This is a genomic window from Streptomyces sp. TG1A-8 (assembly GCF_030499535.1).
Taxonomy (GTDB): Bacteria; Actinomycetota; Actinomycetes; order Streptomycetales; family Streptomycetaceae; genus Streptomyces.
In genome coordinates, this window is sequence record NZ_JASTLB010000001.1 from 2928470 (window position 1) to 3040246 (window position 111777).

The following is a 111777-nucleotide window of genomic DNA, read 5'->3' on the forward strand; positions in this document are numbered from 1 at the left end:
CGAGGGTCGCCGTCTGCGTGTCTGCGGGCTTCGAGGGTTTCATGCCCGCGATCGTAACCTTGTGGGGCGGCGTGACGAAGGCCCTCGCACCCCAGGAGTTCACCGGCACATTCGGATCACGTTTCGAAACATTCGAATACCGGGCGGAAGACAGGGGACGGGAAGCCTGCGCAACGAGAACACCCCGCCCCCGGTGAACCGGGGACGGGGTGTGTGTGGAGCGCCGGGCAGGCCTTGCACCTGCATCTCCCCGCAGGAAGCGGGACGTCTTTCCTTGGACCACCAACGCACTGCGTCCGGTGCCGTTGTTCCGGCCGTTCGCGTTGTGATGATCATAGCGCAGTGGCGGTGGATCCGCCAAACGCGGCCGGTCCGGCTCCCGGTCCCGGCCGGCCGGGAGCCGGACGGGACCGGCTCCGGTCGGACTCAGCCGTCCGCCACCGGCTCGAACCGCCACCGGTGCACCGCCCGGGTCACCAGCTCCCCGGACGGCTCGGCCAGCTCCGGCAGGTCGGCGTCGTACGGGGCGTCCCACCAGGTGATGACCAGGACCCGGTCCTGCGGGGCGCGGAAGGTCTCCCGGCGCAGCGGCTCGGGTGCGAGCCGCTGCGCGCGCGCCCACGCCAGCAGGTCCGCGCCCCGGCCCGCGACGGCACGGGCCTCCCACATCAGGGCGACGCTCACGGGTACAGGTTCTCCCCGCCGGCCTCGTGCACGTGGTCATGGGCCGGCACGTGCGGGTCGGTGACCGGCAGGGAGGAGTCGGCGGACAGGTCCCAGCCGGACGCGGCCCGGTTGCGGGCGACCATCTCGGCGCCGAGGGCGGCGACCATCGCACCGTTGTCCGTGCACAGCTTGGGGCGCGGGACGCGCAGCCGGATGCCGGCCGCCTCGCAGCGCTCCTGGGCCAGGGCGCGCAGCCGCGAGTTGGCGGCGACGCCGCCGCCGATCATCAGGTGGTCGACACCCTCGTCCCTGCAGGCGCGGACGGCCTTGCGGGTGAGCACGTCCACGACGGCCTCCTGGAAGGACGCGGCCACGTCCCGCACCGGGACCTCCTCCCCCGCCGCCCGCCTGGCCTCGATCCAGCGGGCCACGGCCGTCTTCAGACCGGAGAAGGAGAAGTCGTACGCCGGGTCGCGCGGGCCGGTCAGACCGCGCGGGAAGGCGATCGCGTCCGGGTCGCCCTCCCTGGCGTAGCGGTCGATGACCGGGCCGCCGGGGAAGCCCAGGTCCAGCACGCGGGCGATCTTGTCGAAGGCCTCGCCGGCCGCGTCGTCGATGGTGGCGCCCATCGGGCGGACGTCGGAGGTGATGTCCGAGGACAGCAGCAGCGAGGAGTGGCCGCCGGACACCAGCAGGGCCATGGTCGGCTCGGGCAGCGGGCCGTGCTCCAGCTGGTCCACGCAGATGTGGGAGGCGAGGTGGTTGACGCCGTACAGGGGCTTGCCGAGCGCGTAGGCGTACGCCTTGGCCGCCGAGACTCCGACGAGCAGGGCGCCCGCGAGGCCGGGACCGGCGGTGACCGCGATGCCGTCCAGGTCCCCGGCGACGACCCCGGCCTCCTTCAGCGCGCGCTCGATGGTGGGGACCATCGCCTCCAGGTGCGCCCGGGACGCCACCTCGGGGACGACGCCGCCGAAACGGGCGTGCTCGTCGACGCTGGAGGCGACGGCGTCCGCCAGCAGGGTGGTGCCGCGGACGATGCCGACGCCGGTCTCGTCGCAGGAGGTCTCGATGCCGAGGACGAGGGGTTCGTCAGTCATTGATCTCGGTTTCTCGTACGGAGGGGGAACCGGCGGCGGGGCCGCTGTCGGACGGTGTGGCCAGGCGCATCACCAGCGCGTCGACGTTCCCCGGCTGGTAGTAGCCGCGCCGGAAGCCGACGGGGACGAAGCCGAAGCGCTCGTAGAGCTTCTGGGCGCGGATGTTGTCCACCCGGCACTCCAGCATCACCTCGGCGCACTCGAAGGCGGTGGCGGCCCGCAGCAGTTCGGCCAGCAGGCGCCCGCCGAGCCCGGTGCCCTGGTGGTGGCGGGCGACGGCGATGGTCTGGACGTCGGCCAGCTCGCCGGCGGCGGCCAGGCCGGCGTACCCGGCGATGCGGCCGTCGGCCTCGGCGACCAGGTAGCGCCGGGTCGCCTCCGGGCCCCGGGAATGGGCCAGCTCGGACCAGAACATGCCCCGGGACCAGGCGTCCTCGGGGAAGAGGTCCTTCTCCAGGACCAGCACCGGGTCGATGTCCCACCAGCGCATCTCGCGCAGTCGCACGGTCACTTGGGCGTGACCACCTTGTAGTTCTTCGGCACCTGCGCGTCGGGGCGGCGCAGGTACAGCGGGCGCGGCGCCGGCAGCTCCTCGCCCGCGGCCAGCCTGGCGGCGGCCAGCGAGGCGAGCGCGGCGGCGGACACGTGCCCGGGCTCGTGGACGTTCGGGAAGGCGTCCGGGTAGAGCAGCGCGCCCGCGCCGACCGCCGGGAGCCCGGCGACCCGCTCGGCGATGTCGGCCGGGCGGTCGACGGCCGGGTCGGTCAGCCGGGTGCGGGAGTCGGCGTACGTGGCCCAGTAGACCTCCTTGCGCCGGGCGTCGGTGGCCACGACGAAGGGGCCCTCGGCGATGTCGGCGGCGTGGGCGAGGCCGTCCAGCGTGCACACGCCGTGCACGGGGACGCCGAGCGCGAGGCCGAAGGTGTCGGCGGTCATCAGGCCGACGCGCAGACCGGTGTACGGGCCGGGTCCGATCCCCACGACGATGCCGGTGACGGCGTCCAGCGCGAGCCCGGCACCGGCGAGGACGCGGTCGACGGCCGGCAGCAGCAGCTCTCCGTGCCGGCGCGCGTCCACCTGGCTCGACGAGGCGACGACGTCCGTGCCGTCGTGCAGGGCGACGGTGACGGCGGGGGTGGCGGTATCCAGAGCGAGCAAGAGCACGCGAACAGCCTACGGCGCCCGCGGCCCATGCACGCCCGCCCGGGCTGGACCGTCACCTACTGCTACGGTTCGTACGAAGTGCGGCATATCGGACAAGGCAGGGATGGTGCGCGTGGCGGGGACCAGTGCGGGGATCGTGGCCGGCCTGACCGCGCTGGCCGTCGGAGTCGTGGGCCTCCTCGCCCACCAGGCGCACACCACCGTTCCCGCGGGCCTGCGCGGCGCGGCCCGGGCGGCCGGGGCCGTCAAGGCGCCCCGCGACCGGCACGACCCGGCGGCGCTGCCGGACCGTTCCGGCACGGGCGAGCGCGTCGTGTACTCGGTCGACGACGACCGGGTCTGGCTGGTCGGGCCGGACAACCGGGTCGGGCGCACCTTCCCGGTGCGCCCCGGCGGCGTCGACCCGCTCCCGGGCACGTACTGGGTGTCCTCCCGCTCCAACGCGGTCACCGGTTCCGACGGCGCGCCGGTCGAGCACGTCGTCCGCTTCACCAGCATGAACGGGGTGGCGATCGGGTTCAGCGCGGCGGTGGGCAGCGCGCCGGCCCCGGCGTCCGACGCGGACACCCGGACGGGCGGCATCCGCGAGAGCCGCGAGGACGGGGAGGCGATGTGGCGGTTCGCGACGATCGGCGTGCCGGTCGTGGTGATCCGCTAGGCCGTGCCACCGCACCCGCGCCGTGCGCCCGGAGGACGGGGAGTGCGCCGACCGGGCCCCGGCGGCCGGGGTACCGGCCGGGGCCTTCCGTCCGGATCGGGCCGGACCCGCGGGCCCGGCAGGATCAGCGCGAGCGACCCTGGGCGGCTTCGCGGTGCCGCCCGGCCGGGGTGCCCGGCCGGGCCGCCTCCGGCGCGCGCGGCGGCCTGGAGACCGCGTCCGCCGCCGCGCACGACGCCAGCAGGTCGCGCATGGACACCCCGGCGCACGCGGGCCGGGCGAGGGGTGCCGTGGGTCGGGGAGCGGGCATGGACGCCTCCTGAGATGCGGGGGCGGGCGCGGTTAGGTAGACCTAACCACGAGCTGGGTACCATGTGACCACGCCCGGTACGTCCCGCGCAATACGTTTCCGACAACTTGTCGGAAACCGGGGCGGGGGGTCAGGCCGTGAGCGTCTCCAGGCCGGCGTCCGTCCACCGCCCGCCGAGCCCGGTCAGCGTCACGTGCCGCACCTCGTCGGTGGTGTCCCCGGCGGCCCGGTGGACGACGACCTGGAGCCGGTCCTCGGCCAGCTCCTCGACCTTGCCCTCGCCCCACTCCACGACCACCACCGAGTCGGGCAGCGAGACGTCCAGGTCGAGGTCCTCCATCTCGTCCAGGCCGCCGCCGAGCCGGTAGGCGTCGACGTGGACGAGCGGCGGGCCGTCGCCCAGGGAGGGGTGCACCCGGGCGATCACGAAGGTCGGCGAGGTGACCGCGCCCCGCACGCCGAGCCCCTCGCCGAGCCCGCGGGTCAGCGTGGTCTTGCCGGCGCCGAGTTCCCCGGTCAGCATCACCAGGTCGCCCGCGCGCAGCAGCTTGGCGAGTCTGCGGCCCAGTTCCCGCATCCTCTCGGGAGAGGTGACGGTCAGCCGGGTCTCAGCGGGGTGGCGCGGTGGTGCTGCTGGTTCCATAGCCACTTACGGTAGCCCCTGCGGGCACGGCACCCGCGCGGGTGAGCAGGTCGGCGAGGCGGTCGGTGACCGTTTCCGGGTGCTCCAGCATGACCAGGTGCCCGGCGTCGGGCACGAGCACCAGTTCGGCCTCCGGCAGCAGGCCGGCGATGGCCTCGCTGTGCTCGCTGGGGGTCACCAGGTCCTGCACCCCGGCCAGCACGAGCACCGGGAAGTCCCGGAAGCGGGCGAGCGCGTCCGTCTTGTCGTGGTCGGTGAAGGCCGGGTAGAACTCGGCGACCACGTCGATCGGCGTGGACTCGATCATCCGCTCGGCGAACCGCGCGACCGCGGGGTCGACGTCCCGGCCGGCGAACGAGTACCGCTCGATGATCCCGGCGAACAGGTCCGCCGTCGCCCGGCGCCCCTTCTCCACCAGTTCCGCCCGCTGCCCGAGCGCCTTCAGCACGCCGGGGAGGATGCGGCGCACCGCGTTGACGCCGGCCACCGGGAGGCCGAAGTTGACCTCGCCGAGCCGCCCGGACGAGGTGCCCACGAACGCCGTGGCCACGACCCGGTCGCGGATCAGTTCCGGGTACTGGGCGGCCAGCGCCATCACCGTCATCCCGCCCATGGAGTGGCCGACCAGCACGACCGGCCCGTCCGGCACGGCCGCGTCCAGGACCGCCTTCAGGTCGCGGCCCAGCTGGTCGATGGTGACGGGGGCGCCGTCGCGGGTCTGGGCCGTGCCGCGCGCGGAGCGCCCGTGGCTGCGCTGGTCCCAGTGCACGGTCCGGACGACCCCGCGCAGGGCCGCCCGCTGGAAGTGCCAGGAGTCCTGGCTGAGGCAGTAGCCGTGGCAGAAGACGACGGTGACCGGAGCGGGGGCCTTGCGCCCGAAGAGCCGCCGGCGGCGCGGGGAGACGCCGGGGCCGGTGTCGGGTTCGACGTCGTCGACCTCGTAGTACAGCTCGGTGCCGTCGTCGGAGCGGGCCGTGCCGGGGGTGCCGCGCAGGGTGCCGTACGGCCCCGTCGAGTCGAGCGCCAGCCGGGCCTTGCGGCGTATCCCGCGGCCCACCGTCATGCGCTCGACGGCGACCCCGGCGGCGGCGCCCGCGGCGAGCACGCCCAGCGCGGCGCCGGCGACGCCGGTCGCCCGGCGCCAGCTCCCGGCCGCTCCCGCGGCGGAGGCGGCGGCCGCCGCGGCGACGGCGTCCGCCACGGCCTCCGCGCTGCTCTCGCTCACGTACCGCTCCTCTCCGTGGGGCCGCCGGCGCCGGGTGGCTGCCGTGGCCGGTGTCGCCGGACGTGCGTCACCGCCGCGGTGACCCGTGCTTGGCGTGTTGCCCGTCGCGGCGGGGGCAACCGGGGGCGGGGCGCCCGGTTGCGGGCCGTCTCGGGGGGCGGTTACCCGTCTTGTTCCCCGTTCACGTGGACGCGGGGGACCCGGGTTCCGATCCGGGTGACGATCTCGTAGGCGATCGTGCCGCAGGCCCGCGCCCAGTCCTCGGCGGTGGGCTCGCCCCGGTCGCCGGGGCCGAACAGGACCGCCTCGCTGCCCGCCCCGGGCTCGTCCCCGCCCAGGTCGACCACGAACTGGTCCATCGCCACCCGCCCGGCCACGGTCCGCCACTTGCCGCCGGCCAGCACCGGGCCGGTGCCGGAGGCGTGCCGGGGGATGCCGTCCGCGTAGCCCACCGGCACCAGGCCGAGGGTGGTGCCGCCGGGGGTGACGTAGTGGTGGCCGTAGCTGACGCCGTGGCCGCCGGGCGCGTGCTTGACCAGGGCGAGGGAGGCGCTGAGCGTCATCACCGGGCGCAGGCCGAAGTCGGCCGGGGTGCCGAGGTCCGGGCTGGGCGAGACGCCGTACAGGGCGATGCCGGTGCGGACCAGGTCGAAGTGGGCCTCGGGGAGGGTGAGCGCGGCCGGCGAGTTAGCGATGTGCCGTACCTCGGGGCGTACGCCCTGCTCCTCGGCGTACGCCAGCATCTCCCGGAAGCGGTCGAGCTGGGCGCCGGTCGCGGGGTGGCCGGGTTCGTCGGCGCAGGCGAAGTGGGACCACACGCCGGTGACGCGGATGAGTCCCTCGGCCTCGGCGCGCAGGGCCGAGGCCACCAGCTCGGGCCAGTCGGCGGGCTGGCAGCCGTTGCGCCCGAGCCCGGTGTCGGCCTTCAGCTGCACGCGTGCGGGCAGTCCCGACCGCCGGGCGGCCTCCGTCACCTCCCGCAGGGCCCACATCGCGCTGACGCCCACGTCGATGTCCGCCTCGACGGCCTGCCGCCAGGGTCCGCCCGGCACCCACAGCCAGCACAGGATCCGTCCCGGCAGACCGGCGGCGCGCAGCGCGAGGGCCTCCTCGGGGGTGGCCGTGCCCAGCCAGGTGGCGCCCGCCTGCAGGGCCGCCCGCGCACACGGCACCGCCCCGTGGCCGTACGCGTCGGATTTGACGACGGCCATCAGGGCGGCGCCCCCCGTCCGGGCGCGCAAGGCCCGCACGTTGGCGCGCAGGGCGGCCAGGTCGATCTCGGCGCGGGCGCGCAGGGGCGCGGTCGGCGCGGCAGCAGTCTCACTCATGGCGCACCCAGTGTCTCAGAGACGCGCGACGGCCCCTTTGCGCAGGCCCCGCGTCCCCGGCCGCGGCCGGTCCCCCGGCCGCGCACGACCCGGCCGGCCGCGCACGCCGGGGAGGCGCACGCCGGGGAGGCGGGCGGCGGGGAGGCGGGCGGCGGGGCGGGGCGAGGCACGCGCAGGCCCCTGGGGCGCGGGCCCGGCACGCCCCGTCCCGCCCGGCCTGCCGGCGCGCGCCGGTCAGCCGCGCACGTCCCGCCACGCGTCCGGGATGCGGGCGGCGATGTCGTGTGCCCCCGCCGGGGCGCCGTCGGCGGCGAAGCGGCCCGCGAGGCCGTGCAGGTAGGCCGCCGCGCTCCCCGCGTCCAGGGCGGACAACCCCGAGGCCAGCAACGAGCCGGCGAGCCCGGACAGCACGTCACCGCTCCCGGCGGTGGCCAGCCACGGCGTCCCCGTGGCGTTCACGCGCACCGGTCCGCCCGCGTGGTCCGCGACCAGCGTGGTCGATCCCTTCAGCAGCACCGTCGCCCGGTACGCGGCGGCCAGCTCCCGCACCGCGGCCAGCCGGGCCCCCTCGACCTCCTCCCGCCGCACCCCGAGCAGTGCCGCCGCCTCCCCGGCGTGCGGGGTCATCAGCGTCGGTGCCGTACGCCCGCGCACCGCGTCCCGCTCCGCCAGCCGCAGCCCGTCGGCGTCGAGCAGCACCGGCACGTCCGTGTCGAGCACCTCGGCCACGCCCGCCGCGTCGTCCCCGGCGCCGGGCCCGGCCACCCAGGCCTGCACCCGCCCCGCCGCGGCGGGACCCCGGTCGGAGACCAGTGTCTCGGGGAACCGCGCGATGACCGCGTCCCCGGCCGGCCCGACGTACCGCACGGCCCCCGCGCCGCCGCGCAGGGCACCGGACACGGCGAGCACGGCCGCGCCCGGGTACCGCGCCGACCCGGCGGCGATGCCCACCACTCCCCGCCGGTACTTGTCGCTCTCCGCCGCGGGCTCCGGCAGCAGCCGGGCCACGTCGGCGTGCTGCAGGGCCTCCAGCTCGGCCCCGGCGGGCAGTGCGAGCCCGATGTCGACCAGCCGCACCGATCCGGCGTACGCGCGCGCCGGGTCGATCAGCAGCCCCGGCTTGTGCGTCCCGAAGGTCACCGTGAGGTCGGCCCGCAGGGCGGCCCCGCGCACCTCCCCGGTGTCCGCCTCGACGCCGCTGGGCAGGTCGACGGCGACGACGCGGGCCCGGGACCGCGCCACGGCCCCGGCCAGCGCCTCCGCGTCCGGCCGCAGTCCGCCCTTCCCGCCGATCCCGACGATCCCGTCCACGACCAGGTTGGCCCGCGCGACCACCGCCTCCGCGCCCCCGGCCGCCACGACGGACCCGCCGGCCCGCCGCAGCGCGGCGAGGCCCCCGGCGTGGGCCCTCCCGGGCGTCAGCAGCACGGCGGTGACGCCCGCCCCGCGCCGCGCCAGCCGCGCTCCCGCGTACAGGGCGTCGCCGCCGTTGTCCCCGCTCCCGACCAGCAGCACGACCCGGCGGCCGTACACCCGCCCGAGCAGGTCCGCGCAGGCGGCGGCCAGTCCGGCGGCGGCCCGCTGCATCAGCGCGCCCTCCGCGAGCCGCGCCGCCGACTCCCGTTCGGCCGCCCTCACCGTCTCCACACCGTACGCAGTCCGCATGGATTCGAGTCTGCCCCGCAACGGCCGCCCGCCACACACCCGGAGGGCGGCTCAGCCCTCCGCGACCACCACGGCCGAGGCGATGCCCGCGTCGTGACTGAGCGACACGTGCCAGGACCGCACGCCGAGTTCCGCTGCCCGCGCGGCCACGGTGCCCCTCACCCGCAGCCGGGGCCGCCCGCTGTCCTCGACGTACACCTCCGCGTCGGTCCAGTGCAACCCCGGCGGCGCCCCGAGGGCCTTGGCCACGGCCTCCTTGGCGGCGAAGCGCGCCGCGAGGGAGGCGGTGCCGCGCCGCTGCCCGTTGGGCAGCAGCAACTCGCTCTCCACGAACAGCCGCTGGGCCAGTCCGGGCGTCCGATCCAGCGACGCCCGGAACCGGTCGATCTCGGCAACGTCGATCCCGACCCCGATGATGCTCATGCGGGCACCCTACGGCCGTCCGCTCGAGGAACCGGGAAGCGTCCCCGCCCCCTCACTCCACCGTGACCGACTTGGCCAGGTTGCGCGGCTGGTCCACCTCGTTGCCCCGGGCCGTGGCCAGTTCGCAGGCGAAGACCTGCAGGGGGACGGTGGCGACCAGGGGCTGCAGGAGGGTCGGGGTGGCCGGGATGCGGATCAGGTGGTCCGCGTACGGGACCACCGCCTCGTCGCCCTCCTCCGCGATGACGATGGTCCGCGCGCCCCGCGCCCGGATCTCCTGGATGTTGGAGACGATCTTGTCGTGGAGGACGGACCGGCCCCGGGGCGACGGCACGACCACCACCACGGGCAGGTCCTCCTCGATCAGGGCGATCGGCCCGTGCTTCAGCTCGCCGGCCGCGAAGCCCTCGGCGTGCATGTAGGCGAGCTCCTTCAGCTTGAGCGCGCCCTCCAGGGCCACCGGATAGCCCACGTGCCGGCCCAGGAAGAGGACCGTGCCCTTGTCCGCCAGGGACCGCGCGAGGACCCGTACCGGCTCCATCGTCTCCAGCACCCGGTCGACCTCGACGGAGATGCGGGAGAGGTCCTTGATCACGGAGTGGATCTCGTCGCCCCACTTGGTGCCCCGCACCTGGCCCAGGTACAGCGCCACCAGGTAGCAGGCGACGAGCTGGGTGAGGAACGCCTTGGTGGAGGCGACGGCCACCTCGGGCCCGGCGTGCGTGTACAGCACCGCGTCCGACTCGCGCGGGATGGTCGAGCCGTTGGTGTTGCAGATGGCGAGCACCTTGGAGCCCTGCTCGCGGGCGTGGCGCAGGGCCATCAGGGTGTCCATGGTCTCGCCGGACTGGGAGATGGCGATCACCAGGGAGCGTCCGTCCAGGATCGGGTCCCGGTACCGGAACTCGCTCGCCAGCTCCACCTCGCACGGGATGCGCGTCCAGTGCTCGATGGCGTACTTGGCGATCATGCCCGCGTGGAAGGCCGTACCGCAGGCGACGATCACGACCTTGTCCACCTCGCGCAGCTCGGAGGCGCTGATGCGCACCTCGTCCAGCGTGAGCGACCCGGACGGGTCGATCCGGCCCAGCAGCGTGTCGGCGACCGCCTTGGGCTGCTCGGCGATCTCCTTGAGCATGAAGTAGTCGTACCCCCCCTTCTCGGCGGCGGACGCGTCCCAGTCGACGTGGTACGAGCGGACCTCCGCCAGGCGGCCGTCGAACCCTGTCACCGTCACGCCGTCGCGGCGCAGCTCCACCACCTGGTCCTGGCCCAGCTCGACGGCGGACCGCGTGTGGGCGATGAACGCGGCCACGTCGGAGGCCAGGAACGCCTCGCCCTCGCCGACACCCACCACGAGCGGGGAGTTCCGGCGCGCCCCCACCACCACGTCCGGCTCGTCGGCGTGCACCGCGACCAGGGTGAACGCCCCCTCCAGCCGGCGGCACACCAGCCGCATCGCCTCCGCCAGGTCCGCGCAGGAGGAGAACTCCTCGGCGAGGAGGTGGGCCACGACCTCGGTGTCCGTCTCCGAGGCCAGGCCGTGGCCGCGCTCGGCCAGCTCCGCCCGCAGCACCGCGAAGTTCTCGATGATCCCGTTGTGGACGACGGCGACCCGGCCGGCGTTGTCGAGGTGCGGGTGCGCGTTCGCGTCGGTCGGACCGCCGTGGGTGGCCCAACGGGTGTGCCCGATGCCCGTGGAGCCCGTCGGCAGCGGGTGCTCCAGCAGCTCCTTCTCCAGATTGACCAGCTTGCCGGCCCGCTTCGCCGCGGCCAGCCCGCCGTCCGCCAGTACGGCGACGCCCGCCGAGTCGTACCCCCGGTACTCCAGCCGCTTCAGCCCCGCCATCACGACATCGAGCGCCGACTGCGCCCCCACGTATCCCACGATTCCGCACATGGGCGGCAGCCTACGGTCCGGGAAACGCGCGGAGGAGCCGCCGCGTGCCCGCAACCGGAAATTCCCACCGCCGTACGAGCCCCCTCCCGGCGGCGCCGGGGCGGGGGCCGGCGGGAGCGTGACCTAACCCACCCCACCGCCGCGTGCGAACTCCGTTAACAATGGACTGTGATCCAACCGGTCCCCCCGATGCCCCGGAGCGCCCACCGGCACAGGCCGGAGGCGACTCCCTACGTCGACCTCACCCGCGCCGAGTGGAGCGCGCTGCGCGACAAGACGCCGCTGCCGCTCACCGCCGAGGAGGTCGAGAAGCTGCGCGGCCTCGGTGATGTCATCGACCTCGACGAGGTGCGGGACATCTACCTGCCGCTCTCCCGCCTCCTCAACCTCTACGTCGGCGCCACGGACGAACTCAGGGGGGCGCTGAACACCTTCCTCGGCGAGAAGGGCTCCCAGTCCGGCACGCCGTTCGTCATCGGTGTGGCCGGCTCGGTCGCCGTGGGCAAGTCGACCGTCGCCCGCCTCCTGCAGGCGCTCCTGTCCCGCTGGCCCGAGCACCCGCGCGTGGAACTGGTGACGACGGACGGCTTCCTGCTGCCGACCCGGGAGCTGGAGGCCCGCGGCCTGATGTCGCGCAAGGGCTTCCCGGAGTCGTACGACCGCCGGGCGCTGACCCGGTTCGTCGCCGACATCAAGGCGGGCAAGGAGGAGGTGTCCGCCCCCGTCTACTCCCACCTCATCTACGACATCGTCCCGGGCGAGAAGCTCACCGTCCGCCGCCCGGACATCCTGATCGTCGAGGGCCTGAACGTCCTGCAGCCCGCCCTGCCCGGCAAGGACGGCCGCACCCGGGTCGGTCTGGCCGACTACTTCGACTTCAGCGTGTACGTCGACGCGAGCGTCGAGGACATCGAGCACTGGTACCTCAGCCGGTTCCGGAAGCTGCGCCGGACCGCCTTCCAGAACCCGTCCTCGTACTTCCGCAAGTACACCCAGGTCACCGAGGACGAGGCCCTCGACTACGCCCGCACCCTGTGGCGCACGATCAACCGGCCCAACCTCGTGGAGAACATCGCGCCCACCCGGGGCCGCGCCACCCTGATCCTGCGCAAGGGCCCCGACCACAAGGTGCAGCGACTGCGCCTGCGCAAGCTGTGAGGCCGCCTGTTAGAAAGGCGCCATGCTGCATCTGCGCCTGATCAGCCCGGCCGGCCGCACCGACGAGGTGGTCCGCCTGATCGAGGGGACCGTCGGCACCGCGCACCTCGTGGTGCTGCCCGGCGCCGCCCGCGATCCCGCCGGGGACGTCGTCCTGTGCGACGTGGCCCGCGAGGCCGGTGACGGACTCATCGACGCGCTGGGCGGGCTGGGGCTGGCCGAGACGGGGGCGATCGCCGTCGAGGACATCGGCCTCTCGCTGTCCCGGCGCGCCGACGAGGCGGAGCGGGAGGCGCCGGGCGAGGGCGCGGACGCGGTGCTGTGGGAGCACCTGACCGACGCGACGCACGAGGAGTCGACGCTGTCGGTCACCTACCTCGCCTTCATCACGCTGGCCACGATGATCGCGGCCTGCGGCGTGGTGCTGGACAACGCCATCCTGGTCGTGGGCGCGATGGCGGTGGGCCCGGAGTTCGGTCCGCTGGCCGGCTTCTGCACGTCCCTGGTGCAGCGCCGGCCCCGGCTCGCCCTGCGCTCGCTGGTGACCCTGCTGGTGGGCTTCGCGGTGGCGATGGCGGTGACGGTCGGCTTCAGCCTGTTCATGGACGGCCTCGGCTTGTTCCACCGCTCCGGCCTGGAGGGCAGGCGTCCCAACACCGCGTTCGTGTACGCCCCCGACGCGTTCTCGTTCGTCGTCGCCGTGCTGGCCGGTGCCGCCGGCACCCTGTCCCTGACCTCCGCCAAGTCGGGCGCCCTGGTGGGCGTGGCCATCTCGGTGACGACGGTCCCGGCCGCCGCCAACGCGGCCGTGGCCCTGGCCTACGGCGACACGGGCCAGACGCTCGGCTCCACGAACCAGCTCCTGCTGAACCTGCTGGGCATCGTCCTGGCGGGCACCCTCACGCTGCTGGCCCAGAAGTGGTTCTGGTCCGGTCGGCGCCGGCGTCCCGGCGCCGGGTGAGGAGCCCCGCCGGGGTGCGGGACCGCGCGGCCGGCCGCGGCCCGCGCGGGGCGGTTCCCGGCGCCCGGTCCCGTGCCTATCCCAGTGCCGACTTCACCGCGTCGGCGAGCCGTCCGGCGACGGACCGGGCCTGGTCGATGTCCGCGGCCTCGACCATCACCCGCACCAGCGGCTCGGTCCCCGAGGGACGCAGCAACACCCGCCCCGTCTCCCCCAGTTCCCGCTCCGCCTCGGCCACCGCGGCGGCCAGGTCGGCGGACGTGCGCACCCGCGAGCGGTCCACGTCGGGCACGTTGATCAGCACCTGCGGCAGCCGCTCCATCACGGAGGCCAGTTCCCGCAGCGGACGCCCGCTCTGCGCGACCCGCGCCGCCAGCAGCAGCCCCGTCAGCGTGCCGTCGCCGGTCGTCGCGTGGTCCAGGACGATCACGTGCCCGGACTGCTCGCCGCCCAGGGCGAACCCGTGCCGCTTCATCTCCTCCAGCACGTACCGGTCGCCCACGGCCGTCTGCACGAGCCGGATCCCGGCCCGCTCCATGGCCAGCTTGAAGCCGAGGTTGGACATGACCGTGGCGACGACGGTGTCGGCCCGCAGCTCGGAGCGCTCGCGCAGCGCCAGCGCGAGCACGGCCAGGATCTGGTCGCCGTCCACCTCCTCGCCGGTGTGGTCCACGGCCAGGCAGCGGTCGGCGTCGCCGTCGTGGGCGATGCCGAGGTCCGCCCCGTGCTCGACCACGGCGGCCTTCAGCCGGTCGAGGTGGGTGGAGCCGCAGCCGTCGTTGATGTTGAGCCCGTCCGGCTCGGCGCCGATCGTGACGACCTGGGCGCCGGCCCGCGCGAACGCCTCCGGCGAGACCCCCGCGGCCGCGCCGTGCGCCTCGTCCAGGACGACCCTCAGGCCGTCGAGCCGGTTCGGCAGCACCGACAGCAGGTGGCCGACGTACTGCTCGAAGCCCTCCTCGTACGACCGCACGCGTCCGACGCCGGCGCCGGTCGGCCGCTCCCAGGGCTCGCCGTGGCGGTGGGAGTCGTAGACGGCCTCGATCCGGTCCTCCAGCTCGTCGGCGAGCTTGTGGCCGCCGCGGGCGAAGAACTTGATGCCGTTGTCGGGCATGGCGTTGTGGCTGGCGGAGAGCATCACGCCGAGGTCCGCGCCGAGCGCACCGGTCAGGTGGGCCACGGCGGGCGTCGGCAGCACGCCGACGCGCAGGACGTCCACGCCCGCGCTGGCCAGGCCCGCGACCACGGCGGCCTCCAGGAACTCCCCGGACGCGCGCGGGTCCCGCCCGACCACCGCCGTCGGCTTGTGGCCCTCGAAGGTGCCCGCCTCGGCCAGCACGTGCGCCGCCGCGACGGACAGGCCGAGCGCCATCTCGGCCGTCAGGTCCGCGTTGGCGACACCGCGCACGCCGTCCGTGCCGAAGAGTCGTCCCACTTGTCCTCCTGAGGAAGCGTCACTGCTGCTCGCATCATGCCAGGCACCAGAACATCCGATCACACCAGCCTTTGAGCGTCTTGTGTCGTTATACGCCCTTGGCCGGGATAAACGAACGCCCCGGCAGCACACAGGGCGTGCCGCCGGGGCGTTCGGGGTACAGCAGGCAGCTGCTGCTTAGCGCTTGCTGTACTGCGGGGCCTTGCGGGCCTTCTTCAGACCGGCCTTCTTGCGCTCGACCGCACGGTCGTCACGCGTGAGGAAGCCGGCCTTCTTCAGCGGGCCGCGGTTGTTGTCGACGTCGGCCTCGTTCAGGGCGCGGGCGACACCGAGGCGGAGCGCACCGGCCTGGCCGGAGACGCCGCCACCGGCGATGCGGGCGACGACGTCGTAACGGCCTTCCAGCTCGAGCACCTTGAAGGGCTCGTTGACTTCCTGCTGGTGCACCTTGTTCGGGAAGTAGTCCTCGAGGGTGCGACCGTTGATCTTCCACTTGCCGGTGCCCGGGACGATCCGGACGCGGGCGATGGCGTTCTTGCGGCGGCCCAGGCCGGCGGCCGGCTGGGGCTCGCCGAAGCGGGAGGCCAGGGACTCCGAGGTGTACTCGCCCTCGACGGGGACCTCGGACTCGGTGGTGTAGCTGTCGATGTCAAGCTCTTCGAGCGGCTGCTCGGCAGTGGTCTCGGCCACGATTCTCCTCAGATTCTCTTCGGTCTTAGGGGGTGGCCGGACTTACTGCGCGACCTGGGTGATCTCGAACGGCACCGGCTGCTGGGCGGCGTGCGGGTGCTGGTCACCCTTGTAGACCTTCAGCTTCGAGAGCATCTGACGGCCCAGGGAGTTCTTGGGGAGCATGCCCTTGACGGCCTTCTCGACGGCCTTCTCGGGGTTCTTGTCGAGCAGCTCGTCGTAGCGGACGGAGCGCAGACCACCCGGGTAGCCGGAGTGGCGGTACGCCATCTTCTGGGTCCGCTTGTTGCCGGACAGGTGCACCTTGTCGGCGTTGATGATGATGACGAAGTCACCAGCGTCGACGTGCGGCGCGTAGATCGGCTTGTGCTTGCCCCGGAGAAGGGTGGCTGCGGTGGTGGCGAGACGGCCCAGGACAACGTCCTGGGCGTCGATGACGTGCCACTGGCGCGTCACATCGCCGGGCTTGGGGCTGTACGTACGCACGGTTCGTAGCCTTCGCTTCGAGTGAATGGTCCTAGACAAGGTCACCGAAACGATCACGACAGCCTAGACCGCACGGCGGCGACGCATACCGCGTACGTGGGGTCGCTGGTCATCGGCCCGGTGGACCGGTGTAAGGGCCCGTCCCGTGAGAATGAGCAAGCCAATACACAACGAAGAAGTAGGTTACCGGGGCGCACCCGGACGGGTCAAAACGAGCCCGCCGGAAATCCCGTCGGCCGAGATGTTCCCCCGTGTGCCGAAGGTCCCCCTATCGGCGGTCGCGGGCCCGCGCGCGGGCGCACCGGTACCGTTCGCCCCCCTCTAAGATGCGCCCCATGAGTTACGGGCAGGGGGGACCCCAGTCTCAGTGGGATCCCTGGAAACCGCATTCCCAGCAGCCCTGGAGCAGCGGCGACGACGGGACTCCGGACTGGGCCGCGCTGGCGGAGGCCTCGGAGACCCGGAACAAGCGCCGCAGGCTGCTGTTCGTCGGCGGGGGCGTGCTGGCCACGGTCGTGGTCGGCACCGCCGTCGCGCTGGCCGTCGTGTCCGCGAACGGCGACGACGACGCCTCCGGCGACCCCACCGGCCTGCCCGCCACCGCCTCCGGGCCGAGCGGCTCGGCGTCCGCGCCGTCCTTCGCGCCCACCAGCGCCCCGCCGCCGCTGGACCCGAAGGACTTCGTGTCCAGCGCGAAGAAGGACACGGCGCCGCTGAGCCCCCGGACGCTCTTCCCGGGCACCCGGCTGACCATGGGCAGCACGGTGTACGAGAAGGGCCCCACGGCCGACACCAGGAGCTGCGCCTCGGCCGCGGGCGGCACCCTGCCGCAGGTCCTCACCGCCAACGGCTGCACCCGCCTGATGCGGGTCAGCTACGTGAAGGACGGCATCGCGGTCACGGTCGGCGTCGCCGTCTTCGACACCGAGGCCCAGGCCGCCCGGGCCAAGGCGCAGACCGACGACAGGAGCATCGTGCAGTCCCTGTCCGGCAAGGGCGTCAAGCCGTTCTGCAACTCCGCCGTCTGCCGCTCGACCAGGAACTCCTACGGCCGCTACGCCTACTTCACGATCGCCGGCTTCACCAGCGGCAAGGACGTGACCACGAAGGACGCGAAGGTCTTCGCCACCGGCAACGACCTGGCGGAGTTCACCTTCGACCAGATCCGCCGCCGCGGCGAGGCCCAGGCGTCGGCGGCGGCGGACCGGTAGCTCAGCAGCAGCTCGCCACCGGCAGCGAACGCTTGTTGCGGGCCTCCTTGCTGCGCGCGGCCAGGAGGTCGTCGGCGGGGTAGCCGACCTCCTCCAGGGTCAGGCCGTGCGGCCGTACGACGTGCACGGCGGAGTCGCGGACGCCCGCGGCCAGGACCTCGCCGGGCCACCGCGGGTCCCGGTGCCCGTCCCCGACGAACAGCAGCGCGCCGATCAGCGAGCGGACCATGTTGTGGCAGAACGCGTCCGCCCGGACGGTCGCCGTGACGATCCCGTCCGCCCCCCGCTCCAGGCGCAGCTCCTGCAGCGTGCGGATCGTCGTCGCGCCCTCGCGCCGTTTGCAGTACGCGGCGAAGTCGTGCTCGCCCAGCAGGGCCCGCGCCGCCTCGTTCATCGCGTCCACGTCGAGCGGCCAGTCGTGCCACAGGACGTGGTGGCGCAGCAGCGGGTCCACTCCGCCGGGGTGGTCGGTGATCCGGTAGGCGTACCGGCGCCACACGGCCGAGAAACGGGCGTCGAAGCCCTCGGGGGCCTCGGCCAGCCGCCAGATCCGCACGTCCCGGGGCAGCCGCCCGGCGAGCCGCTTGAGCAGCTTCTCGCGGTGCTCCGCCCACAGGTGCCCGGGCAGGTCGACGTGCGCCACCTGTCCGCGCGCGTGCACCCCCGCGTCCGTCCGCCCCGCCACGGTCAGCTCGTGGGTCTCCCCCGACCGGGTCACCGTCCGCAGGGCGTCCTCGATCTCCCCCTGCACGGTCCGCCTGCCGCCGGCCTGCTTGGCCCAGCCGTGGAAGGCGGTGCCGTCGTAGGACAGGTCGAGGCGGACGCGGACGTGGCCGGGCTGTACTTCACTCACACGCAGATCCTCTCAAGCTCCGGTTGCTGCCGGGTACGCGAAAGCGGGCCCGCCCCGAAGGGCGAACCCGCTTGACGCGTCGGGCAGGGCCTCAGGCGTCCTTGGACTCCTCGGCGGCGGCCTCGTCGGCCGGCGCCTCGGTGGCCTCGGTCTCCTCGGACCTGGTGTCCTCGGCCTTGGCCTCGTCGGACTCCTTGACCGCGCGCTTGGTGGCGGCCTCGGCCTCGCCCACGGCCTTCTGCTGCACCGTCAGCGCCTCGACCAGCTCGATGACGGCCATGGGCGCGTTGTCGCCACGGCGGTTGCCGATCTTGGTGATGCGGGTGTAGCCACCGGGACGGTTCTCGTACCGCGGGCCGATCTCGGTGAAGAGCGTGTGGACGACGCTCTTGTCCGTGATCACCTGGAGCACCTGACGGCGGTTGTGGAGGTCGCCCTTCTTCGCCTTGGTGACCAGACGCTCGGCGTACGGACGCAGCTTGCGCGCCTTGGCCTCGGTGGTGGTGATGCGGCCGTGCTCGAACAGCGACTTCGCGAGGTTCGCGAGGAGCAGCTTCTCGTGCGCGGCGCTGCCGCCCAGGCGGGCACCCTTGGTGGGCTTCGGCATGGTTCTTCTCCTGTGTGTCTGCCCCGGCCGTATCAGGTACCGGGGTCAGTATCCGAGCAGGCGGTCGCCTGTCGGAGATCCGGGGCGTCCCCGAAGGGACACCCCGGAGGGGGCACGGGGTGCGGTGCGCGACCCCGTCGCCCGGAGGCGACGGGCCACGGCGCACCCGCGCCGGGTCCGGGCCGTCCGGCCCGGACCCCTAGTACTGCTCGGTCTCCACGAAACCGGCGTCGGCGTCGTCGTCGGCACCGAACGCGTCCGCGGCGGCCGTCGGGTCGAATCCGGGCGGGCTGTCCTTCAGGGCCAGGCCCATGCCGGCCAGCTTCGCCTTGACCTCGTCGATGGACTTCGCACCGAAGTTGCGGATGTCCAGCAGGTCGGCCTCGGAGCGCGCGACCAGTTCGCCCACGGAGTGGATGCCCTCGCGCTTGAGGCAGTTGTAGGAGCGGACGGTGAGTTCCAGCTCCTCGATCGGCAGCGCGAGGTCGGCGGCCAGGGCGGCGTCCGTGGGGGACGGGCCCATGTCGATGCCCTCGGCGTCGATGTTCAGCTCGCGGGCGAGACCGAACAGCTCGACCAGCGTCTTGCCGGCGGAGGCCATGGCGTCGCGCGGACGCATCGCCTGCTTGGTCTCGACGTCGACGATCAGCTTGTCGAAGTCGGTGCGCTGCTCGACACGCGTGGCCTCGACCTTGTACGTGACCTTGAGGACCGGCGAGTAGATGGAGTCGACCGGGATGCGGCCGATCTCCTGGCCCACCTGCTTGTTCTGCACGGCGGAGACGTAACCGCGACCGCGCTCGACGGTCAGTTCCATCTCCAGCTTGCCCTTGCCGTTGAGCGTGGCGAGGACCAGGTCGGGGTTGTGCACCTCGACACCGGCCGGGGGCGCGATGTCGGCGGCGGTGACCAGACCCGGGCCCTGCTTGCGCAGGTACATCACGACCGGCTCGTCGTGCTCCGAGGAGACGACCAGCTGCTTGATGTTGAGGATCAGGTCGGTGACGTCCTCCTTGACGCCCGGCACGGTGGTGAACTCGTGCAGGACGCCGTCGATGCGGATGCTGGTGACGGCGGCACCGGGGATCGACGACAGGAGGGTGCGGCGGAGGGAGTTGCCGAGGGTGTAGCCGAAGCCCGGCTCCAGCGGCTCGATCACGAACCGGGAGCGGAACTCGTCGACGACCTCTTCGGTCAACGAGGGACGCTGAGCGATCAGCATGTGTGGATCAGATCCTTCTTTCGTGGACGCCCGCTATTTGACGTCCGACGGGGACCGCACCCGTGCGGGGCGCGGGTACTGCAAGGGTACGGGCGGCACGGCTCCTCGCGGAGGCGTGCCGCCCGGACCCCGGGGACCGGCCGGCCTCAGACGCGGCGGCGCTTCGGCGGGCGGCAGCCGTTGTGCGGGGTCGGGGTGACGTCCTGGATGGAGCCGACCTCGAGGCCCGTGGCCTGCAGGGAGCGGATCGCGGTCTCACGACCGGAACCCGGGCCCTTGACGAACACGTCGACCTTGCGCATGCCGTGCTCCTGGGCGCGGCGGGCGGCCGACTCGGCGGCCATCTGCGCGGCGAACGGCGTGGACTTCCGGGAGCCCTTGAAGCCGACGTGACCGGCGGAGGCCCAGGAGATCACGTTGCCGGAGGGGTCCGTGATCGACACGATGGTGTTATTGAACGTGCTCTTGATGTGCGCGTGGCCGTGAGCGACGTTCTTCTTTTCCTTGCGGCGCACCTTCTTGGCAGCGCCCTGACGTCCCTTGGGGGGCATCCTTTATCTCCTACGGGAGGTGGTCGGTCCTACAGCGAAGACCGTGGACAGGTGTCCGCTGCGGACTACTTCTTGCCCGGCTTCTTCTTGCCGGCGATGGCGCGACGCGGGCCCTTGCGGGTACGGGCGTTGGTGCTGGTGCGCTGACCGCGGACGGGCAGACCGCGACGGTGACGGAGACCCTGGTAGGTACCGATCTCGACCTTGCGGCGGATGTCGGCCTGGATCTCGCGACGGAGGTCACCCTCGGTCTTGATGTTGCTGTCGACGTACTCGCGGATGGCGACCAGCTGCTCTTCGGTCAGGTCGCGGACGCGGGTGTTCGGGTCGACGCCGGTCGCAGCCAGCGTCTCCTTCGAGAGGGTCCGGCCGATGCCGAACACGTAGGTGAGGGCGATCTCCACGCGCTTGTCGCGCGGGATGTCGACACCGGAAACGCGTGCCATTCAATGGCTCCTGGTGAATCTTCGGAGGTCTGCCACAGGACCGGCTCCCGGCCCGCCGTACCAGGTACGGACCGGGTCCCCGGCCTCCGACCGGGGGTGTCGAGCCGCGATGCCGCTCGGGCCCTGCGTATGAACATATTCAGCTCGCGTCGCGCGAAACTCTGCGATAGCGGTGCAGAGGGAGCGGTCGGTCGTGCGTCAGCCCTGGCGCTGCTTGTGGCGCGGGTTCTCGCAGATGACCATGACCCGGCCGTGACGGCGGATCACCCTGCACTTGTCGCAGATCTTCTTGACGCTCGGCTTGACCTTCATGGGGTGAGGTTCTCCGGGTCAGTGCCATCGCTCCGGGAGGCCCGGGGCTCGGGCAAGATCTACTTGTACCGGTAGACGATCCGGCCACGCGTCAGGTCGTACGGAGACAGCTCCACCACGACCCGGTCGTCAGGGAGGATGCGGATGTAGTGCATGCGCATCTTGCCGCTGATGTGTGCCAGGACCTGGTGGCCGTTCTGGAGCTCGACCTTGAACATGGCGTTCGGCAGAGACTCGACGACAGTGCCCTCGATCTCGATGGCACCTTGCTTCTTGGCCACGCTTCGCCCTTCGAATCGACTACCTTGATCGACTCTCATGCTTTCCCTCGCGGGAGCATGCGGACATGCGGGTGCACGAGAGCCGACGAGTCAGTCTACGTCAGCGCACCCGGAAAAACGAATCGGGGAAGTCTGCCCCGTGCCGCCGCGCCCTAAGCCAAAGGACCGGGAGCGACCTGCGCACCGTGCTCACGCGACCGCGCCGGCCCGGGGGACCTCACGGCCTCCGGGCCGGCGGTCGCGGCCCGCGGTCACGCGAGGGGGTCGGGTGCCGCCGTGACGCCGTGCTCCGCCAGCTTCGCCCTGCCGCCGTCCGGGGCCGTCAGGACCAGGGGGCCCTCCTCGGTGAGGGCGACCGAGTGCTCCCAGTGGGAGGACCAGGTGCCGTCCGTGGTGATGACCGTCCAGTCGTCTTCCAGGACCTCGGTGCGGGGGGTGCCGAGGGAGACCATCGGCTCGATCGCCAGGCAGAAGCCGGGCACCAGCTTGGGGCCCTTGCCGCGGCGGCGGTCGACGTAGTTCAGCAGGTGCGGGTCCATGTGCATCTCGGTGCCGATGCCGTGGCCGCCGTAGTCCTCGATGATGCCGTAGCGGCCGCCGCCCGGCTTGGGCTGGCGGCGGATGTACGTCTCGACGGCCCGGGAGATGTCGACCAGCCGGTTGCCCTGCTTCATGGCCGCGATGCCGGCCCACATCGACTCCTCGGTCACCCGGGACAGCTCGATCAGCTCGGGGGCGTGCCCGGAGCCCACGAAGGCCGTGTAGGCCGCGTCGCCGTGCCAGCCGTCGACGATCGCACCGCAGTCGACGGAGATGATGTCGCCGTCCTTGAGGACGACGTCGCCGGAGGGGATGCCGTGGACGACCACGTCGTTCACGGAGGTGCAGATGGTGGCGGGGAAGCCGCCGTAGCCCAGGAAGTTCGACTTGGCGCCGTGTTCGGCGAGCACCTTGCGGGCGACCTCGTCCAGGTCCCCGGTGCTGGCGCCGGGCACCGCGGCCTCCCGGGTGGCCGCGTGGATCGCGGCGACGACCAGCCCTGCCGCCCGCATCTTCGCGATCTGCTCGGGGGTCTTGATCTGCACCATGGGGGGCCTGCGCTCTCCGTCACTCACGTCGACTGGGTTACCAACACAACAGTACGGCCGCGGCGCCCTGGGGGTTCCCCCGGACGGGTCCGGGGAGGGCGCCGCGGCCGGAGGAACCGCGATCTACTTGTTCTCGGCCTTCTCGCGCCTGAGCGCCTCCAGCGCCCGCTGCGTGATCTCGTCCACGGGGCCCAGGGAGGAGATCGTCACGACCAGGCCCTGCGCCTTGTAGTAGTCGATGATCGGCTCGGTCTGCGTGTGGTAGACCTCCAGCCGGGTGCGCACGGTGTCCTCGGAGTCGTCGTCGCGCTGGTACAGCTCACCGCCGCACAGGTCGCACACGTCCTCCTGCTGCGGCGGGCTGTACGTCACGTGGAAGACGTGGGCCGAGTCGTTGCGGCAGATGCGCCGACCGGCGATCCGCTTGACGACCTCCTCCTCCGGCACCTCCAGGTCCAGCACCGCGTCCAGCGTGATGCCCTCGCTCTCCAGCAGCTCGTCCAGGGCCCCGGCCTGCGAGACGTTGCGCGGGAAGCCGTCCAGCAGGAAACCGCCCTCGGCGTCCGGCTGCTCCATGCGGTCCTTGGCCATCGCTATCGTCACCTCGTCGGGGACGAGGTTGCCGGCGTCCATGTAGGACTTGGCGAGCTTGCCCAGCTCGGTCTGCCGGCTGATGTTGGCCCGGAACAGGTCGCCCGTGGAGATGTGCGGGATGGCCAGCTTCTCTGCGAGACGAACGGCTTGCGTTCCCTTACCGGCACCCGGCGGCCCGACGAGGACGATACGCATCAGCGGAGGAACCCTTCGTAATTGCGCTGCTGGAGCTGGCTCTCAATCTGCTTCACCGTTTCCAGGCCGACACCCACGATGATCAGGATGCTGGTCCCGCCGAACGGGAAGTTCTGGCTTGCCCCGAAGCCCACCAACGCCATTGTCGGTACGAGAGCGATCAGACCCAGATACAGCGAACCCGGCCAGGTGATCCGGTTGAGCACGTAGCTGAGGTACTCAGCGGTCGGTCGGCCAGCCCGGATGCCCGGGATGAAGCCACCATACTTCTTCATGTTGTCGGCGACTTCCTCGGGGTTGAAGGAGATCGCCACGTAGAAGAACGCGAAGAACACGATGAGCAGGAAGTACAGGGTGATGTAGAGCGGGTGGTCGCCCTTGGTCAGGTTCGCCGTCACCCACTGCTTCCAGCCGGCGTTGCCGCCCGCGAACTGCGCGACCAACGCGGGGATGTAGAGCAGCGAGGAGGCGAAGATCACGGGGATCACGCCCGCCTGGTTCACCTTGAGCGGGATGTACGTGGACGTACCGCCGTAGGAACGGCGCCCGATCATGCGCTTCGCGTACTGCACCGGGATGCGGCGCTGGGCCTGCTCGACGAAGACGACGAGCGCGACCATGACCAGGCCGACCAGGATGACGGTGCCGAACTCGATCCAGCCGCCGGCCAGGGTGCCCTGCTTCTTGATGGCCCACAGCGCGGACGGGAAGGTCGCGGCGATCGAGATGAACATCAGGATCGACATGCCGTTGCCGATGCCGCGGTCGGTGATCAGCTCACCGAGCCACATGACGACGGCCGTACCGGCGGTCATGCAGATGACCATCGTGATCGTCGTGAAGATCGCCTGGTCCGGGACGATGCTCGACGCGACCGTGCAGCCGTTGAACAGGGCGCCGCTGCGGGCGGTGGCGACCAGGCCGGTGCCCTGCAGGATGGCGAGCGCCACGGTCAGGTAGCGGGTGTACTGCGTGATCTTCGCGGTACCCGCCTGGCCTTCCTTCTTCAGGGCTTCCAGGCGCGGGATGACCACGGTCAGCAATTGGAGGATGATGCTCGCCGTGATGTACGGCATGATGCCGAGCGCGAAGATCGTGATCTGGAGCAGCGCGCCGCCGCTGAACATGTTGACGAGACCGAAGAGGCCCTGGTTGCCGGACGCCTCGTTCACGCAGGTCTGGACGGCCTTGTAGTTGACGCCGGGGATCGGGATGTGGGTACCGACCCGGTAGACCACGATGATGCCCAGCGTGAAGAGCAGCTTCTTGCGCAGGTCGGGCGTCCTGAACGCCCGGGCGAACGCGGTGAGCACGGTGCCTCCTGCGACCCCCGCGCAACTGCGTCAAGGGTGACGGTCTTGAGGTTCGACGGATAGGGAAAAGAACAGCGCAGGCCACCTTACCGGCGACACTGCCCCCCAAGGAACGACCAACCGGGGATACCTCGATTGTGAGGTATCCCCGGTCGGGATCGTTTACGTCATCGAGGCGTCGTCCGAAGGACTCAGACGAGCTCGGTGACCGTGCCGCCGGCGGCGGCGATCTTCTCCTTGGCGGAGCCGGAGACGGCGTCGACCGTCACCTGCAGCGCCACGGAGATCTCGCCCTGGCCGAGCACCTTGACGAGGCTGTTCTTGCGAACGGCACCCTTGGCCACCAGGCCCTCGACGGTGACCTCGCCACCCTCGGGGTACAGCGCGGCCAGCTTGTCGAGGTTCACGACCTGGTACTCGGTCTTGAACGGGTTCTTGAAGCCCTTCAGCTTCGGGAGACGCATGTGGAGCGGCATCTGGCCACCCTCGAAGCTCTCCGGAACCTGGTAGCGGGCCTTGGTGCCCTTGGTACCACGACCGGCCGTCTTACCCTTCGACGCCTCGCCACGACCCACACGGGTCTTGGCGGTCTTGGCGCCCGGGGCGGGACGGAGGTTGTGGATCTTCAGCGGGTTGTTCTCCGCCATGATCAGTCGACCTCCTCGACCGTCACGAGGTGGCGGACGGTGTGCACCATGCCGCGGAACTCGGGGCGGTCCTCCTTGACGACCACGGTGTTGATCCCCTTGAGACCAAGCGACCGCAGGGTGTCACGGTGGTTCTGCTTGCTGCCGATGTAGGACTTGACCTGCGTGATCTTGAGCTGCGCCATGATTACGCACCCGCCCCGGCACGCGCACGCAGCAGAGCCGCGGGAGCGACGTCCTCGAGCGGCAGACCGCGGCGGGCCGCGATCTCCTCGGGACGCTGCAGGCCCTTGAGGGCCGCCACGGTCGCGTGCACGATGTTGATGGCGTTGTCGGAGCCGAGCGACTTCGACAGCACGTCGTGGATACCGGCGCACTCGAGCACGGCGCGCACCGGACCACCGGCGATCACACCGGTACCGGGCGACGCGGGCTTGAGCAGCACGACGCCGGCGGCCTTCTCACCCTGGATGGGGTGCGGGATGGTGCCCTGGATGCGGGGGACCTTGAAGAAGTGCTTCTTGGCCTCCTCGACACCCTTGGCGATGGCGGCCGGCACCTCCTTGGCCTTGCCGTATCCGACACCCACGGTGCCGTCACCGTCGCCCACCACGACCAGCGCGGTGAAGCTGAAGCGACGACCACCCTTCACAACCTTGGCGACGCGGTTGATCGCGACGACGCGCTCAACGTACGCGGTCTTCTCGGCGGCAGCAGCGCCGCCGTCACGGCCCTTCCGGTCCCGCCGCTCGCCGCCACCGGCACCGCCACCGCGGCGCTGGGGTCCAGCCATTGGATTTACCTCTCTCTTTTCCGCTAGCTACGGCGGCTCAGAACCTGAGCCCGGCTTCGCGGGCGGCGTCCGCCAGGGCGGCGATGCGCCCCGCGTACTGGTTGCCACCACGGTCGAACACGACAGCCTCGACACCGGCGGCCCGGGCGCGCTCGGCGACCAGGGCGCCGACCTGCTTGGCCTGCGCGGACTTGTCGCCCTCGGCACCGCGGATCGACGCGTCCAGGGTGGACGCCGACGCCAGGGTGTGGCCCTTCAGGTCGTCGATCACCTGCGCCACGATGTGGCGGTTGGAGCGGGTCACGACCAGACGGGGGCGCTCGGCGGTACCCGAGACCTTCTTGCGGATCCGGATGTGGCGACGCTTGATAGCGGCACGCTTGTAGGCGTCGCCCTTGAGGATCTTCTGCCCGTATGCCATGGCTTACTTACCCGCCTTTCCGACCTTGCGGCGGATGACTTCGCCCTCGTACTTGACGCCCTTGGCCTTGTACGGGTCGGGCTTGCGCAGCTTGCGGATGTTGGCCGCAACCTCGCCGACCTTCTGCTTGTCGATGCCCTCGACCGAGAAACGGGTCGGGGTCTCCACCTTGAAGGTGATGCCCTCGGGCGCCTCGACGGTGATCGGGTGGCTGTAGCCGAGCGCGAACTCGAGGTTCGAGCCCTTGGCGGTCACGCGGTAACCGACACCACTGATCTCGAGCTTCTTCACGTAACCCTGGGTCACGCCGGTGATCATGTTCGCCACCAGCGTGCGGGACAGGCCGTGGAGGGCCTTGTTCTGACGCTCGTCGTTCGGGCGGGTGACGCTCAGGACGCCGTCCTCACCCCTGACGATCTCGATCGGTGCCACGACGGTGTGGGTCAGCTCGCCCTTGGGGCCCTTGACCTTGACCGTACGGCCGTCGATGGTGACGTCCACGCCGGCGGGAACCGCGATGGGGAGCTTGCCGATGCGCGACATAGCTGTTTCCTCCGTTCCCTTCTGCTACCAGACGTAGGCGAGGACTTCCCCACCCACGCCCTTCTTGCCGGCCTGCTTGTCGGTGAGGAGCCCGTGCGACGTGGAGATGATCGCCACGCCCAGGCCGCCGAGCACCTTCGGCAGGTTGGTGGACTTCGCGTACACCCGGAGACCGGGCTTGGAGATCCGCTTGATCCCCGCGATGGAGCGCTCACGGTTGGGGCCGAACTTCAGCTCCAGGACGAGGTTCTTGCCGACTTCGGCGTCCTCGACCTTCCAGCCCGTGATGAAGCCCTCCTGCTGGAGGATCTCAGCGATGTGCGACTTGATCTTCGAGTGCGGCATCGCCACGGAGTCGTGGTATGCCGAGTTCGCGTTCCGCAGACGCGTAAGCATGTCTGCGATCGGATCAGTCATGGTCATGAATTGGCCTTCGGCCTCTCTCGCCGGGGTTTCCTGGTGCGCCATCCCTCTCCCCGATCCGAGACGGGACGGGTGCGGCGCGGTGGACCTACGGCGTAGTAAGTCGTAAGGGCGGCAGCAGACGCCCAACCCCACAAGCCTAAGGCATGCGGGCTGGGCATTCTGCCGCCCCGGTTGCTTACCGAGAGCTTCAGGAATCCCCGGAGGGGGATTACCAGGAGCTCTTGGTCACGCCCGGCAGTTCGCCACGGTGAGCCATCTCACGAAGGCACACGCGGCACAGGCCGAACTTGCGGTACACGGAGTGCGGACGACCGCAGCGCTGGCAACGGGTGTAGCCGCGCACACCGAACTTGGGCTTGCGGGCAGCCTTCGCGATGAGAGCCTTCTTCGCCATCTCGCTCACGCCTCCTTGAAGGGGAAGCCGAGGTGACGCAGCAGGGCACGGCCCTCTTCGTCGTTGGTCGCCGTGGTGACCACGGTGATGTCCATACCCCGGACGCGGTCGATCTTGTCCTGGTCGATCTCGTGGAACATGACCTGCTCCGTGAGACCGAAGGTGTAGTTGCCACGGCCGTCGAACTGCTTCGGGGACAGACCGCGGAAGTCGCGGATGCGCGGCAGCGCGAGCGACAGGGTGCGGTCCAGGAACTCCCACATGCGGTCGCCACGGAGCGTGACGTGGGCACCGATCGGCTGACCCTCGCGCAGCTTGAACTGCGCGATGGACTTGCGGGCCTTGGTGACGGCCGGCTTCTGACCGGTGATGGTGGTCAGGTCGCGGATCGCGCCCTCGATCAGCTTCGAGTCACGGGCGGCGTCGCCGACACCCATGTTGACCACGATCTTGACGAGGCCGGGAACCTGCATGACGTTCTCGTACTTGAACTGGTCACGCAGCTTGCCCGCGATCTCCTCGCGGTACTTCTGCTTCAGACGCGGAGTGGTGGTGGTAGCCATCAGATGTCCTCACCCGTCCGCTTGGCAACGCGGATCTTGTTGCCCTCTTCGTCGAAGCGGTAACCGACACGCGTGACGACCTTCTGACCGTCCTTCTCCACGACCAGCTGGACGTTGGACACGTGGATGGGGGCCTCGGTGGTCACGATGCCGCCGGCCTGGGAACCGCGAGCGGTCGGGCCGGCCTTGGTGTGCTTCTTGACCCGGTTGACACCCTCGACCAGAACGCGCTCCTCGCGCGGGTAAGCGGCAATGACCTTGCCCTGCTTGCCCTTGTCCTTGCCGGTGATGACCTGGACCAGGTCGCCCTTCTTGATCTTCATGCTTACAGCACCTCCGGCGCGAGCGAGATGATCTTCATGAACTTCTTCTCGCGCAGCTCCCGGCCGACCGGGCCGAAGATGCGGGTGCCGCGAGGGTCGCCGTCGTTCTTCAGAATGACGGCGGCGTTCTCGTCGAAGCGGATGTACGAGCCGTCCGGACGGCGGCGCTCCTTGACGGTGCGAACGATGACCGCCTTGACGACGTCACCCTTCTTCACGTTGCCACCGGGGATCGCGTCCTTGACGGTGGCGACGATGACGTCACCGATGCCCGCGTAGCGGCGACCGGAGCCACCGAGCACACGGATGCAAAGGATCTCCTTCGCACCAGTGTTGTCGGCGACACGCAGTCGCGACTCCTGCTGGATCACGTCTATCTCCTGATCGTCTGCCGGTTCCCCGGGGGCCGCGCTTCAGCGGCCCCCGGAGCCTGGCGGAACTGTCCTGCGGGACACCCCGCAGGAATTACTTGGCCTTCTCGAGGATCTCGACGACGCGCCAGCGCTTCGTCGCGGACAGCGGCCGGGTCTCCATGAGGAGGACGCGGTCGCCGACGCCCGCGGCGTTCTGCTCGTCGTGGGCCTTGAGCTTGTTCGTACGGCGGATGACCTTGCCGTACAGCGCGTGCTTGACACGGTCCTCGACGGCGACGACGACGGTCTTGTCCATCTTGTCGCTGACGACGAGACCCTCACGGGTCTTGCGGAAGCCGCGCGCTTCCTTGTTCTCAGTCACGTTGCTCTCGCTCATGCGTTCTCCACCGTTTCGATGCCCAGCTCACGCTCGCGCATCAGGGTGTAGATCCGCGCGATGTCCTTGCGGACCGCCTTCAGACGGCCGTGGTTCTCGAGCTGGCCCGTCGCCGCCTGGAAGCGGAGGTTGAACAGCTCTTCCTTGGCCTCGCGGAGCTTCGCCAGAAGCTCCTCGTTGCCCAGCTCGCGCAGCTCGGACGCCTTGGTACCGGCCGACATCACGCTTCACCTGCCTCGCGCTTGACGATCCGGCACTTCATCGGCAGCTTGTGGGCCGCACGGGTCAGCGCCTCACGGGCGATCTTCTCGTTGGGGTACGACAGCTCGAACATCACACGTCCGGGCTTGACGTTGGCGATCCACCACTCCGGAGAACCCTTACCGGAACCCATGCGGGTCTCGGCCGGCTTCTTGGTGAGGGGACGGTCGGGGTAGATGTTGATCCAGACCTTGCCGCCACGCTTGATGTGGCGGGTCATCGCGATACGGGCCGCCTCGATCTGGCGGTTCGTCACGTAGGCCGGGGTCAGCGCCTGGATGCCGTACTCGCCGAACGCAACCTGCGTCCCACCCTTGGACATACCGTTGCGCTTCGGGTGGTGCTGCTTGCGGTGCTTGACCCTACGGGGGATCAGCATGACGGTCAGGCCTCCGTTCCGGTGCTCTCAGCCGGAGCGGCGGCGGGAGCCTCGGCCTTGGGGGCCTCGGCACCGGCAGCCTGCTGCGGCTTGCGACCGCGCCGCTCGCCACCGCGGCCACCACGGGCCGGGCGGTCGGCGCCACCGCGGGCCGGGCGGTTGCCCGCACGGGCGGCAGCGTTCTCGGCGCGGACCTCGGCGATGTTCTTGACGTCGCCCTTGTAGATCCAGACCTTCACGCCGATGCGGCCGAAGGTCGTCTTGGCCTCGAAGAAGCCGTAGTCCACGTTCGCGCGGAGCGTGTGCAGGGGCACGCGGCCCTCGCGGTAGAACTCCGAGCGGGACATCTCGGCGCCGCCGAGGCGGCCGCCGCACTGGATCTTGATGCCCTTGGCGCCGGCCTTCATCGCGGACTGCATGCTCTTGCGCATGGCCCGGCGGAAGGAGACGCGGGAGGAGAGCTGCTCGGCGACGGCCTGGGCGACCAGCTGGGCGTCGGTCTCGGGGTTCTTGACCTCGAGGATGTTCAGCTGGACCTGCTTGCCCGTGAGCTTCTCGAGGTCACCGCGGATGCGGTCGGCCTCGGCGCCGCGGCGGCCGATGACGATGCCCGGACGGGCGGTGTGGATGTCCACCCGCACACGGTCACGGGTGCGCTCGATCTCCACCTTGGAGATGCCGGCGCGCTCCATACCGGACGTCATCATCCGGCGGATGGCGACGTCTTCCTTGACGTAGTCCTTGTAGAGCTTGTCGGCGTACCAACGCGACTTGAAGTCGGTCGTGATGCCGAGTCGGAACCCGTGCGGGTTTACCTTCTGGCCCATTACCGGGTTCCTTCCTTGCTGCTGACGACCACGGTGATGTGGCTGGTCCGCTTGCGGATCCGGTAGGCACGGCCCTGGGCGCGCGGACGGAACCGCTTCAGGGTCGGGCCCTCGTCGACGTAGGCCTCCGAGATGAAGAGGCTGTCGACATCGGTGTGGTCGTAGTTGTGCGCGGCGTTGGCGATGGCGCTGTCCAGCACCTTGCCGACCGGCACGCTCGCGGCCTGCGGGGCGAAACGCAGGACCGCCTGAGCCTCCGTGGCGTCCATGCCACGGATAAGGTCCACCACGCGGCGGGCCTTCATGGGCGTGACGCGGATGTACCGCGCCTGGGCCCTGGCTTCCATGGTTGTCCTTCCAGTGTCTGTCATGGTCATTCCACCCCGCTACTAGCGGCGCTTCGACTTCCGGTCGTCCTTGACGTGACCCCGGAAGGTGCGCGTCGGCGAGAACTCGCCGAGCTTGTGGCCGACCATCGACTCGGTGACGAACACCGGAATGTGGGTCTTGCCGTTGTGCACCGCGATCGTGTGGCCGAGCATGGCCGGGACGATCATCGAGCGACGGGACCAGGTCTTGATGACGTTCTTGGTACCGGCTTCGTTCTGGGCGTCCACCTTCTTGATCAGGTGGTCGTCGACGAAGGGTCCCTTCTTCAAGCTACGAGGCATCTCAACCCGTCCTTAGCGCTTCTTGTTCGTCTTGCGGCGGCGGACGATGTACTTGTTCGACGCCTTCTTGGGCGAACGAGTACGGCCTTCCTTCTTGCCCCACGGGGACACGGGGTGGCGGCCACCGGAGGTACGGCCCTCACCACCACCGTGCGGGTGGTCGACCGGGTTCATGACGACACCACGCACGGTCGGGCGAACGCCCAGCCAGCGCTTGCGGCCCGCCTTGCCCCAGTTGATGTTCGACTGCTCGGCGTTGCCGACCTCACCGACGGTGGCGCGGCAGCGCGCGTCCACCATGCGGATCTCGCCGGACGGCATGCGGAGCGTCGCCATGGCGCCCTCACGCGCCAGCAGCTGCACGGAGGCACCTGCGGAGCGGGCGAGCTTGGCACCGCCGCCGGGACGGAGCTCGATCGCGTGGATCGTGGTACCGACCGGGATGTTGCGCAGGGCCAGGTTGTTGCCCGGCTTGATGTCGGCCCCGGGACCGTTCTCGACGCGGTCGCCCTGCTGCAGGTGGCGCGGGGCGAGGATGTAGCGCTTCTCGCCGTCGGCGTAGTGCAGCAGCGCGATGCGCGCGGTGCGGTTGGGGTCGTACTCGATGTGCGCGACCTTCGCCGGCACGCCGTCCTTGTCGTGACGACGGAAGTCGATCACTCGGTAGGCGCGCTTGTGTCCGCCACCCTGGTGGCGAACGGTCACACGACCGGCGTTGTTACGGCCGCCCTTGCTGTGCAGCGGGCGGACCAGCGACTTCTCCGGCGTGGACCGCGTGACCTCGACGAAGTCGGCGACGCTGGCGCCACGACGGCCCGGCGTAGTCGGCTTGTACTTGCGGATTCCCATTTCTCAGTCCTCGTCCGATATCGGACGATCCGACCCGCTTACGCGGTCGGACCGCCGAAGATGTCGATACGGTCGCCCTCGGCGAGGGTCACGATCGCCCGCTTGCTGCCGGCACGCTGACCGAAGCCGGTCTTCGTGCGCTTGCGCTTGCCCTGACGGTTGATCGTGTTGACCCCGGTGACCTTGACGTCGAAGACCGCCTGGACGGCCTGCTTGATCTGGGTCTTGTTGGCGTTCGGGTCGACGATGAACGTGTACTTGTTCTCGTCGAGAAGCGCGTAGCTCTTCTCGGAGACGACCGGCTTCAGCAGGACGTCACGGGGGTCCGTGTACGACTTGCTCAGCGGCGTCTCGACGGTGTTCTTGCCCTCGGTGGCGTGGCGGCGCGCCTTGGCGACGCGCGCGGCCTTGGCGGCCTTGGCGGCCTTCGAGGCGATAGCGGGGTGACGGATGGCCATCAGACCTCGCTCCCTTCGGTGTCGGCGGCCTTGGGGCCAGACACGAAGGACTCGAACGCGGCCTGGGTGAAGACCACGTCGTCCGAGACGAGAACGTCGTACGTGTTCAGCTGGCCCGGCTCCAGGATGTGGACCTGGGGCAGGTTGCGGGCGGAGAGCCATGCGGCCTCGTCGGAGCGCTCGACGACCAGGAGCAGGTTCTTGCGCTCGCTGATCTTGCCGAACAGGCTCTTCGCGGCCTTGGTGGAGATCTCGCCCTCGACCACGCCGGAGACGACGTGGATGCGGTTGTGACGCGCCCGGTCGGTGAGGGCACCGCGCAGGGCGGCGGCCTTCATCTTCTTCGGGGTCCGCTGCGAGTAGTCACGCGGCACGGGACCGTGCACGACGCCACCGCCGGCGAACTGCGGCGCGCGGGTCGAACCCTGACGGGCGCGGCCGGTGCCCTTCTGGCGGTACGGCTTCTTGCCGCCACCACGGACCTCGCCACGGGTCTTCGTCTTGTGCGTGCCCTGACGGGCAGCGGCCAGCTGTGCGACGACGACCTGGTGGATCAGCGGAACGCTGACCTTGGCGTCGAAGATCTCCGCGGGGAGCTCGACGGAACCGGCCTTGTCGCCCGCCGGCGAAAGGATGTCAACAGTGCTCATCGGTTACCTCAGGCCCCCTTGGCCGCGGTGCGGACCAGGACGAGGCCGCCGTTCGGACCGGGAACCGCGCCCTTGATGAGCAGCAGACCCTTCTCCGCGTCAACGGCGTGGACGGTCAGGTTCTGGGTGGTGACCCGCTCGTTGCCCATGCGACCCGCCATGCGGAGGCCCTTGAACACGCGGCCCGGGGTGGCGCAGCCACCGATGGAACCGGGCGAGCGGTGCTTGCGCTGGGTGCCGTGTCCGGCGCCGAGGCCCTTGAAGTTGTGACGCTTCATGACACCGGCGAAGCCCTTGCCCTTGCTCTTGCCGGTCACGTCGACCTTGATGCCGGCCTCGAACACCTCGGCGGTGATCTCCTGGCCGAGGGTGTACTCGCTGGCGTCAGCGGTACGGATCTCGACGAGGTGGCGGCGGGGAGTGACGTCGGCCTTGGCGAAGTGGCCCTTGAGGGGCTTGTTCACCTTGCGCGGGTCGATCTCACCGAACGCGATCTGAACGGACTCGTAGCCGTCGACGTCGTTCGTGCGGACCTGGGTGACGACGTTGGGGCCGGCCTTGACGACGGTGACCGGAACAACACGGTTGTTCTCGTCCCACACCTGCGTCATGCCGAGCTTCTCGCCCAGGATGCCCTTGATCTGCTTAGCCATTCTCAGATCACCAGCCCTCAGAGCTTGATCTCGATGTCGACACCGGCCGGGAGGTCGAGTCGCATCAGAGAGTCAACGGTCTTGGGGGTCGGGTCGAGGATGTCGATCAGGCGCTTGTGCGTGCGCATCTCGAAGTGCTCGCGCGAGTCCTTGTACTTGTGCGGCGACTTGATGACGCAGTACACGTTCTTCTCAGTGGGCAGCGGCACCGGGCCCGCGACCGACGCACCAGTGCGGGTCACCGTCTCGACGATCTTCTTCGCCGAGGAGTCGATGACCTCGTGGTCGTAGGCCTTGAGCCGGATGCGGATCTTCTGTCCCGCCATGGCTACTCAGTAGTCCTGTCTCTCTACAGCTCTGGAACCCGGTGTCCGGTCCTCTGTTTTTCCGCCTTCCGACCCACGCGGTCGGGCGTGTCGCACTCTCGCTGACACGGATGCCCCTTGTCCGGACATCCCTGCGGGGAATGCGCACGGCCCTTCCGGAACCGCAAGCCGGGGGCGGAAGGCCCACCGGGTGCCTGGCCGGTGCCGCGCCCACGCTTCCCGGAAGATTCCCGTACGTCCGCCCCAGCGCTGCCGTCAGGCAGTTAGGGCGACGAGTACTGTGGGACTCGCTTCCGGTCCTCCCGGCGGGAGGCGCGCAGCATCAACACTCGGCCGAGCAACTCGGACAGTCTGCCACACGGGGCGGGTGCCTGGCCAATCGAGCCGAAGAGATTACCCCGGGAGTGACGTAGGTCAAACCCGGGCCGCCCGCCGCGGGAGCGCCGGCCCCGCGAGGCGTGCGCCACGAAGCCCGCCCGCGCTCCGCCCGCCGTCGCACGCACGTCCGCCGCCCACCCGCGCGTTCCGCCCCGACAACCCCGGACACGCCGGACAGCCTCCGGACAGTGACCGTACGCACCCGCCGAGTCGCTCCTCGCGGTCCGCGCACACCGCCACGCCGGGTGGCGTGAACCGGAGGACCGCCGACTCCGCCGCTCCCGTCCGCACCTTCACCGCACGGCTCTCCCCCACCCCGCGCGGCGCCCGTCTCGCCCGGCTGCTCGCGACCGAGCGGCTCCGCTCGTGGGAGGTGCCGCTGGACCCGGCACGCCAGATCGTCGCGGAGCTGGCCGCCAACGCGGCCCCGCACGGACGCGTACGGGGCCGCGGCTTCCGGCTCACGCCCCGGGCCGTCGCCGGCACGCTCCGCGTCGAGGTCGCCGACACGCGCGGCGAACGGCTCCCCCGGCCGCAACGGCCCGCCCCCGACGCCGGGTCCGGCCGGGGCCTGCTGCTCGTCGAAGCGCAGGCGGACCGCTGGGGGTGTCCGGGGGCCGCTTCCCCCGCAAGACCGTGTGGGCGGAAGTGCGCCTCACACCGCCGGACCCCGTCCCCCGCGCTCCGGTGCCGACGGCGCCCGCCCCCGGGGAGCGCAACCTGCTTAAGCGCGCCTTAAGTACGGGTTAACCGGTCTCCACACCGTCTTAGGGCGTGGCGTCGGCGCAGCTCAGGGGCGGTCGAGGGACCAATCGGGCAGTTGGCCGAGGGGTGGGCCGTCCGTAGCATCCATCACGGCCGCACACGGCCGGTCAACTTCCCACAGCAACCCCCATCGCCCCCTCCCCGTTCCCCCCACTCACTCTGTCCCCCCCATCACTGCACCCCCCACAGACAAGGTGTGTTCACCATGGCTGCTCATCGCGCGCGCCGCTGGTCACTCGGCGGGCTCGTGCTGCTCGTCTGCGCCTCCGTCGTGACGGCGCTCGTCCTCACCGCCACCGGGTCGAACGCCAACCGCGCCAACGCGGCCACGGCCGCCGTGACCTGGTCCGACGACTTCAACGGCGCCGCCGGCAGCGCCCCGGACCCGGGCAAGTGGACCCTGGAGACCGGCGGCAGCGGCAACGGCAACAGCGAGCTGCAGTACTACACGAACAGCAGGGACAACGCCGCCCTCGACGGCAACGGCAACCTGGTCATCACCGCCCGCAAGAACACCGACTCCGGGCTCCAGTGCTGGTACGGCTCCTGCCAGTACACCTCCGCCCGCCTCAACACGGCCCGGACCTTCACGCAGGCGTACGGCCACTTCGAGGCCCGCATCAAGATCCCCCGCGGTCAGGGCATGTGGCCGGCGTTCTGGATGCTCGGCAACGACCTGGGCACCGCCGGATGGCCCAACAGCGGCGAGATCGACGTCATGGAGAACATCGGCAAGGAGCCCGGTACCGTCCACGGCACCATCCACGGTCCCGGTTACTCCGGCAGCGGCGGCATCGGCGCCCCGTACACCCTGCCGAACGGCAAGGCCTTCGCGGACGACTTCCACGTCTTCGCGGTCGACTGGAGCCCCAACTCCATCAAGTGGTCCGTGGACGGCCAGACGTACCAGACCCGCACCCCCGCCGACGTCGGCGGCAACAAGTGGGTCTACGACCACCCGTTCTTCGTCATCCTGAACCTCGCCGTCGGCGGCAGCTGGCCCGGCAACCCCGACGCCAGCACCCAGTTCCCGCAGACGATGACCGTCGACTACGTGCGCGTCTCCGCCTCCGACAGCTCCGGCGGCGGCACCGGCGGCACCACCGCGTCCGGCGCCATCAAGGGCATCGGCGGCATGTGCGTCGACGTCGCCGGCGCCTCGACCGCCGACGAGACGCCGATCCAGCTCCACAACTGCACCGGCGTCGACGCCCAGAAGTGGACCGTCGGCAGCGACGGCACCGTCCGGGCGCTGGGCAAGTGCCTCGACGTCCGCGCCGGCTCGACCGCGGACGGGGCCCGCGTGCAGCTCTACACCTGCAACGGCACCAAGGCCCAGCAGTGGACCTACACCGGCGCGCACGACCTCACCAACACCGGCTCCGACAAGTGCCTCGACGCCACGGGCAACTCCGCGGCCGACGGCACCCCGTTGCAGATCTGGACCTGCACCGGTGCCGCCAACCAGAAGTGGACCGTCGGCTGAGCCGTCCCCGCACCGTCCCGCACACCGCCACAAGCCCCCGGTTCGCGCCAGCAGGCCCGAACCGGGGGCTTCGGCGTACCGGCCCGGGCCACCGGCCGGGAGCGGGCGCCCGGGGCGGGCCGGCGGCCCCGGGCGGCACGCCCCCACGGCCGTCGGCTCCTGCCGCGGGACCCACGCCCCGGGACGCACCGCGCTCCGCGTGTCCGGCCCGGGGCCACCCGCACCGGGCGCACGCGGCAGCCGGGCGCGAAGCCGCCCCACCCGGCCGGGCGGAGCCCCCGGGAGCCGTCCGGCGGCGGCCGCGCAGCCGTGCCGCCCATGCGAAGAGGCCCGCACGACCGGAGTCGTACGGGCCTCTCCCGGGTCAGGCGACCCGAAGCAAGCGGAACTTACTTCGTGATCTTGGTGACCTGGCCGGCGCCCACGGTGCGGCCACCCTCACGGATGGCGAACTTCAGGCCCTCCTCCATGGCGACGGGCTGGATGAGCTCCACCTTCATCTCGGTGTTGTCACCCGGCATGACCATCTCGGTGCCCTCGGGGAGGGTCACGACGCCGGTCACGTCCGTCGTACGGAAGTAGAACTGCGGGCGGTAGTTGTTGAAGAACGGCGTGTGGCGGCCACCCTCGTCCTTGGACAGGATGTAGGCCTGCGCCTCGAACTCGGTGTGCGGGGTGACCGAGCCCGGCTTGATGATGACCTGGCCGCGCTCGACGTCCTCGCGCTTGATGCCGCGGAGCAGCAGACCGACGTTCTCACCGGCCTGGCCCTCGTCGAGCAGCTTGCGGAACATCTCGATGCCGGTGACCGTGGTGGAGGTCTTCTCCGGCTTGATGCCGATGATGTCGACGGTCTCGTTGACCTTGAGGACACCACGCTCGATACGGCCGGTGACGACCGTACCGCGACCGGTGATGGTGAAGACGTCCTCGATCGGCATGAGGAACGGCTTGTCGACGTCGCGCTCCGGCTGCGGGATCGACTCGTCGACGGCCTTCATCAGGTTCAGGACGGAGTCCACCCACTCCTTCTCGCCCTCGAGGGCCTTGAGGGCGGAGACCTTGACGACCGGAACGTCGTCGCCGGGGAACTCGTACTCGGAGAGGAGCTCACGGACCTCGAGCTCGACGAGCTCCAGGATCTCCTCGTCGTCCACCATGTCGGCCTTGTTCAGGGCGACGACGATGTACGGAACGCCGACCTGGCGGGCCAGGAGCACGTGCTCCTTGGTCTGCGGCATCGGGCCGTCGGTGGCGGCGACCACCAGGATCGCGCCGTCCATCTGCGCGGCACCGGTGATCATGTTCTTGATGTAGTCCGCGTGACCCGGGCAGTCGACGTGGGCGTAGTGCCGGCCCTCGGTCTGGTACTCGACGTGCGCGATGGAGATGGTGATGCCGCGCTGACGCTCCTCGGGCGCCTTGTCGATGTTGTCGAACGGGGTGGCCTCGTTCAGGTCCGGGTACGCGTCGTGCAGCACCTTGGTAATGGCGGCCGTGAGGGTCGTCTTACCGTGGTCGATGTGACCGATGGTGCCGATGTTGACGTGCGGCTTAGTCCGCTCGAACTTCGCCTTCGCCACTGGGGTCCTCCTGTGGAGTGGTTCTGTACGCCTTACTTCATCGGCGCCAGGTGATCTTTGCTGTTAAGTCCCGGAACCCGGGGCGAACACCCGTGTTTGCGGCTGTTTGCCCCGTGAGGCTCCGGAGTCAAGCCTAAGGCGTGGGAACGCGGTGCGTTACTCGCCCTTGGCCTTCGCGATGATCTCCTCGGCGACGTTCCGCGGAACCTCGGCGTAGGAGTCGAACTGCATCGAGTAGCTTGCGCGACCCGACGTCTTGCTGCGGAGGTCGCCGACGTAGCCGAACATCTCCGACAGGGGCACGAGGCCCTTCACGACGCGGGCACCAGCCCGCTCCTCCATGGCCTGGATCTGGCCACGGCGGGAGTTGATGTCGCCGATGACCTCACCCATGTAGTCCTCGGGCGTGGTGACCTCGACGGCCATCATCGGCTCCAGGAGCACGGGCGAAGCCTTGCGCGCGGCCTCCTTGAAGGCCTGCGAACCGGCGATCTTGAAGGCGAGCTCGGAGGAGTCGACCTCGTGGTAGGCGCCGTCGTGGAGGATGACGCGCACGCCGGTCATCTCGTAACCGGCGAGGATGCCGAACTGCATGGCCTCCTGCGCACCGGCGTCCACCGAAGGGATGTACTCCTTCGGGATGCGGCCACCGGTCACCTTGTTCACGAACTCGTACGAGGTGTCGCCGCCCTCGAGGGGCTCGATGCCGATCTGCACCTTCGCGAACTGACCGGTACCACCGGTCTGCTTCTTGTGGGTGTAGTCGACGCGCTCGACGGCCTTGCGGATCGTCTCGCGGTACGCCACCTGCGGCTTGCCGACGTTGGCCTCGACCTTGAACTCACGGCGCATGCGGTCGACCAGCACCTCGAGGTGCAGCTCGCCCATGCCGCCGATGATGGTCTGGCCGGTCTCCTCGTCCGAGTGGACCTGGAAGGACGGATCCTCCTCGGCCAGGCGCTGGATCGCGACGCCCAGCTTCTCCTGGTCGCCCTTCGACTTGGGCTCGATGGCGACCTGGATGACCGGCGCCGGGAAGTCCATGGACTCCAGGATCACCGGCTGCTTGTCGTCGCACAGCGTCTCGCCGGTCGTGGTCTGCTTCAGGCCCATGACCGCGACGATGTCGCCGGCACCCACCGACTCGATCTCCTCACGCTTGTTGGCGTGCATGCGGTAGATCTTGCCGATGCGCTCCTTCTTGCCCTTGACGGAGTTCAGCACCTGCGTGCCGGACTCCAGGCGGCCCGAGTAGACCCGGACGAAGGTGAGCTTGCCGAGGTGCGGGTCGCTCATGATCTTGAACGCCAGCGCGGACAGCGGCTCGTCGTCGGACGGCTTGCGCTTGACGACCGTCTCCGGGTCCTTGACGTCGTGGCCCTCGATGGCCTCGATGTCGACCGGGGACGGCAGGTAGCGCACGACCGCGTCGAGCAGGGGCTGGACGCCCTTGTTCTTGAACGCGGTGCCGCAGAACACCGGGGTCACCGTGGTGCCGGTGCCCTTGCCGGACGCGATGGTGATACGACGGATCGCGGCGTACAGCTGCTCCTCGGAGGGCTCCTCGCCCTCCAGGTACAGCTCCATGATCTCTTCGTCGTTCTCCGCGACGGCCTCGAGCAGCTTGCCGCGCCACTCCTCGGCCGCCTCGGTGTGCGTGGCCGGGATGTCGACGACGTCGTACATCTCGCCCTTGGTGGCCTCGGCGGACCACACGAGCGCCTTCATGCGGACCAGGTCCACGACGCCCTTGAAGTCGGCCTCGGCACCGATCGGCAGCTGCATGACGATCGGCTGCGCGCCCAGGCGGTCGCTGATCATGTCGACGCAGCGGTGGAACTCGGCACCGGTTCGGTCGAGCTTGTTGACGAAGCAGATGCGCGGAACGCCGTAGCGGTCCGCCTGACGCCACACCGTCTCGGACTGCGGCTCAACGCCGGCGACGCCGTCGAACACCGTCACGGCACCGTCGAGGACGCGCAGGGAGCGCTCCACCTCGACGGTGAAGTCGACGTGACCCGGGGTGTCGATGATGTTGATGGTGTGGTCGACGTCCTCCAGCGGCCAGTGGCAGGTGGTGGCAGCAGAGGTGATCGTGATGCCACGCTCCTGCTCCTGCTCCATCCAGTCCATGGTGGCAGCGCCGTCGTGGACCTCACCGATCTTGTAGGACACACCGGTGTAGAACAGGATCCGCTCGGTGGTGGTCGTCTTGCCCGCGTCGATGTGGGCCATGATGCCGATGTTGCGCACCTTGGCCAGGTCAAGTGAAGTGGTAGCCATAAGGCTTCGGTCTTCTCTCGGTCTCGATGTGGGTAGCGACTACCAGCGGTAGTGCGCGAAGGCCTTGTTGGACTCGGCCATCTTGTGGGTGTCCTCGCGCTTCTTCACGGCCGCACCGAGGCCGTTGGAGGCGTCGAGGAGCTCGTTGAGGAGACGCTCGGTCATGGTCTTCTCGCGACGGGCGCGGGAGTAACCGACCAGCCAGCGCAGCGCCAGGGTGTTGGCGCGGCCGGGCTTGACCTCGACCGGCACCTGGTAGGTGGCGCCACCGACACGGCGGGACTTGACCTCGAGGGTCGGCTTGATGTTCTCGAGAGCGCGCTTGAGCGTGATGACCGGGTCGTTGCCGGTCTTGTCGCGCAGGCCCTCCATGGCGCCGTAGACGATGCGCTCGGCGGTGGAGCGCTTGCCGTTCAGCAGCACCTTGTTGATCAGGGAGGTCACCAGAGGAGAGCCGTAGACCGGGTCGATGATGACCGGACGCTTCGGGGCGGGGCCCTTACGAGGCATTCTTACTTCTCCTTCTTGGCGCCGTAACGGCTGCGAGCCTGCTTGCGGTTCTTGACACCCTGGGTGTCGAGCGAGCCGCGGATGATCTTGTAGCGAACACCCGGCAGGTCCTTCACACGGCCGCCGCGCACGAGCACGATGGAGTGCTCCTGCAGGTTGTGTCCCTCACCCGGAATGTAAGCAGTGACCTCGATGCCGCTGGTCAGACGCACACGCGCGACCTTGCGGAGGGCCGAGTTCGGCTTCTTCGGGGTGGTCGTGAACACACGCGTGCAGACGCCGCGACGCTGGGGCGAACCCTCGAGTGCGGGCGTCTTGTTCTTCTCGACCTTGTCCTGCCGGCCCTTGCGGACCAGCTGCTGGATCGTAGGCACTACTTCTCCGGTTTCTGTGTGCCGATGAGTACAGCTAACCTGGAACATCTCCGACCCACGCGGTCGGGTGTGTCGAATCCGCCAGACTCCCGCCGCAAGGCGAAATGGGCGCGAATTACGGTGGCCGGTCACGACTCGCCGTACGGTTTCAAGGCACGCACGAGAGCCAGGGCACACCCCAGGCACAAGGTCTGAGCGTACCTACCTCATTGGCTGCGGTCAAAACAAATGGGGGTGGGACCGACACGCCGTGCCCTACCGGGTTGCGCGGTTCACCCGCCCGCTTGCCCCGGGTAGTCGCGGATCAACTCGATGTCATCCTGATCCTTCTGCCCGCCGAGCCGCTCCTTCCAGGTCAAGACCCCGCTCAGCGGCGAGAAAGGAATGCCCTGCGCGCATTCGGCGGCCTCGATCATGCGATCGGGCCCGGGTGAATCGGGAAGCCAGCGATCGAAGATTTCCAGGTCCCCTGCGAACAGCGTCACCATGCTCCCGTGCCCCGAAGGCGGTACCTGGGGGTCTCCGAGCTCAAGCACGGTCTTCCGGGCAGCGCCTCGGGCGACGATGTCGAGGTCGTCGACGACGTCGCGCAGGCCGTGCGCCAGAAGTGGGCCGCTGCCCGCCACCACATAGTCGGCCACGGGCGGTTCCAAGGAGCGCAACTCGCGGACGAAAGGGTGCCTGGTCAGCTCCAAGACATCCCCCGGCGTCGCTGGAGGGCCGGCAGCCCGACCGCCGAGCGCGCCACCACGCTCATCGCCAGTGCTGCGATGACACTGGGCAGCGTACCGGTCAGGAAGTGTTCGAACGCGTACTTGCCCTGCTCGGCGCTGGGGACCCTGGCGAGTGGCTTGGCTGCGAGGACCAGGGCGGCCGCTTCGGGCTGGCCTGTTGCGGGGAACGCGAACAGCGGACCCCGCTCAAGGCGCCCGATGTCCCTCCCACCGCTGATGAACTCCATCGCGGCCCGCCCGCTGGGGGCCTTCCTCCAGTGCCTCTACCACCGCCGCACTGGCTGTGTGACGGCCCTCGTCAGGGTGCCGCCACCGAACACCGAGATGAGCAGGGCGGAGAGGGACACGGCCGTACGATCGCTGTCCAGCAGCGCGAGGAGCAGCGCTGCCGTCTCCTCGCCGGCTGTTCACACGGACAGGAGCATCGCAGCGCCCACGGCCACCGCGGCGGCTCCCTCGGGTGCGGCTCACATTCCCGGCCGCCGGAACTGCATGTCCCAGAAACCGTGGCGCCACGGCTCGGCCTCCGCCGGGTGCTGCCAGAGAATCACCCCGAGGGCAACCAGAACAGTCGCGCCCAGGGCGATCCACGGCCGCACGTGGTCCATGGGGGGAAGACGGCATAGGCGCCGTAGCCAAGCACCACAAGGGCGGCCGGTCCGGGCCGCGAGCGTTGCCAGTCCAGGCCCAGTGGGACCACGAGGCATGCCGCCAAGCCGCACAAGACACGAGCCGTCTCCACCGATCGCTCCCCGATTCCCCTGCGGACCAGTCGGTTGACCGTGTGGACCGTACGGTCCGAACACGCCGAAGGGCGGCCACTTCCTGCCGGAAGTGGCCGCCCTTCATGCTGCTCGCTTACTGGTTGTACGGACCGTAGTCGTAGTCCTCCAGCGGAACGGCCTGGCCGGAGCCGGTGCCGAACGGCGAGTAGTCGATGTCGTCGTAGCCGACGGCCGAGTACATCGCGGCCTTGGCCTCCTCGGTCGGCTCGACCCGGATGTTGCGGTAACGGGACAGGCCCGTACCGGCCGGGATGAGCTTACCGATGATGACGTTCTCCTTGAGGCCGATCAGGGAGTCGGACTTGGCGTTGATCGCCGCGTCCGTCAGGACCCTGGTCGTCTCCTGGAAGGAGGCCGCGGACAGCCACGACTCCGTCGCCAGCGACGCCTTGGTGATACCCATCAGCTGCGGACGGCCGGAGGCGGGGTGGCCGCCCTCCTGGACCACGCGACGGTTCTCGGTCTCGAACTTCGAGCGCTCGACCAGCTCGCCGGGCAGCAGCTCGGCGTCGCCGGACTCGATGATCGTCACGCGGCGGAGCATCTGCCGGATGATGATCTCGATGTGCTTGTCGTGGATCGACACGCCCTGCGAGTTGTAGACCTTCTGGACCTCGCCGACCAGGTGGACCTGGACGGCGCGCTGACCGAGGATGCGCAGCACGTCGTGCGGGTTGGTGGCACCCACGGTGAGCTGCTGGCCCACCTCGACGTGGTCGCCCTCGCGGACCAGGACCTTGGCGCGCTTCGAGATCGGGTACGCCGTCTCGTCGCTGCCGTCGTCCGGAGTGACGACGATCTTCTTCGTCTTCTCCGTCTCCTCGATCCGGACCCGGCCGGAGGCCTCCGAGATCGGGGCCACACCCTTCGGGGTACGGGCCTCGAAGAGCTCGACGACACGCGGCAGACCCTGGGTGATGTCGTCACCGGCCACACCACCGGTGTGGAAGGTGCGCATCGTCAGCTGGGTGCCGGGCTCACCGATGGACTGGGCGGCGATGATGCCGACCGCCTCACCGATGTCGACCAGCTTGCCGGTGGCCAGCGAACGGCCGTAGCACATCGCGCAGGTGCCGACGGCGGACTCGCAGGTCAGGACCGAGCGGGTCTTGACCTCCTCGACGCCGCGGCCGACGAGCTCCTCGATGAGGACGTCGCCCAGGTCGGTGCCGGCCGGGGCCAGCACCTGGCCGTCGACCACGATGTCCTCGGCGAGGCAGCGCGCGTACACGGACGTCTCGACGTCGTCCGCCTTGCGCAGCACGCCGTCGGCGCCGCGCTCGGCGATCCGCAGCTTGAGGCCGCGGTCGGTGCCGCAGTCCTCCTCGCGGATGATGACGTCCTGGGAGACGTCGACCAGACGACGGGTGAGGTAGCCCGAGTCGGCGGTGCGCAGGGCGGTGTCCGCCAGACCCTTACGGGCACCGTGCGTGGAGATGAAGTACTCCAGCACGGACAGGCCCTCACGGAACGACGCCTTGATCGGACGCGGGATCGTCTCGTTCTTCGCGTTCGACACCAGACCACGCATACCGGCGATCTGACGCATCTGCATCATGTTGCCTCGTGCACCCGAGTTCACCATCATGAAGATCGGGTTGGTCTTCGGGAAGTTGTCGTTCATCGCCTCGGCGACCTCGTTGGTCGCCTTGGTCCAGATCGCGATGAGCTCCTGCGTGCGCTCGTCCTTGGTGATCAGACCGCGCTCGTACTGCTTCTGGACCTTCTCGTCCTGCGCCTCGTAGCCCTTGACGATCTCCTTCTTCGCCTCGGGGACGACGACGTCGGAGATGGCCACGGTGACGCCGGAACGGGTGGCCCAGTAGAAGCCGGCCGCCTTCAGGTTGTCGAGCGTCGCCGCCACGATGACCTTCGGGTAGCGCTCGGCGAGGTCGTTGACGATCTCGGAGAGCTGCTTCTTGCCGACCTCGTAGTCGACGAACGGGTAGTCCTCGGGCAGCAGCTCGTTGAAGAGCGCGCGGCCCAGGGTGGTGTTCAGGCGGAAGCTGTCACCCTGCTGCCACTCCGGCTCGCCCTCCTCGCGGGCCGGCGGGGTCCAGCCGCGCGGCGGGATGGTGCCCACCGGGAAGCGGATGTCCACGCGCGACTGCAGCGACAGCTCGCCGGCGTCGAACGCCATGATCGCCTCGGCCACGGACGCGAACGCGCGGCCCTCGCCCTTGACGTCGCGCATCTCGCCGTCGGTGGTGAGGAAGAACAGACCGAGGACCATGTCCTGGGTCGGCATCGTCACCGGACGGCCGTCGGCGGGCTTGAGGATGTTGTTCGAGGACAGCATCAGGATGCGGGCCTCGGCCTGCGCCTCCGCGGACAGCGGCAGGTGCACGGCCATCTGGTCACCGTCGAAGTCCGCGTTGAACGCGGTGCACACGAGCGGGTGGATCTGGATGGCCTTGCCCTCGACCAGCTGCGGCTCGAAGGCCTGGATGCCGAGGCGGTGCAGGGTGGGAGCACGGTTGAGCAGCACCGGGTGCTCGGCGATGACCTCTTCGAGGACGTCGTACACGACGGTGCGGCCGCGCTCCACCATGCGCTTGGCGCTCTTGATGTTCTGCGCGTGGTTCAGGTCGACCAGGCGCTTCATCACGAACGGCTTGAACAGCTCCAGCGCCATCGCCTTGGGCAGGCCGCACTGGTGCAGCTTCAGCTGCGGGCCGACGACGATGACGGAACGCGCCGAGTAGTCGACGCGCTTGCCGAGCAGGTTCTGGCGGAAGCGGCCCTGCTTGCCCTTGAGCATGTCGGACAGCGACTTCAGCGGACGGTTGCCGGGGCCCGTGACCGGGCGGCCGCGACGGCCGTTGTCGAAGAGCGCGTCCACGGCCTCCTGGAGCATGCGCTTCTCGTTGTTCACGATGATCTCGGGCGCACCGAGGTCGAGGAGGCGCTTGAGGCGGTTGTTGCGGTTGATGACACGGCGGTACAGGTCGTTCAGGTCGGAGGTCGCGAAGCGGCCACCGTCCAGCTGCACCATCGGACGCAGGTCCGGCGGGATGACCGGCACGCAGTCGAGCACCATGCCCTTGGGGCTGTTGGACGTCTGCAGGAACGCGGAGACGACCTTCAGGCGCTTGAGCGCGCGGGTCTTCTTCTGGCCCTTGCCAGTGCGGATGATCTCGCGGAGCCTCTCGGCCTCCTCCTCGAGGTCGAAGGACTCCAGGCGCTTCTGCAGCGCCGCGGCACCCATCGAGCCGTCGAAGTACGTGCCGAAGCGGTCCCGCAGCTCGCGGTAGAGCAGCTCGTCGCCCTCCAGGTCCTGGACCTTGAGGTTCTTGAACCGGTTCCACACCTCGTCGAGGCGGTCGATCTCGCGCTGCGCGCGGTCGCGCAGCTGCTTCATCTCGCGCTCGGCGCCCTCGCGCACCTTGCGGCGCACGTCGGCCTTGGCGCCCTCGGCCTCCAGCTCGGCCAGGTCGGACTCGAGCTTCTTGGCGCGGGCCTCCAGGTCGGCGTCGCGGCGGTTCTCGATCTGCTGGCGCTCCACCGAGACGTGCGCCTCCAGGGAGGGCAGGTCGCGGGTGCGGCGCTCCTCGTCGACGTACGTGATCATGTACGCCGCGAAGTAGATGACCTTCTCGAGGTCCTTGGGCGCCAGATCCAGCAGGTAGCCGAGGCGCGAGGGGACACCCTTGAAGTACCAGATGTGCGTGACGGGCGCGGCCAGTTCGATGTGGCCCATCCGCTCACGGCGCACCTTGGCGCGCGTGACCTCGACGCCACAGCGCTCGCAGATGATGCCCTTGAAGCGGACGCGCTTGTACTTGCCGCAGTAGCACTCCCAGTCCCGGGTCGGACCGAAGATCTTCTCGCAGAAGAGCCCGTCCTTTTCCGGCTTGAGCGTGCGGTAGTTGATCGTCTCGGGCTTCTTGACCTCGCCGTGGCTCCACTGACGGATGTCGTCAGCGGTGGCCAGGCCGATCCGGAGCTCGTCGAAGAAGTTGACGTCGAGCACTATGCGTCAATCCCTCTCAGGGTTGTAAGTCTTTGGTCTGATACGGGGGCCTGGGGGTCGGCGGGGCCCTGTGGGCGAGGGCCCCGCCGGACTCCCGTCAGACCTCTTCGACGCTGCTCGGCTCGCGCCGGGACAGGTCGATGCCGAGCTCCTCCGCAGCGCGGAAGACGTCCTCGTCGGTGTCGCGCATCTCGATGGACATGCCGTCGCTGGACAGCACCTCCACGTTCAGGCAGAGCGACTGCATCTCCTTGATGAGCACCTTGAAGGACTCGGGGATGCCGGGCTCGGGGATGTTCTCGCCCTTGACGATGGCCTCGTAGACCTTCACGCGGCCGGTGACGTCGTCGGACTTGATGGTCAGCAGTTCCTGGAGCGCGTAGGCGGCGCCGTAGGCCTCCAGGGCCCACACCTCCATCTCGCCGAAACGCTGGCCACCGAACTGGGCCTTACCACCCAGCGGCTGCTGGGTGATCATCGAGTACGGGCCGGTCGAGCGGGCGTGCAGCTTGTCGTCGACCAGGTGGTGCAGCTTCAGGATGTACATGTAGCCGACCGAGATCGGCTCCGGGAACGGCTCGCCGGACCGGCCGTCGAACAGCTTCGCCTTGCCGGACGGGAGCACCATGCGCTCGCCGTCGCGGTTCGGGATGGTGTGCTGCAGCAGACCCGCCAGCTCGTCCTCGCGGGCACCGTCGAAGACCGGGGTGGCGACGTTGGTGCCGGGGGCGACCTGGTCGGCGCCGATGACCTGCAGGCGCTGCGCCCACTCCTCCGCCAGGCCGGAGACGTCCCAGCCGCGGCTGGCGAGCCAGCCGAGGTGGATCTCCAGGACCTGTCCCGGGTTCATGCGGGACGGGACGCCCAGCGGGTTGAGGATGATGTCGACCGGGGTGCCGTCCTCCAGGAACGGCATGTCCTCGATCGGCAGGATCTTGGAGATGACGCCCTTGTTGCCGTGACGGCCGGCGAGCTTGTCACCGTCGGTGATCTTGCGCTTCTGCGCGACGTACACGCGCACCAGCTGGTTCACACCCGGGGGCAGCTCGTCACCCTCCTCGCGGTCGAAGACGCGCACGCCGATGACCTTGCCGGTCTCGCCGTGCGGCACCTTCAGCGAGGTGTCGCGGACCTCACGGGCCTTCTCACCGAAGATCGCGCGCAGCAGGCGCTCCTCGGGGGTCAGCTCGGTCTCGCCCTTCGGGGTGACCTTGCCGACGAGGATGTCGCCGGCGATGACCTCGGCACCGATGCGGATGATGCCGCGCTCGTCGAGGTCGGCGAGGACCTCCTCGGAGACGTTCGGGATGTCCCGGGTGATCTCCTCGGGGCCGAGCTTGGTGTCACGGGCGTCGACCTCGTGCTCCTCGATGTGGATCGAGGAGAGGACGTCGTCCTGCACGAGGCGCTGCGACAGGATGATCGCGTCCTCGTAGTTGTGGCCCTCCCACGGCATGAAGGCCACGAGCAGGTTCTTGCCGAGGGCCATCTCGCCGTTCTGGGTGGCCGGGCCGTCGGCGAGCACCTGGCCCGTGATGACGCGGTCGCCCTCGTTGACGATGACCTTCTGGTTGACCGAGGTGCCCTGGTTGGACCGGGAGAACTTGGCCAGGCGGTACGTGATGTACGTGCCGTCGTCGTTGGCGGTGGTGATGTAGTCCGCGGAGACCTCCTGGACCACACCGTCCTTCTCGGCCTTGACCACGTCGCCGGCGTCGACCGCGGAGCGGTACTCCATGCCGGTGCCGACGAGCGGGGACTCGGACTTGATCAGCGGCACGGCCTGGCGCATCATGTTCGCGCCCATGAGGGCGCGGTTGGCGTCGTCGTGCTCCAGGAAGGGGATCATGGCGGTCGCGACCGACACCATCTGGCGCGGCGAGACGTCCATGTAGTCCACGTCCTCGGGGCCGACGTAGTCGACCTCGCCGCCGCGGCGGCGGACCAGCACGCGGGCCTCGACGAAGCGCATGTCGTCGCCGAGCGGCGCGTTGGCCTGGGCGATGACGAAGCGGTCCTCCTCGTCGGCGGTCAGGTAGTCCACCTCGTCGGTGACCTGGCCGTCGACGACCTTGCGGTACGGCGTCTCGATGAAGCCGAACGCGTTGACCCGCCCGTAGGAGGCCAGCGAGCCGATCAGACCGATGTTCGGGCCTTCCGGCGTCTCGATCGGGCACATGCGGCCGTAGTGCGAGGGGTGCACGTCACGGACCTCGAAGCCGGCCCGCTCGCGGGAGAGGCCGCCCGGGCCGAGGGCGTTGAGACGACGCTTGTGCGTCAGGCCCGACAGCGGGTTGTTCTGGTCCATGAACTGGGACAGCTGGCTGGTGCCGAAGAACTCCTTGATGGAGGCGACGACCGGCCGGATGTTGATCAGGGTCTGCGGCGTGATCGCCTCGACGTCCTGGGTGGTCATGCGCTCGCGCACGACACGCTCCATGCGGGCGAGACCCGTACGGACCTGGTTCTGGATCAGCTCGCCGACGCTGCGGATGCGGCGGTTGCCGAAGTGGTCGATGTCGTCGGTCTCGACGATGATCGAGCGCCCGGACTCGCCGATCGTCTCGGTCTCACCGGCGTGCAGCTTCACCAGGTACTTGATGGTGGCGATGACGTCGTCGGTGGTGAGCACACCGGCGTCCAGCGGCTCGTCCGCGCCGAGCTTCTTGTTCACCTTGTAGCGGCCGACCTTCGCCAGGTCGTAGCGCTTGGGGTTGAAGTAGAGGTTCTCCAGCAGCGTCTGCGCGGCCTCACGCGTGGGGGGCTCGCCCGGGCGCAGCTTGCGGTAGATGTCGAGCAGCGCGTCGTCCTGGCCCTGGGTGTGGTCCTTCTCCAGGGTGGCGCGCATGGACTCGTACTCGCCGAACTCCTCGAGGATCTGCTCGGTGGTCCAGCCGAGGGCCTTCAGCAGCACGGTGACCGACTGCTTGCGCTTGCGGTCGATGCGCACGCCGACCATGTCGCGCTTGTCGATCTCCATCTCCAGCCAGGCACCCCGGGACGGGATGATCTTGGCGGAGAAGATGTCCTTGTCGGACGTCTTGTCGATGGTGGAGTCGAAGTAGACACCGGGGGAACGGACCAGCTGCGACACCACGACGCGCTCGGTGCCGTTGATGACGAAAGTGCCCTTGTTCGTCATGAGCGGGAAGTCGCCCATGAAGACGGTCTGGGACTTGATCTCGCCGGTCTCGTTGTTGGTGAACTCGGCGGTGACGAAGAGCGGGGCGGCGTACGTGAAGTCGCGCTCCTTGCACTCGTCGATGGAGTTCTTCGGCGGCTCGAAGCGGTGGTCCCGGAACGTCAGCGACATCGACCCGGAGAAGTCCTCGATCGGGGAGATCTCCTCGAAGATCTCCTCCAGACCGGACTTGGTGGGGACGTCCTGACCGTTCTCCAGAGCCTCCTCGACGCGAGCCTTCCACGCGTCATTGCCGAGCAGCCAGTCGAAGCTCTCGGTCTGGAGCGCGAGGAGGTTCGGAACCTCGAGGGGCTCCTTGATCTTTGCAAAGGAAATGCGCAGCGGGGCGGTGCTGGCGCCGTTGTTCGTATTCGCGGTCGAGGCAGTGCGCGAGGCGGCCAAGAGGGGGTCCTTCCGAGGGCTCGGACTCACTACGCGCGTACCGGTCCCTCTTCCTGCGCGGAGACGGAAACCCCAGGTCAAAGAGGCTCGGTCATCGATGCTCGGATGAGGGTAGACCCCTGGTGACGGGCAGGGGGCAGCTAACAGGCAGCGCAAAGGGTCAGTGTAGCCACTTGGCACACTGATGTCCAGTACGGGTTCTGCGAGACCCTCGTTGTGCTCAACGCCTTCGTCAACGCCCTCGGCATGCCGCCCTCAACGCACGTTGATCCTGCCCTCTTCGTCGCCGATCCATGCCTCGGATTCGGATCCTTGTGACGACGCGTCCTGAGAATTGCGCGCTGCGTGCGGTTCGTCAAGGCCCTCCCAGCCCGAACGGGGCCCTCCGGAGACACGACGAAGATCACCCTACCCCTCGCCCTCACGAGTGCAAGGCGACCCGGGCCGCGCCCCCGGGACGCCGAAGAGCGACCACCCGGATGGATGATCGCTCTTCGGTGCGTACGCGTTACAGCCCCGCGGGGCCGCGATCGGCGTGCAGTGGGGTCAGGGAACCCCGGGAGGTCTTACTTGACCTCGACGGAGGCGCCGGCGCCCTTGAGGGACTCGGCGGCCTTCTCGGCGGCGTCCTTGGCGACCTTCTCGAGAACGGGCTTCGGGGCGCCGTCCACGAGGTCCTTGGCCTCCTTCAGACCCAGGGAGGTCAGCTCGCGCACGACCTTGATGACCTGGATCTTCTTGTCGCCCGCACCGGTGAGGATGACGTCGAACTCGTCCTTCTCCTCCTCGGCCTCGGCGGCGGCGCCACCAGCGGCACCACCGGCGACGACGACCGGCGCGGCAGCGGCGGCGGTGACGTCGAACTTGTCCTCGAAGGCCTTCACGAACTCGGAGAGCTCGATGAGGGTCATCTCCTCGAACTGCGCGAGCAGGTCTTCCTGGCTGAGCTTCGCCATGATGGCGGTCCTTCCACTCAAATCGGCGGGTGCCGGATGTACTGGGTGAGGCGGGCGTACGTCGGCCCGCTGCGACCCTCGCCGCGTCGTGCGGCCAGGATCAGAAAGCGAGCCGAATTACTCGGCACCGCCCTGCTCGGCCTGCTTGGCGCGCAGCGCGTCCACGGTGCGGACGAGCTTCGTCGGCAGCGCCTGGAAGAGGGAGGCAGCCTGGGACTGCTTCGCCTTGAAGGCACCGGCCAGCTTGCTGAGCAGAACCTCACGGGACTCGAGGTCCGCGAGCTTCTTGATCTCGTCGGCGGACAGCGCCTTGCCGTCAAGGACACCGCCCTTGATGACGAGATTGGGGTTGTCCTTGGCGAAGTCACGGAGACCCTTCGCCGACTCCACCGGGTCACCGGTGACGAAGGCGACAGCCGTCGGACCGTTGAACAGGTCGTCCAGCGTCGTGATCCCGGCCTCGTTGGCCGCAATCTTGGTCAGCGTGTTCTTCACCACGGCGTACTGGGCGTTCTCACCGAGCGACCGGCGCAGCGTCTTGAGCTGCGCCACGGTGAGACCGCGGTACTCGGTCAGCACGGCAGCGTTGGAGTTGCGGAACTGCTCCGTCAACTCGGCCACTGCGGCAGCCTTGTCGGGCCTCGCCATAGAGCCTCGGCCTCCTTCCGGGTGATTCTGACCGCGCGGACCCGAAGGAGGACTGGGAAAACGAAACGCCCCGGCGCAGGCGCACGGGGCGGACTCGACCGGCCGCACACACGTCGAGCGCGTGCTCCGGGAGTTCTTCCACAGTCACCTGCGCGGGTCGCCCACTTGTCAGCGGATCCTTCGGCCACCGCGCCCTCGTTCGAGTGCACGGCAACGACCAGCGGTCTTTGGCTTCCTCAGGAGAGTACGGGACCGGGGCGCTCTCGAGCAAATCGGGCCCGCGGGCCCGGACCCGGTCCTTCGGGGGGCGCGGTTCAGGAGACGGTGCCGGTGCCGCCCGCGACGGTCCCGGCGGACTTCAGGAGGTCCTTGAAGTCCTCGGTGTCGGCGGCCGGCGGCTTCTGCGCGCTGACCGGGACGCCGTAGTCGCTGTAGTAGGCCGTGCTGGTCATGGGGCCGGTGGCCATGTCCGCCTTCTCGACCTTCTTGACCAGCAGGTCCTGGTCGTTGATCCAGATGTCGACGGTCTCCGTGGTGACGCCCGCCTGGCTGAGCTGCTTCTTCAGGTCGGCGAGCTGACCGGCGTCGAGGCCGCTGCTCTCGCCCGCGAGGTCCGCGACGTCGACCGTGCCGGCGTAGTGCGTGGTGTGGACGCCGGAGACGGTCTCCTCGCCGGCCTTCTTCACGTCGCCGGAGGCCAGCAGCAGCTTCACCGACTGGTTCGGCGTGGTGTTCTGCATCTGGTCCTTGAGGTACGCGCCGGAGCCGCCGCCGAGCTGGGCGAGGTCGTCGTAGGCGTACCTGATCCAGCGCTTGCCGCCCGTCTGCTGGGCGAACTTCTCGCTCATCCGCGCGTAGTAGGCGTCCGGCAGGTAGCGGGCCTGCATCGACGAGGTGCCGGTCCGGCGCATCGCGTCGGCCACCTGCCCGCCGGTGTACGTGATGGTGAGGTTGCCCTTGAGGCCGTCGTCCCAGCTCAGGGCGCCGTTCGCGGTCATGGACATGGTGTCGCCGACGCTCGTGCTGGAGCGCACCCTGGCCGACTCCGCCTTGTCGGTGGACTTCTCCACGGAGCGCAGGGCGGCTATGGGGCTGACGTGCGCGACGCTCCGGCCGACCGCCTTGTCGCCCTCCCCGGAGTCCGAGGAGCCGCAGGCGGCCACTCCCGTCAGTGCGGCCACCACCGCGACGGAAAGGGTCACCCGGCGTACGGTCGTGTTCTTCATCTCGTCCCACCCCTATGCGAGTCCTGTGCCTGCACCGTAGCCCAGGCCACTGACAGCCGTGCGAAAGGCCGCACGGAGAAAGGACGGACCCCGCACCTCGAAGGTTGCGGGGTCCGCCCTGTCGGCCTGTGCGTCCCTGACGCGGCCACCGGGGTGAGCGCGGGGCTCAGACGGCGGCCGGGTCCTCCTCGACGAGGAGGTTGCGGGTGCGGTTCGGGTCGACCGGGATGCCGGGGCCCATCGTGGTGGTGATGGCGGCCTTCCTGATGTAGCGGCCCTTGGCGGCGGACGGCTTCAGACGGAGGATCTCCTCCAGCGCGGCGCCGTAGTTCTCCACCAGCTTGTCGTCCTCGAAGGACGTCTTGCCGATGATGAAGTGCAGGTTCGAGTGCTTGTCGACGCGGAACTCGATCTTGCCGCCCTTGATGTCGGTGACGGCCTTGGTGACGTCGGGGGTGACGGTGCCGGTCTTCGGGTTCGGCATCAGACCACGCGGGCCGAGGACGCGGCCGAGGCGGCCGACCTTGCCCATGAGGTCCGGGGTGGCGACGACGGCGTCGAAGTCCAGACGGCCCTTCGCCACCTCGTCGATCAGCTCGTCGGCGCCGACGATGTCGGCGCCCGCGGCACGCGCGGCCTCGGCACGGTCACCGGTCGCGAAGACCAGGACCCGGGCGGTCTTGCCGGTGCCGTGCGGAAGGTTCACGGTGCCACGGACCATCTGGTCGGCCTTGCGCGGGTCGACACCCAGGCGGAAGGCGACCTCGACGGTGCCGTCGAACTTGGTCGTGGAGGTCTCCTTGGCGAGGCGGACGGCCTCGAGCGGGGCGTACAGCTTCTCCCGGTCGATCTTGGCGTCCGCAGCGCGGAGAGCCTTGCTGCGCTTGCTCACAACTTGCTCCTGTGTGTTCTGAAAGGAGTCGTGGTCCTCGGGCCGAGCAGGCCCTGCCACGTGCGGCCGGTCACGGCCGCATGACTGCTGGGGGGGTGGGATCAGCCCTCGACCGTGACGCCCATGGAACGCGCGGTGCCGGCGATGATCTTCGCCGCCGCGTCCAGGTCCTCCGCGTTGAGGTCGGGCATCTTGGTCTGGGCGATCTCGCGGACCTGCGCCTCGGTGATCTTGGCGACCTTGGTCTTGTGCGGCTCGCCGGAGCCCTTCTCGATGCCCGCGGCCTTGAGGATCATCTTCGCGGCCGGCGGCGTCTTGGTGACGAAGGTGAAGGAGCGGTCCTCGTAGACCGTGATCTCCACCGGGATGACCCAGCCGCGCTGCGACTCGGTCGCGGCGTTGTAGGCCTTGCAGAACTCCATGATGTTGACGCCGTGCTGACCCAGCGCCGGGCCGACCGGCGGAGCCGGGTTGGCGGCACCGGCCTGGATCTGGAGCTTGATGAGCCCCGTGACCTTCTTCTTCTTGGGAGGCATAGCTCTCCGGGTCCTTTCGGTTCGGGTCCTGCCCGCCTCCGGGGAGCACCCGGACGCAGGCATACCGCGCAACGATAACGGGTATGGATGCGCGGCCAAAAACCGAGCAGGTCAGGCGGTCGCGCGAGCGCCCGCCTGACCTGTCCGGAAGCAGTACGTCCAGAAGGAGTCAGTTCTTCTGGATCTGGTCGAAGCTCAGCTCGACCGGGGTCTCGCGGCCGAAGATCTCCACCAGGCCCTTGACCTTCTTCGAGTCGGGGTTGATCTCGTTGATGGTCGCCTGCAGGGTGGCGAAGGGGCCGTCGGTGACGGTGACCGAGTCGCCGACCTCGAAGTCCAGCACCTGGACCTCGACCTTGCGCTGCGGGGCGGGCTTGCCCTCGGCCTCGGCGGCCTCGCGGGCGGCCTTCTCCTCGGCCTCCGGGGCGAGCATCTTGACGATCTCGTCCAGGGTCAGCGGGTAGGGGTCGTAGGCGTTGCCGACGAAGCCGGTGACACCCGGGGTGTTGCGGACGACGCCCCAGGACTCGTTGGTCAGGTCCATGCGGACCAGGACGTAACCCGGCAGCTTGTTCTGCTTGATCGTCTTGCGGTCGCCGTTCTTGATCTGGACGACCTCCTCCTGCGGCACCTCGGCCTGGAAGATGTAGTCCTCGACGTTCAGCGAGACGGCGCGCTGCTCCAGGTTGGTCTTCACGCGGTTCTCGTAGCCGGCGTAGGTGTGGATGACGTACCACTCGCCGGGCAGGGTGCGCAGTTCCTCGCGCAGGGCCTCGACCGGGTCCACGGGCTCGGCCGGCTCCTCCTCGGCGGCCTCCGCGACGGGGGCCTCCGCGGCGTCCTCGGTGTCGTCCTCGTCGGTCCCGGCGTCCGCGTCAGCGTCCTCGAGGTCCTCGTCGACGTGCAGCGCGGCCTCCTCGGCCGTCTCCCCCGACTCGGCCTCGGCAGCCTCGAACTCGTCCTGCTCGTCCGCGCCCTCGACGATGTCGAGCTCGTCATCCACCGACTTCTCCGGCTCGATGGCGTCGTTCAGGTTCGGGTCAGACACGATGGCTGCTTCTTCCTGGATACATAGGGGTGGAACATGCGAAAAGGGGCGCCGGTACCACGGCGCCCTTCGCTCTGGACTCAGCCGAAGACGTACTTGGCCGCGTGGTTGAGTCCATAGTCAATCACGGTCACCAACGCGATCATGATGGCGACGAAGAAGATCACCACGGTGGTGTACGACGTCAGCTGGTTGCGAGTCGGCCAGACGACCTTGCGGAGCTCCGCGATGATCTGGCGGTAGAAGATCGCAAGCCGCTTCAGCGGGCCCTTCTTGGCGCGCTTGCCGCCCTTGCGGGCCTTCCTGGACTCGGGCACCTCGTCCTGGGCGTCAGGCGTGTCGATGGAGCCCACGGCGTCCGTCATGCGTCCTCACCTGATCCCGGGTCGTGGCCGTGCCGCGCCCGGTTTCTGAGCCGCACGGCGGTGCATTGCTGTACGTACATGCGCACACATCCTGGCGGTGTGTGTAGCAGGGCCGGAGGGACTTGAACCCCCAACCGCTGGTTTTGGAGACCAGTGCTCTACCAATTGAGCTACGACCCTTTGCGTGTCCCCAACGTACCGCATTCAACCGGGTGCCCGGTGTGCACCGACTGAACTACGGCTGCCGAAGGCCAACGAGGTGAGAGTGTACGTGGTCCACGGCCCGGCGTCGAACAGAAAGTGCCCGCACGGGGCCCGGAAACGGAAGATCGTCCTGGCCGGGGCCGGGATTCGGACCCCAGTTCACGCGTCGCCCCCCGTGCTGTTCAGTAGGTGAAACCCGCGTGCCGCGGGCGTTTCCGGTCTGAAACGATGGGCTTCATGAGCGCTGCAACCCCTCCCACCGAGCGCCGGGTCTCCGCCCGAGTCGGCGCGATCTCCGAGTCCGCCACCCTCGCCGTGGACGCCAAGGCCAAGGCCCTGAAGGCCGCCGGGCGTCCGGTGATCGGCTTCGGCGCGGGTGAGCCCGACTTCCCGACCCCGGACTACATCGTCGAGGCGGCCGTCGAGGCCTGCAAGAACCCCAAGTACCACCGCTACACGCCGGCCGGCGGCCTGCCCGAGCTGAAGGCCGCGATCGCCGCGAAGACGCTGCGCGACTCGAACTACGAGGTCGACGCGTCCCAGGTCCTGGTGACCAACGGCGGCAAGCAGGCCATCTACGAGGCGTTCGCCGCGATCCTCGACCCCGGCGACGAGGTCATCGTCCCGGCGCCGTACTGGACGACGTACCCGGAGTCGATCCGGCTCGCGGGCGGCGTCCCGGTGGAGGTCGTCGCCGACGAGACGACGGGCTACCGGGTCTCGGTGGAGCAGCTGGAGGCGGCGCGCACGGAGAAGACGAAGGTCGTCCTGTTCGTCTCCCCGTCCAACCCGACCGGCGCGGTCTACGGCGAGGCCGAGGCCGAGGCGATCGGCCGCTGGGCCGTCGAGCACGGCCTGTGGGTCCTCACCGACGAGATCTACGAGCACCTCGTCTACGGCGACGCGGCGTTCACCTCGCTGCCGGCGATCCTGCCCGAGCTGCGGGACAAGTGCATCGTGGTCAACGGCGTGGCGAAGACCTACGCCATGACCGGCTGGCGCGTGGGCTGGGTGATCGGCCCGAAGGACGTGATCAAGGCCGCGACGAACCTGCAGTCGCACGCCACCTCCAACGTCTCGAACGTGGCCCAGGTGGCCGCCCTGGCCGCCGTCTCCGGCGGACTGGAGGCCGTGGCGGGGATGCGCGAGGCCTTCGACCGGCGCCGCCGGACCGTCGTGCGGATGCTCAACGAGATCGACGGCGTGGTCTGCCCCGAGCCCGAGGGCGCCTTCTACGCCTACCCGTCGGTCAAGGACCTGCTCGGCAGGGAGATCCGCGGCAGGCGCCCGAAGGACACCGTCGAACTGGCCGCGCTGATCCTGGAGGAGGCCGAGGTCGCGGTCGTCCCGGGCGAGGCCTTCGGCACGCCGGGCTACCTGCGGCTGTCCTACGCGCTCGGCGACGAGGACCTGGTCGAGGGTGTGAGCCGGCTGCAGAAGCTGCTGGCGGAGGCCCGTGGCTGACGTCCGCCGTCCCGACGGGGCCCCTTGCCGGATGTCCGGAGGGGGCCCCGTTCGTTCGTGCGAGCAAGACCACGAACGCGGAAACGGCTACCGGGACGGCGGCGGCGTACGGCAGGATCCTGGGATGGAGCGTGTACGTGATCTCTCTGAGCTGCCGAAGGCCCACCTGCACCTGCACTTCACCGGCTCGATGCGGCCGGCGACCCTGCTGGAGCTGGCCGACAAGTACGGCGTGCGCCTGCCCGACGCCCTGACGGAGGCGCTGGACAGCGGGGAGCCGCCGAGACTGCGGGCGACGGACGAGCGGGGCTGGTTCCGCTTCCAGCGGCTGTACGACGCGGCGCGCTCCTGCCTCCGGGAGCCGGAGGACATCCAGCGGCTGGTGCGGGAGGCCGCGCAGGAGGACGTGCGGGACGGCTCGGGCTGGCTGGAGATCCAGGTGGACCCGACCTCGTACGCGCCCCGGCTGGGCGGTCTGATCCCGGCCATGGAGATCATCCTGGACGCGGTGGACGCGGCCGCCCGCGAGACCGGCCTCGGGATGCGGGTCCTGGTGGCGGCGAACCGCATGAAGCACCCGCTGGACGCGCGCACGCTGGCCCGCCTGGCGGTGCGGTACGCGGACCGGGGCGTGGTCGGCTTCGGCCTGTCCAACGACGAGCGGCGGGGCCTGGCGCGGGACTTCGACCGGGCGTTCGCGATCGCCCGGGACGGGGGCCTGCTGTCGGCCCCGCACGGCGGCGAGCTGACCGGCCCGGCGTCGGTCCGGGACTGCCTGGACGACCTGCACGCCACCCGGATCGGCCACGGCGTGCGCGCGGCGGAGGACCCGCGGCTGCTGGAGCGGCTGGCCGACCGGGGAGTGACCTGTGAGGTCTGCCCGGCGTCGAACGTGGCGCTCGGCGTGTACGAGAAGCCGGAGGACGTCCCGCTGCGCACCCTCTTCGAGGCGGGCGTCCCCCTCGCCCTGGGCGCCGACGACCCGCTGCTCTTCGGTTCCCGGCTGGCCGCCCAGTACGAGATCGCCCGCGACCACCACGGCTTCACGGACGCGGAACTGGCGGAGCTGGCCCGTCAGTCGGTCCGGGGCTCGGCCGCCCCGGAGGACGTCAGGACGCGGCTGCTGGCCGGGGTGGACGCCTGGCTGGCGCGCCCGGCCGGCTGAGGGGGGAGCCGGGAGCGGGCGGGGGCGGCCGCGGCGCGCCCGGCGCCCCTCTAGAGGCTGACGCCCACGGTCACCGGCTCGTTGACCAGGGTGATCCCGAAGGCCTCGCGGACCCCGGCGACGACCTCGCGGGCCAAGGCCAGCAGGTCCTCGGTGGTGGCGTCGCCCCGGTTGGTGAGGGCGAGGGTGTGCTTGGTGGAGATGCGGGCGGGTCCGGTGCCGTAGCCCTTGGTGAAGCCCGCCTTGTCGATCAGCCAGGCCGCGGAGGTCTTGGTGCGGCCCTCGCCCGCCGGGTAGGCGGGCGGCTCGGCCTCCTCGCCGAGGCGCTCCTTGACACGCGCGCGGAACGCGGCGAACCGCTCCTCGGTGAGGATCGGGTTGGTGAAGAAGGACCCGGCGGACCAGGTGTCGTGGTCCTCGGCGTCCAGGACCATGCCCTTCCCGGCACGCAGCTTCAGCACGGTCTCGCGGGCGGCGGCGAGCGGCACCCGCTCCCCCGGCTCGACACCGAGCGCGCGGGCCGCCTCGGCGTACCCGACCGGTGCCGACAGCCCGCCCGCGTCCTCCAGTCCGAAGCGGACGCGCAGGACCACGTACCGCTCGGGGTCCGCCTTGAAGCGGCTGTGCCGGTAGGAGAAGGCGCACTCCTCGTTCGTCAGCGTGACGCTCTCGCCGGCCCGGCGGTCGTAGGCGGTCACTTCGGTGATCGTCGAGGAGACCTCCTGGCCGTAGGCGCCCACGTTCTGGATGGGGGTGGCGCCCGCGGAGCCGGGGATGCCGGCCAGGCACTCGATCCCGGCGAGCCCGGCCCCGACGGTGCGGGCGACGGCGTCGGTCCACACCTCGCCGGCCGCCAGCTCCAGGGTGGTGCCGCGCAGTTCGACGCCGCGCGTGGCGATGCGCAGGGCGGTGCCGTCGAAGCCCTTGTCGCCGATGACCAGGTTCGAGCCGCCGCCGACGACCAGCAGCGGTGTCCCGCTGCCGTCGGCCTCCCGGACGGCGTCGATCACCTCGGCGTCGGTGGTGGCGGTGACCAGCCGGGTCGCGGGACCGCCCAGCCGGAAGGTGGTCAGCGGGGCGAGGGGGGCGTCGTGGAGTACCTGCACGCGGCCAAGACTACGAGACGCCGCCGACAGCCCGGCAGCGCCGGGGCACCGCACCGGACACCGCACCGGACACCGCACCGGGGAACGGTCCCGCCGCCGCCTTCGTTCCCCCGCGGGCCCGGGCGCGGACAAGGGGCGTCCCGCCGCGGGAAGCGCCCCCCTGCACCGGCTCGGCGCCCGGCCCCGCCGTCGGGTCAGGCCAGCCGTACGACCGCCCGGGACATGCCCAGCACCTTCTGGCCGCCGCTCGTCACGGTGAGGTCCACGCGCACCCTGCTGTCGTCCAGCTTGGCCGCGACCTTGCCGCTGACCTCGATCAGCGCGCCCTCGTCGTCGTTGGGCACGACGACGGGCCTGGTGAAGCGGACGCCGTACTCCACGACCGCGCCGGGGTCGCCGGTCCAGTCGGTGACCACGCGGATCGCCTCGGCCATGGTGAACATGCCGTGCGCGATGACGTCCGGCAGGCCCACCTCCTTGGCGAACCTCTCGTTCCAGTGGATGGGGTTGAAGTCCCCCGAGGCGCCCGCGTAGCGCACCAGCGTGGCGCGGGTCACGGGGAAGGTCCGGGCCGGCAGTTCGGTGCCGACCTCGACGTCGTCGTACGCGATCTTCGCCGTCATCGGTTCTCAGCCCTCCTCGGCCGCGCGGGCCACGAGCTTGGTCCAGGCGGTCACGACGTGCTCGCCCGCCTCGTCGCGCACCTCGCCGCGGACGTCCAGGACGTCGTTGCCCGCGAGGGACTTGATCCCCTCGATGGTGGAGGTGACCGACAGCCGGTCACCGGCACGGACCGGGCGGCTGTAGGCGAACTTCTGGTCGCCGTGCACGACACGGCTGTAGTCGAGGCCGAGCTGCGGGTCCTCGATGACCTGTCCGGCGGCCCGGAAGGTGATGGAGAACACGAAGGTCGGCGGGGCGATCACGTCCGAGTGGCCGAAGGCCTTGGCGGCCTCGGGGTCCGTGTACACCGGATTGGTCTCCCCGACCGCCTCGGCGAACTCGCGGATCTTCTCCCGGCCCACCTCGTAGGGCGCGGTGGGCGGGTAGGTCCGCCCCACGAAGGACTGGTCGAGCGCCATGGCCCGGCACCTCCTGGTCTCGGCAGCGTGTCCGGTCCCGGCGGAGCTGCCGGGGCCGGCGGCGTGTGAAACGACATGAGGCCGCCCCCCAGCTTGCGGGGGCGGCCTCATGTACGAGCCTGATTTATCGCGTCTCGCGGTGCGCGGTGTGCGCGTTGCAACGCGGGCAGTGCTTCTTCATCTCAAGGCGATCCGGGTTGTTACGCCGGTTCTTCTTGGTGATGTAGTTCCGCTCCTTGCACTCCACGCAGGCCAGCGTGATCTTCGGGCGGACGTCGGTGGCAGCCACGTGAGTGCTCCTAAGACGAACGGATGGACTGGTTCAACGCAAGAAAGAGTAGCCGATCGAAGGACCGACCCCGCAATCGGCTACTGTCAGTAGCGGTGACCGGACTTGAACCGGTGACACAGCGATTATGAGCCGCTTGCTCTACCGACTGAGCTACACCGCTGTGATGCGATCGGGCCCCGCCTCGCGGCGGGAACCTCTCACACCAGAGCCCCAAAACGGAATCGAACCGTTGACCTTCTCCTTACCATGGAGACGCTCTGCCGACTGAGCTATTGGGGCGAGCGATGAAGACATTACACGGTCCGCCGCCGTTCGCCCAAATCCGATTCCGGCCCCCCTGTCCGACCCCTCCCCCGGCCCCCGCGACAGCCCCGCGCACCCCGTTCCGGGCGGCCCCCGGGGACGCCCCGGCTCCCGGTCCCCGGGCGTACAGCACCAGGTGGGGCGTCCGCGCGAAGCGCGTGGGCGGCCGGGGGGCCGGTTCGGGGAGGCGGAGCAGCGGTGCCGGGGCGGGGTGCGGGAGCGGGGCGTGGGAGCGGGGCGTGGGGGCGGTGGACCACGCCGGTACGACTATTGGGCTCCTCCGCGCCCCGCGCGCCTCGCCGCCCTAGGCTCGACCCACTCCGCGTGATCTTGGGTCCTCCGCGGTGCCGGGCCCGTCACGCGGTCCCGCCCGAGTCCCGGCCCGCCCCCTGGAGTCCGATGCCCGACAGCCAGCCGCAGCCGCCCCCGCCGTCGAATCCGCCGGGGTCCTCCGGGCAGCCCGGCCCGGCCGCCCTGCTGCTGTGCGGGGCACGGCTCACCGACGGCCGGACCGTGGACGTACGGCTGTGCGACGGGCACATCGAGGCGGTGGGCACGGCCGGCAGCCTCGGCCCGGGGCCGTCCCGTACGGGCCCCGCGCGCCTGGACCTCAGCGGCTGCCTGCTCCTGCCGGCCCCGGCCGAACCGCACGCCCACGGCGACACCGCCCTCTCCGCGGAACGTCCCGGCCCGGCCTCGTGCGCCCCCGAGGACGTGCAGCGCCGGGCCACGGAGGCGGCCCTGCTCCAGCTCGGCCACGGCGCCACCGCACTGCGCGCGCACGTGCGCGTGGGTGACGTGCAGGGGCTGGGCGCGCTGGGCGCGGTCCTGCAGGCCCGGCGGTCGTTGCGGGGGCTGGCGGAGCTGACCGCGGTGGCGGTGCCGCGGCTGCTGACCGGGGCGGCCGGGGCCGACGGGCTCGCGATGCTGCGGGACGCGGTGAAGATGGGCGCCTCCGTGGTGGGCGGCTGCCCGGACCTGGACCCGGACCCCACGGGGTACGTGGAAGCGGTCCTGGAGGTGGCCTCCGAGCACGGCTGCCCGGTGGACCTGCACACGGACGCCGCCGACCCGGCCCGGCTGTCCCGGCTCGCGGCCATGGCGGGCGGCCTGCGCCCCGGCGTGACGATCGGCCCGTGCGCCGGTCTCGAGCACCTGCCCGCCGAGTCGGCCGCCCAGCTGGCGGAGCGGCTCGCGGCGGCCGGCGTCATGGTGGTGTGCCTGCCCCAGGGCGGCTGCGGCGGCGCCGAACGGCGGGGCACGGCCCCCGTGCGGCTGTTGCGCGCGGCCGGGGTCCGCGTGGCGGCGGGCAGCGGCGCCCTCCGGGACGTCTCGAACCCCGTCGGCCGCGGCGACCCGCTGGAGGCGGCCTACCTCCTCGCCTCCGGCCACGGTCTGCCCCCGGCGGACGCCTACGACGCGGTGAGCGCTTCGGCCCGCGCGGTGCTGGGCCTGCCCGAGGTGCGCGTGGAGGCCGGCTTCCCGGCCGAGCTCCTCGCCGTACGCGGTGACCACCTGGCGGGCGCACTGTCCCTGGCCTACAGCCGCATCGTGATCCACCGGGGCCGGGTGGTGGCCCGCACGAGCGCGGTCCGCGAGTACCGCGACTCGGCGGCGGCGGAGCCGGCCCTGCCCCGGCAGGGCCGGGGAGGGCCGCCCTGAGGGGCGAACGACCGGGAAATCCCGGGGGGACGGGGTCCGAAGCACCGGGACGGGACGGGACGGGGCGGAGCGGGAGGGGGCGGGGCGGGGGCGCGGGAGTCGTGGTCGTGGTCGTGGGCCGTGAGGGGTCGTCAGGGTCCGCCGCGGAGGTCCGTCCCGGCACGGCCCCGCTCCGTCGCCCCGGTGCCGCGCGGCCCCGTGCGTCCGTGCGTCCGTGCGACAGGTGCCTCTCCCAGGGCGTACGGTCGGAGTCATGCGCATTGTCATCGCTGGTGGTCATGGTCAGATCGCGTTGCGGCTGGAGCGGCTGCTCGCCGCGCGCGGGGACGAGGTCGCGGGGATCATCCGCAGGGCCGAGCAGGGCGACGACCTGCGGGCGGCCGGCGCCGAGCCGGTCCTGCTCGACCTGGAGTCGGCCTCGGTGGAGGAGGTCGCTGCGCATCTGCGGGGCGCGGACGCGGCGGTCTTCGCGGCGGGCGCGGGGCCGGGCAGCGGCACGGCCCGCAAGGAGACGGTGGACAGGGGCGCGGCGGTGCTGTTCGCGGACGCGGCCGTACGCGCGGGCGTGCGCCGCTTCGTGGTGGTGTCGTCGATGGCCGCGGACCCCGCGCGAAAGGGCGACGAGGTCTTCGACGCGTACCTGCGCGCCAAGGGCGAGGCGGACGCGTACGTCATGCGGCAGGAGTCGCTCGACTGGACGATCCTGCGCCCCGGCGCGCTGACGGACGACGCGGGCACCGGCCTGGTCCGCCTGGAGGCGCACACCGGGCGCGGCGCGGTCCCGCGGGACGACGTGGCGGCCGTACTGGCGGAGCTGCTGGACACGTCGGCGACGGCGGGCCTGACGCTGGAACTGGTCGGTGGACCGACCCCGGTGCCGGTCGCCGTCAAGTCGGTGGCGGGCAACTGAGACCGGCCGCCGTTCGCACGGCGGTCAGAAGAGGGGCAGCTGCCCGGGGAAGTCCGGCACGGCGTACCCGTCCAGCGACGGCTGGACCGCGCCGAGCTGCGCCGGCTGCCGCGATCCGGAGCAGGAGACCAGTTCCCCGCTCCCCCGGGCACCGGGCGGGTCGTGCCGTGCGAAGCGCCCCGCGACGACGGCGATCTCGCGGCGGCACACCGGACAGGTTCTGCGGCGGGAGGACATGCCGCCAGTGTGCCCCGCGCGGAGCACGGGCGACACGAAAACCCCCTCCACGCTGCGCGAACGCAGTATGGAGGGGGTCTTCCCCAGTGTGGCGGCGCCAGGATTCGAACCTGGGAAGGCTGAGCCGGCAGATTTACAGTCTGCTCCCTTTGGCCGCTCGGGCACACCGCCGGGGTTGGCCACCGGATCGAACCGCTTTTCGGCGGTGCTCCCCGGCAACGACGTAAACAATACCCGATGCCCAGGGGTGCTCCGCCACCCGATTGATCTCCGCTTCCCGGTCCGCGGGGTGGCTAGGCTGGTGCGGATGCGGCCCGGCGCCAGCCGGGATCGGCTGCCCCTCCCGTGCACGCCTGCCCGCACCCGATACGCACCCCGATGCAAGGAGCCACAGGACATGGCCGACTCCAGTTTCGACATCGTCTCGAAGGTCGAGCGGCAGGAGGTCGACAACGCCCTCAACCAGGCCGCCAAGGAGATCTCGCAGCGCTACGACTTCAAGGGCGTGGGTGCCTCGATCTCATGGTCCGGTGAGAAGATCCTCATGGAGGCGAACTCCGAGGACCGGGTGAAGGCCGTCCTCGACGTCTTCCAGTCCAAGCTGATCAAGCGCGGCATCTCGCTGAAGGCGCTGGACGCGGGTGAGCCCCAGCTGTCCGGCAAGGAGTACAAGATCTTCGCCTCCATCGAGGAGGGCATCTCCCAGGAGAACGCCAAGAAGGTGGCGAAGATCATCCGCGATGAGGGCCCGAAGGGCGTGAAGGCCCAGGTGCAGGGCGACGAGCTGCGGGTCAGCTCCAAGAGCCGGGACGACCTGCAGGCCGTGATCGCCCTCCTGAAGGGCAAGGACTTCGACTTCGCGCTGCAGTTCGTGAACTACCGGTAGGACCACGGCGGCGGGACGGCCGGGCGGGGCCCCTCGGGCGCCCGCCCTCCGGCTGCCGTTTCCTCGTCCTGGGCCGCCGTCGGCCCGGTGGCGCGCTTCGCCGCCGTCGGTGGCGCGTTCAGTCGCGCGAGTTGCCGAACAGGATGCGGTAGGCGATCAGCAGGACCAGCGAGCCGCCGATCGCGGCCGCCCAGGTCGCGCCGTCGAAGAAGTGCTTGGCGACGGGGTGGTCCAGCCAGCGCGCCGATATCCAGCCGCCGATGAAGGCGCCCGCGACGCCGATGAGGGTCGTGCCGACGAAGCCGCCCGGGTCCCGGCCCGGCAGCAGGAGTTTGGCGATGGCTCCGGCCAACAGCCCCAGGATGATCCAACCGATGATGCCCATGCCGTGAACCTGCCCTCCCGCACTGCGCCCGCACCGTCCGGCCCCGGGACTCCGGTGGGACCGGGTGTCCGGCGGCGCGTGTTCCTGCCTGCCGGCGGCCCCGTCAACGGACCTGCCGACGGCCCTGTCGACGGAGAGGACGTCGCGGGCGCGCCGTCCGGTTGCGGCGCACGCCCCTGCGGTGCCGGTCCGCGCCGCACCCCGGGGTGCGGCGGCGCGCTTGCGGGCGGGCGGGGGTGAGGGTGCGTCAGCGGGCCGCGAAGGGCTGGTCCGTCCGGACGATCTCGCGGCCCAGCGGCAGCAGGGAGACGGGGATCAGCTTGAAGTTGGCGACGCCGAACGGGATGCCGACGACCGTCAGGCACAGGACGATGCCGGTGGTGATGTGGGCGAGGGCCAGCCACCAGCCGGCCAGGACCAGCCACAGGACGTTGCCCAGGCAGGAGGGCGCGCCCGCGTCGCGGCGCTCGACGGTGGTGTACCCGAAGGGCCACAGGGCGTAGACGCCGATGCGGAAGGCGGCGATGCCGAACGGGATGCCGACGACCGTGACGCACAGCAGGACACCCGCGAGCAGGTAGCCGAGGAACAGCCAGAAGCCGCTCAGGACGAGCCAGATGACGTTCAGGACGGTTTTCATCGGTAGCGGCCCGCCATCTTCTCCAGCCGGGCGATGCGGTCCGCCATCGGCGGGTGGGTGGAGAACACCTTGGACAGTCCCTGCCCCGGGCGGAAGGGGTTGGCGATCATCATGTGGCTCGCGGTCTCGATCCGGGGCTCGGGGGGCAGCGGGAGCTGCTGGGTGCCGGTCTCCAGCTTGCGCAGGGCGCCGGCGAGGGCGAGCGGGTCACCGGTGAGCTGGGCGCCGGAGGCGTCCGCCTCGTACTCCCTGGAGCGGCTGACGGCCAGCTGGATGAGGGTGGCGGCGAGCGGGCCGAGGATCATGATCAGGAGCATGCCGAGCAGACCGGGGCCGTCGTCGTCGTCCGAACGGCCGACCGGGACCAGCCAGGCGAAGTTGACCAGGAACATGATCACGGAGGCGAGGGCGCCGGCGACCGAGGAGATCAGGATGTCGCGGTTGTAGACGTGGCTCAGCTCGTGACCGATGACGCCGCGCAGCTCGCGCTCGTCGAGCAGGCGCAGGATGCCGTCCGTGCAGCACACGGCCGCGTTGCGCGGGTTGCGTCCGGTGGCGAAGGCGTTGGGTGCCTCGGTCGGCGAGATGTACAGGCGGGGCATGGGCTGGCGGGCCTGCGTGGACAGCTCGCGGACCATCCGGTACAGCCCCGGGGCCTCGAACTCGCTCACCGGGCGGGCCCGCATCGCGCGCAGTGCCAGTTTGTCGCTGTTCCAGTACGCGTACGCGTTCGTGCCGAGCGCGACCAGGACGGCGACGACCAGTCCGGCGCATCCGAACAGGCTGCCGATGACGATGATGAGCGCCGACAGTCCCCCGAGGAGTACTGCGGTCCTGAGCCCGTTGTGCCGGCGGTGCACGGTACGCCCTCCAAGTCGTGCGGCAGGGGAACCCTGTGGTCCGGTGGACCCTCCCGCTCCGGTCAACGCCGGGCGGGCGCCGCGAGTTCCCCGGGTGCGTACGGCGGCGGGCACCGGCCGCGCGGGTGACGTGCCGTTACGGCTCCCGCGCGGGGACACGGGTGCCCCGCGCGCGGGGGGAAGTCACCGGAACAGGCCGGTGGCCGCGAAGCCCAGGACGAGCTGGGGCGCTCCGGACAGGGCGACGCCGAGGACTCCGGTGAGGGCGAGGGCCGCGGTGAGCGGCGCCGGGGCGCGGTGCCGGACGGGTTCGCCCTCGGGGGCGCGGAAGAGCAGGGCCGTCCACCGCAGGTAGTAGACGAGGGCGATCACCACGTTGACGGCCATGACGGCGGCGAGCCAGCCGAGACCCGCGTCGACGGCCACCGAGAAGACGGTGACCTTCGCGAACAGGCCGATGACGCCCGGGGGCAGTCCGGCCAGGCACAGCAGGAAGAAGGCCAGCAGGAGCGCGGTGAGCGGGTGGGAGGCGTACAGGCCCCGGTAGTCGCTGATCCGGTTGCGGGACCGGGTGCGGCCCACCAGGGCGGCCACCGTGAAAGCGCCGAGGTTCACGGCGGCGTACATGAGCGCGTAGGCGACGGTGGAGCCGATCGCCTTCCGGGCGTCGTCGGCGTGTCCGGCGGCGGCGACCGGTACCAGGAGGTAGCCGGCCTGGCCGACGGAGGACCAGGCGAGCAGGCGTACGGCGCTGTGCGCGCGCGTGGCCCGCTGGCGCAGGGCGCCGACGTTGCCGGCGGTCATGGTGAGGGCGGCCAGGACGGCGAGCGCGGGCCCCCAGACGTCGGAGTAGGAGGGGAAGGCGACGACGGTGACGAGGATCAGGCCGGAGAGGCCGACCGCCTTGCCGACGACCGACAGGTAGGCGGCGACGGGCAGGGGCGCGCCCACGTAGGTGTCGGGCACCCAGAAGTGGAAGGGGACGGCGGCCGTCTTGAAGGCGAAGCCGACCAGGGTGAGGACGACACCGGTCTGGACGAGGATGTGGAGCCGGCCGTCGACGTGCGGGAGGCGCTGGGCGACCTGGGTGAGGTAGAGGGTGCCGGTGGAGGCGTAGACGAAGCTGACGCCCATGAGGCTGACCGCGGTGGCGGTGACCGAGGAGAGGAAGAACTTCAGGGCCGCCTCGGAGGACCTCTTGTCGCCGAGCCGGATGCCGACGAGGGCGAAGGCGGGCAGGGAGGCGACTTCCAGGGCGACGACGAGGGTGGCGAGGTCGCGGGAGGCGGGCAGCAGGGCGGCGCCGGCCGCGGAGGACAGCAGCAGGAACCAGAACTCGCCCGCCGGGACGCGCCGGCGGTCGTCCTGGAGGTGGGTGACGGACAGCAGGGCGGCGAGCAGGGCGCCGCCGAGGACCAGGAACTGGATGACGAGGGTGAAGCGGTCGGCGGTGTAGCTGCACGCGCGGGGGTGGCCGGTGAGGCAGAAGGTGCTGCGGTCGCCGTCGAGGAGGGGCAGCAGCATCAGTGCGGCGGCGGCGAGGCCCGCGACCGAGGTCCAGCCGAGGAGGGACTTGCGGGCCTCGGGCACGAACAGGTCGGCGACGAGGACGGCGAGCCCCACGGCGGCGGCGGTGGTGGGCGGTGCGATGGCGAGCCAGTCGACGGACTGGACCGCCGACTGGGCCAGCGGCTGGACCAGGGCGCTCATCGGGTGCCTCCTGCGAGGAGCTGCTGCACGGCCGGGTCGGTGAGGCCGAGCAGGACCTTGGGCCACAGGCCGGCGACGACGGTGAGGGTGACGAGCGGCGCCCAGGCCGCGAACTCGTACCCGCGCACGTCGGCGAGGGCGGGAGTGCGCGGTTCGGCGGCGCCCATGCAGACGCGGCGGACCACGATCAGCATGTACGCGGCCGTCAGCAGGGTGCCGAAGGCCCCGATCGCCGTGAAGGTGAGGAAGGCGGGGCGGCTGAGGCCGGCGGCGGGTTCGAACGACCCGAACAGGGCCAGCACCTCCCCCCAGAACCCGCCGAGGCCGGGCAGGCCGAGCGAGGCGACGGCGCCGAAGGCGAGGAGTCCGCCGAGGCGCGGGGCCCTGCCGTACAGCGCGGCGCCGCTCCCCTCGGCGAGGGTGTCGAGGTCGGTGGTGCCGGTGCGGTCCTTCAACGCGCCGACCAGGAAGAACAGCAGGCCGGTGATGAGGCCGTGGGCGATGTTGGCGAACAGGGCGCCGTTCACTCCGGTCGGGGTCATGGTGGCGATGCCGAGCAGGACGAAGCCCATGTGGCCGACGGAGGAGTAGGCGATCAGCCGCTTGAGGTCGCCCTTGGCGCCCTGCCTGGCGAGGGCCAGGCAGGCCAGCGACCCGTAGACGATCCCGATGACGGCGAAGGCGGCGAGGTAGGGCGCGAAGGTGTGCAGGCCGTCCGGCGCGACCGGCAGCAGGATCCGGACGAACCCGTACGTGCCCATCTTCAGCAGCACGCCGGCCAGCAGGACCGAGCCGACGGTCGGGGCGGCGGTGTGGGCGTCGGGCAACCAGCTGTGCAGCGGCCACATCGGCGTCTTGACGGCCAGCCCGATCCCGATCGCCAGAACCGCGGCGACCTGCACGGACGTGGTCAGCGACCGGCCGTTGTCAGTGGCGAGTGCCACCATGTCGAAGGTGCCCGCCTTGAGCCCGATCAGGAGCAGGCCGAGCAGCATGACGACGGAGCCGAGCAGGGTGAACAGGATGAACTTCCAGGCGGCCCGGGTCCGGTCCGCGCCGCCCCAGCGGGCGATGAGGAAGTACATCGGGATGAGCACGGTCTCGAACGCGAGGAAGAACAGCAGCAGGTCGAGGACGGCGAAGGTCGCGAGGGTGCCGGACTCGAGCAGGAGCAGCAGTGCGACGAACGCCTTCGGGCCGGGGCCCGACGGCGGCTTGGAGTAGGAGTACAGCGCGCAGAGGAAGGTCAGCAGCGCGGTCAGGACCAGGAGGGGGAGGGAGATGCCGTCGATGCCGAGGTGGATGCGCACGTCGAGTGCGGGGATCCAGCTGATGTCGGTCGTGGCCTGCATCCTCGACGGGTGGCCGTGGTCGAAGCCGAGCGCGAGGACGATCGCGGCCAGGAGGATCGCACCGGTGACGGTCACGCCGTGCCGCAGCGCGGCCTGCCCGGGGGACTTCCCCTTCAGCCCGGGCGGGGCCGGGAGGAGGACGGCGACGGCGCCGAGGAGCGGCCCGGCGACGACGAATGCCAGAAGGAACTGCATCACGGACTCGTTGATATCGATCACGCCTGCTCACGCTCCCGTGGCGACGAGGAGGACGGCGACCGTCAGGACGACGGTGCCGGCGAGCAGCGCGCTCACATAGGTCTGCACGTTGCCGGTCTGCGCGCGCCGTACGGCGGCCCCGAGCAGTCGGGGCACGGCGGCCGCGCCGTGTACGTAGGTGTCGACGACCTCGCGGTCGAGGAACCGGACGAGGCCCGCTGCGGCCTGGACCGGGCGGACGAACAGCACCGAGTACACCGCGTCCAGGCGGAAGCCGGCGGCCGCGTGCCGGTGCAGCGGACCGAGCAGCAGCCGTCCGGGGTCCGCCGGGTCGGGCGCGTGGGCGATGTCCCCGTACGCCGGCTCGTGGGCGGCGATGGCTTCGGCCTCGACCAGGCCGGCGTCGCCCCGGGGGTGGGCGGCGACGGCGCCGAGCGGGACGCGGGCGGCGAGCGCGCTGGTGCGCTGCCAGGCGCCGTAGGCGAGCAGGGCGCCGACCAGGGCGAGGCCGGTGCCCAGGATCGAGGTGAGGAGGGTGGGGGTCAGGTCGCGGTCGTCGAACCAGTCGGGCAGCGACCGGTAGGCCAGCCCGCCGAAGGCGAGCGAGGGCACCGCGAGGACCCACAGCACCACGGTCATGGCCAGCGGCTGGCGGGCCGGGGCCCGCGCCGTTCCGCCGGGGCCGGGGGCCGCCGGCAGGCCGGGGGCCCCGGCGCCCCGGCCGTGGAAGGCCAGCAGCCACAGCCGGGTGGCGTAGGCGGCGGTGAGCAGGGCGGTGGCGAGGCCGGCGACGAGGACGATCCAGCCGGCGGCGCCGGGGACCGGCCCGGGGTGGCCGGAGGTGACGTGCTCGGCGGCGCCGAGGACGGACTCCTTGGAGAAGAAGCCGCTGAAGGGCGGGACCGCGGCGAGCGCGAGGAGCGCCACGGTCATCGTCCAGTAGGCGTCCGGGACGCGCTCGCGCAGGCGGTCCGTGCGGGACATGGCGGCCAGCGAGTTGGTGCCGGCGGCGTGGATGACCACGCCCGCCGCGAGGAACAGCAGCGCCTTGAAGGCGCCGTGGGACAGGAGGTGGAAGACGGCGGCGCCGCGCTCGCCGACGGCGAGGGCACCGGTCATGTAGCCGAGCTGGCCGATCGTCGAGTAGGCGAGGACGCGTTTGATGTCGTCCTGGGCGAGCGCGGCGAGGGCCGAGCCGGTCATCGTGACGGCGGCCGTCACGGCGAGGACCACCATCGCGGCCCCGGAGGCCTCGAAGACGGGGAGGAGCCGGGCGGTGAAGTAGACGCCGGCGGCGACCATCGTCGCGGCGTGGATCAGCGCCGAGACGGGTGTCGGGCCGGCCATGGCGTCGGGGAGCCAGGTGTGCAGCGGGAACTGGGCGGACTTGCCGGCGACGCCCGCGAGCAGCAGCAGGGCGATCGGCGTCGGGTGGTCGAGGCCGCCGCTCGCGACGGTGCCGAGGACGCGGGTGATGCGGAACGACCCGGCGTCGGCGGCGAGGGCGAACAGGCCGATGAGGAACGGGACGTCGCCGAGCTTGGTGATCAGGAAGGCCTTCAGGGAGGCGGCGCGGGCCTCGGGGGTCTCCCAGTAGTGGCCGACGAGGAAGTAGGAGCAGATGCCCATGACCTCCCAGCCGACCAGCAGCACGATCAGGTCGCCGGAGTAGACGACCAGGAGCATCGCGGAGGTGAACAGGGAGACGAGGGCGGCGTACGACGGGTAGCGCGGGTCGTCGTGCAGGTAACCCGTCGAGTAGATCTGCACGCAGGTCGCGACGAGGGCGACCAAGACGGCGACGAGCGCGGCGAAACCGTCGACGTGCAGGGCCAGTTCGACGGGCACCGAGCCGGTGGGCGTCAGTTCGGCGTGGGCGTCGAGGGCGTGGCCGCCGCCCTGGCGCACGGCGACGAGGACGGCCAGCACGAGTGCGGCCAGGGCCGGCAGTACGGCGAGCGGACGGACGAAGCCGGGGGCGGTGCGGCCGAGCAGCAGGCCGGCCGCGGCGCCCAGGAACGGCAGGAGGGGGGTGAGGACGGCGAGGGTGGTCGTGGTCACGCGGTGGCCTCAGCCTTCTCGGCCGCGGGGGCGTCGGGGTCGTCGGTGTCGTCCTGGGGGCCCTCGGTGGTGTCGCGGAGCCTGTCGATGTCGGAGGTGCCCCGGTTGCGGTGCACGGCGAGGACGATCGCCAGGCCGATGCCGATCTCGGCGGCGGCGATGGCGATGGTGAACAGGGTCAGCGCCTGGCCCGAGTGCAGGGCCTCCTCGGCGGTCCGGCTGAGCCAGGCGTCGAAGGCGACCAGGTTGAGGTTGACGGCGTTGAGCATCAGCTCGACCGACATCAGGACCAGGATCGCGTTGCGGCGGGCGAGGACGCCGTACAGGCCGGTGCAGAACAGGAGGGCGGCGAGGACGGCGGGGTAGGCGAGGTGCATCAGCGGACGCCTTCCTGCTCGGCCCGGTTCTTCCGGAGGTCCGGGCCGGACGGGGGACTCCCGGCGGACGTCCGGGAGTTGTCGGGTCGCAGCGGCTGCTCCGCCTTCGCCTTGCGGGACAGGACGATCGCGCCGACCAGGGCCGCGAGGAGGAGGACGGAGAGGGCTTCGAAGGGCAGCACCCAGTGCTGGAACAGGCTCTCGCCGGTGACGCGGGTGGTGCCGGCGGCCGGGCCGCCGAGGTCGATCCAGGTGGTGCGGAAGGCGTCGACGACCACCCAGACGAGCGAGACCGCCGCCGCCGCGGCGACGACGAGGGCCACCCAGCGGTTGCCCGAGTCGGCGTCCGGGGAGCGGCCGATGGGCGCCTTGGTGAGCATCAGGCCGAACAGGAGGAGGACGACGACGGAACCGACGTAGATGAGCACCTGCACCCAGGCGATGAACTCGGCGGTGAGCAGCAGGTACTCGACGGCCAGGCCGCCGAGCGCGACCACCAGCCACAGGGCGGCGTGCACCAGTTGCCGGGTGGTGACGGTGACGAGCGCGGCGCCGAAGGTGACCAGGCCGACGAGCAGGAAGGCGATCTCGACGCCGGCCGGCGAGAGGAAGCCGTGCGGTGCCTGAGCGAGGGTCACGCCCTGCCTCCCTCGGGTTCGTCCTCCGCGGCCCGGGCGGCTGCCAGCTTCTCGGCGCTCCTGCGGGCGGCGGCGATCTCCTTCGGCTCCTCGGCACCGGCGTCGGGGGCGGGCGGGGCCGGGACGGTCCACATCCACTCGCGGAGCTTGTCGCGCTCGTGGGTGAGGTCGCGGATGTCGGTCTCGGCGTACTCGAACTCCGGGGACCAGAACAGCGCGTCGAAGGGACAGACCTCGATGCAGATGCCGCAGTACATGCACAGGGAGAAGTCGATGGCGAACCGGTCGAGGACGTTGCGGCTGCGCTCGCGTCCGCCGGGGGCGGCCGGCGGCACCGTCTCCTTGTGGGAGTCGATGTAGATGCACCAGTCCGGGCACTCGCGGGCGCACAGCATGCACACCGTGCAGTTCTCCTCGAACAGGCCGATCACACCGCGGGTGCGGGGCGGCAGCTCGGGCTGGGCCTCCGGGTACTGCTCGGTGACCGTCTTCCGGGTCATCGTGCGCAGGGTGACGGCCAGGCCCTTGGCGAGGCCGGAGCCGGGGATGGGGGCCATGGTTAGCCGATCACCACCTTGACGACGCCGGTGAGGGCGATCTGGGCGAGGGAGAGGGGGACGAGGAGGGTCCAGGAGAGCTTCTGGAGCTGGTCCTCGCGCAGGCGGGGGTAGGTCACGCGGAGCCAGATGACGACGAAGGCGAGGACCGCGGTCTTCAGCAGGGTCCACAGCCAGCCCAGGCCGTCGGCGCCCCAGGGGCCGTGCCAGCCGCCCAGGAAGAGGACGGTGGTCAGGCCGCACAGGACGACGATGCCGGCGTACTCGGCGAGGAGGAACAGCGCGAACCGGAGCCCGGTGTACTCGGTGTAGGCGCCGAAGATGATCTCGGAGTCGGCCACGGGCATGTCGAAGGGCGGGCGCTGCAGTTCGGCGAGGCCGGCGACGAAGAAGACGATCGCGCCGACGATCTGCCAGGGCAGCCACCACCAGTGGAAGGCGTGCAGGATGCCCGGGAGGGAGACGGTGCCGGCGGCCATGGCGACGGAGGCCGCGGTGAGCAGCATCGGCAGTTCGTAGGCGAGCAGTTGGGCGGCGGTGCGCAGGCCGCCGAGGAGGGAGAACTTGTTCGCGCTGGCCCAGCCGGCCATCAGCGAGCCGAGCACGCCGACGCCCATCACGGCGAGCACGAAGAAGACGCCCGCGTCCAGGACCTGGCCGACGGCGCCCTCGCCCGGGCCGATCGGGACGGCGAGCAGGACGAGCAGGTACGGCAGCAGGGAGACGGCCGGGGCGAGCTGGAAGACGCGGCGGTCGGCGCCCGCCGGGACCACGTCCTCCTTCTGCGCGAACTTCACGCCGTCGGCGATGAGCTGGGCCCAGCCGTGGAAGCCGCCCGCGTACATCGGGCCGAGGCGGCCCTGCATGTGGGCCATCACCTTGTGCTCGGCCTGCCCGACGATCAGGGGGAAGGTGAGGAAGACGACGAACACGACCAGGAGCCGCAGCACGACATCCAGCGCGTCGTTCACCGCGGGCCTCCTGCGGGGTCGTCGGGGTTATCGGGGGGCGGGGGCCCGGGAGCCGGGTCCTCGGGGGCGGTGCTCCCCTGGGGCACGGCTTCGGGACGCTGCGGCTGCGTGCCCTGCGGCTGCGGCTCGGACTCCCGCTCCGGGGCCGGTGTCGGGGTCGGGGTCGGGGCCGGTGTCGGGGTCGGGGTCGGCTCCGGGTTCCGGGGCGACTCCGGCTCCGACTCCCGCTCCGGCTCGTCGAACGCCGGGCGGGCGTGGTGCCACGGGGCGTCCGAGCTGCGCGGAGCCGGGTTCCGGCGGACGGGGCGGACGGGGGTGTCCGGCTTCGCGGACCCGGCCTCCGTGGGACCTGCGTTCGCGGACGCGGTCTCCGAGGACTCGGCATCCCCGGAACCCGCTTCCGCGGACCCGGTGTCCGAAGGCCCGGTGCCCGCGGGCCCGGCCGGGGCCGGTTCCGTCGCCCGGGGGCGCTGGGAGGCCGAACCCTCCGAGGCGCTGCGGGCCCGGCGGGGGCGGGCCGGGGCCGGTGCGGCGGGAGCGGTGCCGGGCTCGTGCGCCACCGAGGCCTCGGCGGCCGGACCGCTCGCCGCGGCCCGCGTGGCGTCGCCCTCGGTCGCGGCCTGCTTGCGGGAGGCGGCGTCCTCGTCCTGCGCCGCCGCCTGGCTCACCGAGCCCTCGCTCGCGCTCCTGGACCGGCGCGGCCTGGCACCCGCACCCGCATCCGCCCGTGCGCCGGCGGCTCCCGGGACGGACCCGGCGGCCGTCCCCGTGGCCGGCTCCGTGGCCGGCTCCGTGGTCTGGCCGGCCGAGCCCTGCGCCGCCGTGCGGGTGCGCCGTACCGGGCGGTCTCCCGCGGCGCGCTCGCCCGCCGCGCGGCCCGCGCCCCGGGCCGGGCGCGCGGGGGCGGGGGGCAGCTGGCCCTTCAGGGGGCCCCACTCGTTCGGGTCGGGGACCCCCGGGGGCAGCATCTGGCGACGCTTGGGCCCGGCGTGTTCCGACTCGCCCGGCTCCTTGGCACCGGGCCAGGCCTTGGCGACCCGGGCCGCGAGGACGAAGTCCTTGCGCAGGGGGTGGCCCTCGAAGGTCTCCGGGAGGAGGAGGTGGTCGAGACCGGGGTGGCCGTCGAAGGTGACGCCGAACATCTCGTGGGTCTCGCGCTCATGCCAGGCCGCGCCCGCGTAGACGCCGACGGCGGACGGCAGGGCCGGCGCCCCGTGCGGGACCGTCGTGCGCACCAGCAGCCGGCGGACCGGCGAGAGGGCGGCGACGTGCGCGGACACGCGGAAGCCGGTGCCCGGTTCGTCGACCGCGCTCAGCCAGTCGAAGTAGGTGCAGGACAGGGTCGTGCGGGCGGTTTCCAGGGCGGTGAGCCAGGAGGACGGCGGTACGTCCACGGTCAGGACGTCGTACGACTCCTCGGCCGTGGCCCCGGGGCCGAAGAGGTCCTCGGTGGGGGCGGGCAGCCAGCCGACCGCGGTCATCGCGCGTCCCCCCGGCGGAGTCGGCCGGCGCGGCGGAACCGGTGGGCGCGGCGGACGGGGCGGGGGGCCGGACCAGGCCGCTCTGCAGGGCGGCGGCCGAGGGCCGGGCGGGCCCGGTGGCGTAGCGCTCGCCCAGGGACTCGTGGGCGATCTTCTCCTGGAGCTTGAGGATGCCCTGGAGCAGCGCCTCGGGCCGGGGCGGGCAGCCGGGGACGTACACGTCGACCGGGATGATCTGGTCGACGCCCTTGGTGACGGCGTACGAGTCCCAGTACGGGCCGCCGCAGTTGGCGCAGGCGCCGAAGGAGATGACGTACTTCGGCTCGGGCATCTGCTCGTACAGGCGCTTCACGGCCGGGGCCATCTTGTCCGTCACCGTGCCGGAGACGACCATCAGGTCGGCCTGGCGGGGGCCCGGCGCGAAGGGGATGACGCCGAGGCGGATGAAGTCGTGACGGGCCATCGACGCGGCGATGAACTCGATCGCGCAGCAGGCGAGGCCGAAGTTGAAGACCCACAGCGAGTAGCGGCGGCCCCAGTTGAGGACCACCTTCATCGGCTCCGGGGCGAGCCGGGCGAGGGAGCCCAGCCGTTTGGGCTCGGGAAGCGGCAAGGGTTCCGAACCGGACGGGTTCACGTCCATGCCAGCACCCCCTTCTTGTAGGCGTACAGCAGGCCCACGGCGAGGAAGCCGAGGAAGATGAACATCTCCACCAGGGTCGTCGCGCCGAAGCCGGGGGCGGCGAAGACCGTCGCCCAGGGGAACAGGAAGATCGAGTCGACGGCGAAGATCACGTACAGGAAGGCGTAGACGTAGTAGCGGACCTGGGTGTGGGCCCAGCCCTCGCCGACGGGGTCGACGCCGCACTCGTAGGCCAGGAGTTTCTCGGGGGTGGGCACCACCGGACGCAGCAGCCGGCCGGCGCCGAAGGCGGCCGCGACGAAGAGCACGCCGACCAGGGCGAGCAGTCCCACGACCGAGTAGGACCGGAAGTAGCCGGCCGCGGCGTCCGCCGCGGCGACCGTCGAGTTTCCCCACGTCTCCCGCACCGTCCGCCCTCGCTCCCTGACCGTGTGACCCTGGTGAACTCTGTGATGCAACGTGATTCGAGGATCTGTACGCATCGGAGTCTAGGCCCTGATAAAAGCGCGGTAAGCAGCTTGTCGCCCCCAGGGTGCCGAGGCGGCGCCCCGACGGCTCCGATGGTGGGGTTTTCCCCAGGAAACAGGGGTGGCGGACCGCATGGCGCCGGTGGTGCCCGGCACGGCAGGCTGACGGCATGACCGCTCCCACCGCCGCCGGGACCACCGTCGGCTCCGCCGCCGGTGCGGCTGCCGGCCGGGCCGACGGCCGGGACCGCCCGCCACGTGCCCGGCTCGCCTACGACCCGCACACGTGGAAGGAGAGCGCGCACCTCCTGCTGAACCTGCCGCTGGCGGTGCTCGGCTTCACGTACGTGTGCACCGTGCTGCTCACCAGCGGTCTGCTGACCCTCACGGTGGTCGGGTTGCCCCTGCCGGCCGCGGCCTGCTGGGCGCCCGGCAACTGGGGAAGCTGGAGCGGCTGCGGGCGCGGGCGCTGCTCGGGGTACGGGTGGAGGAGCCGACGCCGCTGCCGCTCGGCCGGGCCGGCGGGCCGGCGCAGCGGCTGTGGATGGCGGTGAGGGACCCGGTGGGCTGGCGCACGCTGCTGTACGACTTCATCCGGCTGCCCTGGGGCATCCTCACCTTCTGCACCGTGCTGACCTCGCTGTTCGTGCTGTGGCCGGTGCTGCCGTTCATCGCGCGGGGGCTGGCCGGCGCGGACCGGGCGATGGTGCGCGCGCTGCTGTCGCCCTCCGACGAGCTGGAACGCCGTATCGCGGAGCTGGAGGCGGACCGGGGGGTCGTGGTGGACACCGCGGCCGCCGACCTGCGCCGCATCGAGCGCGACCTGCACGACGGGGCGCAGGCCCGACTGGCCAACCTCGCCATGGGACTCGGTCTGGCCAAGGAGAAACTGCTGGAGGGCCGGGCCGACGACACGGTCGCCGCGATGGTGCGGGAGGCCCACGGAGAGGTGAAACCGGCCCTGCAGGAACTGCGGGACCTGGCCCGGGGCATCCACCCGGCCGTACTGACCGACCGCGGCCTGGACGCGGCCCTGTCCTCCGTCGCCTCCCGCTGCACGGTACCCGTACGCGTCGAGGCCGACCTGCCCTCCCGGCCCACCGCCGCCATCGAGGGCATCGCCTACCTCACCGTCTCCGAACTGCTGCAGAACGTCAGCAAACACAGCAGGGCACGATCGGCCTCCGTGGACGTGTGGCGGACCGGGGACCGGCTCCTCATCCAGGTCACCGACGACGGCCACGGTGGCGCGGACACCTCCCGCGGGTCCGGTCCGGCGGGCCTCGCCGGGCGCCTGGAGGCGGTGGACGGGGTCCTGGTGGTGGACTCCCCGGCGGGCGGCCCCACCCGGGTGACGGCGGAACTGCCCTGGCGCGTCTGAGGCCGCCCGGCACGCGCGCCCCGGCGTCCGCGCCGGTCCCGCTCCGCCCCACCGCACGCGTCCGCCCGGCGGCGGCCCCCTCCTCGTCCGCCCCGTCCTCGCCGCGGAGCCGAACTGCCTGCCCCGTACCCCGTACCCCGTACCCCGTGCTCCGTGCCCCGTGCTCCCGTGCCTCCGTGCCCCTCCCCGCCCCCATTCCCCCGTGCAGCGGTTTTCCGGCCCGGATGCTGGGATGCTGGGCCTTCGCACGGACGAGCGTCGTCGCAGGGCCGGCCCACGGGGCCGGGTGGGTCCGGGGGCCGGGAGACCGTGATCGTGGAGGACGGGGTGCGGGTCGTCATCGCCGAGGACTCGGTGCTGCTCAGGGAGGGCCTGACCCGGTTGCTGACCGACCGCGGGCACGATGTCGTGGCCGGCGTCGGGGACGCGGAGGCGCTGGTCGGGACCATCGCGGACCTGCACGCGCGGGGCGCGCTGCCCGACGTGGTGGTGGCGGACGTGCGGATGCCGCCGACGCACACCGACGAGGGGGTGCGGGCGGCCGTGCGCCTGCGCAGGGCACACCCGGGACTCGGGGTGCTGGTGCTGTCGCAGTACGTGGAGGAGCGCTACGCCACCGAGCTGCTGGCCGGTTCCAGCCGGGGTGTGGGCTACCTGCTCAAGGACCGGGTGGCCGAGGTGCGGGAGTTCGTCGACGCGGTGGTGCGGGTGGCCGGGGGCGGCACGGCGCTGGACCCCGAGGTGGTCGTGCAGCTGCTCGGGCGCAGCCGCAAGCAGGACGTGCTGTCGGGCCTCACCCCGCGGGAGCGCGAGGTGCTGGGGCTGATGGCGGAGGGCCGTACGAACTCGGCCATCGCCCGGCAGCTGGTGGTCAGCGACGGCGCCGTGGAGAAGCACGTCAGCAACATCTTCCAGAAACTCGGCCTGTCCCGGAGCGGCGGCGACCACCGGCGGGTTCTGGCCGTCCTGACCTACCTCAACTCGTGACCGGCGCCCGGTGTCCGGCCGGCACCGTCAGCACGGCGTCAGCCGGTCCGGCTTGTGTGGAGACGGGTACTCGTGGAATGGGGCGGACGGGAACGGAGGGACGACGGACGGGGAGCGTTCGCCGGAAGGGCCGTGAGCGAGGGTGCGTCCGCGGAAAACGCCGACGGGCGGGATGCGTCCTCAGGTACGGCTCGATGGGGGCGGTCCATCATGACAACTCAGCTCGACAGGCCGTCTCGAAACGCCGTCCAATCTGCGGATGGCCACGGGAAGGCGACCCTAACCGACGTAGGGTTGATCCTGGGATGGTCCGTGGGACGGCCACCCCGGACAGCCGCCTCGAAGGAGGTCCAGTTCAGTGACCAGCCAGGTCAGCAGCCCAGCGGAGCAGGCCGACGGAACAGTCGCGGGAGAGCGGCGCGATCCGGGTGGAGCGAAGGACGTCCGGCGCCTGGACCGGGTGATCATCCGGTTCGCGGGGGACTCGGGTGACGGCATGCAGCTCACCGGTGACCGGTTCACCTCGGAGACCGCGTCCTTCGGCAACGACCTCTCCACCCTGCCGAACTTCCCCGCCGAGATCCGCGCCCCCGCCGGCACCCTGCCCGGCGTCTCCTCGTTCCAGCTCCACTTCGCCGACCACGACATCCTGACCCCGGGCGACGCGCCGAACGTGCTGGTCGCGATGAACCCGGCCGCCCTGAAGGCCAACATCGGCGACCTGCCGCGCGGCGCGGAGGTCATCGTCAACACGGACGAGTTCACCAAGCGCGCCCTGCAGAAGGTCGGCTACGCCGCCTCCCCGCTGGAGGACGGCTCGCTGGACGGCTACAGCCTGCACCCGGTGCCGCTGACGACGCTCACCGTCGAGGCCCTGAAGGAGTTCGACCTCTCCCGCAAGGAGGCCGAGCGCAGCAAGAACATGTTCGCCCTGGGCCTGCTGAGCTGGATGTACCACCGGCCCACCGAGGGCACCGAGAAGTTCCTGCGGACGAAGTTCGCGAAGAAGCCGGACATCGCGGCGGCCAACATCGCCGCGTTCCGGGCGGGCTGGAACTTCGGCGAGACGACGGAGGACTTCGCCGTCTCCTACGAGGTCGCCCCGGCGGCCACCGCCTTCCCGCCGGGCGTCTACCGCAACATCTCCGGCAACCTGGCCCTGGCGTACGGCCTGATCACCGCCTCCCGCCAGGCGGACCTGCCGCTCTTCCTGGGCTCCTACCCGATCACCCCGGCCTCGGACATCCTGCACGAGCTGAGCCGGCACAAGAACTTCGGCGTGCGCACCTTCCAGGCCGAGGACGAGATCGCGGGCATCGGCGCGGCCCTCGGCGCCGCCTTCGGCGGCTCGCTGGCGGTGACCACCACCTCCGGCCCGGGTGTGGCGCTGAAGTCCGAGACGATCGGGCTCGCGGTCTCGCTGGAGCTGCCGCTGCTGGTCGTCGACATCCAGCGCGGCGGCCCGTCGACCGGTCTGCCGACCAAGACCGAGCAGGCGGACCTGCTGCAGGCGATGTACGGCCGCAACGGCGAGGCCCCGGTCCCGGTGGTCGCGCCGCGGACGCCGGCGGACTGCTTCGACGCGGCGCTGGAGGCGGCCCGGATCGCGCTGACGTACCGCACGCCGGTGTTCCTGCTGTCCGACGGCTACCTCGCCAACGGCTCGGAGCCCTGGCGCGTCCCGGACCTGGAGGAGCTGCCCGACCTGCGGGTGCGGTTCGCCTCCGGCCCGAACCACACGCTGGAGGACGGCACCGAGGTCTTCTGGCCGTACAAGCGGGACCCGCACACCCTCGCCCGGCCGTGGGCGGTCCCGGGCACCCCGGGCCTGGAGCACCGCATCGGCGGCATCGAGAAGCAGGACGGCACGGGCAACATCTCCTACGACCCGGCCAACCACGACTTCATGGTGCGCACCCGGCAGGCCAAGGTCGACGGGATCGAGGTCCCCGACATCGAGCCCGACGACCCGCACGGCGCGAGGACGCTGGTCCTGGGGTGGGGCTCGACCTACGGGCCGATCACGGCCGCGGTACGGCGGCTGCGCGCGGCCGGCGAGTCGATCGCCCAGGCCCACCTGCGCCACCTCAACCCCTTCCCGGGCAACCTCGGCGCGGTGCTGAAGCGGTACGACAAAGTGGTGGTCCCCGAGATGAACCTCGGGCAGCTCGCCACCCTGATCCGGGCGAAGTACCTGGTCGACGCCCAGTCGTACAACCAGGTCAACGGCATGCCGTTCAAGGCGGAGCAGCTCGCCGCGGCGCTGAAGGAGGCCATCGATGTCTGACGCCACCCGCGAACTGCTGCAGCTGGTCCCCAAGGCCGGGGCCAAGCAGTCGATGAAGGACTTCAAGTCCGACCAGGAGGTGCGCTGGTGCCCGGGCTGCGGCGACTACGCCATCCTGGCCGCCGTGCAGGGGTTCATGCCGGAGCTGGGACTGGCGAGGGAGAACATCGTCTTCGTCTCGGGCATCGGCTGCTCCTCCCGCTTCCCGTACTACATGAACACCTACGGGATGCACTCCATCCACGGCCGCGCCCCGGCCATCGCGACCGGTCTCGCGGCCTCGCGGCGGGACCTGAGCGTGTGGGTGGTCACCGGTGACGGCGACGCCCTGTCCATCGGCGGCAACCACCTGATCCACGCCCTGCGCCGCAACGTCAACCTGAAGATCCTGCTCTTCAACAACCGGATCTACGGTCTGACCAAGGGCCAGTACAGCCCGACCTCCGAGGTCGGCAAGATCACCAAGTCGACGCCGATGGGGTCGCTGGACTCGCCGTTCAACCCGGTGTCGCTGGCGATCGGCGCGGAGGCGTCCTTCGTCGCGCGCACGATCGACTCCGACCGCAAGCACCTGACCGAGGTGCTGCGCGCGGCGGCCGACCACCCGGGCACGGCGCTGGTCGAGATCTACCAGAACTGCAACATCTTCAACGACGGCGCGTTCGACTCCCTGAAGGACCGGCAGCGGGCCGAGGAGGCGCTGATCCGCCTGGAGCACGGGCGGCCGGTCCGCTTCGGGGCGGACGGGTCCCGGGGCGTCGTGCGGGACCGGCGGACCGGCGACCTGCGGGTGGTGACGGTGACGCCTCAGAACGAGGCGGACGTCCTGGTGCACGACGCGTACTCCGCGTCGCCCACCACCGCCTTCGCGCTCTCCCGCCTCGCCGACCCCGACACGCTGCACCACACCCCGGTCGGCGTGTTCCGGTCGGTCGAGCGGCCGGTCTACGACACGCAGATGAGTGACCAGCTCGACGCGGCCGTCGAGCAGCACGGCAAGGGCGACCTGGCCGCGCTGCTGGCCGGCGGGGACACCTGGACCGTCATCGGCTGAGCCGGCGGCGGTGCTACGAGGCCCGGGGCGTGCGGTCCCGGGCCTCGTCGTACGCCCGGCGGGCCCGCTCCACGTCGTCCATGCGGTCGCGGGTCCACCGGGCCAGGGACCGCACCTGCTCGGCCGCCTCACGGCCGAGGGCGGTGAGGGAGTAGTCGACGCGGGGCGGGATGACGGGCTTGGCGTCCCGGTGGACCAGGCCGTCGCGCTCCAGGGTCCGCAGGGTCTGGGCGAGCATCTTCTCGCTGACCCGCCCGGCCCTGCCGACGGCCCGGCGCAGCTCGCCGAAGCGGTACGGGCCGTCGAGCAGCTCGATCAGCACCAGCACGCCCCAGCGGCTGGTGACGTGCTCCAGGACGAGCCGGTGGGGGCACAGCGCCTCGGCCCGGTCTCCGGTGCGCGTGCGCGCGACGCTTACTGTCATGCCAGTACCTTACTTCAAAGTAGGTACTTTCATTTGGTTAGCGCCACTCCTAAGGTGAGTGTTCTAAGGCATTCGAAGGAGTGGTCGTCATGAGCATCGTCGTCACCGGAGCCACCGGACACCTCGGCCGGCACGTCGTGGAGCAACTGCTGGAGAAGGTCCCGGCCGGGGAGGTCACCGCGGTCGTGCGCGACGAGGCGAAGGCGGCCGGCCTCGCGGCCCGCGGGGTGCGGATCGCCGTCGCCGACTACAACGCACCCGAGTCCTTCGACGGCCTGTTCTCGGCCGGGGACAGGGTCCTGCTGATCTCCGGCAACGAGTTCGGCAAGGGCCGGGTGCGCCAGCACCTGGTCGTCATCGACGCCGCGAAGGCGGCGGGCGTGGCGCTGCTGGCGTACACCAGCATCCCGAGCAGCCTGACGGCCGCGCTCGCCGACGACCACCGGGCCACCGAGGAGGCGCTGGCCGCCTCCGGCGTGCCGTACACGCTGCTGCGCAACGGCTGGTACCACGAGAACTACACCGAGAACCTGGCGCCCGTGCTGGAGCACGACGCCGTCGTGGCGGCGGCCGGCGAGGGGCGGATCTCCTCGGCCTCGCGCGCCGACTACGCCGCCGCCGCGGTCGCCGTGCTGACCGGCGAGGGCCACGAGGGCAGGGCGTACGAGCTGGGCGGTGACCAGGCGTGGGGCTTCGCCGAGTACGCGGCCGAGCTGAGCCGGCGGACCGGCAGGGAGATCGTCTACAACGCGGTCACCGGTGACGTGCTGAACGGCATCCTGACCGGCGCCGGGCTGCCCGCGCCGCTGGCCGAGGTGTTCGTGGGCGTCGACGCCTCGATCGCCCGGGGCGAGCTGGTCGTCCCCACCGGTGACCTGTCCCGGCTCATCGGCCGCCCCACCACCCCGCTCGCCGAGGCGGTCGCCGCCGCACTCAAGGACTGAGGGCCCCCGCCGGGAGGGCCCCCGCCCTCCGCCTCCACCTGTCATGACCGTATGGCGATACGAACATGACAGGCGGAGGCGTTCGGCGTTACCTTCGTCCTCGCGTGTGCGTGCGAAGCGAGAAGGAGTGGCCCGTGACCGGGACGTCCAAAGGTGAGCACCGGGCAGGCCTGCTCAACGGGTTCGCCGCCTACGGCATGTGGGGACTGGTCCCGCTGTTCTGGCCGTTGCTCAAGCCGGCCGGGGCCCTGGAGATCCTGGCCCACCGCATGGCGTGGTCCCTCGTCTTCGTCGCCGTCGCCCTGCTCTTCGTCCGGCGCTGGGCCTGGGCCGGGCAGTTGCTGCGGCAGCCCCGGCGCCTCGCGCTCGTGACCGTGGCCGCCGTCGTCGTCACCGTGAACTGGGGCGTCTACATCTGGGCCGTGAACGCCGGCCACGTGGTCGAGGCCTCCCTCGGCTACTTCATCAACCCGCTGGTGACCATCGCCATGGGCGTGCTGCTCCTGAAGGAACGGCTGCGGCCCGTGCAGTGGGCGGCGGTCGCGGTCGGCTCCGCCGCCGTCGTCGTCCTGACGGTCGGCTACGGCCGTCCGCCGTGGATCTCCCTGTGCCTCGCCTTCTCCTTCGCCACCTACGGGCTCGTGAAGAAGAAGGTCGGCCTCGGCGGCATCGAGTCACTGGCCGCCGAGACCGCGATCCAGTCCCTGCCCGCCCTCGGCTACCTGGTCTGGCTCTCCGCGCACGGCGACTCCACCTTCCTCGGCGAGGGGGCGGGCCACTCCGCCCTGCTCGCCTCGACCGGTGTCGTCACCGCGCTGCCGCTGGTCTGCTTCGGCGCCGCGGCCATCCGGGTGCCGCTGTCCACGCTGGGCCTGCTGCAGTACCTGGCGCCCGTCTTCCAGTTCCTGATCGGCATCCTCTACTTCCACGAGGCCATGCCGCCCGAGCGCTGGGCCGGCTTCGCGCTGGTGTGGCTGGCGCTGGCCCTGCTCACGGGCAGCGCGCTGCGCTCGGCGCAGCGGGCGAGGAGGCGGCGGGAGGCCGTCGGCGCGCCCCGCGCCGGCCTGCCGGACTCCGCTCCGGCGGACGTCTGACCCGGCCGTACGACGTCCGCCCCGGCTATACATGGTGCGCATGTACGCACAGGAGTCCGCCGCCGCACCCGCGCCGGTCCACTGGAAACTCGTGATCGACGCCGCCGACCCGCACGCCCAGGCCGATTTCTGGGCCGCCGCGCTCCACTACGAGGCCGAGGACAACAGCGCCCTCGTCGAGCGGCTGCTGTCGCTGGGCGCGCTGCCCGGCGGGGCCGCCGTCGAGTACCGCGGCCGTCCCGCCTTCCGCGACCTGATCGCCGTGCGGCACCCCGACGACCCGTACGACCCGCGGACCGGGACCGGGCTGGGGCGACGGCTGCTGTTCCAGCGCGTCCCGGAGGCGAAGACCGTCAAGAACCGCCTCCACCTCGACCTGCACCCCGGCGACGGGCGGCGCGCGGAGGAGGTGGCCCGGCTGGAGGGGCTGGGCGCGCGCGTGCTGCGCGAGGTGGCGGAGCCCGCCGGCGCGTGGGTGGTGCTGGCGGACCCGGAGGGCAACGAGTTCTGCGTGCAGTAGCCGGCCGGAGCGGACCGGATCAGGCCCGTGCGGCCTTCGCGGCCCGGTCGGCCAGGCGGACCATGCGGGCACGGGCCGACTCCAGGGGCCGCGGGTCGCCGGCCGCGGGACCCGGCTGCGCCGCGAGGTCCGCCCACAGGCCGATCAGGTCGCGGCCCAGCCGCAGGCCCTCCTCCGGGTCGCGCACCGCGCGCCAGGCCGTGGCCGCGCCCTGCACGTTGCCGTACGCCGCCTCCGCGTCCCCGGTCTGCCGGCGCAGGCGCGCCAGGTCCAGGCAGAGGTGGCAGGCGCGGACCGGGTCGCCCGCCAGGTAGGTGATGTAGGCGGCCAGTTCCCGCAGGTGCAGCACGTCGGGGTGGCGGGCGCCCAGCACGGCGGAGGCATCCGGCACCGTGCGGGCGGCCAGTTCCGCCGCCGCCCGCGGACGGCCGGCCCGCACGGCCTCGTTGATCCGCGCCATCGGCCCGGTGAGCAGTTCGGCCCCCTCCGCGGTCCCGGTCACGGGTTCGTCCCCCAGCACCTCCTCGGCCAGCGCGTCGAAACCGCGGGGCGGGGCGGGCGCGGAGGCGGGCGTCGGCTCGAAGACGGGTATGAGGTCAGGGGCGGAGGTGCTTCCGGGGGCGGGGGCGCCTTCCGGGACGGGGCCCGGGGCGCCTTCCGGGACGGGGCCCGGGGCGCCTTCCGGGACGGGGCCCGGGCGGGGGACGCCCCCGGTGGCGGGTGCGTGTGCGGGAGCGGCAACGGGGTGCCGGGCGGCCTCGGGGGTGAGGCCGGCGTCGGGGGCGAGGCCGGCCTCGGGCCACGGGACCCGCTCGGGCGGGGAGCCGGCGTCGGGCCACCGGGTGGGCCCGGGCGTCGCGGCGGGCCGCCTGGGGGGCTCGGGTTCGGCGGCGGGCTGCCGGGTGGGCCGGCCCACCAGCCGGCTGGAGCCGTCCGCCGCGACCTCCAGCGGGACGACGCAGCCGGCGCGGTCGTCGTGGATCATGGCGCGTATCGGGGCGCCGAGGCTGATGGCCAGGCGCTGGAGGTGGTTCAGCACGGCCTGCCGCACCTCCTCGCCGGGCGCCGCCACGACCGCCGTCCCGTCCACCGCGGCGCCGCCCGCGCCGGTCACCCGGACGTGCACCGCCGCCGGGTGTGCCGCGGGCTGCCGCGCCCGCTTCTTGTCGAAGCTGAGTCGAGCCATCGGTCCCCTCACTCCCCCGCCGCCGCGATCCGGTCGTCCGCGTCCCTGTACCCCAGTGTGTCGGCCCGGCCGGGCTCCCGCGTCACCGCGGCGTCACAGCCTCGCACCAGCCCTCACCCTTGAGGGTTAATCGTTGCGTGTGCACATAATGCACGTGTCAGTATTCGCGGTACGTCACCGCTCACTCCGGGGGCCCATGAGCCGTCGCTTCCTCTTCGTCCTGGGCAGCGCCCGCACCGGGGGCAACACCGAACTGCTGGCCCGCAGGGCCGCCGAGCGACTGCCCGCCGGCGTCGGGCAGGAGTGGATCCGCCTCGCCGAACTGCCGCCGCCCGACTTCGTGGACGTGCGGCACGACGGCGACCACGCACGGCCGCCCGCGGACGGCGCCGCCGGGCTGCTGCTGGACGCCACGCTCGCGGCCACGGACATCGTGATCGCCTCCCCGCTGTACTGGTACGCGGTGTCCGGCCCGACCAAGCGGTACCTGGACCACTGGTCGGGCTGGCTGCGCGTCCCGGACGTCGATTTCAGGGGCACCCTGGCCGGGCGCACGCTGTGGGGCGCCACCGCGCTCGCGGACCGGAACCCGGCGGTCGCCGGCCCCCTCGTCGGCACGCTCCGGCACTCGGCCGCCTACCCGGGCATGCGCTTCGGCGGGGTGCTGCTGGGCAACGGCAGCGCGCCCGGCGACCTCCTGCAGGACACCGACGCGCTGGCGCGCGTGAAGACGTTCTTCGCGCGGGACGCGCCCCTCGCGCGTTTCCCGCACGAGACCGCCGCCCGCCCCCTACGCGCTGACGTCCTTCGTCGTGAACCGCGCCCAGGCGGCCGAGCCGAACACGGCCGCGTACAGCGCCTGCAGGCCGAGGTTCTTCACCAGGTCGTCCCAGTAGACGGGGTCGCGCATGAGGTCGGCGAAGGACAGCCAGTAGTGGGGGAAGAGGTACGGCCGCAGCGCGTGCAGCTGGGGGATCTGGTCGAGGATCTGGACGGTGATGAGCAGGCCGACGGTGGCCGCCATCGCCGCGATGCCGCTGTTGGTCAGGGTGGACACGAACAGGCCGAGGGCGGCGACGCCCACCAGTGAGGCGGCGACCACCAGGGCGATCAGCAGGGCCCGCAGGAGTCCGTCGGCGAAGCCGATGCGCGTGCCGGAGATGGTCGTCAGGTCTCCCAGCGGGAACAGCAGCGCCCCGACGGCCAGCGCGGAGACGGTGACGACCAGGGTGGCCAGCAGGCAGAAGGCCAGGACCGTCGCGTACTTGGTGAGCAGCAGGCGGGTGCGGCCGGCGGGCGCGACCAGCAGGTAGCGCAGGGTGCCGGCGCCCGCCTCGCCCGCGACGGCGTCGCCCGCGACGACGCCGACGGCCATCGGCAGGAAGAACGGCAGGGTCGCGGCCAGTGCCGTGAACACCAGGAACAGGCCGTTGTTGGTGATCTGCCCGATGAACGCCGGGCCTTCGCCGCCGCCCGGTCCCGCCGGCGAACCGTCCCGCGTCTCGATCCGGACGGCGACGCCCACCAGCACCAGCACCGCGGCCAGCACCCCGAGGAGGGCGAGCGTGCGCCAGCGGCGGACGGTGGTGACCAGCTCGTTGCGCAGCAGCCCCAGGGTCCACAGGGGACCGGGCCGGCGGGCGGTCGGTGCCGGCGGACGGCCGGACGGCGAAGTCCCGGCGGCCGGTGGCGTCTCAGCCCGCGACATCGAAGCCCTCCCCCGTCAGTGCCACGAACGCGTCCTCCAGGGAGGCCCGTTCGAGGGTGAAGCCCCGGACCCGGACGCCCGCCGCGACCAGGGCCGCGTTCACGTCGGCGAGGTCCCGCCCGGGCGGTTCGCCGGTCACCCGGTCGCCGTCGACGGTGACGTCCGCGGCGCCCTGTTCCTTGAGCACCCGGGCCGCCTCGCCGGCGTCCGGGGTGGTCACCGCCAGCCGGCCGCGCGCGCCGGCCGCCAGGTCGGCCACCGCGCCCTGCGTGATCAGTCTGCCCCGGGCCATCACGGCCGCGTGGGTGCACACCTGCTCGATCTCGTCGAGGAGGTGGGAGGAGAGGAAGACGGTCGTGCCGTCGCAGGCCAGTTCCCGGACCAGGCCGCGGATCTCCCGCATGCCCTGCGGGTCCAGGCCGTTGGTGGGCTCGTCCAGGACGAGCAGGCTGCGCGGCCGGAGCAGCGCGGCGGCCAGCCCGAGGCGCTGCTTCATGCCGAGCGAGTACGCCCGCGCCTTCTTCCCGGCGGCCGCCGTGAGGCCCACCCGGTCCAGCGCGGCGGCGACGCGGGCGCGCCGGGTGCGCGGGTCGGCGGTCGGGTCGGCGGCGTCGTAGCGCAGCAGGTTGTCCCGGCCGGAGAGGAAGCCGTAGGGGGCGGGGCCCTCGATGAGCGCGCCGACCCGCGGGAGGACGGTGCGGGCGGACCGGGGCATGGGCCGGCCCAGGACGCGGGCCGCGCCGGAAGTCGGCTCGATCAGGCCCATCAGCATGCGGATGGTCGTGGCCTTGCCGGAACCGTTGGGACCGAGGAAGCCGAAGACGCTGCCCGCCGGGACGGTCAGGTCGAGACCGTCCACGGCGAGCTGTCCGCCGCGGTAGCGCTTGGTGAGGCCGCGCGTGGCGATGACGGGTGCCGGCGCGTCCCCCGGGTCCCGCTCCGCGGGGTTCCCCGGGTTCCGCTCCGCGGGGTTCCCCGGGTTCCGCCCGGTGTCCGGCACTCCGTCCATCGGCCTGCCCTCGATCCGTCGTGCCCGCGAAGGGTCAGTTCCCTTCGTTCGCCGCCTTGACCAGTGTCTCCTTGGTCACCGCACCGGCGTACACCGTGCCGTCGTCGGTGATCAGGGCGTTGACCAGCCGGGTGGAGAAGACGGTGCCCTTGCCGAACTTCCCCGAGACCTGGTCGCCGAGCGAGCCGAGGAAGCCGCCGAGGTCGCCGCCCCGGGAGCCGGTGGGCAGGCCGCCCCCGGCACCGGTGTCGAAGGTGGCGACGGAGGTCCAGCCCTTGCCGAGGACGTCGAGCCCGTCCAGTCCCCCGACGAACTCCCCGCCGGACGCGGAGCCGCGCCCGGACGCCTTGCCGTCCGTGCCGTGCCCGCCCTCCCCCTCGGTGACCTTCGCGCCCCGGGGCGGGGTGAAGTCGAAGGTGGAGGCGGCCGGCCGGGCGAAGGAGACCTGGGTGAAGCCCGCGTCGAGCACGGCGGCGCCGCCGCCCGCCGGGGTCAGCGTGAACTTCAGCGGCAGGCCCGTCCTCGCGTCCACGGCGATGCTGATCGCGCCGACCGTGCTGCCGGACTGCCGGGGCTTGATCAGCAGCTTGTACGCGTCGCGTCCGGCGACGTGCGCGGTGCCGTCGACGGTCACGGACGTGGTGGCGTCGACCGACTTCAGCGCCTCGCCGGCGAAGTCCTCCGGGGTGGCCGGCGGCTCGGCGCCGCGCTTCGCGCCAAAGCCGGCGGCGGCGTGGTAGACCTCGTTGCTCTTGCTGTCGTAGCCCCACACGTCCTTGCCGTCGTGGACGAGGCTGTACTCGGCGCCGCGCTCCAGCAGCGAGACCTTCTGGCGGTCCGGGCCGTCGGCGGCCACGTGCAGGGTGTGCGTGCCGGAGGCCAGCTCGGTGAGCTTGGCCCGCGGGTCCGCAAAGGAGCCGTCGCCGCCCCGGGCCGCCCCGGAGGCCAGGCCGCTCCCCAGGCCGCCGAGGTCCGGCAGGCCGAGATCGGTGTCGATCTTCACCGTGCCGGACAGCCGCTGCACGTCCGACGCGGCGATCTTCCGGATCAGCTGCTGCGCGGTGATCGACGGCAGGTCGGGGTCGCCCGAGTCGGCGAGCGCCGGCACCAGGCCGATCGTGGCCGCCGCCACCCCCACCACCGCCACGGGGACGACGTACCGGGCGGCCCTGCGGCGTCCGGGGCGCAGGTCCTCGTCGTGCCGTGCGGTGCCCGTTGCGTCACCGGATTCGTACGGTGCCATGTGTTGCCCTACCTCCGTCGTCGGCGGCGGCTGCCCTCACTCTGGTCCACTTGAGCCGCCATTCTCACCCGAATCGGTGAGGAGTGGTGATTTCCGTGGTTTCCATCTCACCAAACCGGCCGTGAGAAAGCGTCAGACCTCGGAGCCAACTCCGCGTACGCCTGGGGTATGACACCCGGCGGCCGCGCCTCCCCCGACCCGTAGGGGTCGGGCGGGACGGCACCGTCCGGCCGGTGTCCGGGCGCTGGCTCAGCCGGCACGGTGGACCACCGCGTCGCACAGTTCGAGCAGCGCCGCCTTGGCGTCGCACTCCGGCAGCGGGGCCAGCGCGGACCGCGCCTCCTCCGCGTAGCGGACGGTGTCCCGGCGGGCCTGCTCCAGCGCGGGGTGGGCGCGCAGCGCGACCAGCGCCTCGGTGTGCCGGCCGTCGTCGCTGAGGTCGGAGTCGAGCAGTTCGCACAGGGCGAGGTCCTCGGGCAGCCCCAGCCGGGCCGCGCGTTCGCGCAGCCGGAGCACGGGCAGCGTCGGGATGCCCTCGCGCAGGTCGGTCCCGGGGGTCTTGCCGGACTCGTGCGAGTCGGAGGCGATGTCGAGGACGTCGTCCGCGAGCTGGAAGGCGACCCCGAGCCGTTCGCCGTACTGGGTGAGGACGTCGACGACCGTCTCGCGGGCGCCGGACATCATCGCGCCGAACCGGCACGACACCGCCACCAGGGAGCCGGTCTTGCCGCCGAGCACGTCCAGGTAGTGCTCGACCGGGTCACGGCCGTCCGAGGGGCCCGCGGTCTCCAGGATCTGCCCGGTGACCAGCCGCTCGAACGCCAGGGCCTGCACCCGCACGGCCTCGGGGCCGAGGTCGGCGAGGATCTGGGAGGCGCGGGCGAACAGGAAGTCCCCGGTGAGGACGGCGACGGAGTTGCCCCAGCGTGTGTTGGCGCTCTCCACGCCGCGCCGCACGGACGCCTCGTCCATGACGTCGTCGTGGTACAGGGTGGCCAGGTGGGTCAGCTCCACGACGACGGCGGACGGCACGACACCCGGCGCGTACGGGTCGCCGAACTGCGCGGCGAGCATCACGAGCAGTGGCCGGAACCGCTTCCCCCGGCCCGCACGAGGTGCTGCGCGGCCTCCGTGATGAACGGGACCTCGCTCTTGGTGGCCTCGAGCAGGCCTTCCTCGACAGCCGTCAATCCGGCCTGGACATCGGCTTCGAGGGCCTGGTCCCGCACGCTCAGCCCGAACGGCCCGACGACGGTCACGAGGGGTCTCCTGTCTGCTGGTGTCTGCTGGCGGTTACACGGTTTGTCGATAGGTCGCTGCCTTCACTCAACTCAGCGTATCCGGTCCCGTTTCGATCACCGATAGCGCCCACCGGTCCAGCCCGGGCGGTATCGGTCGTGACCGTTATATTTCCGATCGGGTGATATGAGGACATATCTTTCCGCCCTATTCCCCGCCCGTACGGAGGGGTCGGATCCGGCCAGTCCTTCCGTTCCGGTGGGCCGCAATCACAAATCACCCATATCCGATTTGGCATAATTCGCCATTTCGTGAAGTGGGTCACGTGCGGGCCGTGGCGCACCGATCGCCCCTCACGGCCCCTTCGCCTTGCCGCGACGGCCAGTTGGGGCACGGCGACCGCAAAGGATCAAGTGCCCCATATCCCCCGGACCGGTGTCGACCGGCATGTTCCGTGAATCCGGTGCTTGTTCCCGACATGTGCTCTCGCATACGTTCCCGCCCTGTCAGGCGGACGCCGAATCCTGCCGCGCCTGGCACCACCCGTCGAGAACCCATTCGTACGGCAGGAGCGGGGGACCCAGGCAAGCCGCCGGACCGGACGCACACGCCGTCCCGGGACGGCTCGGGGTGAAGCCGCGCGGCCACGGCCGCGCGGCCGGGCACCTCCCCGCCCGAACCCGACAGCTCACCTCGCAGGCGACGGAGAGGAACATCCCCATGTCTGCTGCCCCCCGGTACCGCCGCGTCCGCACCAACCGCCTCGTCCGCCGGATCGCCGTCCTCGGCGCCGGTGCCGCCGTCCTCACGCTCCCGCTCGTCGGCGCGGCCGACGCCTCCGCGGCCACCACCACGGCCGCCGCGGCCGCCACCACCCCCGCCGGGTACCCGAACAACCTCGACGGCTGGATCCGCGAGTCGCTCGCGATCATGGCCCAGCGCGGCATCCCGGGCACCTACAACGGCATCTACCGCAACGTCATGCGCGAGTCCTCGGGCAACCCGCTCGCCGTCAACGGCTGGGACTCCAACGCCGCCGCGGGCACCCCGTCCAAGGGACTGCTGCAGGTCATCGACCCGACCTTCGCCGCCTACCACGTGCCCGGCACCGCGTTCGACCCCTACGACCCGGTCGCCAACATCACCGCGGCCTGCAACTACGCGGCCGCGCGCTACGGGTCGATCGACAACGTGTACGGCGCGTACTGACCGGCGCCCCCGGCGGGCCCGCCGCCGTCCCGGTCAACCGGCCGGGAACAGCCTCTCGAGGACGACGGCGACGCCGTCGTCCTCGTTCGAGGCGGTGACCTCGTCCGCGACGGCCTTCAGCTCGGGATGGGCGCCGGCCATGGCCACGCCGTACCCGGCCCAGCCGAACATGGGGATGTCGTTGGGCATGTCCCCGAAGGCGAGGGCCCGCCCGGCGGCGACGCCCAGGTGGTCCGCCGCCAGCGCCAGGCCGGTCGCCTTGGTGACACCGCTCGGCTGCAGCTCCACGGTCCCCGGCCCCGACATGGTGACCGTCGCCAGCGGACCCACCGCCGAGCGGGCGGCCGCCGCCAGCTCGTCGTCGGTCAGCGCGGGGTGGCGCAGCAACACCTTGCTGATGGGCTCGCGCCACAGGTCCTCGCGCCGGCCGACCCGGACGGCGGGCAGGGCCGGGTGGGGCATCAGGTACCCGGGTTCGATCAGGGTGCGCCCCTCCACGCCGTCCTGGTCGACGGCCGCGTACACCTGGCCCACCTCGGCCTCGATCTTGCCGAGCGCGGTCTCGGCCGACTCCCGGTCCAGCCCGACCGACCACAGCAGACGGCCGGCGCCGGCGTCGTAGACCTGCGCCCCCTGCGCGCACACCGCGAGCCCCGTGCAGCCGAGGTCGGCCAGCAGGGGCCGCACCCGGGGGGCCGGGCGGCCCGTCACCACCAGGTGCCGGGCGCCGGCCCGCGCCGCCCGCGCGAGCGCGGCCAGCGACCGGTCGGAGACCGTGTCGTCGCCGCGCAGCAGCGTCCCGTCCAGGTCGGTGGCGATCAGGGTGAATGCGGGAAGTGCGGCCATGATCAGAGAATACGGACGCGCCGCCCCGCCGACTCATCCCGCGGCACGCGCCGGATCCCGGCGGCGGCCCCCGCACCGCGGGCCGGGACCCGGCGGCGGCCCCGGCCGTGCCCTCGCACGTCCTCGCACGCTTCCGCACGCCCTCGCACGTCCTCCAAGGACGCCGGCCGGAACGGGCGCCCGGGCAGGGCCGCTCGGGGGCGTCGCGGACCCCGTGGACATCGCCCGCTCACCCCGGACGGCACTGCGTGGGACGTGCGGCACACCCGTAACGTGTGGCGCAACCACATGGAACGCAGTGCCATGCATGGCCCGGATGAGAGTGAGGCAGCACCCCATGCCCCCCTTCGACGTCCCCGAGGGCGACCCCTTCGGTCCGCACAACCTCCCCTACGGCGTGTTCTCGCCCGCCGGCAACACCGGGCGCAGGGTCGGCGTCCGGCTCGGCAACCACGTCCTGGACGCGGGCGCCGCGGCCGCCGCACTCGGCTCGCCGTACGCCTCCCTGCTCGCCCGGCCCACCCTCACCCGGCTGCTGGCCGCCGGCCGCACGGCCTGGTCGGACGTGCGGCGCGCCCTGACCGCGTGGGTCACGGTGCCCGCGCACCGCGAGACCATCGAGCCACTCTTCCACCCGCTGTCGCAGGTCACCCTGCACCTGCCGTTCGAGGTGGCCGACTACGTCGACTTCTACGCCTCCGAGAACCACGCCCGCAACGTCGGCCGGATCTTCCGTCCGCACGCCGAGGACTCGCTGACCCCGAACTGGAAGCACCTGCCGATCGGCTACCACGGGCGCGCCGGCACGGTGGTGGTGTCCGGCACGGACGTCATACGGCCGTCCGGGCAGCGCAAGGGCCCGGACGACCCGGCGCCCGTCTTCGGCCCGTCGGTCCGGCTGGACATCGAGGCCGAGGTCGGCTTCGTGGTGGGCGTGCCCTCCGCGCCGGGCAGGCCGGTCGCCCTCGGCGACTTCGAGGAGCACGTCTTCGGGCTCTGCCTGCTGAACGACTGGTCGGCGCGGGACATCCAGTCCTGGGAGTACGTCCCCCTCGGCCCGTTCCTCGGCAAGTCCTTCGCCACGTCGGTGTCGGCGTGGATCACCCCGCTGGACGCGCTGGAGCACGCGCGCGTGGCGCCTCCCGAGCGCACCCACCCGCTGCTGCCCTACCTGGACGACTCGGCCCCCGGGATCGAACCCGGCGGCTACGACCTGCGGATCTCCGTCGTGCTCAACGGCCACGTGGTGTCCGAGCCGCCGTTCGCCACCATGTACTGGACCGCCGCCCAGCAGCTCGCCCACATGACGGTGAACGGGGCGTCGCTGCGCACCGGCGACCTGTACGGCTCGGGCACGGTGAGCGGTCCGGCGGAGCACCAGCGCGGCTCGCTGCTGGAGCTGACCTGGAACGGCCGGGAACCGCTCGGCCTCCCGGGCGGCGAACGGACCTTCCTGGAGGACGGCGACGTCGTGACCCTGTCGGCCTGGGCCCCGGGGCCGGACGGCGGCCGGGTCGGCCTCGGGGAGGTCACCGGGCGCATCGTGGCCGGCTGAGCCGGCGCCCGCCGGCCGCCGGGGCGAACCCACCGCCGCGGCAGGGCGGTCGGCGGCACGGACACGGACACCGGGGCGGCACCGCGCACCGGGGCGGGCGCACCCGCGGGACGGCGCCGGACGCGCCGGGAAGGAGCGGCCGGATCCGTGCCGGCACCTGACTCGCGCCGCCCGTCCGCGTCATACTGACGGGGAACACGCACCACCCGATGCGCCCCGGCGCATGTTCCGGCACCCGCACCCCTTTCCGACAGGAACCGGAGCCCCGGCATGACCGTCTGCCTGCTCCTGCTGAGCGTCGTCGCCCTGACGGCCGCCGTACCGGCGCCGCGCGCGCTGACCCGGGCCGCCTGGCCCGAGCGGGACCCCGTGGTGGCGTTGTGGGTGTGGCAGTGCCTGGTCGCCACGGTGCTGCTGTGCTGTCTGACCGCGCTGGTCCTGGGCGCGGCGGCCGTCTTCCACACCGTCCGCGACCGCGTGTTCGCTCCCGCGCCGCCGGCCGTCACCGCCGCGTACGACCTCTCGGCCGCCCCGCTCTGGTCCGTCGCCCTCACCCTGCTGCTGGCCGGCGGGGCGGCCTGGACGACGGCGATGCTCGCCCGGGAACTCGCCGAGGCCCGCCGGCACCGCGGCCGGGCCCGGGCGCACCTGCGCGAGCGCGCCCCCGACCTGCCCGCGGGCCTGCCCCCGGCGCGCGGCCCCATGCTGGTGCTGGAGGACGACTACCCCGACGCGTGGTGGATGCCGGGCCACCCGCCCCAGCTGGTCGTCACCACGGGTGCCCTGCAGCGCCTGACCGGACACCAGTTGGACGCCGTGCTCACCCACGAGCGCGGCCACGCCCGCGCCCACCACGACTGGCTGCTGCACCTGTCCACGGCGCTCGCCACGGGCTTCCCGCGCGTCCCGCTGTTCGCCCACTTCTGCGACCAGACGCACCGCCTGGTCGAGCTGGCCGCCGACGACACCGCGTCCCGCCGCTGCGGCCACGTCACCACCGCCCTCGCCCTGATCGAGCTGAACCAGCACCGCGGTGTCCTGTCCTGCGCGTCCAGCCGCCGCCTCCTCGGCGAACGCGTGGACCGCCTGCTGGAGCCGCCCCCGCGGCTGCTGCGCCGGCACCGGGCGCTGACGACGACGGTGGCCGCGCTGGTCCCGCTGCTTCCGTTGCTGATCACCTTCGCCCCGGGGCTGACGGCGCTCTCCTGACCGCCGGGGAACGGCGCGGCGCCCGCGCCGGAAGCCCCCCGCGGGACCCGCACCCCGGTCCCCGCGCCCCGCGGCGCCGCCCGTCCTACGTCCAGTCGTCCGGCTCGGGCTCCTCGGCCTGCTCGGGCCGGTCGTCCTCCGGGGAACCGCCGCCCGCGCCGGCCAGGGAGCCGTCGGGGGCGGGGCCGGCGCCGGCCAGGGAGTCGAGCACCGCGAGCACCCCTTCCCCGTAGGTCGCCAGCTTCTTCTCGCCGACTCCGCCGATCGTGCCCAGTTCCCGCACCGACCCGGGCCGGCGGGCGACGATCTCCCGCAGCGTGGCGTCGTGGAAGATGACGTACGCCGGGACGCCCTGCTCCCGGGCCTGCTCGGCGCGCCAGGCGCGCAGGGCCTCGAAGACCGGGAGCAGTTCCTCGGGCAGCTCGACCGCGGCGGCCTTGGCCCTGCGCTCGCCCCGGCCCGCGGCGGCACCCGCACCCGGCCGGGAGGTGGCCGGCTTCTTGGGCTCCTTGCGCAGCGGCACCTCCCGCTCCCGCCGCAGCACCGCGCCGCTCGCCTCGGTGAGCGTCAGCGTGCCGTACTCCCCCTCCACCGCGAGCAGTCCCTGGGCCAGCAGCTGCCGGATGACGCCGCGCCACTCGCCCTCCGTGAGGTCCTGGCCGATACCGAAGACGGACAGCTGGTCGTGGTCGAACTGGATCACCTTGCCGGTGCGCTTGCCGAGCAGGATGTCGACGATCTGCACGGCGCCGAACTTCTGCCCGCGCTCCCGCTGCAGCCGCACCACCGTCGACAGCACCTTCTGCGCCGCGACCGTGCCGTCCCACGTCTCGGGCGGGGTGAGGCAGGTGTCGCAGTTGCCGCACCCCGCGGCGGGGGGCTCCTGACCGAAGTAGGCCAGGAGCTGGCCGCGCCGGCACCGGGCGGTCTCGCACAGGGCGAGCATCGCGTCCAGGTGGGCGGCGGCCCGGCGGCGGAACGCCTCGTCGCCCTCGCCGGACTGGATCAGCTTGCGCTGCTGGATGACGTCGTTCAGGCCGTACGCCATCCAGGCGGTGGAGGGCAGCCCGTCCCGGCCCGCCCGTCCCGTCTCCTGGTAGTAGCCCTCGATCGACTTGGGCAGGTCCAGGTGGGCGACGAAGCGCACGTCCGGCTTGTCGATGCCCATGCCGAAGGCGATGGTCGCCACCACGACCAGGCCGTCCTCGCGCAGGAACCGGGCCTGGTGGGCGGCGCGGGCGCCCGCGTCCAGCCCCGCGTGGTACGGCACCGCCTCGATGCCGTTGGCACTGAGGAACTCCGCCGTCCGGTCCACCGAGTTGCGGGAGAGGCAGTACACGATGCCGGCGTCGCCCGCGTGCTCCTCCCGCAGGAAGGCGAGGAGCTGCTTCTTCGGGTCGGCCTTGGGCACGATCCGGTACTGGATGTTCGGCCGGTCGAAGCTGGCCACGAAGTGGCGGGCCGCCGGCATGTGCAGCCGCTGGGTGATCTCCTCGTGGGTGGCGCGGGTGGCCGTCGCCGTGAGCGCGATGCGCGGCACGTCCGGCCAGCGCTCGCCGAGCAGGGACAGGGCCAGGTAGTCGGGGCGGAAGTCGTGGCCCCACTGGGACACGCAGTGCGCCTCGTCGATGGCGAAGACGGAGATCTTGCCGCGGGAGAGCAGGTCCAGCGTGGCCTCCACGCGCAGTCGCTCCGGGGCCAGGTAGAGCAGGTCCAGCTCGCCCGAGAGGAACTCGGCCTCGACCGTGCGCCGCTGGTCGAAGTCCTGCGTGGAGTTGATGAAGCCGGCCCGCACGCCGAGGGCGCGCAGGGCGTCGACCTGGTCCTGCATCAGCGCGATCAGCGGTGAGACCACCACGCCCGTGCCGGGCCTGACGAGGGCCGGGATCTGGTAGCACAGCGACTTGCCGCCACCGGTGGGCATGAGGACGAGGGCGTCGCCGCCCGCCACCACGTGCTCGACGACCGCTTCCTGCTCACCGCGGAAGGAGTCGTACCCGAAGACCCGGTGCAGCGTGGCCAGTGCCTCGCTCTCCTCCGCGTCCGGCCTCTCGGTCACCCCTGGCATCTCGCTGATCCCGCCTGTCGCGCCCATCGTCCTGTCCCCCGGGTCCGGTCCCCCGTGCGTCGTCCCTCGACCACTGCGTCCACGATAGGCGCCCGCGCCGACAGCGCCGGAAGTTGTCCACAGCCGCGGGTGCGCTCCTCCCGCCGGCGCGCCGGCGGTGCCCGGCCCGCGCGGACGGCCCCGGCTCCTCGCGGGGAGGAACCGGGGCCGCGCGCCCGTGCCGGACGCCTCAGCGCACGAACACCCCCGCCTGGTTCGCCAGGTCCAGGAAGTACTGCGGTGCCACACCGAGCACCAGCGTGACCGCCACGCCCACGCCGATCGCCACCGTCGTCAGCGGCGAGGGCACGGCCACGGTCGGGCCGTCCGGCTTCGGCTCGCTGAAGAACATCAGCACGATCACGCGGATGTAGAAGAACGCCGCGATCGCCGAGGAGAGCACACCGACCACGACCAGCGGGGTCGCGCCGCCGTCCGCCGCCGCCTTGAACACGGCGAACTTCCCCGCGAACCCGGAGGTCAGCGGGATGCCGGCGAAGGCCAGCAGGAACACCGCGAACACGGCCGCCACCAGTGGCGACCGGCGGCCGAGCCCGGCCCACTTGGACAGGTGGGTCGCCTCACCGCCCGCGTCGCGCACCAGCGTGACCACCGCGAACGCGCCGATCGTCACGAACGAGTACCCGGCGAGGTAGAAGAGCACGGAGGACACGCCGTCCTTCGACGTGGCGATGACACCGGCGAGGATGAAGCCGGCGTGCGCGATGGACGAGTACGCCAGCAGCCGCTTGATGTCGGTCTGGGTGATGGCCACGATCGCGCCGCCCAGCATGGTGACGATCGCCACCGCCCACATCACCGGCCGCCAGTCCCAGCGCATCCCGGGCAGGACGACGTAGAGCAGGCGCAGCAGCGCGCCGAACGCCGCCACCTTCGTCGCCGCGGCCATGAAGCCGGTCACCGGGGTGGGCGCGCCCTGGTAGACGTCGGGCGTCCACATGTGGAACGGCACCGCGCCCACCTTGAACAGCAGGCCCATCATGATCATGGCGCCGCCGATCAGCAGCAGCGCGTCGTTGCCCATGGTGCCCGCCAGCGCCGGGTCGACGTCGGTGACGGTGCCGTCGACGACCTGGGCGATGCGGGCGTACGACACCGAGCCCGCGTAGCCGTACAGCAGGGCGATGCCGAACAGGGTGAACGCCGAGGCGAACGCGCCGAGCAGGAAGTACTTGACCGCGGCCTCCTGCGACATCAGCCGCTTGCGGCGGGCCAGCGCGCACAGCAGGTACAGCGGCAGGGAGAGGACCTCCAGGGCCACGAACAGTGTCAGCAGGTCGTTGGCCGAGGGGAACACCAGCATGCCCGCGATCGCGAAGAGCAGCAGCGGGAAGACCTCGGTGGTGGTGAACCCGGCCCGGACCGCCGCCTGTTCGCCGTCGCTGCCCGGCACGGACGCGGCCTGCGCGGCGAAGGAGTCGACCCGGTTGCCGTGCGCCACCGGGTCCAGGCGACGCTCGGCGAAGGTGAACAGGCCGACCAGGCCGGCCAGCAGGATCGTGCCCTGCAGGAACAGGGACGGCCCGTCGACCGCGACCGCGCCCATGGCGGCGATGTGCGCCTTCGTGGTGCCGTAGCCGCCGGCCGCGAGCGCGACGACCGCGGCGAACGCGGCGCACAGCGCGACGGCGGAGAGGAGCACCTGGACGTGGTGACGGGACCTGCGCGGGACGAAGGCCTCGACCAGCACCCCGATCAGCGCGGCACCCAGGACGATCAGGGTCGGTGACAGTTGTCCGTATTCGATCTTCGGCGCGTCGATCTTCGAGATCGGGTCGGCCGCGGTTGTCCACAGGCTGTGGACGGCTGTTGCGCTCACTTGGCCGCCTCCACCTCGGGCTTGGGGTCCTTCTTGTGTACGTCGGACATGGTCTGCTTGACCGCCGGGTCCACGATGTCCGTGACGGGCTTCGGGTAGACGCCCAGGAAGATCAGCAGCACGATCAGCGGGGTGACCACCACCAGCTCACGCACGCGGAGGTCGGGCATGGCCGACACCTCCGGCTTCACCGGGCCCGTCATCGTCCGCTGGTACAGGACGAGGGTGTAGAGCGCGGCGAGGACGATGCCGAGGGTGGCGGTGATCCCGATCACCGGGTGGCGCGTGAACGTGCCGACCAGGACCAGGAACTCGCTGACGAACGGCGCCAGGCCGGGCAGCGAGAGGGTGGCGAGGCCGCCGATCAGGAAGGTGCCGGCGAGCACCGGGGCGACCTTCTGCACGCCGCCGTAGTCCGCGATGAGCCGCGAGCCGCGCCGGGAGATCAGGAAGCCGGCGACCAGCATCAGCGCGGCCGTGGAGATGCCGTGGTTGACCATGTAGAGCGTGGCGCCGGACTGGCCCTGGCTGGTCATCGCGAAGATGCCCATGACGATGAAGCCGAAGTGCGAGATCGACGCGTAGGCCACCAGCCGCTTGATGTCCCGCTGGCCGACCGCGAGCAGCGCGCCGTAGACGATGCTGACGAGCGCCAGGACGAGGATGACGGGCGTCGCCCACTTCGACGCCTCCGGGAACAGCTGGAGGCAGAAGCGGAGCATCGCGAAGGTGCCCACCTTGTCGACGACCGCGGTGATGAGGACGGCGACCGGGGCGGTGGACTCCTGCATGGCGTTGGGCAGCCAGGTGTGCAGCGGCCACAGCGGCGCCTTCACCGCGAAGGCGAAGAAGAAGCCGAGGAACAGCCAGCGTTCGGTGCTCGTCGCCATGTGCAGCGAGCCGTCGGCGCGGGCCCGGGCGATCTCCTGGAGGCTGAAGTTCCCGGCGACCGCGTAGAGACCGATCACCGCGGCCAGCATGATCAGACCGCCGACCAGGTTGTAGAGCAGGAACTTCACCGCGGCGTACGACCGCTGCGTCGAGGCCGCCTCCTCGCCGTGCTCGTGGGCACGGTCCCCGAAGCCGCCGATGAGGAAGTACATCGGGATCAACATGGCTTCGAAGAAGATGTAGAAGACGAAGACGTCGGTGGCCTCGAAGGAGATGAGCACCATCGCCTCGACGGCCAGGATCAGCGCGAAGAAGCCCTGGGTGGGCCGCCAGCGGCGGCTCCCGGTCTCCAGCGGGTCGGCGTCGTGCCAGCCCGCGAGGACGATGAACGGCATCAGCAGGGCGGTCAGGGCGATCAGCGCCACCGCGATGCCGTCCACGCCCAGCTCGTACCGGACCCCGAAGTCCGTGATCCAGGCGTGGGACTCGGTGAGCTGGTAGCGGCTGCCGCCGGGGTCGAAGCGGACCAGGACGACGATCGCCAGGGCGAGCGTGGCGAGCGAGACCAGCAGCGCCAGCCATTTGGCGGCGGTGCGCCGCGCGGCCGGCACGGCGGCCGTGGCGACGGCCCCGACGGCCGGGAGCGCCGCCGTCGCTGTCAGCAGGGGAAAGGACATCGGTATCAGACCGCCCTCATCAGCAGGGTCGCGGCGACCAGGAGTGCCGCGCCGCCGAACATCGAGACCGCGTAGGAGCGGGCGAAGCCGTTCTGGACCCGGCGCAGCCGTCCGGACAGGCCGCCGAAGCCGGCCGCCGTGCCGTTGACGACACCGTCGACCAGGGTGTGGTCGACGTACACCAGGGAGCGCGTCAGGTGCTCGCCGCCGCGCACCAGGACCACGTGGTTGAAGTCGTCCTGGAGCAGGTCGCGGCGGGCGGCCCGGGTGAGCAGCGAACCGCGCGGGGCGAGTGCCGGGACGGGCTTGCGGCCGTACCGGGCCCAGGCGGTGCCGGCGCCCACGACCAGGCACACGAGGGTCGCCGCGGTGACCGTCCAGGCGCTGACCGGGGAGTCGCCCTCGCTGTGCCCGGTGACCGGCTCCAGCCAGTGCAGGAAGCGGTCGCCGAGGTGGAAGAGGAAACCGCCGCAGACCGAGCCGACGGCCAGCACGATCATCGGGATCGTCATGACCTTGGGCGACTCGTGCGGGTGCGGCTCGGCGTGCTCGCCGCGGTGCTCGGCCGCGGGCTCCGCGCTCGGGGCCTGGGGGGAGCGGGTGGACCGGTTCCGCCAGCGCTCCTCGCCGAAGAAGGTCATCAGCATCACGCGCGTCATGTAGAACGCCGTGATGGCCGCGCCCAGCAGGGCGACGCCGCCGAGGATCCAGCCCTCGGTGCCGCCCTTGGCGAAGGCCGCCTCGATGATGGCGTCCTTGGAGTAGAAGCCGGACAGGAACGGGAAGCCGATGATGGCGAGGTAGCCGAGGCCGAAGGTGACGAAGGTGACCGGCATGTACCGGCGCAGGCCGCCGTACTTGCGCATGTCGACCTCGTCGTTCATGCCGTGCATGACGGATCCCGCGCCGAGGAACAGCCCGGCCTTGAAGAAGCCGTGCGTCACCAGGTGCATGATCGCGAAGACGTAGCCGATGGGGCCGAGGCCCGCGGCCAGCACCATGTAGCCGATCTGCGACATGGTCGAGCCGGCCAGCGCCTTCTTGATGTCGTCCTTCGCGCAACCGACGACCGCACCGAACAGGAGCGTGACGGCGCCGACCACGGTGACGGCCAGCTGGGCGTCGGGCGCCGCGTTGAAGACGGCGCCGGAGCGGACGATCAGGTACACGCCCGCGGTCACCATCGTCGCGGCGTGGATCAGGGCCGAGACCGGGGTGGGACCCTCCATGGCGTCCCCGAGCCAGGACTGCAGCGGCACCTGGGCCGACTTGCCGCAGGCGGCGAGCAGCAGCATCAGGCCGATCGCGGTGAGCCTGCCCTCGGAGGTGTCGCCGGTGTGGCTGAGGACCGGGCCGAAGGCGAAGCTGCCGAAGGTGGTGAACATCAGCATGATCGCGATCGACAGGCCCATGTCGCCGACGCGGTTGACCAGGAAGGCCTTCTTCGCGGCCGTCGCGGCGCTGGGCTTGTGCTGCCAGAACCCGATCAGCAGGTAGGAGGCGAGACCGACGCCCTCCCAGCCGACGTACAGCAGCAGGTAGTTGTCGGCGAGGACGAGCAGCAGCATCGCCGCGAGGAACAGGTTCAGGTAGCCGAAGAAGCGGCGCCGCCGCTCGTCGTGCTCCATGTACCCCACCGAGTACAGGTGGATCAGCGAGCCGACGCCGGTGATCAGCAGGACGAACGTCATCGACAGCTGGTCGAGGCGGAAGGTGACGTCCGCCTGGAAGCCGGCCACCGGGATCCAGCTGAACAGGTGCTGGATCAGGGTGCGGTGGTCGGCGTCCTTGCCGAGCAGGCCGGCGAAGAGGACCAGGCCGATCACGAAGGACGCGGCCGACAGCAGTGTGCCGATCCAGTGGCCGGCGGCGTCGAGGCGCCGGCCGCCGACCAGCAGGACGGCCGCGCCGAGCAGGGGCGCCGCGATGAGCAGCGCGATCAGGTTCTCCACGATTCTTCCGACCCCTTACAGCTTCATCAGGCTGGCGTCGTCGACCGAGGCCGAATGGCGGGTGCGGAACAGCGACACGATGATCGCGAGGCCCACCACGACCTCCGCGGCGGCGACGACCATCGTGAAGAAGGCGATGATCTGGCCGTCGAGGCTGCCGTGCATCCGGGAGAAGGCGACGAACGCGAGGTTGCAGGCGTTGAGCATCAGCTCGACGCACATGAACACGACGATCGCGTTGCGCCTGATGAGCACCCCGGTCGCGCCGATGGTGAACAGCAGGGCGGCGAGGTAGAGGTAGTTGACGGGGTTCACTTCGACGCCTCCTCGGCCTGCTTGAAGTGCGCCGGTTCGACCTGCGTGCGCTCCAGGCGGTCCTGCGCGCGCTGCTCCAGCGCCCGCAGGTCGTTGAGCGCTTCCGCGGACACGTCACGGATCTGGCCGCGCTCGCGCAGCGTCTTGCTGACGGTCAGCTCGGAGGGGGTGCCGTCGGGCAGCAGGCCCGCGATGTCCACGGCGTTGTGCCGGGCGTAGACGCCGGGCGCGGGCAGCGGCGGGAGGTGCTTGCCCTCGCGGACGCGCTGTTCGGCCAGTTCGCGCTGGGTCCTGGCGCGCTCGGTGCGCTCGCGGTGGGTGAGCACCATGGCACCGACGGCGGCCGTGATGAGCAGGGCCCCGGTGATCTCGAAGGCGAAGACGTACCTGGTGAAGATGAGGGCGGCGAGTCCCTGCACGTTGCCGCCCGCGTTCGCCCGGCCGGTGCCCTCGAACTGCTTCAGGGAGGCGTTGGCGAGGCCCGCGAACAGCAGGACGCCGAAGCCGACCCCGCACAGCAGGGCCAGCCAGCGCTGGCCCTTGATGGTCTCCTTCAGGGAGTCCGCGGCCGTGACGCCGACGAGCATCACCACGAACAGGAACAGCATCATGATCGCGCCGGTGTAGACGACGATCTGCACGACGCCCAGGAAGTAGGCGCCGTTGGCGAGGTAGAACACCGCCAGGATGATCATCGTCCCGGCCAGGCACAGCGCGCTGTGCACGGCCCTCCTCATGAACACGGTGCACAGGGCGCCGAGCACCGCGACCGTGCCGAGGACCCAGAACTGGAAGGCCTCACCGGTGGAGGTGGTGTAGGCGGCGAGGTGCTGTGCGCTCATCGGCCGATCACCTCCTCCGAGGCCGGCTCGTCCGGGCCGAAGGTGGAGGCGGCCTCCTGCGGGACCTCTCCCTTGGAGAGCGCCACCTGCCGTGCGGTGCCCGGCGCGGCCTCCGTCACCAGCCCCTGGTAGTAGTCCTGTTCGTCGGTCCCGGGGAAGATCGCGTGGGGCGTGTCGACCATCCCCTCGTCCAGGCCGGCGAGCAGCTGCTCCTTGGTGTAGATGAGGTTGGCGCGGCTGGAGTCGGCCAGTTCGAACTCGTTGGTCATCGTCAGCGCGCGCGTGGGGCACGCCTCGATGCACAGGCCGCACAGGATGCAGCGGGCGTAGTTGATCTGGTAGACGCGGCCGTACCGCTCGCCCGGCGAGTAGCGCTCCTCGTCGGTGTTGTCGGCGCCCTCCACGTAGATGGCGTCGGCGGGACAGGCCCAGGCGCACAGCTCGCAGCCGACGCACTTCTCCAGGCCGTCCGGATGGCGGTTGAGCTGGTGCCGTCCGTGGAACCGCGGAGCGGTGGTCTTCTTCTGCTCCGGGTACTGCTCGGTCAGCCGCTTCCTGAACATGGCCTTGAAGGTCACGCCGAAGCCGGCCACGGGGTTCTGGAAACCGGGCTTGGTCTCCTCGGGCTCCTCAGCCATCCGACGCCTCCTTTCCATCCGCGGATCCGTCACCGACAGTGTCGGGTCCGCCACTGACAATCAGCTCCCGCTCGCGGTGCGGGCGGCGCCTGGGCACCGGCGGGAGCTCCTGGCCGGGCAGCGGCGGCACGGGGAATCCGCCCGCCATCGGGTCGAAGCCGGCCGGCTGGGCGGCGGGCTCCTCGGGCGCCCGGGCCTTCTCGCGGAACATGTCGGCGACGAAGGAGAGCAGCAGCAGGGCGAGGACCCCGCCGCCGACGTACAGGGCGATGTCGGCGAAGTCGTAGTTCTCGTTGCGCAGGGCCCGCACGGTCGCCACGAGCATCAGCCAGGTCAGCGAGACCGGGATGAGCACCTTCCAGCCGAGCTTCATCAGCTGGTCGTAGCGGACCCGCGGGAGGGTGCCGCGCAGCCAGATGAAGAAGAACAGCAGCAGCTGGACCTTGATGACGAACCAGAGCAGCGGCCACCAGCCGTGGTTGGCGCCCTCCCAGAAGGTGCTGACCGGCCAGGGGGCGCGCCAGCCGCCGAGGAAGAGCGTGGCCGACACGGCCGAGACCGTCACCATGTTCACGTACTCGGCGAGCATGAACATCGCGAACTTGATGGACGAGTACTCGGTGTTGAAGCCGCCGACCAGGTCGCCCTCGGACTCCGGCATGTCGAAGGGGGCGCGGTTGGTCTCGCCGACCATCGTGACGATGTAGAGGATGAAGGAGACGGGCAGCAGCAGGACGTACCAGCGGTCGTGCTGCTGCTCGACGATCGTCGACGTCGACATGGAGCCCGAGTAGAGGAACACGGAGGCGAACGCGGCGCCCATGGCGATCTCGTAGGAGATCATCTGCGCGCAGGAGCGCAGGCCGCCGAGCAGCGGGTAGGTGGATCCGGAGCTCCAGCCCGCCAGCACGATGCCGTAGATGCCGACGGAGGCGACCGCGAGGATGTAGAGCATCGCGATCGGCAGGTCGGTGAGCTGCATCGCGGTGCGGTGGCCGAAGACCGAGATCTCGTTGCCAGCCGGCCCGAAGGGGATCACCGCGATCGCCATGAAGGCCGGGACGGCCGCCACGATCGGCGCGAGGACGTAGACCGCCTTGTCGGCGCGTTTGACGATGAGGTCTTCCTTGAGCATCAGCTTCACGCCGTCGGCGAGCGACTGGAGCATGCCCCAGGGGCCGTGCCGGTTGGGGCCGATGCGCAGCTGCATCCAGGCGACGACCTTGCGCTCCCAGACGATGGAGAACAGCACGGTCACCATCAGGAAGGCGAAGCAGAAGACGGCCTTGACGACGACCAGCCACCAGGGATCGCGGCCGAACATCGAGAGGTCGTCAGCGGCGAGGTACGGGCTCATGCCTCCACCTCCTTGGGGGCCTGTCCGGCAGGTGCCGCCGGGCCGATGCGGACGAGTGAGCCGGGCACCGCTCCGGTGTCGGAGGCGACGCCGGAGCCTGCGGAGTTCAGCGGGAGCCAGACCACCCGGTCGGGCATCGCGGTGATCCGCAGCGGGAGTTCGGTCGTGCCGGCCGGGCCGCGGACGGCGAGGACACCGCCGTCCGCGACGCCCGCCTCGGCGGCCGTCGCGGCCGACAGGCGCGCGTGTGCCGCGTGCCGGGTTCCGGCCAGTGCCTCGTCGCCCTGCTGCAGGACGCCCCGGTCGAGCAGCAGCCGGTGCCCGGCGAGGACGGCCTCGCCGGCGGCCGGGCGGGGCAGCACGCCCGCGGACTCCCGGGGACCGGAGGCCCTCGGGCCGTCCCAGGCGCCGAGCCGGTCGATCTCCGCGCGCGTGGTGCGCAGGTCCGGCAGGCCCAGGTGGACGTCCATGGCGTCGGCCAGCATCTGCAGCACGCGCCCGTCGGTCGGGGGAGGCGGCGGGCCATCTGGTCGGGCTTCAGCGCCGACTCGAAGGAGCGCGCCCTGCCCTCCCAGTTGAGGAAGGTGCCGGCCTTCTCGGGGACCGCGGCGACCGGCAGGACGACGTCGGCGCGCTCGGTGACCTCGCCGGGCCGCAGTTCCAGCGACACCAGGAAGCCGACGCCGTCCAGGGCCGCACGCGCGCGTGCCGGGTCGGGCAGGTCGGCGACCTCCACGCCCGCGACGACGAGCGCGGACAGTTCGCCGGTGGCGGCGGCCTCGATGATCTGGCCGGTGTCGCGGCCGTGGTGCAGGGGCAGGTCGGCGAGCCCCCAGACGGTGGCGACCTCCTCCCGCGCGCGCGGGTCGGTCACCGGGCGGCCGCCGGGCAGCAGCGACGGCAGGGCGCCCACCTCGACGGCACCGCGCTCCCCGGCCCGGCGCGGGATCCACACCAGTTCGGCGCCGGTCGCGGTGGCGGCGCGCACGGCGGCGGTGAGGCCGCCGGCGACCGCGGCGAGCCGCTCGCCCACGACGATCACGGCACCGCCGGCGCGCAGCGCCTCGGCGGCCCGCGTGCCCGGCTCCTCCAGGCCGACGCCGCTCGCGAGGGCGTCCAGCCATTCGGTCTCGGTGCCGGGGGCTGCCGGCAGCAGCGTGCCGCCCGCCTTCTCCAGGCCCCGGGTGGCGTGCGTGGCCAGCGCGAAGACCTGCTGCTTGTGCTTGCGCCAGGCCTTGCGCAGCCGCAGGAAGACGCCGGGCGCCTCCTCCTCCGACTCGAAGCCGACGAGGAGGACGGCGGGCGCCTTCTCCAGGGCGGTGTACGTGACGCCCGTGCCGTCGAGGTCGCGGCCGCGGCCCGCCACGCGGGCGGCGAGGAAGTCGGCCTCCTCACCGCTGTGCACGCGCGCGCGGAAGTCGACGTCGTTGGTGCCGAGGGCCACGCGCGCGAACTTGCTGTAGGCGTAGGCGTCCTCCACCGTCAGCCGGCCGCCGAGCAGGACGCCGGCCCGGGACCGGGCGGCGCCGAGCCCGCGCGCGGCGGCCTCCAGCGCCTCCGGCCAGGAGGCCGGCTCCAGGACGCCTTCGGCGGTGCGCACCAGCGGGGTGTCGAGGCGGTCCCTGAGCTGCGCGTAGCGGAACGCGAAGCGTCCCTTGTCGCAGATCCACTCCTCGTTGACCTCGGGGTCGTTGGCGGCGAGCCGCCGCATGACCTTGCCGCGCCGGTGGTCGGTGCGGGTGGCGCAGCCGCCCGCGCAGTGCTCGCACACCGACGGCGACGACACCAGGTCGAAGGGGCGGGAGCGGAAGCGGTAGGCCGCCGAGGTGAGCGCGCCGACCGGGCAGATCTGGATGGTGTTGCCGGAGAAGTACGACTCGAACGGGTCGCCCTCGCCGGTGCCGACCTGCTGGAGCGCGCCCCGCTCGACCAGTTCGATCATCGGGTCGCCCGCGACCTGGTTGGAGAAGCGGGTGCAGCGGGCGCACAGCACGCACCGCTCGCGGTCGAGCAGCACCTGGGTGGAGATTGGGACGGGTTTTTCGTAGGTCCGCTTCCTGCCGTCGAAGCGGGACTCGGCGTTGCCGTGCGACACGGCCTGGTTCTGCAGCGGGCACTCGCCGCCCTTGTCGCAGACCGGGCAGTCCAGCGGGTGGTTGATGAGCAGCAGCTCCATCACGCCGTGCTGGGCCTTCTCGGCGACCGGTGAGGTCAGGTGGGTCTTCACCACCATGCCGTCCGTGCACGTGATCGTGCAGGACGCCATCGGCTTGCGCTGGCCCTCGACCTCGACGATGCACTGGCGGCAGGCGCCGGCCGGGTCCAGCAGGGGGTGGTCGCAGAACCGGGGGATCTCGATGCCGAGCTGTTCGGCGGCCCGGATGACCAGGGTGCCCTTGGGCACGCTGATTTCGATGCCGTCGATCGTCAGCGTGACGAGGTCCTCCGGTGGGACCGCCGCCTGCCCCCCTCCGGTGGGGGCACTGGTGGTCACGGTCATGCGTTCACCTCCGGGCGGTCCGCCCAGGCCGTCGACTTGGCCGGGTCGAAGGGACAGCCCCGGCCCGTGATGTGCTGCTCGTACTCCTCGCGGAAGTGCTTCAGCGAGGAGAAGATCGGGGAAGCGGCGCCGTCGCCGAGGGCGCAGAAGGACTTGCCGTTGATGTTGTCGGCGATGTCGGCGAGCTTGTCGAGGTCGGACATGGTGCCCTTGCCGGCCTCGATGTCGCGCAGCAGCTGCACCAGCCAGTACGTCCCCTCGCGGCAGGGCGTGCACTTGCCGCAGGACTCGTGGGCGTAGAACTCGGTCCAGCGGGTCACCGCCCGCACCACGCAGGTCGTCTCGTCGAAGCACTGCAGGGCCTTGGTGCCGAGCATGGAGCCCGCGGCGCCCACCCCCTCGTAGTCCAGCGGGACGTCGAGGTGCTCGTCGGTGAACATCGGGGTCGAGGAGCCGCCCGGCGTCCAGAACTTCAGCCGGTGACCGGGGCGCATGCCGCCGCTCATGTCGAGGAGCTGGCGCAGCGTGATGCCGAGCGGCGCCTCGTACTGGCCGGGGCTCGCGACGT

At 71.4% G+C, this 111777-nt stretch carries 112 protein-coding genes, 4 tRNA genes, 6 pseudogenes and 1 riboswitch (2 of these 123 only partly in view); of the genes and pseudogenes, 22 read left to right on the forward strand and 100 right to left on the reverse strand.

The features are described 5' to 3' along the window. From QQY24_RS12405 to tsaB, 5 genes are all read right to left on the reverse strand, one after another. Positions 1–43, reverse strand: the 5' portion of a protein-coding gene (locus tag QQY24_RS12405; protein ID WP_301972771.1) for a LacI family DNA-binding transcriptional regulator. 1004 nt of this gene lie to the left of the window's left edge; the window shows 43 of its 1047 coding nt (coding positions 1–43); it begins with the start codon at positions 41–43; the stop codon falls past the left edge of the window. Between the two features lie 383 nt (positions 44–426). Then, positions 427–684: a hypothetical protein gene (locus QQY24_RS12410; RefSeq protein WP_301972772.1), complete on the reverse strand. Its 258-nt coding sequence runs from the start codon at positions 682–684 to the stop codon at positions 427–429. After that, positions 681–1766 carry a tRNA (adenosine(37)-N6)-threonylcarbamoyltransferase complex transferase subunit TsaD gene (gene tsaD, locus QQY24_RS12415; protein WP_301972773.1) on the reverse strand — a complete coding sequence of 362 codons (1086 nt, stop codon included), beginning with the start codon at positions 1764–1766 and terminating at the stop codon, positions 681–683. Before tsaD ends, QQY24_RS12410 begins: the two co-directional genes overlap by 4 nt. Then, positions 1759–2256 carry a ribosomal protein S18-alanine N-acetyltransferase gene (rimI, locus tag QQY24_RS12420; RefSeq protein ID WP_301976226.1) on the reverse strand — a complete coding sequence of 166 codons (498 nt, stop codon included), beginning with the start codon at positions 2254–2256 and terminating at the stop codon, positions 1759–1761. Before rimI ends, tsaD begins: the two co-directional genes overlap by 8 nt. A gap of 17 nt (positions 2257–2273) precedes the next feature. After that, positions 2274–2930, reverse strand: a complete 657-nt coding sequence (gene tsaB, locus QQY24_RS12425) for a tRNA (adenosine(37)-N6)-threonylcarbamoyltransferase complex dimerization subunit type 1 TsaB (RefSeq protein ID WP_301972774.1) — start codon at positions 2928–2930, stop codon at positions 2274–2276. 112 nt (positions 2931–3042) lie between these two features. Here tsaB and QQY24_RS12430 point away from each other — a divergent pair, with 112 nt between their 5' ends. Further along, positions 3043–3588: a hypothetical protein gene (locus tag QQY24_RS12430; protein ID WP_301972775.1), complete on the forward strand. Its 546-nt coding sequence runs from the start codon at positions 3043–3045 to the stop codon at positions 3586–3588. Between the two features lie 124 nt (positions 3589–3712). Here the strand turns inward: QQY24_RS12430 and QQY24_RS12435 are convergent, their stop codons facing one another. From QQY24_RS12435 to glmS, 7 genes are all read right to left on the reverse strand, one after another. Then, entirely contained in the window at positions 3713–3898 is a 186-nt protein-coding gene (locus QQY24_RS12435) for a hypothetical protein (protein WP_301972776.1), read from the reverse strand. Positions 3899–4028: 130 nt separating this feature from the next. Continuing rightward, positions 4029–4541 carry a tRNA (adenosine(37)-N6)-threonylcarbamoyltransferase complex ATPase subunit type 1 TsaE gene (gene tsaE, locus QQY24_RS12440; protein WP_301972777.1) on the reverse strand — a complete coding sequence of 171 codons (513 nt, stop codon included), beginning with the start codon at positions 4539–4541 and terminating at the stop codon, positions 4029–4031. Continuing rightward, positions 4507–5766 (reverse strand): alpha/beta fold hydrolase, encoded by a 1260-nt coding sequence (locus QQY24_RS12445; RefSeq protein WP_301972778.1) that lies wholly within the window; start codon positions 5764–5766, stop codon positions 4507–4509. The genes tsaE and QQY24_RS12445 overlap by 35 nt, the downstream gene beginning before the upstream one ends. A gap of 161 nt (positions 5767–5927) precedes the next feature. After that, on the reverse strand, positions 5928–7094 hold the full coding sequence (alr, locus tag QQY24_RS12450; protein WP_301972779.1) for an alanine racemase: 1167 nt from the start codon (positions 7092–7094) through the stop codon (positions 5928–5930). Between the two features lie 234 nt (positions 7095–7328). Then, positions 7329–8759: an NAD(P)H-hydrate dehydratase gene (locus QQY24_RS12455; protein ID WP_301972780.1), complete on the reverse strand. Its 1431-nt coding sequence runs from the start codon at positions 8757–8759 to the stop codon at positions 7329–7331. 51 nt (positions 8760–8810) lie between these two features. Beyond that, positions 8811–9182 (reverse strand): holo-ACP synthase, encoded by a 372-nt coding sequence (locus QQY24_RS12460; RefSeq protein ID WP_301972781.1) that lies wholly within the window; start codon positions 9180–9182, stop codon positions 8811–8813. 52 nt (positions 9183–9234) lie between these two features. Then, the gene (glmS, locus tag QQY24_RS12465) at positions 9235–11082 is read right to left on the reverse strand and encodes a glutamine--fructose-6-phosphate transaminase (isomerizing) (protein WP_301972782.1); all 1848 of its coding nucleotides are present in this window, start codon (positions 11080–11082) and stop codon (positions 9235–9237) included. A gap of 189 nt (positions 11083–11271) precedes the next feature. Between glmS and coaA the strand changes: the two genes are divergently transcribed. Both coaA and QQY24_RS12475 read left to right on the forward strand, forming a co-directional pair. Beyond that, positions 11272–12240 carry a type I pantothenate kinase gene (coaA, locus tag QQY24_RS12470; protein WP_301976227.1) on the forward strand — a complete coding sequence of 323 codons (969 nt, stop codon included), beginning with the start codon at positions 11272–11274 and terminating at the stop codon, positions 12238–12240. Between the two features lie 22 nt (positions 12241–12262). Continuing rightward, on the forward strand, positions 12263–13201 hold the full coding sequence (locus tag QQY24_RS12475) for a DUF389 domain-containing protein (RefSeq protein ID WP_301972783.1): 939 nt from the start codon (positions 12263–12265) through the stop codon (positions 13199–13201). Between the two features lie 76 nt (positions 13202–13277). On the opposite strand, the gene glmM is transcribed toward QQY24_RS12475, so the two are convergent. The 3 genes from glmM to rplM form a co-directional block, all read right to left on the reverse strand. Further along, positions 13278–14636: a phosphoglucosamine mutase gene (gene glmM / locus QQY24_RS12480; protein WP_301972784.1), complete on the reverse strand. Its 1359-nt coding sequence runs from the start codon at positions 14634–14636 to the stop codon at positions 13278–13280. Positions 14637–14813: 177 nt separating this feature from the next. Next, on the reverse strand, positions 14814–15326 hold the full coding sequence (gene rpsI / locus QQY24_RS12485) for a 30S ribosomal protein S9 (protein WP_301972785.1): 513 nt from the start codon (positions 15324–15326) through the stop codon (positions 14814–14816). Between the two features lie 42 nt (positions 15327–15368). Continuing rightward, positions 15369–15812: a 50S ribosomal protein L13 gene (rplM, locus tag QQY24_RS12490; protein WP_067055815.1), complete on the reverse strand. Its 444-nt coding sequence runs from the start codon at positions 15810–15812 to the stop codon at positions 15369–15371. Between the two features lie 335 nt (positions 15813–16147). On the opposite strand from rplM, the gene QQY24_RS12495 reads away from it, so the two are divergent. After that, positions 16148–17023 carry a hypothetical protein gene (locus tag QQY24_RS12495; protein ID WP_301972786.1) on the forward strand — a complete coding sequence of 292 codons (876 nt, stop codon included), beginning with the start codon at positions 16148–16150 and terminating at the stop codon, positions 17021–17023. Position 17024: 1 nt separating this feature from the next. Here QQY24_RS12495 and truA read toward each other — a convergent pair whose 3' ends face one another. The 31 genes from truA to rpsJ form a co-directional block, all read right to left on the reverse strand. Beyond that, positions 17025–17876 carry a tRNA pseudouridine(38-40) synthase TruA gene (gene truA, locus QQY24_RS12500; protein WP_301972787.1) on the reverse strand — a complete coding sequence of 284 codons (852 nt, stop codon included), beginning with the start codon at positions 17874–17876 and terminating at the stop codon, positions 17025–17027. Between the two features lie 91 nt (positions 17877–17967). Further along, positions 17968–18483, reverse strand: coding sequence for a 50S ribosomal protein L17 (rplQ, locus tag QQY24_RS12505; RefSeq protein ID WP_301972788.1), 516 nt, complete (start codon positions 18481–18483; stop codon positions 17968–17970). A gap of 199 nt (positions 18484–18682) precedes the next feature. Continuing rightward, on the reverse strand, positions 18683–19705 hold the full coding sequence (locus QQY24_RS12510) for a DNA-directed RNA polymerase subunit alpha (protein WP_003966937.1): 1023 nt from the start codon (positions 19703–19705) through the stop codon (positions 18683–18685). A 146-nt stretch (positions 19706–19851) separates the two neighbouring features. Further along, on the reverse strand, positions 19852–20256 hold the full coding sequence (rpsK, locus tag QQY24_RS12515; RefSeq protein ID WP_003956432.1) for a 30S ribosomal protein S11: 405 nt from the start codon (positions 20254–20256) through the stop codon (positions 19852–19854). A gap of 65 nt (positions 20257–20321) precedes the next feature. Further along, positions 20322–20702, reverse strand: a complete 381-nt coding sequence (gene rpsM, locus QQY24_RS12520; RefSeq protein WP_301972789.1) for a 30S ribosomal protein S13 — start codon at positions 20700–20702, stop codon at positions 20322–20324. A 198-nt stretch (positions 20703–20900) separates the two neighbouring features. Continuing rightward, positions 20901–21014, reverse strand: a complete 114-nt coding sequence (gene rpmJ / locus QQY24_RS12525; protein ID WP_003998809.1) for a 50S ribosomal protein L36 — start codon at positions 21012–21014, stop codon at positions 20901–20903. Positions 21015–21073: 59 nt separating this feature from the next. Next, entirely contained in the window at positions 21074–21295 is a 222-nt protein-coding gene (gene infA / locus QQY24_RS12530; RefSeq protein ID WP_003948620.1) for a translation initiation factor IF-1, read from the reverse strand. A gap of 251 nt (positions 21296–21546) precedes the next feature. Then, on the reverse strand, positions 21547–22383 hold the full coding sequence (gene map / locus QQY24_RS12535) for a type I methionyl aminopeptidase (RefSeq protein WP_301976228.1): 837 nt from the start codon (positions 22381–22383) through the stop codon (positions 21547–21549). Positions 22384–22506: 123 nt separating this feature from the next. After that, on the reverse strand, positions 22507–23172 hold the full coding sequence (locus QQY24_RS12540) for an adenylate kinase (protein WP_301972790.1): 666 nt from the start codon (positions 23170–23172) through the stop codon (positions 22507–22509). Next, complete coding sequence (secY, locus tag QQY24_RS12545) at positions 23172–24485, reverse strand: preprotein translocase subunit SecY (protein ID WP_301972791.1); 1314 nt, start codon at positions 24483–24485, stop codon at positions 23172–23174. Before secY ends, QQY24_RS12540 begins: the two co-directional genes overlap by 1 nt. Positions 24486–24676: 191 nt before the next feature. Beyond that, entirely contained in the window at positions 24677–25132 is a 456-nt protein-coding gene (rplO, locus tag QQY24_RS12550) for a 50S ribosomal protein L15 (RefSeq protein WP_301972792.1), read from the reverse strand. A 2-nt stretch (positions 25133–25134) separates the two neighbouring features. Beyond that, the gene (rpmD, locus tag QQY24_RS12555; protein WP_003998814.1) at positions 25135–25317 is read right to left on the reverse strand and encodes a 50S ribosomal protein L30; all 183 of its coding nucleotides are present in this window, start codon (positions 25315–25317) and stop codon (positions 25135–25137) included. A 2-nt stretch (positions 25318–25319) separates the two neighbouring features. Further along, on the reverse strand, positions 25320–25925 hold the full coding sequence (gene rpsE, locus QQY24_RS12560; RefSeq protein WP_003992370.1) for a 30S ribosomal protein S5: 606 nt from the start codon (positions 25923–25925) through the stop codon (positions 25320–25322). Positions 25926–25962: 37 nt separating this feature from the next. Beyond that, complete coding sequence (rplR, locus tag QQY24_RS12565) at positions 25963–26346, reverse strand: 50S ribosomal protein L18 (protein ID WP_301972793.1); 384 nt, start codon at positions 26344–26346, stop codon at positions 25963–25965. 3 nt (positions 26347–26349) lie between these two features. Continuing rightward, a complete protein-coding gene (gene rplF / locus QQY24_RS12570) occupies positions 26350–26889 on the reverse strand; it encodes a 50S ribosomal protein L6 (RefSeq protein WP_301972794.1) in 540 nt (179 codons plus the stop codon). Positions 26890–26913: 24 nt separating this feature from the next. Then, positions 26914–27312 carry a 30S ribosomal protein S8 gene (gene rpsH / locus QQY24_RS12575; protein WP_004984520.1) on the reverse strand — a complete coding sequence of 133 codons (399 nt, stop codon included), beginning with the start codon at positions 27310–27312 and terminating at the stop codon, positions 26914–26916. Positions 27313–27523: 211 nt separating this feature from the next. Next, on the reverse strand, positions 27524–27709 hold the full coding sequence (locus tag QQY24_RS12580; RefSeq protein WP_003948630.1) for a type Z 30S ribosomal protein S14: 186 nt from the start codon (positions 27707–27709) through the stop codon (positions 27524–27526). A gap of 5 nt (positions 27710–27714) precedes the next feature. Then, complete coding sequence (rplE, locus tag QQY24_RS12585; protein ID WP_301972795.1) at positions 27715–28272, reverse strand: 50S ribosomal protein L5; 558 nt, start codon at positions 28270–28272, stop codon at positions 27715–27717. Then, positions 28272–28595, reverse strand: a complete 324-nt coding sequence (gene rplX, locus QQY24_RS12590) for a 50S ribosomal protein L24 (protein WP_055706473.1) — start codon at positions 28593–28595, stop codon at positions 28272–28274. Before rplX ends, rplE begins: the two co-directional genes overlap by 1 nt. A 2-nt stretch (positions 28596–28597) precedes the next feature. Continuing rightward, on the reverse strand, positions 28598–28966 hold the full coding sequence (gene rplN, locus QQY24_RS12595) for a 50S ribosomal protein L14 (RefSeq protein WP_003998823.1): 369 nt from the start codon (positions 28964–28966) through the stop codon (positions 28598–28600). Positions 28967–29060: 94 nt separating this feature from the next. Then, the gene (gene rpsQ, locus QQY24_RS12600; RefSeq protein WP_039656223.1) at positions 29061–29345 is read right to left on the reverse strand and encodes a 30S ribosomal protein S17; all 285 of its coding nucleotides are present in this window, start codon (positions 29343–29345) and stop codon (positions 29061–29063) included. Continuing rightward, positions 29342–29566 carry a 50S ribosomal protein L29 gene (gene rpmC, locus QQY24_RS12605; RefSeq protein WP_007494763.1) on the reverse strand — a complete coding sequence of 75 codons (225 nt, stop codon included), beginning with the start codon at positions 29564–29566 and terminating at the stop codon, positions 29342–29344. The genes rpsQ and rpmC overlap by 4 nt, the downstream gene beginning before the upstream one ends. After that, complete coding sequence (gene rplP / locus QQY24_RS12610) at positions 29566–29985, reverse strand: 50S ribosomal protein L16 (protein WP_009190136.1); 420 nt, start codon at positions 29983–29985, stop codon at positions 29566–29568. The genes rpmC and rplP overlap by 1 nt, the downstream gene beginning before the upstream one ends. A gap of 5 nt (positions 29986–29990) precedes the next feature. Continuing rightward, entirely contained in the window at positions 29991–30812 is an 822-nt protein-coding gene (gene rpsC / locus QQY24_RS12615) for a 30S ribosomal protein S3 (protein ID WP_301972796.1), read from the reverse strand. Next, positions 30812–31159 carry a 50S ribosomal protein L22 gene (gene rplV / locus QQY24_RS12620; RefSeq protein WP_006130776.1) on the reverse strand — a complete coding sequence of 116 codons (348 nt, stop codon included), beginning with the start codon at positions 31157–31159 and terminating at the stop codon, positions 30812–30814. The genes rpsC and rplV overlap by 1 nt, the downstream gene beginning before the upstream one ends. A gap of 42 nt (positions 31160–31201) precedes the next feature. Beyond that, a complete protein-coding gene (gene rpsS, locus QQY24_RS12625; protein WP_010036728.1) occupies positions 31202–31483 on the reverse strand; it encodes a 30S ribosomal protein S19 in 282 nt (93 codons plus the stop codon). A 12-nt stretch (positions 31484–31495) separates the two neighbouring features. After that, the gene (gene rplB, locus QQY24_RS12630; RefSeq protein ID WP_301972797.1) at positions 31496–32332 is read right to left on the reverse strand and encodes a 50S ribosomal protein L2; all 837 of its coding nucleotides are present in this window, start codon (positions 32330–32332) and stop codon (positions 31496–31498) included. Between the two features lie 38 nt (positions 32333–32370). Further along, the gene (rplW, locus tag QQY24_RS12635) at positions 32371–32790 is read right to left on the reverse strand and encodes a 50S ribosomal protein L23 (protein ID WP_030601206.1); all 420 of its coding nucleotides are present in this window, start codon (positions 32788–32790) and stop codon (positions 32371–32373) included. Beyond that, positions 32790–33440: a 50S ribosomal protein L4 gene (gene rplD, locus QQY24_RS12640; RefSeq protein ID WP_301972798.1), complete on the reverse strand. Its 651-nt coding sequence runs from the start codon at positions 33438–33440 to the stop codon at positions 32790–32792. Before rplD ends, rplW begins: the two co-directional genes overlap by 1 nt. A gap of 8 nt (positions 33441–33448) precedes the next feature. Continuing rightward, a complete protein-coding gene (gene rplC, locus QQY24_RS12645) occupies positions 33449–34093 on the reverse strand; it encodes a 50S ribosomal protein L3 (RefSeq protein ID WP_020135811.1) in 645 nt (214 codons plus the stop codon). Positions 34094–34110: 17 nt separating this feature from the next. Next, complete coding sequence (gene rpsJ, locus QQY24_RS12650; protein WP_003948644.1) at positions 34111–34419, reverse strand: 30S ribosomal protein S10; 309 nt, start codon at positions 34417–34419, stop codon at positions 34111–34113. Between the two features lie 628 nt (positions 34420–35047). On the opposite strand from rpsJ, the pseudogene QQY24_RS12655 reads away from it, so the two are divergent. Then, positions 35048–35547: pseudogene (locus tag QQY24_RS12655) on the forward strand (ATP-binding protein). Positions 35548–35767: 220 nt separating this feature from the next. Further along, positions 35768–37048, forward strand: a complete 1281-nt coding sequence (locus tag QQY24_RS12660) for a lectin (protein WP_301972799.1) — start codon at positions 35768–35770, stop codon at positions 37046–37048. Positions 37049–37437: 389 nt separating this feature from the next. On the opposite strand, the gene tuf is transcribed toward QQY24_RS12660, so the two are convergent. From tuf to QQY24_RS12740, 16 genes are all read right to left on the reverse strand, one after another. Continuing rightward, positions 37438–38631, reverse strand: coding sequence for an elongation factor Tu (gene tuf / locus QQY24_RS12665; protein WP_301972800.1), 1194 nt, complete (start codon positions 38629–38631; stop codon positions 37438–37440). A gap of 156 nt (positions 38632–38787) precedes the next feature. Continuing rightward, a complete protein-coding gene (gene fusA / locus QQY24_RS12670; RefSeq protein ID WP_301972801.1) occupies positions 38788–40914 on the reverse strand; it encodes an elongation factor G in 2127 nt (708 codons plus the stop codon). Positions 40915–40953: 39 nt separating this feature from the next. Then, a complete protein-coding gene (gene rpsG / locus QQY24_RS12675; protein ID WP_009330725.1) occupies positions 40954–41424 on the reverse strand; it encodes a 30S ribosomal protein S7 in 471 nt (156 codons plus the stop codon). A 2-nt stretch (positions 41425–41426) separates the two neighbouring features. Further along, positions 41427–41798 (reverse strand): 30S ribosomal protein S12, encoded by a 372-nt coding sequence (gene rpsL / locus QQY24_RS12680; RefSeq protein ID WP_003948652.1) that lies wholly within the window; start codon positions 41796–41798, stop codon positions 41427–41429. 272 nt (positions 41799–42070) lie between these two features. Beyond that, complete coding sequence (locus QQY24_RS12685; protein WP_301972802.1) at positions 42071–42439, reverse strand: hypothetical protein; 369 nt, start codon at positions 42437–42439, stop codon at positions 42071–42073. 44 nt (positions 42440–42483) lie between these two features. After that, on the reverse strand, positions 42484–42759 hold the full coding sequence (locus QQY24_RS12690; RefSeq protein ID WP_301972803.1) for a hypothetical protein: 276 nt from the start codon (positions 42757–42759) through the stop codon (positions 42484–42486). A 631-nt stretch (positions 42760–43390) separates the two neighbouring features. Continuing rightward, positions 43391–47290 carry a DNA-directed RNA polymerase subunit beta' gene (locus tag QQY24_RS12695; RefSeq protein WP_301972804.1) on the reverse strand — a complete coding sequence of 1300 codons (3900 nt, stop codon included), beginning with the start codon at positions 47288–47290 and terminating at the stop codon, positions 43391–43393. 97 nt (positions 47291–47387) lie between these two features. After that, the gene (gene rpoB / locus QQY24_RS12700; RefSeq protein ID WP_301972805.1) at positions 47388–50873 is read right to left on the reverse strand and encodes a DNA-directed RNA polymerase subunit beta; all 3486 of its coding nucleotides are present in this window, start codon (positions 50871–50873) and stop codon (positions 47388–47390) included. Positions 50874–51439: 566 nt separating this feature from the next. Continuing rightward, on the reverse strand, positions 51440–51829 hold the full coding sequence (gene rplL / locus QQY24_RS12705; RefSeq protein WP_301972806.1) for a 50S ribosomal protein L7/L12: 390 nt from the start codon (positions 51827–51829) through the stop codon (positions 51440–51442). Positions 51830–51946: 117 nt separating this feature from the next. After that, a complete protein-coding gene (rplJ, locus tag QQY24_RS12710; RefSeq protein ID WP_301972807.1) occupies positions 51947–52477 on the reverse strand; it encodes a 50S ribosomal protein L10 in 531 nt (176 codons plus the stop codon). Positions 52478–52791: 314 nt separating this feature from the next. Continuing rightward, positions 52792–53703, reverse strand: coding sequence for a hypothetical protein (locus tag QQY24_RS12715; protein WP_301972808.1), 912 nt, complete (start codon positions 53701–53703; stop codon positions 52792–52794). Between the two features lie 166 nt (positions 53704–53869). After that, positions 53870–54595: a 50S ribosomal protein L1 gene (rplA, locus tag QQY24_RS12720; protein ID WP_301972809.1), complete on the reverse strand. Its 726-nt coding sequence runs from the start codon at positions 54593–54595 to the stop codon at positions 53870–53872. 101 nt (positions 54596–54696) lie between these two features. Further along, positions 54697–55131 (reverse strand): 50S ribosomal protein L11, encoded by a 435-nt coding sequence (gene rplK / locus QQY24_RS12725; protein WP_301972810.1) that lies wholly within the window; start codon positions 55129–55131, stop codon positions 54697–54699. 169 nt (positions 55132–55300) lie between these two features. Beyond that, the gene (gene nusG / locus QQY24_RS12730; protein ID WP_301972811.1) at positions 55301–56179 is read right to left on the reverse strand and encodes a transcription termination/antitermination protein NusG; all 879 of its coding nucleotides are present in this window, start codon (positions 56177–56179) and stop codon (positions 55301–55303) included. 80 nt (positions 56180–56259) lie between these two features. Next, positions 56260–56544, reverse strand: coding sequence for a preprotein translocase subunit SecE (secE, locus tag QQY24_RS12735; RefSeq protein WP_301972812.1), 285 nt, complete (start codon positions 56542–56544; stop codon positions 56260–56262). Between the two features lie 107 nt (positions 56545–56651). After that, positions 56652–56724 (reverse strand) — tRNA-Trp (locus QQY24_RS12740). A gap of 261 nt (positions 56725–56985) precedes the next feature. Here QQY24_RS12740 and QQY24_RS12745 point away from each other — a divergent pair. Together QQY24_RS12745 and QQY24_RS12750 are read left to right on the forward strand one after the other, a co-directional pair. Then, positions 56986–58212 carry a pyridoxal phosphate-dependent aminotransferase gene (locus QQY24_RS12745; protein ID WP_301972813.1) on the forward strand — a complete coding sequence of 409 codons (1227 nt, stop codon included), beginning with the start codon at positions 56986–56988 and terminating at the stop codon, positions 58210–58212. 124 nt (positions 58213–58336) lie between these two features. Continuing rightward, complete coding sequence (locus tag QQY24_RS12750) at positions 58337–59377, forward strand: adenosine deaminase (protein ID WP_301972814.1); 1041 nt, start codon at positions 58337–58339, stop codon at positions 59375–59377. 50 nt (positions 59378–59427) lie between these two features. On the opposite strand, the gene QQY24_RS12755 is transcribed toward QQY24_RS12750, so the two are convergent. From QQY24_RS12755 to QQY24_RS12780, 6 genes are all read right to left on the reverse strand, one after another. After that, positions 59428–60483: a UDP-N-acetylmuramate dehydrogenase gene (locus QQY24_RS12755; RefSeq protein ID WP_301972815.1), complete on the reverse strand. Its 1056-nt coding sequence runs from the start codon at positions 60481–60483 to the stop codon at positions 59428–59430. Between the two features lie 194 nt (positions 60484–60677). Beyond that, positions 60678–61106, reverse strand: coding sequence for a MaoC family dehydratase (locus tag QQY24_RS12760; RefSeq protein ID WP_301972816.1), 429 nt, complete (start codon positions 61104–61106; stop codon positions 60678–60680). Positions 61107–61112: 6 nt separating this feature from the next. Beyond that, positions 61113–61565, reverse strand: a complete 453-nt coding sequence (locus tag QQY24_RS12765; protein WP_301972817.1) for a MaoC family dehydratase N-terminal domain-containing protein — start codon at positions 61563–61565, stop codon at positions 61113–61115. 124 nt (positions 61566–61689) lie between these two features. Beyond that, the gene (gene rpmG / locus QQY24_RS12770; protein ID WP_003948671.1) at positions 61690–61854 is read right to left on the reverse strand and encodes a 50S ribosomal protein L33; all 165 of its coding nucleotides are present in this window, start codon (positions 61852–61854) and stop codon (positions 61690–61692) included. 90 nt (positions 61855–61944) lie between these two features. Further along, a tRNA-Met gene (locus QQY24_RS12775) sits at positions 61945–62017 on the reverse strand. Positions 62018–62063: 46 nt separating this feature from the next. Continuing rightward, a tRNA-Thr gene (locus tag QQY24_RS12780) sits at positions 62064–62136 on the reverse strand. A 423-nt stretch (positions 62137–62559) separates the two neighbouring features. On the opposite strand from QQY24_RS12780, the gene QQY24_RS12785 reads away from it, so the two are divergent. After that, on the forward strand, positions 62560–63822 hold the full coding sequence (locus QQY24_RS12785) for an amidohydrolase family protein (protein WP_301972818.1): 1263 nt from the start codon (positions 62560–62562) through the stop codon (positions 63820–63822). 253 nt (positions 63823–64075) lie between these two features. Continuing rightward, positions 64076–64732 carry an SDR family oxidoreductase gene (locus tag QQY24_RS12790; RefSeq protein ID WP_301972819.1) on the forward strand — a complete coding sequence of 219 codons (657 nt, stop codon included), beginning with the start codon at positions 64076–64078 and terminating at the stop codon, positions 64730–64732. Between the two features lie 24 nt (positions 64733–64756). Here QQY24_RS12790 and QQY24_RS12795 read toward each other — a convergent pair whose 3' ends face one another. Beyond that, positions 64757–64969, reverse strand: coding sequence for a hypothetical protein (locus QQY24_RS12795; RefSeq protein ID WP_301972820.1), 213 nt, complete (start codon positions 64967–64969; stop codon positions 64757–64759). Between the two features lie 89 nt (positions 64970–65058). Beyond that, positions 65059–65140 (reverse strand) — tRNA-Tyr (locus tag QQY24_RS12800). A 226-nt stretch (positions 65141–65366) separates the two neighbouring features. Here QQY24_RS12800 and QQY24_RS12805 point away from each other — a divergent pair. Further along, the gene (locus QQY24_RS12805; protein WP_030174428.1) at positions 65367–65855 is read left to right on the forward strand and encodes a YajQ family cyclic di-GMP-binding protein; all 489 of its coding nucleotides are present in this window, start codon (positions 65367–65369) and stop codon (positions 65853–65855) included. A gap of 118 nt (positions 65856–65973) precedes the next feature. Here QQY24_RS12805 and QQY24_RS12810 read toward each other — a convergent pair whose 3' ends face one another. The 13 genes and pseudogenes from QQY24_RS12810 to QQY24_RS12870 all read right to left on the reverse strand — a co-directional run bounded on the left by QQY24_RS12810 (position 65974) and on the right by QQY24_RS12870 (position 78135). Beyond that, the gene (locus tag QQY24_RS12810; RefSeq protein ID WP_301972821.1) at positions 65974–66240 is read right to left on the reverse strand and encodes a GlsB/YeaQ/YmgE family stress response membrane protein; all 267 of its coding nucleotides are present in this window, start codon (positions 66238–66240) and stop codon (positions 65974–65976) included. Between the two features lie 247 nt (positions 66241–66487). Continuing rightward, the gene (locus QQY24_RS12815) at positions 66488–66880 is read right to left on the reverse strand and encodes a YccF domain-containing protein (protein ID WP_301972822.1); all 393 of its coding nucleotides are present in this window, start codon (positions 66878–66880) and stop codon (positions 66488–66490) included. Then, positions 66877–67740: a zinc metalloprotease HtpX gene (gene htpX, locus QQY24_RS12820; RefSeq protein ID WP_301972823.1), complete on the reverse strand. Its 864-nt coding sequence runs from the start codon at positions 67738–67740 to the stop codon at positions 66877–66879. The genes QQY24_RS12815 and htpX overlap by 4 nt, the downstream gene beginning before the upstream one ends. 183 nt (positions 67741–67923) lie before the next feature. Next, entirely contained in the window at positions 67924–69450 is a 1527-nt protein-coding gene (locus QQY24_RS12825; RefSeq protein WP_301972824.1) for an NADH-quinone oxidoreductase subunit N, read from the reverse strand. Then, entirely contained in the window at positions 69447–71021 is a 1575-nt protein-coding gene (locus QQY24_RS12830) for a NuoM family protein (protein WP_301972825.1), read from the reverse strand. Before QQY24_RS12830 ends, QQY24_RS12825 begins: the two co-directional genes overlap by 4 nt. A 6-nt stretch (positions 71022–71027) precedes the next feature. Then, complete coding sequence (locus tag QQY24_RS12835; protein WP_301972826.1) at positions 71028–73061, reverse strand: NADH-quinone oxidoreductase subunit L; 2034 nt, start codon at positions 73059–73061, stop codon at positions 71028–71030. After that, positions 73058–73438 carry an NADH-quinone oxidoreductase subunit NuoK gene (gene nuoK, locus QQY24_RS12840; protein WP_301972827.1) on the reverse strand — a complete coding sequence of 127 codons (381 nt, stop codon included), beginning with the start codon at positions 73436–73438 and terminating at the stop codon, positions 73058–73060. The genes QQY24_RS12835 and nuoK (QQY24_RS12840) overlap by 4 nt, the downstream gene beginning before the upstream one ends. After that, positions 73438–74076, reverse strand: a complete 639-nt coding sequence (locus QQY24_RS12845) for an NADH-quinone oxidoreductase subunit J (protein ID WP_301972828.1) — start codon at positions 74074–74076, stop codon at positions 73438–73440. Before QQY24_RS12845 ends, nuoK (QQY24_RS12840) begins: the two co-directional genes overlap by 1 nt. Continuing rightward, the gene (locus QQY24_RS12850) at positions 74073–74633 is read right to left on the reverse strand and encodes an NADH-quinone oxidoreductase subunit I (protein WP_301972829.1); all 561 of its coding nucleotides are present in this window, start codon (positions 74631–74633) and stop codon (positions 74073–74075) included. Before QQY24_RS12850 ends, QQY24_RS12845 begins: the two co-directional genes overlap by 4 nt. A 2-nt stretch (positions 74634–74635) precedes the next feature. Continuing rightward, a complete protein-coding gene (locus QQY24_RS12855; protein ID WP_301972830.1) occupies positions 74636–75604 on the reverse strand; it encodes a complex I subunit 1 family protein in 969 nt (322 codons plus the stop codon). Further along, the gene (locus tag QQY24_RS12860; RefSeq protein ID WP_301972831.1) at positions 75601–77085 is read right to left on the reverse strand and encodes an NADH-quinone oxidoreductase subunit C; all 1485 of its coding nucleotides are present in this window, start codon (positions 77083–77085) and stop codon (positions 75601–75603) included. Before QQY24_RS12860 ends, QQY24_RS12855 begins: the two co-directional genes overlap by 4 nt. A gap of 52 nt (positions 77086–77137) precedes the next feature. Beyond that, positions 77138–77728 (reverse strand): annotated as a pseudogene (locus QQY24_RS12865) (NADH-quinone oxidoreductase subunit B); the annotation flags it as partial. Beyond that, positions 77719–78135, reverse strand: coding sequence for an NADH-quinone oxidoreductase subunit A (locus QQY24_RS12870; protein ID WP_301972832.1), 417 nt, complete (start codon positions 78133–78135; stop codon positions 77719–77721). The pseudogene QQY24_RS12865 and the gene QQY24_RS12870, both read right to left, overlap by 10 nt. A 230-nt stretch (positions 78136–78365) precedes the next feature. On the opposite strand from QQY24_RS12870, the pseudogene QQY24_RS12875 reads away from it, so the two are divergent. From QQY24_RS12875 to QQY24_RS12890, 4 genes and pseudogenes are all read left to right on the forward strand, one after another. After that, positions 78366–79576, forward strand: a pseudogene (locus tag QQY24_RS12875) (sensor histidine kinase). Between the two features lie 327 nt (positions 79577–79903). Beyond that, positions 79904–80563 carry a response regulator transcription factor gene (locus QQY24_RS12880; protein WP_301976229.1) on the forward strand — a complete coding sequence of 220 codons (660 nt, stop codon included), beginning with the start codon at positions 79904–79906 and terminating at the stop codon, positions 80561–80563. A gap of 358 nt (positions 80564–80921) precedes the next feature. Continuing rightward, positions 80922–82850, forward strand: coding sequence for a 2-oxoacid:acceptor oxidoreductase subunit alpha (locus QQY24_RS12885; protein WP_301972833.1), 1929 nt, complete (start codon positions 80922–80924; stop codon positions 82848–82850). After that, positions 82843–83904, forward strand: coding sequence for a 2-oxoacid:ferredoxin oxidoreductase subunit beta (locus QQY24_RS12890; RefSeq protein WP_301972834.1), 1062 nt, complete (start codon positions 82843–82845; stop codon positions 83902–83904). Before QQY24_RS12885 ends, QQY24_RS12890 begins: the two co-directional genes overlap by 8 nt. A gap of 13 nt (positions 83905–83917) precedes the next feature. On the opposite strand, the gene QQY24_RS12895 is transcribed toward QQY24_RS12890, so the two are convergent. Beyond that, positions 83918–84328 carry a helix-turn-helix domain-containing protein gene (locus QQY24_RS12895; RefSeq protein WP_301972835.1) on the reverse strand — a complete coding sequence of 137 codons (411 nt, stop codon included), beginning with the start codon at positions 84326–84328 and terminating at the stop codon, positions 83918–83920. 89 nt (positions 84329–84417) lie between these two features. Here QQY24_RS12895 and QQY24_RS12900 point away from each other — a divergent pair, with 89 nt between their 5' ends. From QQY24_RS12900 to QQY24_RS12910, 3 genes are all read left to right on the forward strand, one after another. After that, positions 84418–85272 (forward strand): SDR family oxidoreductase, encoded by an 855-nt coding sequence (locus tag QQY24_RS12900; protein ID WP_301972836.1) that lies wholly within the window; start codon positions 84418–84420, stop codon positions 85270–85272. A 134-nt stretch (positions 85273–85406) separates the two neighbouring features. Then, on the forward strand, positions 85407–86366 hold the full coding sequence (gene rarD, locus QQY24_RS12905; protein ID WP_367657993.1) for an EamA family transporter RarD: 960 nt from the start codon (positions 85407–85409) through the stop codon (positions 86364–86366). A 40-nt stretch (positions 86367–86406) separates the two neighbouring features. Continuing rightward, positions 86407–86886, forward strand: a complete 480-nt coding sequence (locus QQY24_RS12910) for a VOC family protein (protein WP_301972837.1) — start codon at positions 86407–86409, stop codon at positions 86884–86886. Positions 86887–86905: 19 nt separating this feature from the next. Here QQY24_RS12910 and QQY24_RS12915 read toward each other — a convergent pair whose 3' ends face one another. Further along, on the reverse strand, positions 86906–88072 hold the full coding sequence (locus tag QQY24_RS12915) for a hypothetical protein (protein WP_301972838.1): 1167 nt from the start codon (positions 88070–88072) through the stop codon (positions 86906–86908). 196 nt (positions 88073–88268) lie between these two features. On the opposite strand from QQY24_RS12915, the pseudogene QQY24_RS12920 reads away from it, so the two are divergent. Then, positions 88269–88847, forward strand: a pseudogene (locus QQY24_RS12920) (flavodoxin family protein); the annotation flags it as partial. Between the two features lie 15 nt (positions 88848–88862). On the opposite strand, the gene QQY24_RS12925 reads toward QQY24_RS12920, so the two are convergent. The 4 genes and pseudogenes from QQY24_RS12925 to QQY24_RS12940 all read right to left on the reverse strand — a co-directional run bounded on the left by QQY24_RS12925 (position 88863) and on the right by QQY24_RS12940 (position 93291). Further along, positions 88863–89780, reverse strand: a complete 918-nt coding sequence (locus QQY24_RS12925; protein ID WP_301972839.1) for an ABC transporter permease — start codon at positions 89778–89780, stop codon at positions 88863–88865. Then, a complete protein-coding gene (locus QQY24_RS12930) occupies positions 89767–90789 on the reverse strand; it encodes an ABC transporter ATP-binding protein (RefSeq protein WP_301972840.1) in 1023 nt (340 codons plus the stop codon). Before QQY24_RS12930 ends, QQY24_RS12925 begins: the two co-directional genes overlap by 14 nt. A gap of 34 nt (positions 90790–90823) precedes the next feature. Next, positions 90824–92032 carry a DUF2092 domain-containing protein gene (locus QQY24_RS12935; protein ID WP_301972841.1) on the reverse strand — a complete coding sequence of 403 codons (1209 nt, stop codon included), beginning with the start codon at positions 92030–92032 and terminating at the stop codon, positions 90824–90826. Between the two features lie 249 nt (positions 92033–92281). Next, positions 92282–93291 (reverse strand): annotated as a pseudogene (locus QQY24_RS12940) (polyprenyl synthetase family protein). 514 nt (positions 93292–93805) lie between these two features. Beyond that, a riboswitch (cyclic di-AMP (ydaO/yuaA leader) is annotated at positions 93806–93988 on the forward strand. Positions 93989–93991: 3 nt separating this feature from the next. Here QQY24_RS12940 and QQY24_RS12945 point away from each other — a divergent pair. Next, positions 93992–94480, forward strand: a complete 489-nt coding sequence (locus QQY24_RS12945; RefSeq protein ID WP_301972842.1) for a transglycosylase SLT domain-containing protein — start codon at positions 93992–93994, stop codon at positions 94478–94480. 33 nt (positions 94481–94513) lie between these two features. Here the strand turns inward: QQY24_RS12945 and QQY24_RS12950 are convergent, their stop codons facing one another. Then, entirely contained in the window at positions 94514–95326 is an 813-nt protein-coding gene (locus QQY24_RS12950) for an HAD family hydrolase (RefSeq protein ID WP_301972843.1), read from the reverse strand. 337 nt (positions 95327–95663) lie between these two features. On the opposite strand from QQY24_RS12950, the gene fahA reads away from it, so the two are divergent. Beyond that, positions 95664–96881 carry a fumarylacetoacetase gene (fahA, locus tag QQY24_RS12955; RefSeq protein WP_301972844.1) on the forward strand — a complete coding sequence of 406 codons (1218 nt, stop codon included), beginning with the start codon at positions 95664–95666 and terminating at the stop codon, positions 96879–96881. A 270-nt stretch (positions 96882–97151) separates the two neighbouring features. Next, positions 97152–98090, forward strand: coding sequence for a M56 family metallopeptidase (locus QQY24_RS12960; protein ID WP_301972845.1), 939 nt, complete (start codon positions 97152–97154; stop codon positions 98088–98090). Positions 98091–98175: 85 nt separating this feature from the next. Here the strand turns inward: QQY24_RS12960 and recQ are convergent, their stop codons facing one another. The 10 genes and pseudogenes from recQ to nuoF form a co-directional block, all read right to left on the reverse strand. Beyond that, positions 98176–100185, reverse strand: a complete 2010-nt coding sequence (gene recQ / locus QQY24_RS12965) for a DNA helicase RecQ (protein WP_301972846.1) — start codon at positions 100183–100185, stop codon at positions 98176–98178. Between the two features lie 202 nt (positions 100186–100387). Continuing rightward, on the reverse strand, positions 100388–102037 hold the full coding sequence (gene nuoN / locus QQY24_RS12970; protein WP_301972847.1) for an NADH-quinone oxidoreductase subunit NuoN: 1650 nt from the start codon (positions 102035–102037) through the stop codon (positions 100388–100390). Next, on the reverse strand, positions 102034–103605 hold the full coding sequence (locus QQY24_RS12975) for an NADH-quinone oxidoreductase subunit M (protein WP_301972848.1): 1572 nt from the start codon (positions 103603–103605) through the stop codon (positions 102034–102036). The genes nuoN and QQY24_RS12975 overlap by 4 nt, the downstream gene beginning before the upstream one ends. Before the next feature lie 5 nt (positions 103606–103610). Further along, on the reverse strand, positions 103611–105557 hold the full coding sequence (nuoL, locus tag QQY24_RS12980) for an NADH-quinone oxidoreductase subunit L (protein WP_301972849.1): 1947 nt from the start codon (positions 105555–105557) through the stop codon (positions 103611–103613). A 15-nt stretch (positions 105558–105572) separates the two neighbouring features. Continuing rightward, positions 105573–105872 (reverse strand): NADH-quinone oxidoreductase subunit NuoK, encoded by a 300-nt coding sequence (nuoK, locus tag QQY24_RS12985; protein ID WP_301972850.1) that lies wholly within the window; start codon positions 105870–105872, stop codon positions 105573–105575. Next, positions 105869–106714: an NADH-quinone oxidoreductase subunit J gene (locus QQY24_RS12990; RefSeq protein WP_301972851.1), complete on the reverse strand. Its 846-nt coding sequence runs from the start codon at positions 106712–106714 to the stop codon at positions 105869–105871. The genes nuoK (QQY24_RS12985) and QQY24_RS12990 overlap by 4 nt, the downstream gene beginning before the upstream one ends. Further along, the gene (nuoI, locus tag QQY24_RS12995; protein ID WP_301972852.1) at positions 106711–107352 is read right to left on the reverse strand and encodes an NADH-quinone oxidoreductase subunit NuoI; all 642 of its coding nucleotides are present in this window, start codon (positions 107350–107352) and stop codon (positions 106711–106713) included. The genes QQY24_RS12990 and nuoI overlap by 4 nt, the downstream gene beginning before the upstream one ends. Next, positions 107345–108709 (reverse strand): NADH-quinone oxidoreductase subunit NuoH, encoded by a 1365-nt coding sequence (gene nuoH / locus QQY24_RS13000; protein WP_301972853.1) that lies wholly within the window; start codon positions 108707–108709, stop codon positions 107345–107347. Before nuoH ends, nuoI begins: the two co-directional genes overlap by 8 nt. Beyond that, a pseudogene (locus QQY24_RS13005) lies at positions 108706–111209 on the reverse strand (NADH-quinone oxidoreductase subunit G). Before QQY24_RS13005 ends, nuoH begins: the two are co-directional and overlap by 4 nt. Beyond that, positions 111206–111777, reverse strand: partial view of an NADH-quinone oxidoreductase subunit NuoF gene (gene nuoF / locus QQY24_RS13010; RefSeq protein WP_301972854.1) — the 3' end only. The gene runs 778 nt beyond the window's last position; 572 of the gene's 1350 nt are visible here — the last part of the coding sequence; its start codon lies off the right edge, out of view; the stop codon is at positions 111206–111208. Before nuoF ends, QQY24_RS13005 begins: the two are co-directional and overlap by 4 nt.

Excerpts from the sequence above, each read along its gene's own strand:
- QQY24_RS12715 (WP_301972808.1), bottom strand. The coding sequence starts at position 53,703 with ATGAAGAACACGACCGTACGCCGGGTGACCCTTTCCGTCGCGGTGGTG.
- QQY24_RS12895 (WP_301972835.1), bottom strand. The coding sequence starts at position 84,328 with ATGACAGTAAGCGTCGCGCGCACGCGCACCGGAGACCGGGCCGAGGCG.
- QQY24_RS12815 (WP_301972822.1), bottom strand. The coding sequence starts at position 66,880 with ATGAAAACCGTCCTGAACGTCATCTGGCTCGTCCTGAGCGGCTTCTGG.
- rplL (WP_301972806.1), bottom strand. The coding sequence starts at position 51,829 with ATGGCGAAGCTCAGCCAGGAAGACCTGCTCGCGCAGTTCGAGGAGATG.
- QQY24_RS12435 (WP_301972776.1), bottom strand. The coding sequence starts at position 3,898 with ATGCCCGCTCCCCGACCCACGGCACCCCTCGCCCGGCCCGCGTGCGCC.
- QQY24_RS12785 (WP_301972818.1), top strand. The coding sequence starts at position 62,560 with ATGCCCGACAGCCAGCCGCAGCCGCCCCCGCCGTCGAATCCGCCGGGG.
- QQY24_RS12910 (WP_301972837.1), top strand. The coding sequence starts at position 86,407 with ATGTACGCACAGGAGTCCGCCGCCGCACCCGCGCCGGTCCACTGGAAA.
- QQY24_RS12925 (WP_301972839.1), bottom strand. The coding sequence starts at position 89,780 with ATGTCGCGGGCTGAGACGCCACCGGCCGCCGGGACTTCGCCGTCCGGC.
- QQY24_RS12930 (WP_301972840.1), bottom strand. The coding sequence starts at position 90,789 with ATGGACGGAGTGCCGGACACCGGGCGGAACCCGGGGAACCCCGCGGAG.
- map (WP_301976228.1), bottom strand. The coding sequence starts at position 22,383 with ATGGTGCAGATCAAGACCCCCGAGCAGATCGCGAAGATGCGGGCGGCA.
- tsaE (WP_301972777.1), bottom strand. The coding sequence starts at position 4,541 with ATGGAACCAGCAGCACCACCGCGCCACCCCGCTGAGACCCGGCTGACC.
- QQY24_RS12945 (WP_301972842.1), top strand. The coding sequence starts at position 93,992 with ATGTCTGCTGCCCCCCGGTACCGCCGCGTCCGCACCAACCGCCTCGTC.
- rimI (WP_301976226.1), bottom strand. The coding sequence starts at position 2,256 with ATGCGCTGGTGGGACATCGACCCGGTGCTGGTCCTGGAGAAGGACCTC.
- rpmC (WP_007494763.1), bottom strand. The coding sequence starts at position 29,566 with ATGTCGGCCGGTACCAAGGCGTCCGAGCTGCGCGAGCTGGGCAACGAG.
- QQY24_RS12495 (WP_301972786.1), top strand. The coding sequence starts at position 16,148 with ATGAGTTACGGGCAGGGGGGACCCCAGTCTCAGTGGGATCCCTGGAAA.
- QQY24_RS12850 (WP_301972829.1), bottom strand. The coding sequence starts at position 74,633 with ATGGCCCCCATCCCCGGCTCCGGCCTCGCCAAGGGCCTGGCCGTCACC.
- nuoK (WP_301972827.1), bottom strand. The coding sequence starts at position 73,438 with ATGCACCTCGCCTACCCCGCCGTCCTCGCCGCCCTCCTGTTCTGCACC.
- coaA (WP_301976227.1), top strand. The coding sequence starts at position 11,272 with ATGCCCCGGAGCGCCCACCGGCACAGGCCGGAGGCGACTCCCTACGTC.
- rplQ (WP_301972788.1), bottom strand. The coding sequence starts at position 18,483 with ATGCCGAAGCCCACCAAGGGTGCCCGCCTGGGCGGCAGCGCCGCGCAC.
- QQY24_RS12935 (WP_301972841.1), bottom strand. The coding sequence starts at position 92,032 with ATGGCACCGTACGAATCCGGTGACGCAACGGGCACCGCACGGCACGAC.
- rpsK (WP_003956432.1), bottom strand. The coding sequence starts at position 20,256 with ATGCCCCCCAAGGGACGTCAGGGCGCTGCCAAGAAGGTGCGCCGCAAG.
- QQY24_RS12960 (WP_301972845.1), top strand. The coding sequence starts at position 97,152 with ATGACCGTCTGCCTGCTCCTGCTGAGCGTCGTCGCCCTGACGGCCGCC.
- QQY24_RS12890 (WP_301972834.1), top strand. The coding sequence starts at position 82,843 with ATGTCTGACGCCACCCGCGAACTGCTGCAGCTGGTCCCCAAGGCCGGG.
- QQY24_RS12750 (WP_301972814.1), top strand. The coding sequence starts at position 58,337 with ATGGAGCGTGTACGTGATCTCTCTGAGCTGCCGAAGGCCCACCTGCAC.
- rplO (WP_301972792.1), bottom strand. The coding sequence starts at position 25,132 with ATGGCGGAGAACAACCCGCTGAAGATCCACAACCTCCGTCCCGCCCCG.
- rpmD (WP_003998814.1), bottom strand. The coding sequence starts at position 25,317 with ATGGCGCAGCTCAAGATCACGCAGGTCAAGTCCTACATCGGCAGCAAG.
- rpsE (WP_003992370.1), bottom strand. The coding sequence starts at position 25,925 with ATGGCTGGACCCCAGCGCCGCGGTGGCGGTGCCGGTGGCGGCGAGCGG.
- QQY24_RS12790 (WP_301972819.1), top strand. The coding sequence starts at position 64,076 with ATGCGCATTGTCATCGCTGGTGGTCATGGTCAGATCGCGTTGCGGCTG.
- nuoH (WP_301972853.1), bottom strand. The coding sequence starts at position 108,709 with ATGAGCCCGTACCTCGCCGCTGACGACCTCTCGATGTTCGGCCGCGAT.
- rplV (WP_006130776.1), bottom strand. The coding sequence starts at position 31,159 with ATGGAAGCCAGGGCCCAGGCGCGGTACATCCGCGTCACGCCCATGAAG.
- rpsH (WP_004984520.1), bottom strand. The coding sequence starts at position 27,312 with ATGACCATGACTGATCCGATCGCAGACATGCTTACGCGTCTGCGGAAC.
- rplP (WP_009190136.1), bottom strand. The coding sequence starts at position 29,985 with ATGCTGATCCCCCGTAGGGTCAAGCACCGCAAGCAGCACCACCCGAAG.
- fahA (WP_301972844.1), top strand. The coding sequence starts at position 95,664 with ATGCCCCCCTTCGACGTCCCCGAGGGCGACCCCTTCGGTCCGCACAAC.
- QQY24_RS12805 (WP_030174428.1), top strand. The coding sequence starts at position 65,367 with ATGGCCGACTCCAGTTTCGACATCGTCTCGAAGGTCGAGCGGCAGGAG.
- QQY24_RS12950 (WP_301972843.1), bottom strand. The coding sequence starts at position 95,326 with ATGGCCGCACTTCCCGCATTCACCCTGATCGCCACCGACCTGGACGGG.
- QQY24_RS12795 (WP_301972820.1), bottom strand. The coding sequence starts at position 64,969 with ATGTCCTCCCGCCGCAGAACCTGTCCGGTGTGCCGCCGCGAGATCGCC.
- rpsJ (WP_003948644.1), bottom strand. The coding sequence starts at position 34,419 with ATGGCGGGACAGAAGATCCGCATCCGGCTCAAGGCCTACGACCACGAG.
- rplC (WP_020135811.1), bottom strand. The coding sequence starts at position 34,093 with ATGGCTAAGCAGATCAAGGGCATCCTGGGCGAGAAGCTCGGCATGACG.
- QQY24_RS12460 (WP_301972781.1), bottom strand. The coding sequence starts at position 9,182 with ATGAGCATCATCGGGGTCGGGATCGACGTTGCCGAGATCGACCGGTTC.
- QQY24_RS12915 (WP_301972838.1), bottom strand. The coding sequence starts at position 88,072 with ATGGCTCGACTCAGCTTCGACAAGAAGCGGGCGCGGCAGCCCGCGGCA.
- recQ (WP_301972846.1), bottom strand. The coding sequence starts at position 100,185 with ATGGGCGCGACAGGCGGGATCAGCGAGATGCCAGGGGTGACCGAGAGG.
- QQY24_RS12540 (WP_301972790.1), bottom strand. The coding sequence starts at position 23,172 with ATGCGTATCGTCCTCGTCGGGCCGCCGGGTGCCGGTAAGGGAACGCAA.
- QQY24_RS12860 (WP_301972831.1), bottom strand. The coding sequence starts at position 77,085 with ATGACCGCGGTCGGCTGGCTGCCCGCCCCCACCGAGGACCTCTTCGGC.
- QQY24_RS12510 (WP_003966937.1), bottom strand. The coding sequence starts at position 19,705 with ATGCTGATCGCTCAGCGTCCCTCGTTGACCGAAGAGGTCGTCGACGAG.
- QQY24_RS12765 (WP_301972817.1), bottom strand. The coding sequence starts at position 61,565 with ATGGCGCTCGACCAGTCCTTCGTGGGGCGGACCTACCCGCCCACCGCG.
- QQY24_RS12810 (WP_301972821.1), bottom strand. The coding sequence starts at position 66,240 with ATGGGCATCATCGGTTGGATCATCCTGGGGCTGTTGGCCGGAGCCATC.
- QQY24_RS12455 (WP_301972780.1), bottom strand. The coding sequence starts at position 8,759 with ATGCGGACTGCGTACGGTGTGGAGACGGTGAGGGCGGCCGAACGGGAG.
- rpsS (WP_010036728.1), bottom strand. The coding sequence starts at position 31,483 with ATGCCTCGTAGCTTGAAGAAGGGACCCTTCGTCGACGACCACCTGATC.
- QQY24_RS12690 (WP_301972803.1), bottom strand. The coding sequence starts at position 42,759 with ATGGAGTTCATCAGCGGTGGGAGGGACATCGGGCGCCTTGAGCGGGGT.
- glmS (WP_301972782.1), bottom strand. The coding sequence starts at position 11,082 with ATGTGCGGAATCGTGGGATACGTGGGGGCGCAGTCGGCGCTCGATGTC.
- rplR (WP_301972793.1), bottom strand. The coding sequence starts at position 26,346 with ATGGCATACGGGCAGAAGATCCTCAAGGGCGACGCCTACAAGCGTGCC.
- rpsM (WP_301972789.1), bottom strand. The coding sequence starts at position 20,702 with ATGGCACGCGTTTCCGGTGTCGACATCCCGCGCGACAAGCGCGTGGAG.
- QQY24_RS12580 (WP_003948630.1), bottom strand. The coding sequence starts at position 27,709 with ATGGCGAAGAAGGCTCTCATCGCGAAGGCTGCCCGCAAGCCCAAGTTC.
- QQY24_RS12760 (WP_301972816.1), bottom strand. The coding sequence starts at position 61,106 with ATGACGGCGAAGATCGCGTACGACGACGTCGAGGTCGGCACCGAACTG.
- alr (WP_301972779.1), bottom strand. The coding sequence starts at position 7,094 with ATGAGTGAGACTGCTGCCGCGCCGACCGCGCCCCTGCGCGCCCGCGCC.
- rplB (WP_301972797.1), bottom strand. The coding sequence starts at position 32,332 with ATGGGAATCCGCAAGTACAAGCCGACTACGCCGGGCCGTCGTGGCGCC.
- QQY24_RS12990 (WP_301972851.1), bottom strand. The coding sequence starts at position 106,714 with ATGAGCGCACAGCACCTCGCCGCCTACACCACCTCCACCGGTGAGGCC.
- tsaD (WP_301972773.1), bottom strand. The coding sequence starts at position 1,766 with ATGACTGACGAACCCCTCGTCCTCGGCATCGAGACCTCCTGCGACGAG.
- rplD (WP_301972798.1), bottom strand. The coding sequence starts at position 33,440 with ATGAGCACTGTTGACATCCTTTCGCCGGCGGGCGACAAGGCCGGTTCC.
- rplK (WP_301972810.1), bottom strand. The coding sequence starts at position 55,131 with ATGCCTCCCAAGAAGAAGAAGGTCACGGGGCTCATCAAGCTCCAGATC.
- QQY24_RS12660 (WP_301972799.1), top strand. The coding sequence starts at position 35,768 with ATGGCTGCTCATCGCGCGCGCCGCTGGTCACTCGGCGGGCTCGTGCTG.
- rpmJ (WP_003998809.1), bottom strand. The coding sequence starts at position 21,014 with ATGAAGGTCAAGCCGAGCGTCAAGAAGATCTGCGACAAGTGCAGGGTG.
- rpsG (WP_009330725.1), bottom strand. The coding sequence starts at position 41,424 with ATGCCTCGTAAGGGCCCCGCCCCGAAGCGTCCGGTCATCATCGACCCG.
- rpsC (WP_301972796.1), bottom strand. The coding sequence starts at position 30,812 with ATGGGCCAGAAGGTAAACCCGCACGGGTTCCGACTCGGCATCACGACC.
- rplE (WP_301972795.1), bottom strand. The coding sequence starts at position 28,272 with ATGGCTACCACCACCACTCCGCGTCTGAAGCAGAAGTACCGCGAGGAG.
- QQY24_RS12900 (WP_301972836.1), top strand. The coding sequence starts at position 84,418 with ATGAGCATCGTCGTCACCGGAGCCACCGGACACCTCGGCCGGCACGTC.
- QQY24_RS12475 (WP_301972783.1), top strand. The coding sequence starts at position 12,263 with ATGCTGCATCTGCGCCTGATCAGCCCGGCCGGCCGCACCGACGAGGTG.
- QQY24_RS12825 (WP_301972824.1), bottom strand. The coding sequence starts at position 69,450 with ATGAGCGCCCTGGTCCAGCCGCTGGCCCAGTCGGCGGTCCAGTCCGTC.
- secE (WP_301972812.1), bottom strand. The coding sequence starts at position 56,544 with ATGACGGACGCCGTGGGCTCCATCGACACGCCTGACGCCCAGGACGAG.
- rpsQ (WP_039656223.1), bottom strand. The coding sequence starts at position 29,345 with ATGAGCGAGAGCAACGTGACTGAGAACAAGGAAGCGCGCGGCTTCCGC.
- fusA (WP_301972801.1), bottom strand. The coding sequence starts at position 40,914 with ATGGCTACCACTTCACTTGACCTGGCCAAGGTGCGCAACATCGGCATC.
- rplF (WP_301972794.1), bottom strand. The coding sequence starts at position 26,889 with ATGTCGCGCATCGGCAAGCTCCCCATCGCGGTTCCCGCCGGCGTGGAC.
- rplX (WP_055706473.1), bottom strand. The coding sequence starts at position 28,595 with ATGAAGATCAAGAAGGGCGACCTGGTCCAGGTCATCACCGGCAAGGAC.
- nuoI (WP_301972852.1), bottom strand. The coding sequence starts at position 107,352 with ATGGCTGAGGAGCCCGAGGAGACCAAGCCCGGTTTCCAGAACCCCGTG.
- rplJ (WP_301972807.1), bottom strand. The coding sequence starts at position 52,477 with ATGGCGAGGCCCGACAAGGCTGCCGCAGTGGCCGAGTTGACGGAGCAG.
- QQY24_RS12745 (WP_301972813.1), top strand. The coding sequence starts at position 56,986 with ATGAGCGCTGCAACCCCTCCCACCGAGCGCCGGGTCTCCGCCCGAGTC.
- rplW (WP_030601206.1), bottom strand. The coding sequence starts at position 32,790 with ATGGCCATCCGTCACCCCGCTATCGCCTCGAAGGCCGCCAAGGCCGCC.
- QQY24_RS12975 (WP_301972848.1), bottom strand. The coding sequence starts at position 103,605 with ATGTCCTTTCCCCTGCTGACAGCGACGGCGGCGCTCCCGGCCGTCGGG.